Raw genomic sequence first — 115,343 nt, 5'->3', positions numbered from 1 at the left:
GCAATTTTGTTGGTAGATTTCTTGGTAGTTCTGGTTAGATTTTCCTTATACCAACAAAAAGGAAAGAGAATCTATGTCACTTACTGACACCAAAGTAAAAAAAGCTAAACCTCTTGAGAAAGAATACAAGCTTACTGATGGTCTTGGTATGCACCTGCTTGTCCACCCGAACGGCTCTAAATACTGGCGGCTTTCCTACCGCTTTGCACAGAAGCAAAAACTGTTAGCGTTGGGGGTTTACCCTGCTATTTCTTTGACTGACGCAAGGGAGCGTCGTGATGAAGCGCGTAAGCTGATTGCTAATGGGATTGATCCCGGAGCCAGAAAAAAATCAGGCCGGGAGCGACAAGGAACACACGATGAGCCTCGCTCCTTTGCTGTAATGGCTCGTGCATGGGCTGAGACCAAAACCAAGTGGTCAGAAGACTACAAAGTTAAGGTCTGGAGACGCATTGAAAACTACCTCCTGCCAGATCTGGGAAATCGTGATGTATCAGGTCTTGATGCCAGCGATTTACTCATCCCCCTCAGAAAAGTTGAGAAATTAGGCTATCTCGACATCGCCATGCGCCTGAAGCAGTATACAACCTCTATCATGCGATACGCCGTCCAGCAGAAGATCATCAGTTATAACCCTGCTTATGATTTGCAAGGCACTATCGAAAAAGGTGAGACAGCACACCGCCCTTCTATCGAAATCTATGAAATTCCCGATCTCTTACAAAAACTCGACAACTACCGTGGTCGGGGGCTTTTAACAGAATTGGCGATCAGGCTCACATTATTGGTTTTTGTCAGGTCAAGTGAGTTACGTTTTGCCCGATGGAGTGAAATCGACTTCAAAAAATCGCTCTGGGTTATCCCTGAACAACGGAAGGAAGTTAAAGGGGTAAAACTCTCTGGTCGTGGTGCCAAAATGAAGAGAAAGCATTTTGTTCCACTGTGCAGGCAGGCGGTTGAGATCTTGAAAGAGGTTAAACAGATTACCTATGGTGAAAAAGCGGGTGACGGGTTTATTTTCACCGGGTTTTACGACAGTGATTCTGCGATGAGTTCAGGCACTATCAATAAAGCCCTTCAGCGTATGGGATACGACACTAAAACGGATCTGTGTGGGCATGGCTTTCGCACGTTAGCCTGTAGTGCATTGACAGAATCAGGATTATGGTCCGAAGACACGGTTGAGCTTCAAATGAGCCATAAAGAGAAAAACACCGTTAGATCTGCTTGCACCCATAAAGTCAGTCATCTTGACCAGCGTAAACTGATGCTGCAATGGTGGGCTGATTTTCTGGATGCGAACCGCAATGGAGTAGTTAGCCCGTTTGAGTTTGCCAACAGGAAGCAATAACCCCTGCCCTTTTAGCCCCTTCATGCTGAGGGATCCCCACAAAATCACCGCTAATAAACCAGCACCATATTTCGGTAGGTGCTGGTGAGTTGGGCTAAAATACTCTCCAGCTTCACTCGCCTGATTATTCGCGGTGAATGCCGCAGTACATTTTCCGCCAGTGTCAAAAACGATATCACTCTTCGACTTTTAAGGCTGTTCGCCTGATAATGAAGATGAAGACCTTTATTTTCAAAATGATATCCTAATAACCAGAGAACAATTGATGCCAGTGTTGCCAGCAAACTCAGCACCCAAAGCCGCTCACCCGTTTTGCTTCCACAGGCGCGTAAGCCAAAGCCAAATCTCTCACTCTTTTCATCGCGAAAGTTTTGTTCAATCTGCATTCTCCTGCTGTAGAGTTTCATAATTTCATGGGGCTTGAATTCATCAGTACTGGTAAATAGCAGCCACGGCTCTTTAGCTGACGCACGCTGTTCTTTTTCTGTTGTGGGATGGCTCGGTTTCCCTTTGCGACGTTGGCTTTTTCGGCCTTTCGGCGCTTTTTTATAAAGATAAAAATGTCCGTTGCATTGCGCCTTTTTTGAACGCGCCAGCGTTCCGGCTCCCAGATATTCCGCGCGCGCCGTGCCAGTACAGTCTTTCACGTTCAGCCAGCGTTCCGGGCCATGATGAAGGCAAAATTTTACGTTTCCCCGGATGCGACCAATAAAGTCCCATCCCAGTGCTTTGATATGCCGAAACCATTCATTGTGGAAGCCCGCGTCGGTGATGAGGGTGACTTTCATTTGCGGGGCAATAGCACAGGCAAGCGCGTCAAGAAAGGCTTTCTGTATCAAAATATTGTTTTGCTTTTCTGACGGAACCACCTGACTCATCAAGGGGATAGCGCGGCCATCACAGACAAGGCTGGCACGCAGGACATGAAAAGCCTGGGAGGGATAGCCACTCCAGTCGACGGCAATAACACAGCATGTTTTTGGTCATCATGGATGTAATCTGATTAAATATTTTCGGGATATCGTGATGAAGCGCAGTGTTTCCCAAAAGGCGAGCAACCCGTTTTATTTTATCTTTCACGCGAGCAGGGCCGGGTAAATAACGCCCGATGCAGGTGAGTGAAAGCGTGGCACCGCTTATCAACGCAGCGGTGGAATCAATAAGCGCATGTTGTCGATATTGATGTGTTGAAGCTAAAGCGTGACGGAAAAAAGTCTGGCATACTTTACGGACAGGCATAGGGTGATCTCATTGAATTTTTTGGCGAAAATCAGTAGATCATAAAACTCTATGCCTGTCTTGTTTTCTGGGGATTCCTCAGCCTGAAAGGTATGCGACTACCAGGCAGGGGCTAACCACACCGTTAAGGAAACTAACGACATGGCTATCAGTAAGTTTAGCAATTCCCTTTTGGATAAGCACCTTAAACACGTTAAACGTTATTTTAATCTGTTCTGGCGAGAGGTTGTGGAGGTGGGCTATGTTCGATAACACGCCTTTAGAGCAGGAAGAAATCATCGACCAGTGCAGAGCGTTGATCTATGCCGTTATCGAAACCAAGCAGCCACAGGTCAAAGAAATTCTGACGTTCATCCTCTGGGAAAGGCTCGACTGGCTCTATCAGGATTTTCATTCGACAGAAGCTATACCAGCCCAATGATGTAAATGCATCTCAATCCCCCTCTGTTAAATGGATCTGGTATATATTTATATTTCTAGCCAGATCCTTTTCCATCAATAGAATCATCAGTTGTGAGCCATAAATAACCTTCTCTAAAATAATTACCGTGCAAGCACATTTAATGAATTCAGTAACTGGGTATCTAACGTTTCAGTGGCTGGTAAAGGAAGACCTTTATTAATTCGATATGTTCTTATAGCAGATCGGGTTCCTGGTCCCATAACGCCATCAATGATGCCCTCATAATAGCCTTTATCAAACAAGGCAAATTGCACACGCATGATAAGCCTGCGTCTCTTTTCCTGATCGGAAGAGACACCATTCATGGAGGTATTGGTATTTTGGCTCGTTCCCGATCTTGAAGAGCTTACAGAGTTCCCACTATCTGAACGTAGTGCTCTCGTCGAAGGTGAAGATGCCGCTGGCGAAGACGGTGATGACGTCACTCCTGAGCTACTACTCCCGGAAGATGAATCACTACTGCGGGGATAGTATGGCGTAGCACTACCGCCGTAATATCCACCACCGGATGAAGAACGGTGAGAACTGTGCGAACTGTGGCTACGATGAGAACTGTGGCTTCGATGACCGGCAATATAAAAAGGCACTTCGGTATTGAGCGGTGCAAGCACAAGGTCGTGATCATTTAACGAAGAGTAGCCAAACTCTTCAATATTCATCGCGGCATCACTGGCCCACACAGAGTTATTGAGTGCTAAAAACCCAGGTAATAAAGAGGCTAACTTTAATCTTTTCATAGTATTGGTCTCGGCATTTGATGAAAACGGCCTTTTGATGAGGAGAAATAACCTGCGCAGGATGATTTTTTACTGCATGGCTCACACGCTTCTGGATAGTAGTTTTTCCAGTCAGAAATGGATTGTGTTGAATAATCCCACAGAGATTCAGGTAAGTGACACAATGGGTAATTGAATATCACCAACGGGATCCCCGCTCTGTTGGCCGTGTCGGTAGCTAAGGACAGAGAGGTCGCATATGAATCGTGGCTGACAAAAATCTCATCCCAGTTCTTTCTTGCCCAGCCAATAGATTCCAATCCCATAATGGAGATCTGACTGATGTTAGAAAAAACCCTGCCAATATATTCCACCACGTCAGCAAGATCGTGGTAATTCGCCTTTGTTGGGATGATCCTTAATTCAATGTTGATACCTGAATTTCCAGCGTTAATTAAACCTTTAACGGTGTCCCTGAAAGCACCATCACTCCCCACTAGATGATCATGAATGTGTTGTCGTGAAGAATAAAGTGGGATCCCAAAGGTGATGTTCATTCTTTTGCTTCGTTCCCTCACCTTTTCAGCAAACCGAGCATCAGCAAACTGTCGACCATTGGTTAATACATGCAGAGAGGTATCAGGAGCATTATCAATAACGAAATCAAGAAACGAGAGAAATTCTTCGCCATATAGCAGCGGTTCACCACCACTGACCCCGACAAGCCCATTAAAGTTAAATGCCGCAATCGCAAGGGCAGACTGTGTAAGAAGCCAGTCATCATTGGGTGTTTTTGGTGGCTGAGAACAAAACAGGCATCGGTTATTACATCTTTCCGTCACAAGGACCGTATTATGATTCGCTCTGCGAGACAAAATCACTCTGAGCATATTGCCATTATTCACAACGCCAATATCGCCATCTTCTACGGACTCGTATAGCTGATTACTGACGATAGAGCCTGCATAATAAGGGGCAGCCGCACCATCATCAAAAGAAGGTTGGATCAGTAAATTTGGCAGAAAAAACTGTGGGTCAACGGGCTTCTTTTTGCACAGCCGATAGAAACCCATTTCAACCGTGTTTTTTACCGTAAAACGGAAGATATCGTTTCTTAGCACCTCAGACATAAGCCCACCTTTTCAGCATCGTTGCGGTAGGTCCATCCTGAGCAATGGCATTCATCAGGAACCGGAACATTCCCTTATGATATTGGCAGAAGATGGAGCGGCTTCTGTCGCCTACCGGCTCTCCCTGAACACTGATATTCTGGCAAGGGTCAGCACCGCAAAATGGCTGGTAAGCACAGGTATCACAACCCGGTAGAGCAAAATTGAACGATGAATTCAGGACTGACTGATAGTAGGGACTTTGAGAAAAAGACAATTCTGAAACAGCCCCGGCACTAAAATCTGCATCTGCATTCACCTTCTGAAGCATTCTGCTTTCGTCGCTGCCATAAACACGGCCATCATAGTTAAAGAGAATACAGTTCAATACGACGCCACTGGGGGATTTCAGATCGGCATAGCCACTAAAACCAGGATTGAAAATCCGCTTTAAATGTATCGCGGCTGAGTGTTCAACCACCGCAGTGCCTTTCTGGTTATGCCACAGAATTTCGTCAATCAACGCGGCGTAAAAGTCGAAATATTCCTGCATCGAGAAAGTGAAACTTTCTTTATGGGCAAATCCGTAGGGGCTAACGGGTCTGACAAAGATATCCGTCAAGCTTAATCCCAGATGGGCATCAATAATTGACCCCGGATGTTGGATCAATGCCTTGGTAACGGTCGTGACTGTCGCCACGCGACCTGCACCAAGCTGCTCCCGAACCGCCAGCATCCCCGCAACGGCTTTTGAATAGGATTTACCTTCGGCAAGGAGACGGTTTTTATTGTGGATATCCTCACCACCGTCCAGAGAAACGGAGAATGTGATATTGCGCTCTTTAACCCAGTCCATCATGGACGGTTCAAGCAGTGAGAGCGTCGTGGCAATCACCATTTCAAAGCATTGTTGACCCAGAGTTCTTTCACACTCAGCGTATATTCTCTGGATCAGATCAAACCGGAGTAAAGGCTCCCCGCCCTGCACTTCTATCTTATAGGGAGGCGAAGACAGTTTTTTAATGGTCTGAACGATATCAGGGATGAGAAGCGGATCAAGATCGTAACCTTCCGCCCCGATTGCCGCCCGGCTGACCTGACAATACTTGCAGGTATGATCGCACCGCAATGTTGGCACAATCATGAAAATCGGTCTGACAGCCAGATCACTCATCAGCCGTTTAGCAAATCCTGAACTGAGTGAAGCAGAAGCGAGGTCTTCCGAAGCATCGTGGGCAATGAAAAGCTTACTTTCCAGAATGTCGCTAGACCGGAACTCCGGCGACCATTTATTGCAGGAAAGGCTTTCTAATTCATCGTTAGTGATGAAGTGATGGAAACCAGCCAGATTGCTGATGAATACCCTGCCATCATTCAACCTGTCAAAGTTAAATGGCATTGGCTTCATTCGGTCAGCCTCGCATCAATGCTTCTCAGCACCGTGGAGATGATTGAAGCCCTGATATGTCCGGTATGGCTTTGATGAGCTTCGCGGAGCTTGTAATCATTCAGGAGGCGTTCAAATTCAAACTTGATGGTGTCGTCAAAAGACTCAAAAGAGACGATCCAGTCGTTGTCATCTGCCCCCAGTTGCCATCTTGTGTAAGCAGACATCCAATACAAACTATTTCTCACCACCCACTCAGAATGGTTTGTTTTTTCTATAGTTTTTATAAACATTGCTGTCCTGTCTAATTAATAACAATTGAAAAAATTACAGATTTAAAATATTTTTATGCTAATGATTTTTAAAATACTGCTTATACGATATAGCTCTACTATTGAAAAAGATCCATGCGAAAACTAAAAAATAATCAATCCAAGAGTTTTGGATGAAAATAATAGCAAGGTAATAATATTACTTTAGTTCATTTGAACTAACTCATATTCAGTTTATGACATGTTACATACCAGTGGGTAGGTCATTGATCAATGTAAAGCGTTGTTCTGCACCTTCATCGAAGTCAGAAAGCCACAGGCTAAAGATGGACTGACCCCATAAAGTTGGACGGTTCATGTTACGCGGCTTTTAAGGCCTGGGTCCGGTATTCAACCGGGCTCAGACCTTTCAACTTCAGGCTTATCCGCTCATTATTGTAGTAATCGATATATTCCTCTATCGCCTGCTTCAACTCTTCAATGCTGCCGAACTGGCCAGGGTAAAAGCACTCCGTTTTCAGCGTACCAAAGAAGTTCTCTATCACCGCATTATCCAGGCAGTTTCCTTTGCGCGACATGCTTTGCACGACGCCCTTTGCTTTTAACTTTTCCTGATAACCTGCCATTCGGTATTGCCATCCCTGAGCCGAGTGCAGCAGCGGAGTGTCTTCCGGACTGAGCACTGATAAAGCCTCTCTCAGCATCGCATTCACCATATCCATGACCGGCCTTTCGGACAGACTGTAGGAGATGATTTCCCTGTTAAACAGATCGAGAACTGGCGACAGATACAGCTTCTTACCCTGCAATGAAAACTCGGTAACATCCGTTACCCATTTTTCATTAGGCTTTGACGCCCAGAAGTTTCTCTTAAGGATGTTAGGTGCTGCTTTACCTGTTTCTCCCTTCCACGAGTGATATTTCTTCACTCTACTAACAGAGCGGAGTGACAGTTCTGCCATCAGGCGTTGTACTGTCTTGTGATTCACTGCTATTCCCTCTTTTCTCAGAGAGAGTGTGATTCGGCGATAGCCGTAACGTCCTTTGTGATGGCGGTATATGTCACTGATTCTGGCCTTGAGTCCGGCGTGTTTATCCGTTCGCTTCATCGCTCTGATGTTGTGATACCACGTGCTCCGGGACATGCCTGCGGCACGCAGGAGGTCATTAAGGGCATGCTCTTGCCTTAGTTCGCTGATGATTTGGGCTTTTTGCCGTTTTTTTCGCTTTGAACCAAGGCTTTCAGCTTTTTTAAATAAGCATTCTCCGCCCGCAGATAGCGAAGCTCAGCCCGGAGTTCTTCAGAAGACAGCTGTTCCATATCGGTATCAGTAGAAAGAGGGGGGGTTTTCCTGGTCATTTCCCGAGGCCTGCCGCGTTTCATATTCCGGAGTGCTTCCGGTCCGGCATCGTTGTACACGGAGGCCCAGCGACGAACAACCGTTTCATTGGAAATATTAAAGCGGGCTGCAGCTTCACGCATTGAAAGCGCGTCGTTGAGCACAGCATGGACAACCACCAGTCTGAACTCTGCAGAGTGGATATCGTTTTTCCAGGTAATGCCATCAATACCGTGAAGCTGGAAGGCTCTGACCCAGCGTCGAACTGAGGTTCTTTCGACGGCAAAAATTTCGGCAGTGCGATGGGTTCCGTCGCTGCCCGAGAGAACGTGGTTTACGACTGCGAGTCTGAGTTCGAGGGAATACTTAGGTTTTGCCATAAAAAACTGCACCTTACTCTGTTGGGTATCCAACATTTGGGGGTCAGTTCATATTCATGAATTGTACAACAGCAGACTCAATTTTAGGAACTACTGACTCTTTTAGGAACTACTGACTCTTTAATGTTCGCAATCTCTGGATACTGCTCTTGTGGCTTTAGGACGAAGCGCAACTTATTGTTGCGAACAACCACTTCTGCCAACGGAGTAACAAGAGAGGTACTATTAGAAATTTGTTCTGCACGAGCTACATCACTTTTGAACGTGACGATGAAGTGCTGGCGGTCAGCTGTTTTACGGGACAACATACGGCGCACTTCGACAGCATCTTCATTATTGTGAAAACGCATCGGAAAGCTGTCGATAACCGCAGTATTGGTACGGATCGTTTGCATTGAACGCGTATTGTCATGATAGTTGAGCATGTTTCCACCTTAGCCGTTAACACAAATGTCATTACGGCGACCCCATCGGGGTTGAGAGGCTACGATAATGCCGTCGCAGCTTATAAATTAACGGATGATTCTCTTGACACCTGTTGATTAAATCTACATCAGACGTAAGATAATTGCAACCAACGTAACCGGCGAGAAGCCCTTGTAGCAAAGGCTTCTCGGTATTTCAGCCCTCTTTTTTTATCGTGCCATTCATACACCTCTCAGTGTCAGTGGCTGCGTTTCAATAACGCAACCACTTCTTACAATGCAGTTCATCGATCCGCTAAACTCATAGCTCTTAGCAGACAGCCAAATTAAATAACGAATAATCGACTTCAGAATTGGAAGCAACATCCCGTATACCATTAAGTAGCCACTTGCCTCCCGCTCTCTCAATAACTACAATGTATACAAAACATACAATGTAGTGAGGTGGCGTATGGGTGTCATGTCCGTTCGCTTAAATGATGAAACAACCGCGCAACTTGATGCGTTGGCTAAAGCTACGGGACGTACCCGCTCTTTTCTGGCCGGACAAGCTATTGAAGACTATCTTGCGCGGGAAGCCTGGCAGATAGCAGATATCGAGCAAGCCATTAAAGAAGCCGATGATGGTGATTTTGTCTCATCAGATGAGATGAACAATCTCTTTAAAAAATTAAGTACGGCAAGACATGGAAATTAAATGGCTGCGTAAAGCCGCGGCCAATTTGGAAGCCGAGTACCTTTATATCGCTCAAGACGATCCACAGGCTGCCAACCAGTTTGTAAATGAAGTCCAACAGTTAACGGAATTACTACCGCAACAGCCAGCAATCGGAAGACCTGGCCGTGTTCCGGGAACGCGTGAGCTGGTGTTAACGCACTATCCCTACATCATCCCCTACCGCGTGAAAGATAATATGATTCAGATTTTGCGCGTTTTTCATACACACAGGCATTTACCCGCAAAATGGTGAACAACTGCCTTTCTGAATTTTGACGAACGTACATCCACTAACTAACCGTCACTCAACCATGAAAGACGACAAAAAACACAACCAACAATCAAGATCGTCCGGTTGGGGAGGAAAACGTACCGGTGCAGGTGCTCCTATTGGTAACACCAACGCGGTGAAACATGGGGAACGCAGCCGCCAGGCATTCTTTCCTTTGGCTAGTGATGATGGGCGATTCACGCCGTTGCAATTGCTACGAGTAAGAAACCTGCTTCTTGCTGAACGTGTCGGCGAGTTGATGCACAGTGATCCTAAGTGCGCAAGAAGAGCAACAGATACTGGACGTGTGCCATCAACCAGCCTATGCCAGCCTGCCCCCCTCACAAATCGTACCGGAGCTGTCCGATAAGGGGATTTATCTGGCGAGTGAATCAACCTTTTATCGTGTACTGCATCGCCATGGAGTGGCGAGCAGGCAGCAGCCCTGATACAACGTACAGTATTTCGGGAAGGATGCTGGCAATACCCACCGGTACTGCATGCAGACAATGGCGCAGCGATGAAGTCACAGACGTTGCACATGAAGCTTCACGAGTTGGCGATAACGCCGTCTCACAGCAGACCACGAGTCAGCAATGACAACGCGTATGTGGAGTCACTGTTCCGGACGCTGAAATATGTACCGCAGTGGCCGTCATCGGGGTTCGGCAAGCTGGATGAAGCGCGTGAATGGGCCGAGAGTTTTACCCAGTGGTATAAAGAAACGCATAGACACAGCGCTATCAGGTATGTGACGCCAGGCCAACGGCACCGGTGTGAAGAGCGTACGCGGCTGAAAAATCGGGATGACGTGTACCAAAAGGCAAAAGCGTAACACCCTGAACGCTGGTCAGGCAGGACACGAAACTGGCATCAGGTAGGCAAGGTAATGCTAAATCCGGAGCGAGAAACTGGCAGCCTAAATTATCCGGGGTGCCAACGACCTTGACACTTACCGACTCAGGAACTCTCTGAATGTTCCACCGTTAATCCCTGGCATATTTAACGTATGAATTATGAGCCAATATGTCACATGGCGCACCACTAACTATTTTCAATTTTTGGCAGGAACCACGTAAGCAATCCCGCCAGTGGCAAGAAAGAACACAGCCAGTAAACGTTCTCGATCCCCGTCTTATCAGCCAGCGCACCCAGCACCGCTGCCGCTATTCCAGCCAGACCAAAGTTCAACCCATAAAAGAGTCCGCCCACCAGGCCAATACGGTTCGGTGCAAGCTCCATCGCATAAATCAGGATGGAAGCAAACGCACTTGCCATGATCAGGTTGATGGCGACGGTCAGGACAGCCGTCCACTGGAAATCTGCATAAGGCAGAATCAGCGTCAGTGGCAGAGGGCCAAGTATTGAAATCCAGATAATTTTATAACGCCCGATCCGATCTCCCAGAATACCGCCCAGCAAAGCACCTGCTGCAGATGAGAGCAGGAACAGGAAAAGCATGAACTGTGACGTTCGGACTGAAGCGCCAAAGTGATCAATAAGGTAAAAAGTGTAGAAAGAGCGGAAACTCTCAACGTAGGCATTTTTAGAGAACATCAGCAAAGTCAGAACGATCAGGCCTGTAGTCACCATCGCCTTCGGGTAGGTTTTCACCTTATGGCCGCTTTTGCTCTTAACCTGTGCCGATTCGATGAAGCTGGTCTTAATAACGTCGTGCCGTCTGGCGGTCCAGATCATCAATCCAACGGCAATGACCGCCAGAACGCCGAACCATGCAAGGCTCTGCTGCCCACGCTGCACAATGATCAATGCGGCAAAAAGTGGTCCCATCGCGCCGCCAGCCTGTCCACCAACCTGAAATATCCCTTGAGCAAGCCCCTGTCTTCCACCGGATGCGTAGCGCGCCATTCGTGTTGCTTCTGGATGGAAGATTGAAGAACCAATACCGATGCTAGCGGCTGATACCAGAATGAGGTGGTAAGTGGGAGCGAAAGCTAACCCAATCAGCCCTGATAACGTGAAAAGCATTCCGATTACAGTTGAGTACGGGAAGGGGCGGCGGTCAGTGACTGCGCCAACAACAGGTTGCAGCAGCGATCCCGCAATCTGGAATGTCAGTGTGATAACCCCGATCTGAATAAAATCGAGCTGATACTTATCTCTCAGTATCGGGTACACGGCAGGTATCAGAGACTGGATCAGATCGTTAAGCAGGTGTGTAACGCCTAAGATAAGTAAGACGTTCAGGTACGTTTTGGGCCGCACAGCGGCCGATGCATTGTTCATAAAAAAACCTGTCAGTATGAATTAATTTGCTTTTCTTTTATGTGAACATTTGCGGGAACCCACGACGCAAAATATTACGTCCAGCGTGACGAGTCCCATCAACGGTGTAACGGTTTCATGTAAAAACAACGACAGAAAGGTACAGACCAATGAAGGGTTGCAGCAACTGGAGCTGTCCCACTGCGGCGATACCGCCGAGTACAAGTCCCCTATACCAGAAGACAAATCCCAGGAACATGCTGAACAGCGAAACATAACCCAGCGCAATCCAAGCTGCCATTTCTGTGAGTAGGTCTGCGGCAGAGTCAGGTAAACAGCCAGGAACATGAAAGGCAGCGATGTGCTAAGGCCCAGCTTATAACCTCTGTCATCCGCCTATTTCGCGTGAGAGCTTGGCACCTTAGCCATAACCAAGGTCACAGGCTACCACAGCGGCAAGCATCAGTACATCATCGGTAGCAGATAAGAGACATCTCCGGTAAACGCAAACCCCGCAACCAGCAGGCTGCCAATCGCTGAGCATACCCAGAATGCCTTACGCCCTTTCTCCAGCGCGAATAACACCAAATACTGCGACAGTGGCAACTGACCGGTGAAAATCAGCGAATGTGCCGAAGTAATGTGTTTAAGCGCCATTGCCGCCAAACGTGGAAACTCAATGGCAGCCCCCAGAGAAACCGTAATCAGTGATATCACATGCGATGTTTGTAGACGTTTTACTTTTAACAGAGACAGCAACGCAAAGGTCAGAATGCCGCGCGTATATATAAATTAAAGAAAACGGATCGATGTCCATTACCGCGATGTGCGTGGCGGGTAGCGAACCATTGAAAATACAGACACCGAGCATGCCGTTTATCCTGCCCGAAATGAGCGCGTGATTTTCCCCATGAGTGACCAAGCTAGTCACTTCAGCCATCTTCCCGAAGTGGTGCTGAATGACTCTGGTGCAACGTTGCTACCAGTGGCATCAGGTGATTTTCTGTCAAAGGTGCCAGTAACACCGGTTGCGGACTGTCTGGGGAATACCAGATAACTTCTTCGATCTCCGCCGCAGGCTGAAAATCGGTTGCAGCAATGGCGCTGTGATAAATCTCAGCAATAACGACGCATCCCGGCTCGTTTATCGCTTCATCGGTAAAATGACCGACGTAGCTGAAGTCCTGACCACCCAGGTTGAGGTTCAGCTCCTCCTGCAACTCACGCAATAATGCCGTGACAGGTGATTCACCGGGTTCCATTTTCCCGCCAGGCTGAATAAAGTGCGTCGTACCGCGTTTTCTGACCAGCAGACAGCGCCCGAATGCGTCAGTAATAATGGCAGATGCGATGCGTATAGCCTGATTGTTGCTCATGTTTCTCTCTTTACGGTAACTGAGTTAGATAAATCCACGTTTTATCGCTGAGAAGCATGCGGGCGGCGTTAATGATATCTCGTTCGCACATCAACGTTTTTCCCGTCAGACAGCCGAGTAGCGTGAGTTTATGTTGCTCGATGGGATTCTATGGCAACACACCCGAAAAATGATGGTATTGGCGCGTCGCCAGGCAAAGTTACGCCTCATGTAACAAAGTCAAAATGGCTCTAAAACTCAGTGAGTTTTGTTTTTAGGCATACAGATAGGCATATATATAGCCAATAAAAAACAACCATTTCATTAAAATACAAACCGTTAAATTAAAAATCCAATCTCTCTCGTCGCCTGAGCGACCACCTTTGACCAGATGGCAATAACACAGAATTATTTACAGGCTCTCACCACATCAAATCATCAGGTACTTTAAAATCCGCATACGGATCGTCTTCATCTTGATCTTCCTGACTCAGCGTACTATTTAGTACAATACTGTTCGCATCTCGCTGCGCAATTTTATCGGCTACGATCGCCGGGATAATAGCGTATTCACTCTCGCCATTGCTATTAACCACCAAACGAGCAATAGCGAGACGACCACTCATCAGCTGGGACTGAGTCAGCTTATCCACTTCTATTTTTTTAATGACGTTGTTATCTGTGAAGTTAAAACCAATATCGCCTTTTGCAATAGTGATTCTATTCATTTCAATGAGTTGTTTCACCTGAGCTTTATATTCTTTAGATAACACAGCCTGTTTTTGTTGTTCACTTAGCTGTTTATCACGCTCAAGCAGTGCTTTCTTATTCTCTTCCACCGCCTCTCTTGCCTCACGAGCCTGAACGCGTGATTTTTTCGCCGTTCTTTGGACTTTGGCCATTTTCTTGCTGGTCACTAATCCAGCTTTTAGCATCTGCTCTTGTAAGGTGAGTTTTGTCATTTTCGTTTCTAAACCCGTTAAATAATTTATGGGATTATACCTGTAATTTTTGAGGCTGTACCAGATTGCAGGACGCGATCGCGGTGAGGCTTGCGTTTGGAGGGGTCTATCAGAAGCGATGCCAGCATTCTTCTTATATACTCGTCATACTTCAAGTTGTATGTGCGTTGGCTACGTTCAAATACTCGGCCCGTCGTGTGCCTCGCCCTGAAGGGCCGCTGCAAGCAGCGTTCAAATCTTCTCCCGGCAGATTTGTCACCCGAATCACTTGCCTGAGTAAGCTCATCGGGATGAGGGAGAGACAGGATGTCTCTCACCGAAGGCCAGCCGTTGGCTGGTCAAATTCGTTCCCGACGAATTTGTCCTTCTCTTGCCGCCTTCCTGAAACCCGAATTATCTGGAGTCTACATAGCGCGGAACATCGGCACAGGGTCAGTCCGAATGATTTCAGACCTTGAGCAATTTTACCGTGGCGTCTATGTCTATCTCATCTTCCGAGAAGATGAACGTCGTTCCCTGAAAGGTGGTGATTACCAGTTTTTTCAGCGAACGCATTTCACCAGGCTTAGCGGCTGGTTTCGGCTTTATGCTATTCATCAGTATTCCTACAGACAGCACCGCATTTTCTTTATCAATGTGGGTATCGGCAGGGACGTCCTCGCGGTAAACCAGATAAGACTTGATCGACGTAAGCTTAAGACGCTCACCTGCAATATAGATGTATTTGCTTTCCGGTAAGACTTTCACAGCATAAGCGGACAACCCCTTGTTATTCGCGGTGGGTTCGAAAGTGACCACAGCATCTTTCTTAATCAGGTCGGGGTTGGCGACCTTAATCACATGAAAATAACGGTTATCGCCATTTTCATCTTTGATAAATCCAAAACCTTTATCTTTAAACCAGGTTGTGATCGTTCCGTTCATCGCCATTACCGCCTACTTGATCGTTTTATCTACTCAGTATTTTCAGCGCGCAGTGTAAAGCACATTGCCTGCACAGACTATGCCTTCGGGTTAAGTCTGGACGATAAATTTCTGGTCTGTGAAAAAACATTCCCTCAGCATCGGGGAAATATGCACATTTAGCGGATATTCCCCCGTTAGTGGCAATCACTTTCTGATATCATCAGACACAATTTCGACAATATAGCCCGAAGAAAACAAGGACATTGATATATCCATCATACTTCAAGTTGCATGTGCGTTGACTGACTGAAACACGAATTATTAGGATATATATCAATATGTAGCAGAGATAGAACAGAACGGTAGCAGTAAACCACGTGAGCTTGTTATGGTGTTGACTTAGCCCGCTATCTTTTCATACACAAGGAGATTTTGAATGACCACACCCTATGTGCCGCCAAAGGTCTGGCAGCCCACCTCTTCCGGTGGTGCCTTCGCCAATATTAACCGACCAATAGCCGGACCGACCCACGAAAAAGCGCTACCCGTTGGCAAACATCCACTTCAACTTTACTCGCTGGCGACGCCGAATGGCGTGAAAGTGACAATCATGCTGGAAGAACTGCTGGCGCTAGGCCATACGGGTGCCGAGTACGATGCCTGGCTGATTAAGATAGGTGATGGCGACCAGTTCTCGAGCGGGTTTGTCGACATCAATCCGAACGCCAAAATCCCCGCGCTGCTTGACCAAAGCGGCGAAAAACCGATTCGCGTGTTTGAGTCAGGTTCAATTCTAGTGTATCTGGCGGAGAAATTTGGTGCGCTGCTGCCAAACGACCTCTCGACACGCACTGAAACACTGAACTGGCTCTTCTGGCAGATGGGCTCTGCCCCTTACGTTGGGGGTGGATTCGGCCATTTCTACGCTTACGCACCAGAGAAATTGGAATACCCGATCAACCGATTTGCGATGGAAACCAAGCGCCAGTTAGATGTACTCAACCTCAGACTGGCAAAAAATCGCTATCTGGCAGGTGATAGCTACACGATTGCCGATATCGCCGTCTGGCCGTGGTACGGAGGACTGGTACAGAACGCGCTTTACTCCGCCGCAGAGTTCTTGTCCGTGCACGAATACACTCATGTGAAACGCTGGGCCGACGAAATTGCCGCCCGCCCTGCGGTGATTCGCGGTAGGAAAGTCAACCGTACCTGGGGGGACGAATCTGAGCAAGTCGCCGAACGCCATCAGGCATCCGATCTGGATTAATCCTCTGCCACCAGCCAATCAAGGCAGGTGGCATTCCACTTCACCTTTCGTTCGCTTTCTTTTCCGGTGCACGTTGTAGAGCACACTGAATTTGGCTACCTCAATATAGAGGAGATATACTCACCTCAATATTCTACGGGTGAACCAATAAGCAAAGCGTTTACGGCTAAATTTAAACTCGAAATGGCAAAACAGCTCCTCGACCAGAATTACACCCACGGTGAAGCGGCTAAAAAAATCGGCCTCTGCTCTCTAAAGGGAAGCAAAGGCCGAATGCTGTCGCTGTCAGAATGATTAACGACGCACTTTATTCAGTACCGTCTGAATCGCCGACGACAGTTCGTTGATCTCGAATTTCGCGACATAGGCATCCGCGCCAACATTGCGTACGTGGTCTTCGTTCGCGCTGCCAGACAGTGAAGAATGAATAACCACAGGGATGTTCTTCAGGAACTCTTCACGCTTGATATTTCTGGTCAGCGTAAAACCGTCCATTTCCGGCATTTCCAAATCGGTCAGAACCAGCGAGATCTTATCCGAAATAGGACGGCCTTCCGACTGCGATTCTTGCGCAATTTGCCGTATCTTATTCCAGGCATCTTGCCCAGTGATATGCATACTAAACGGGATACCCATCTGGGCCAGCCCCTGTTCAAGCAGTGAGCGAGCGACTTTGGAGTCTTCTGCTACAATCGCAATAGCGCCAGGCGTGTAGGGATAGGTTTTATCCTCTGAATTCTTGAGCTTGGTTTCTCGCTCGCCGGGGATGATATCAAACAGAATCTGTTCGACATCCAGCACTAACGCCAGACGATTACTGTCTTTATCAGTATCAAGACGCGCGATACTTGTGATGTAGGAGCTGCTAACACCCGCTTCAGCAGCCAGAACCTGACTCCATTCCAGACGAACGATATCATCGACCGATTCCACCGCGAACGCTTGCGTACTGCGCGCATACTCAGTGATCAGGAGAATATTCAGTCCGGTTTCCGGCGCACTGCCGACCACGGCTGGAAGATCGATAACAGGAATGATTTGCCCACGAATGTTGACCATACCCAACATCGGCGATTTCATGCCAGCGGCTTTGGTCAACGTAGGCATCGGCACAATTTCACGCAGTTTAAATACGTTGATGCCAAACAGCTCAGATTTGCCGCCTTCGGGTGATTTGCCCAACTGGAATAATAAGAGTTCAAATTTGTTAGCAGAGGTGAGGTTTGTTCTCTCATCGATTTCTTTTTGAAAATTATCCATGCTTTCCTCAGTGCGAGTCATTATAGGTATACCGTAACAAGGTAGCATTCAAGATGTGAGCAAACAGGAACCAACATCCGACCGCTCCACTGTACGTGATAGTCGTGTTCTTCAATCTTATCCAGTGTCAAACGTAAAATATTTTTAAGTGTGTCAGCTTCATCATCCAACGATGACAGTCATCGGGTCAGTAGTCTAATATCAGCCCTCTTCAGTATAACTGAAGGCTAGCATCCTCAAGGGGCAAATAACCTTTCCTGAATCATTAATATCGGCAGCATTTGCCAACACCTTATCCCAAATCATGACAGAAATTTTACCTGATAAGAAAACCCCACTCCGCTCTTGATACTACAAGCAGAAAAAAACTAAAACCACACCATACGGTTCAGTTTTAAAGAAACCGACAAACTGCTCGATATCTACGTCGCGAGGGAGAGGATTCGCCGATGCAACGGGGCATAACGCAGTTATTACCGGAAATTCAACTCACGCCCCCACTTTTTCATCAATGTGCTGCCGATTGGCGAACCAGTGCAGCTTGATACATCGCAGTTCGTGATTAGACAGGGAGATAGCAGCGCTGCCGTGCTGGATAGCAAACGCTGACTCAAGCCGCAGGGAGAGGAAATCCGTGCCGCGCAATCGCCGCGGTCATTAGTTCAGAAGGCTGCCCAACGATTAACAACAAAAAACGGCGGGGTTGATAAGTGAAAACGGATTATTTACTATCCAACTTCGTATGACGAGATTGCTGCTTTTAGGGCGCGTGGCTTGATACCACACGCCCTAAACTCAGTATACAGAACAGGAACAAAGTTATGGATAATTCCCTGGGTTGGCAAATCAATTTGTAACAATTTTTTTAAAATTTACTTTCTTAAATTTTTTATAAATTGCCCTGTTCATGGAAAAATTATAAGTGATATCATGGGGTAACAGTAGTTAGACTTAGGTATAGGTCAGCACTATACTTTTATGACGTCATCTATATCATTAGGTACATTATCGCTTTTTATTGAGGCTGTTACATGTCTGCATTTTGCTCTGATAATGAAATTATCAATAACACGATAAAAAGCTATCTTGGCCGAAAGTTAAAGCAATATGGCGACTTGAAATACGCCTACATGATCATGAACAAGAAAAATCCGTCTCAGGTTGTGATCATCTCAAATTATCCGCAAGAATGGGTTAATACCTACAAAGAAAATAACTATCAGCATATCGATCCCGTTATTTTGACAGCGATAAATAAAGTTTCGCCTTTCTCCTGGGAAGACAACATCGTTATTAACTCTAAGCTGAAATTCTCCAAGATTTTTAATCTGTCAAAAGAGTACGATATTGTTAATGGCTATACCTTTGTCCTGCACGATAACAATAATAATCTGGCGGCTCTATCGATTATGTTTGAAGAAAATACGCCAACAGATATGGAAGGAATTGTTGAGGAAAATAGAGACAAACTACAAATGCTGCTCATTGTCATTCATGAGAAAATCACTACGCTTTACAAAGAGATGACGCAAAGTCCCCAGAGCAAAAAACAAGGTGATAAAGAGATTTTCTCCCAGCGCGAAAACGAAATTCTCTACTGGGCTAGCATGGGCAAAACCTACCCGGAAATTGCGCTGATTCTGGATATCAAAATCAGCACCGTGAAATTCCACATTGGCAATGTGGTAAAAAAACTCGGCGTGCTGAATGCCAAACACGCAATAAGGCTCGGTGTCGAATTACAGCTCATCAAGCCGGAACCCTTATAATTGTCATCATGCCGATTCCCCTAGCTTACACATCGGCATGATGAGATAGGTGCTTACCTTTCTGTTGTGCATTCCTTTGGCTTCATGAGCGGTACATCGGGCTACGCACAGGTCAATGAAGGCCGAACGGTTGGCGTGGACGTGCGGGTCGACTTATTCTGATTTTTGTTCTGATTTCAGTCATCGCACATTCGTAGCACAACGGCCTGCCGGGATAACTTTCTGTCATCTCCGCAGGCCGTCTCTTCTTGTCGCATATTCCCCTTGCCGATTATCCCTCTTACAATCCGTTACTGATAACCTCAATCCGTTACCGATTAAGCTTTCGCCTTTGCCGCGGGGTCATATTAATGACATCGCTCCTGCACCATACTGAGCGTCGCGACTTTCTCATGCTCCGTTTATCCTGATGTTTTGCGCCAGCCGCATTCTGCCGGAGATCCATCATGACGCGTAATAAGCTTCTCCTCCTTCTGATTCCTGTTGTGGCCTTGCTGATTGCCGTGCTGTGGTGGTCGTTCGGGCGAGGAAACAGCAATGCACTGTGGGAGATCGTCAGCGAACAGTGTGTGCCCAATCAGCAGCGCAGCGGCAATCCCGCTCCCTGTCTGGAAGTCAATCTGGCGGAAGGTTACGTGCTTTTTGATGACAGAAACGGTCCCTATCACGACCTGCTGCTCCCAACGGATAAAATCAGCGGCATCGAAAGCCCTGAACTCTTGCAGCAAAACATACCCAATTTCTTTGAACAGGCCTGGGCGCGCCGCGGCCACCTTTCCCGCGAGGCAGGCAAACCGATCAGAGATGACTATCTTTCGCTGGCGATTAACTCACGCTATGGCCGCACGCAAAACCAGCTGCATATTCACATCGCCTGCCTGCGCCCGGAGATTTATCAGACGTTGAACCAGCAGTTTCCAACGCTCTCTGCCGACTGGAAACCGCTGACGGTGAAAATTAACGGGCACGTCTATCTGGCAAAAACGCTCACGGCGAACGAATGGGCGCAAAGCGACCCGTTTAAAACGTTAGATCGTTACGCCCAGCAGCGGAATGAGTCGATCGGCAAATACGGCCTTGCGATGGTCTCCACGCCAGCGGGCGAAAAGGTGCTGCTCGCCAGCAGTCTTGACGTGTTCAATATGAGCCTCGGATCGGTGGAAGAAATTCAGGACTTTTCCTGCGCGCTGGCGAAATAGCCGCTGACCGCGCCAGAAGACAGGTTCAGAGGACTGAAAGTCCTATAGCAATCAATTCGCTATAACTTATGACTTTTTGTTCATTGCATTGCCAACCGACCTCCGCCTAAAAAGTGGGAAAAATCGATATGTTAGGTAGCTGCAACATGCATCTGGATTTACGGCAATTACGCAATTTTCTTGCACTGGCCGAACATGGGAGTTTTGTACAGGCCGCAGAAGCCGTCTGTTTGTCACAGTCGGCATTCAGTCGCAGCATTCAGGCGCTGGAACAAACGATGGGACATCCGCTTATCGATCGTCAGAGCCGTCGCTTCGCGCTAACGTGGCAAGGCAATACGCTGCTGCCGTTTGCGCGCCGCATGCAGGAGCTGTCCTGGGAGTTGATGACCGACATGCGGCAGATCAGCGAGGCGCAGGAAGGTGAGCTGACGTTTGGGTGTGGCCCCGCACCGTCGACTACGCTAATTCCCAAAGCGGTCGCACATTTCCATGCCCTTCGCCCACGCGCCAGAGTCACCTACAGCGTGGATAACTGGCAGTCTCTGCGTGAGCGACTGCTGGCCGACGAATGGCCTTTTATCGTTGCCGATACCTGGCAGGCTGAAATGGAAACCCATCTCCACGTGCAACCATTAAGCCAGCAACGCTGCTTCTTTATCTGCCACTCTTCACACCCGCTGGCACAGCAGGCAACCGTGACGCCGGACGATTTGCTGCGCTTTCCGCTCGCGTCCCCATTTATGCCCGTCGGTATGCGCAAGGTGCTGGCCGCCTTAACGCGCCAGCCCGATTATCGGCCGCAGATTCAGTGTGACCATATCTATTCCGTCTTCAGCATCCTGCGGCACACTCAGGCCATCAGCTTTGCCAGCGAGGATGGCTTTGCGCTGGGACGATTAAGCCATCAGTTGGTAGAAATTCCGCTGACGGGCACGCCGCCGGAATGGGGAAATATGCAAACCCGATTCGGTATTGTCACCTGTTTGCAGAGAACGCTGCCACCGCTGGCTGAGTTGATGATCGAAAGCATACTGGCGCAGGACAAGCTGCGCTCACCCGCTCCGGCACTACCGACCCTGTGAGCGCATTCGTGATTATTTCGCGGGATTGCCGCTGGCGTCATACACCGACCAATTTGACTCCAGTCCTTTGGCCTTCAATGCCCGATCGGCAAACTCGCCAGCAAACCAGTCGCTGGCTGAAAACGAGTTACGAATGAGTCCGGCGGCTTTCGCCCGATCGATGCTGTCCTGCAAGCTGCTAAGCAGGAACGGATCGAGACGCGGTGAGCTTTGAAACGGGAGATCTTCCGCTTTCAGCTCTTCCTGAAAGATCGCCTGAGGAATCTGGCTCTGTTCTGCCATTAGCGCGGTATAGTCCGGCAGGTGCTGCGCCTCGCCGATCCACTGCGCATTGTCCACCAGCACATTCACCAGTTGCTGCGTTGTGCCGGGGTAGCGATCGATAAAATCCTGCGTCGCCAGCACCGCAGCCTGCGTGGTATTCGCCCAGCCCAGTGCCCGACTGGTGGTCACGATATGTATGCCCTGCTTACGCAACGCCAGCAGAGAAACTCCACCCCACACCGCATCCACGCGTCTGGCCGCCAGCGCAGCTTTGCCTGCCGTCCAGTCCAGATTGATCACCCGTACATCCCTTTCGTTCAGCCCGACACTTTTAATCGCGCGCTCAAACGACAGCTGATCGGCGGTTCCTTTGTAGACCGCAATCCGCTTACCGCGTAAATCTTCAATGCGTTGAATACCCGATTCCGGCGTCGCCGCCAGATAAGAATTAGAGCCGCGCGACCCCACCAGCACCCGCGTCGGCAATCCCCCCGCCCGACCAATAATGGCCGCCAGATCGCCCAGATACACCACATCCAGCTGTTTGTTCGCCAGCGCCTCATTCACCGCCGGCCCCGCACCTTTAAAGAACGACCACTGAATCTTGATACCCTGCGGTTCAAATTCTTTCTCCAGTTGCTTTTGAATATGTGCCAACCCCAGCGGCCCGCGGATAAAAGGCTTACTGCCCGCGCTCTGATCCGGTAAACCAATGCGGATCTCCGTCGGCTTCTGTACATCTTGCGGAACAGCATCGTTCGCCTGAACGGTCGATGCCGTTAGCGCAGCACTCATCAGCAGCGTAACGCCCATGATCTCACGCAGCCGCCGTCGCCAGCGAGCAAAAGGGGTTACCGACAAAATAGTTATCAATGGGAGTGATGGTTGTTGCATCGTGGTTTCCTCAGTAATCCGTTTCATCTGCCATGAAAACTAACGAACCGTCGGCATCAGGCTTAAATAACATTTACAGGTTTGCTCAGCGGAAAAAAGCATAAATCAGCGCTGACGGGCTCAGGCTACGCATATGCATTTATTGCACGGCGACCATCGCTTTATTGCATTGGCGTTCAACGCCGAAACCTGTTTTTTATTCCCTATTCATCAAAATGCGATGGTTTTCGGGAAAAATATGAATAAGTCGATGCTGCTGAAAAAAAACGCGATCGTTTGGCCTGCTCTGCCGATAGCACGGGTCTATTCGCTTGTCGTGCCAATAGTCGTGTCGCTTGTCGTACCACTAATTGTACCGCTGCTACTGCTGGCTCTGTGGTATATCAGTAACCACTACGGTTGGATGCCCACACAGATTCTCCCCGCTCCCGACGCTGTCGCTAAAACCGCCGTCGAGCTTTGGCATAACGATCTTCTGCCGCAGCTTTTCATTAGCCTGCAACGGTTAGCCAGCGGCCTGCTGGCGGGGTTACTCGCAGGAACACTGCTCGGTGCGCTCATGGGGGCTTCACGTCGCGCTGAACATCTGTTGCACCCGACGATCTACGCACTGGCGCAGATCCCGACGCTGGGCTGGATCCCGCTGTTTATGGTGCTGTTCGGCATTGATGACGGCCTGAAGCTGGCTGTCATCATCAAGGCGGTGATTATCCCTGTGACGCTGCATACGCAAACGGGCGTGCGTAATGTCCCGCCTGCGCTACAAGAAGTCGCTCGTACCCTGCGCCTGCCGTGGCACCAGCGCCTCATCAAGTTAACACTGCCTAGCACATTTCCCACCTGGCTAACCGGCTTACGGCTGGCGCTCTCACAGGCGTGGGTATCGCTAATCGTGGTCGAACTACTGGCATCATCGCAGGGCATTGGCTATTTGCTGGTGTGGGGACGCCAGTTGTTCCAGCTAGACATTGTATTTGTCTGCATCGCCATCATCGGGCTGGCGGGACTGGCGATGGAGTGGGCAATCAACCAGTTGGAACGCCGTCTGATTTTCTGGCCGCACCCGCCGCTTGGCCGCTTAACCGCCGCACCGTCTCGCCGCTTATCCGCATTGATTTTACCCTTTCTGCTTCTGTTGCTCTGGCAACAGGCCAGCCGTTTTGGCTGGATCGACCCGCTGCTGCTGCCACCGCCCGCTGATGTCTGGAACATGCTGCAGCAAGGCGTCCGTGACGGTTCGCTCACCGAGGCGATGCAGGCCAGCCTGACCCGTGCGCTCGCCGGTGCACTATGCGGCATTGCCGCAGGCCTCGTGTGCGGCGTGCTGCTGGGACTGAATGCCACCAGCGATGCCCTCGTTACCCCTACGGTCGCGACGCTGCGCCAGATCGCGCTGTTTGCCTGGCTGCCGCTGCTGACCGCCTGGGTTGGTAACGATGAAGCTGGGAAAATCACCTTTGTCGCACTGGCCTCCTTCTTCCCGATGCTGGTAGCCAGCCATCGGGGTATCCGCCAGCGTTCTCAGGCGTTACAGGAAGTCGCACAGGTGTTGCAGCTCCGTCTCTCGACCCGCTTGCGGGTACTGATTTTGCCTGGAGCCGCCCCCGCGATCTTCGCCGGTTTGCGCCTGTCGCTGATTTACGCCTGGCTTGGGACTATCGGCGCAGAATATTTCATGTCATCCGGCACCGGGATCGGCAGCCTGATGATCAACGCCCAACAGTTACTCGATATGCCTCTGATTATCAGCGGCATGCTGCTGATTGGATTAACGGGCGCGGTGCTCGACCGTGTCGGATTCGGTCTGGAACAGCGGATGACGCGCTGGCGTTCTGCAGGAGAAATCGCATGACGTCCACTCCCCTTGATGTGCCGCCGCCGGTGGTGCAGTTCGATCGCCTGCGTAAACAGTTTCGCGTTCAGGGTGAGACGCTGACGGTGATTGAGGACTTTTCCCTGTCGATTCACAGCGGCGAACTGGTGGCGATTGTCGGCAGCAGCGGCTGCGGCAAATCCACGCTGTTGCGTATGTTGGTCGGCCTGGACAACGACTATCAGGGACGTGTGCTGGTGGAAGGCAAAACCGTACGCGGCATCGGACGTGAGCGCGGCATGGTATTTCAGGAACCACGCCTGTTTCCGTGGCTGACGGTACGGCAAAACATCGCGCTCGGGCTGGCGAATGAGTCAATCAACGACAAAGAACGGAAGCGCCTGATCGACCACTTTATTCAACTCGTGCATTTGCAGGATTTTGCCGATGCCCTGCCCGCCCAGCTTTCCGGCGGCATGGCGCAGCGTGTCGCCATCGCACGCGGACTCGTTGCCAATCCGCGCATCCTGATGCTGGATGAACCGTTTGGTGCGCTGGATGCATTAACCCGCCAGCAGATGCAACAGGAGCTACGCCGCATTCATCAGGCGGAGGGCACCACCACGCTGCTGGTCACACACGACGTCGAAGAAGCCGTCTATCTCGCCGATCGCGTTGTCGTGCTGGCACCGCGGCCGGGTCGTATCCGCCAGATTGCGACGATTTCGCTACCACATCCGCGCCAGCGTGACAGCCAGCACTTCCACCAGCAGTGCAGCGACCTGCTCGCTCTGCTGACGCTGCCTGCCGATACGGCTGAACTTTCTTCTCTGAACACGTAACTATTGGAGCACCATTATGGGACACCCTTCCGTCTACCCGACCGGCACAACAATTTACAACCCGGAAAAAGCCTGGGGCGGCTACACCGTCTTTCAGGCGTTGGAACGCGGCGCGGTGCTGGTGGATATGAACGGCACCGAACTGCGCCTGTGGGAAGGCCTGCACGGCTTCCCCAACAAAATCCTGCCCGGCGGTTACATCCTCGGGCACAGCGGCGAACGAGATTCGCGCTACGGCATGCAGGACATGGTCGATCTGATTCAGGTAGACTGGGACGGCAACGTCGTCTGGAAATTTAACGGCTATGAACACATCACCGACCCCGACCTTCCGCCTGTATGGATGGCGCGCGTCCATCATGATTATCAACGCAGCGGTAATCCGGTCGGCTACTACGCACCAGGTCAGGAACCGCAGTCGATTGGCGGTAACACGCTATTGCTGGCGCACACCAACCTGCACAATGAACGCATCAGCGACAAACTGCTGCTCGACGACACCATCATCGAGGTGGACTGGGAAGGTAATATCTTGTGGGAATGGCGTTGCAGCGACCATTTCGATGAGCTGGGCTTTGACGACGACGCGAAAACCGCGCTGTACAACAATCCTAACCTGCGCAAAAGCGGCGGTGGGATGGGCGACTGGATGCACATCAACTCCATGTCGGCACTCGGCCCCAATCCGTGGTTCGATCAAGGCGATACCCGTTTCCACCCGGATAACATCATCTGGGACGCGCGCGAGTCCAACATCATCGCCATCATCGACAAGCAGAGCGGCCATATCGTCTGGCAGCTTGGTCCGAATTACAACACGCCGGAATTCAAACACATTGGCTGGATTATCGGCCAGCACCACGCCCACATGATCCCCGCGGGCTTGCCAGGCGCGGGCAATATTCTGGTGTTTGATAACGGCGGCTGGGCAGGCTACGGCGCGCCCAATCCGATGTCGGCCGACGGGGTGAAAAACGCCTGGCGTGACTATTCCCGCGTGCTGGAAATCAACCCGGTAACGCTGGATATTGTCTGGCGCTATTCGCCCTACGAAGCAGGCATCCCGCACCCGACCGATGCCTTCCGTTTTTACAGCCCGTACATCAGTAATATCCAACGCCTGCCGAACGGCAATACGCTGATTAATGAAGGCGCCAACGGTCGACTATTTGAAGTCACCGTCGATCACGAGATTGTCTGGGAGTTTATTTCCCCGTATTGGGGCAAGACGGTGAATACCAACATGTTATATCGCGCTTACCGCGTGCCCTACGAGTGGGTGCCACAGTTGCCGCGTCCACAGGAAACCCCGGTGATCGCCCCCGACAACACCCAGCTACGTCAACCCGGTGCCGCCGCACCTGGCTTCGCCAGCGTGATTCGTATTGACGGTACGCGCCCTTATAAAAAGAGCGGCGATGCCCTGTGCGTCGCAACCGACAGCGAAGACCTCAAGCGCAGTCCGAAGCTCTTTGTCGTCAACCGAGAGCGCTTTGCTCCACTGACCGCCGACGACTGGCCTGAACTGGCAGCCCAACAAGGCCCACAGTTGCTACTGGTCGGCGCGGAGCGCTGCATCCACTGCAAAAGCCTCTACCGCCAGCTAGAAGCAATTTTGGGTAAAGAGGAATACCGTCAGTTGCCGAGCCATTATCTGGACGCCGATCATCACATTGCGCTGGCGGAGAAATTGGCGGTCAGAACGTTGCCGACCTTACTCTGGATCGAAAACGGTGAAGAGCTTGCTCGCTTGAGCGGCGCACAGCAGCCCGAACGCTTGCGGCAATGGCTGGCAGAGCGACAGAGATAAATCTCACGTCTTAACGCGATCTCGCTCCCAGTGAGATCGCTTTGTTACTTTCATTTCTCACTTTTCCTGCGTACAACCTTCCATACCGACGCAGTTGTCCTCCGAGTTTCTTCCCTGCAAGTATCTGTCTCTTTACCATTGCCTACAGATTACTCAGGGACGGAACCACAGCATGGCCGCACATGATGCGATTTTTAAACAGTTTCTCAGCGACTCAACCGTCGCAAAGGATTTTTTCTCTATCCATCTGCCAGAGGAAATCAGGACTATCTGCGATTTCAGCTCACTACAACTGCAATCGGCCTCTTTTGTAGATGAGGAACTACGCGCAAGAATATCGGATATGCTGTACTCGATTCATACCACCTCAGGGCAAGGTTATATCTATTGCGTGATCGAACATCAGAGTCGCCCAGAAAAGCTGATGCCATTTCGCCTACTGCGCTACGCGCTTGCGGCCATGCAGCAACACCTCTCTCAAGGCCACGATACGTTGCCGCTCGTTGTTCCTTTGCTGTTTTACCACGGCCAGCGTAGCCCTTATCCCTATACGCTACGCTGGCTCGACGGTTTTGCTGATGCCATTCAGGCAGAAAAGCTCTACAACGCCCCCTTTCCGTTGGTTGACCTGACGGTGATACCAGATGAGGATATCAAGACGCATCGCCGCATGGCGCTGTTGGAACTGGTACAAAAACACATCCGCACGCGAGATATGCTGGAACTGGCGCAGGATATCGGGCTATTATTTGAGCGCTGGCAGGTACCACTGCCGCAAAAAAGAGCGATACTGTTTTACATCGCGCGGAGCGGCAACACCTCAAGGCCAGCAGAGTTTATTGAGGCCGTCGCGCAATCTCTGTCAACAGATCGGGAGGCGATCATGACCATCGCACAGCAGCTTGAGAAAATCGGGTTTGAAAAAGGCATCAAGCATGGCATGCAGCAGGGGATACAGCGCGGCATGGAACAGGGAATGAAAACCAGTGCTCGAAACATTGCTCGTCAGCTTTTGTTAAGCGGTATGGAACCTGCTCAGGTTTGTCAGATTACTCAGTTGAGCACGGCGGAACTGGCACAACTTGTTGATTCATCGAATGAGTAGGCTCTAAAGATAGTCTGCACCTTCCGACAATTTATTACTCCCCCTCTTTTCATCATCGACGCTGTCGGCTAAGACGGCGCTGTTGCGCCAATTTATACGCGTTAGATCACATTTCCTTTGCATCACTTCATTGCAATTTGTTATGTTATTACATAACCATTCACACTAACCCTATACGTTAGCCATGATTAACTGGAACAGACACACAGACGCTATTCTTCAGGTAGAAAGCCTTAACCTGTCTATTGGCGGCGAAATCAAAGTCAGCGATATCAGCTTTACGCTGTCCGCGGGCGAACGTGTCTGTTTGCTCGGCGCATCCGGTTCCGGTAAGTCTCTCACCGCCAAAGCGATCATCGGCACACCGCCAGCAGGCTGTCAGAGTCGAGGCAGTATTCGAATCAATGGCGAAGACGTCAGCCAATTGAAAGCGCTGGCGCGCCCGCAGGCCGGACGCGTCTCTGCCGTGTTCCAGGACTCGGCAACGGCGCTTAATCCTCTCATGCGGTTAGGAAAACAACTGTCACTGGCGTTGAAGACCACCTCTTCCGTTGAGCTTTCTGCGCTCCTTAGCGCCATGCAGTTGGATGATATCCCCAATCTGTTGCAACGCTATCCTGCCGAACTGTCCGGCGGCCAGCGTCAGCGCATTTGTATTACCCTTGCGCTGCTCGGCAAGACGCGTTTGCTGGTGGCGGGCGAACCCACTACCGCGCTGGATGTCATGACTCAGCAGCAGGTCTTGCAGGTCTTACAGAAGCGTAGTTCGCAGCCGGATGCCCCCGCTCTATTGTTTATTACGCATGATATCGCCGTTGCCGCCCAGCTTTGCCAACGCGGTCTGATCATGGAAAACGGTCGGATCGTTGAATCCGGCAGTATGCTGCAATTGCTGAATGCGCCACAGCAGCCGTATACCCGCAGTCTGGTCGCCGCCGCACGTCGCGCTGACACGCTTTTATCCGACAATGTGTTATTGACGACAAATGTATCGCCTGCAACCGTTGCCGGAGCACTCGCCGGATGAACCACCACCTACATGCGGTTCTCACACCGTTTTTAAGCCTCGAACACGTCAGCCGCTATCGTCAAACGTCGCGTTTGCCGTGGTAAAAGATCGATCCTGCCAGTGCAATTTTTCACGACCTGTCGCTGAATATGCAACAGCATGAACGCGTCAGTCTGGTTGGCGCTTCCGGCTGTGGCAAATCCACGCTGCTGAAAACCCTGCTCGCGCTTGAAGCGCCGGAAAGTGGCGTGGTGTACTGTGACGGTAACCTGATTAAGTCCGGCTCGGTGCGTTCACTGCGCTGGTATCGCACGATATTTCCATGCTCGCCGGGCTGTGCGACAGAATGCTGGTCATGGATAACGGCCGCATCATCGAAGATCGCCCGACAACTGACGTGCTGGCCTCACCACAGCAGGCGCACACCGCCCGTCTATTGCAGGCGGTGCCCGCGCTATCGACCTTTGGCGATTAGCTCGCCGAAAACGCGCTTTTTACAATAAAATATCGCTTTGATAACACATTCCCCCATAACGGGATTTTTATAACGGATGATTGAATGTCAGACCTTACCGCCAGCCGCACTCCACGGCCTTACCCGTCACTGCTTCTGGGCAGCCAGCTTGTTTTCAACATTGGTTTTTATGCCGTCGTGCCGTTTCTGGCGATTTTCTTGCGCGACGACATGCTGCTTTCTGGCTGGGCCATCGGGCTGGTGATTGGCCTACGCACCTTCTCTCAACAGGGCATGTTTTTAGTCGGCGGGGCGCTGGCTGACCGCTTTGGCGCTCGCGTGATCATCCTGTGTGGCTGTGTCGTACGCATCAGCGGCTATCTGCTGCTGGCACTGGGCGATTCGCTATGGCCGATTATTCTCGGCGCCTGCCTGACCGGCGTTGGCGGTGCCCTGTTCTCCCCCGCGATTGAAGCATTAATGGCGCAAGCTGGTACGCAAAGTGAAAAAGAGGGAAAACGCAGCCGCTCCGAGTGGTTCGCTCTGTTTGCGATTTGCGGCGAGCTAGGCGCGGTGTTAGGGCCATTGCTCGGTTCGGTACTGGCCGGGTACGGATTCCAGCGCGTGGCACTCGCAGGCGCAGGCGTCTTTGTTATCGCGCTCATCGTCCTGTTTTTCAGCCTGCCGCCGACGCAGCGCAATCAGGGTGAATTACATATCGCCCCGTGGTGGGAAACCTTCCGTCAGCGGCGCTTTGTGGCGTTCATCATTGCCTACAGCGCTTACCTGTTCAGCTACAACCAGCTCTATCTGGCGCTGCCGGTTGAACTACACCGCTCCGGCAGCAGCGAGAAAGACCTCGGCCCGCTGTTTGTGCTGGCGTCGCTGCTGGTGATCGGATTACAGCTTCCGCTGGCGCGCTTTGCCCGCCGGGTTGGTGCGGCGCGTATGCTGCCACTGGGTTTCGCGCTGCTGTCTGCCTCGTTCCTTAGTGTCGCCCTGTTTGCTTCCAGCACACCGCCAGAAGGATGGCAGCGCCTGCTTCCGGCTATCTCCTTGATTACCCTGTTAACACTGGGACAGATGTTAATCGTCCCTGTTGGTATGGATCTCATCCCGCGTTTTGCCAACAACCAGAATCTGGGGGCGCACTATGGCGCGCTGGCGTCGATGGGCGGCATCGCTGTTCTGCTTGGTAACTTTGTACTCGGCAGCCAGCTTGATCGCGCGCTGACGCCATCGCCACAGGCCGCGATTCCGTGGGTGCTGCTCGCTGCGGTGCCACTGTGCAGTTCGCTGGCGATGATGGTCATCTGCCGCCCGTTTAAATCCGCTTCAACCGTGAATGAATAAGGACAGACTGATGAATATGCGTAATCTCCTGTGGCCTGTTTCCGGCCTGCTATCAGCCACGCTGCTGCTTTCAGGCTGCTTCAACGAGCAGGAGGAAAAGCACACCTCGCATCATGACGGTCGAATCAAACTGGCAATGCTTCAACCGCCACGCTCCGGCCTGACGCCGCTGAGCGATGATGCCTTTAAGCTGTCGCGCTGGAGCACGGCAGAAACGCTGGTGGTGCTCGACAAGCTCGGCGAAGCTCAGCCTGCGCTGGCGACAAAATGGCAGCAGATCGATGATAAATCCTGGCGTTTTGAACTGCGCCCCAACGTCCATTTTCACGATAACACCACGTTGAACGCCGCCACGGTGGTTAACGCGCTCACCGTAGCGTCCACCGCGGCTCCCAAGCCGCGTATTCTGGACGGCGTGCAGTTAACGGTGAAAGCCGATGGCGATAACGCCGTGATTGTTTCTACCGCTAAAGCGGATCCGCTGCTGCCTCAGCGCTTATCCAGCACACAGTTGGCCATTCTCTCCACCGCGGCATACGGTAAAAATGGCGTGGTCAATCCGATCAATACCGGAAGCGGTCCGTTTGTTCTGCGTAGCGTCACCGGCACCAGCAGCGCGGTGTTAGATAGATTCGACGGTTACTGGGGTGAAAAAGCGCAGGCCAGCGGGATCGACGTCAGCTTTGTCTCTGACGGTGCAGCGCGTGCGGCTGCATTACGTACCGGTACGGCAGACATTGTCGAAGCCATTCCGGTTTCTCAGGCACCGCTGCTGGATCAATCGCTGGTGCATGAAGTCCCCATGCCGCGCACCAATACGCTGTATCTGAATACGCGTCATGGCGTGATGCAAGATCCCGCGATGCGCGCCGCCGTGCGTGATGCGATCAATCCCCAACAGTTGGTGGATAACATCTATGAGAAGCGTGCCGATATCGCGCAGGGCCTGTTAGGTCCTGCGCTGCCGCAGCGGAACTGCGTCAGCCGGTACGCCTGCGGGTGCGACCATCACGCTGGCAACCTTCAGCGATCGCGCCGAGCTGCCTGAGGTGGCAGTCTATCTGGCACAGCAGCTTACCGCCGCGGGATTTACGGTGAAACAGGTCGTGCGTGAGTATGCACAGATTGAGTCCGACGCGCTGGCAGGCAAGTTTGACGCCTTTATTTTATCCCGCGCCACCGTGCTGGATTCCGGCGATACGGTGGCTTACCTGTACAGTGACTTTGCTTGCGAAGGGTCATTCAACATCGCGCAGCTGTGCCGCCCGGACATCGATCTGGCACTGCAAAAAGCGGCCACGATTCCTGCGGGCGTTGCACGCCGTCAGGCCATCATGCAGGCAGAAAATCTGATCCTTGCCAGCGATGCCGCGATTCCGATGCTGCATGAGCGCGTTATTCAAGGTGAGAGCGCACAGGTCAAAGACGCCCTGCGCGACCCGCGTGAACGTACGCTGATTAACGCCGCTACGCACATTGTCGCCGACGCAAAATAACGGGTAACACGCCCCAGTAACCAGAAAGATGACGAGTTTATGAGCGAACCGCTCTATTGCCGCACCTGTGCAACCTTCAACCAGGCGCAACGTCCGCGATACGGCCTGCTGATTCCGCTGTTGTCATGGCTGCTGACGCTGGCGGGGATGGCCGCCAGCGGCGTACGACTGCTGATTCTCGGGCGCGCGTTGCGGAGTGGAGTGATGCACGTACCGGAAGCGCAGCAGCCCCGAGTCTCGCTATGCCATCTGGCTGCCAGTTATCTGTATGCTACTGCTGGCGCTGCTGTTGCTGGCAGGTTTACCACGCGATCCCTATACCTCCGCTTTTCTGCGCCTGCAACCGCCATCGTTGCTGCTGCCTTTTGGCGCGGACGCGATGGGACGTGACTTGCTGGCGCGCGTCGCCCACGGCACGCTAAATACCTGCCTGCTGGCACTGGTGGTATCGCTGGCCTGTCTGGCAATAGGCCTGCTGATTGGATTGTTCCCGCGTCTGCTCACCGGCCCCATCGAAGTGACTAACGCCCTGCCGCCGGTGATTGCCGGGCTGTTGGTTGCCGCCGTCAATGGTCCGACGGCAACAGGCGCGGCGATTGCCGTGATTGCTGTGAGTTGGGCACCGCTGGCTGCACACACGGCGGCGCTGGTCGCCGAAATTAATGCACGCCCTTATATTCGGATGCTGCCGATTCTCGGCGTCGGGCCGATTCGCCGCAGCCTGTTCTATGTACTGCCCGCACTGGTTGGCCCACTCTTTCGCCATGCAATGCTGCGGTTACCGGGCATCGCGCTGGCACTGGCATTGCTCGGCTTTTTAGGGCTGGGCGCATCCACGCCGACACCGGAATGGGGACGCGTACTGGCAGAAGGGATGCCATATATCGAACGTGCTTTCTGGGGCGTGCTGGCACCTGCTGCCGCACTGGGCGTGCTGTCGATACTGGCCGTGAGCGCGGCGAATCTCTCCGGTCGCCACAAGCACTAATCTATCGCGGGACAAATCTATCGCGAGAAAATGCTATCTCGACATGCAGCCTACGCGCCCGCCTCTCTTCACGCTCGCAGACCCGCTGGATTTCACGATGGCGGGCCTGTGCATCTTCAGTTACGCTGTGGGCTAACTTCTGCCTAAGTACAGAATTTAAAGGAGAGAATATGCACAACAGCGGGTCCCACGTCAGTCTTACCGTCACGCAAACTCTGGATAAACTGGAAGCGCTGTATGATGATGCCGTCTCAGCGCTGCGCGACGCCATTGGCGATTTCATCAATGATGGCACCCTGCCCGATGCCAACGCGCGCGCAGCAGGATTATTTTCCTACCCAGCTCTGCGCGTTAGCTGGAGTGGCAATTCGACCGGCCATCCCAAACATCGGGCCTATGGGCGTTTTACCCATCCGGGTAGCTACTCCACCACAGTCACCCGCCCGGCCTTTCTGCGCGCTTATCTGGCAGAACAACTCATGCTGTTGGAGGGGGATTATGATGTCACCATCGAGGTCAGCGCGTCTCAGCAGGAAATCCCGTTTCCCTACGTGCTCGACGGTTCCGACCTGATTCTTGACCGTTCCATGAGCGCTGGCATCGCCAAGCATTTCCCCACCACAGAACTGTCACAGATTGGGGACGAGACGGCAGATGGTCTGTTCCACGCCACCACCACGTCGCCGCTGTCACACTTCGACGCGCTGCGCACCGATTTCTCACTGGCACGGCTTCGCCACTATACCGGCACACCGGTGGAACATATTCAGCCATTCATCCTCTTCACGAATTACACACGCTATGTCGATGAGTTTGTGCGCTGGGCGTGTGCGCAGATTGCCGATCCCGATAGCCCGTATGAGGCGCTATCTTGCGCAGGCGGCATCTACATCACGGCCGACACGCCTAACCCTGAACAAACGGTGTCCGATCTCGCCTGGAAGAACCACCAGATGCCCGCCTATCATCTGATTCCTCGTCAGGGGAAAGGGATTACGATGGTCAACATTGGCGTCGGGCCATCCAACGCGAAAACCATCTGCGATCACCTCGCGGTGATGCGTCCGCATGCCTGGCTGATGATCGGCCACTGCGGTGGCCTGCGCGAAAGCCAGTCCATCGGTGATTATGTGCTGGCGCACGCTTACCTGCGTGACGATCACGTCCTAGACGCCGTTTTGCCGCCTGACATCCCGATTCCCAGCATCGCCGAAGTGCAGCGCGCACTGTACGACGCCACCAAGATGGTCAGCGGCATGCCGGGGGAAGAAGTTAAGCAGCGCCTGCGTACCGGCACGGTGGTGACCACCGATGACCGCAACTGGGAATTACGCTACGCGGCCTCCGCCCTGCGCTTTAACCTCAGCCGCGCCGTCGCGGTAGATATGGAAAGTGCCACCATTGCCGCACAGGGGTATCGTTTCCGCGTTCCTTACGGCACGCTGCTGTGCGTCTCGGATAAGCCGTTGCACGGTGAAATCAAACTGCCGGGACAGGCTAACCGTTTCTATGAAGGGGCAATTTCGGAGCATTTGCAGATTGGCATCTGCGCCATCGACCTGCTGCGGGCAGAAAGCGACAAGCTACATTCGCGCAAGCTTCGTACCTTTAATGAGCCGCCGTTCCGCTAATCGAACGACGTTGTTCAGACAGCCGGCCCTACTCAGGAAGTCGGCTGCTCTGGCGTGATTAAACACGTTATATTATAACGCCCCCCAATTCCATAGCGGATAAACCCAATGAAAAAAGGTTTGTCAGTTCTGTTTCTTTCCCTGGTAGCGGCGCAAGCGTCTGCGTTTCAGGCTAAGATGGCTCAATCTACTGAGACTAGGTTGCGCAATATTGATGAGGCTAAACACACTTTTTCTGGTTTTACGCCAATGGGGCTGGAAATCTCTATTGCCACGGTAACGGTCGCCCTGCCATTGGCCGGTGCGCCGTCTGGTCAGGGAAGTTCTGACCAACGTCGCCTACCGCTGGTTCCTGCGCATGGGGCTACCGAGAAAGTACCTGACGCCTCTACCCTTAGCCACAACCCCATCCTCCACTTTAATCGCAGCGATATCTTCCAGCAGACTTTTGATCATATCGTGGAGCAGACGATGGAGCAGAGCTTCGAGGATGCAAAACAGCATCATGGTGATCGATATGCGTGGCTGCGGGGTCTGATGAAAGTGCAGATGCAGCGCCTGCTGGCAGCGACAACATAGAATATGAAGAAGATGGCGCTGCTGGAAGTTGCATTGTCGTTGTTGCAGGGTGAGTGTGGCCTGATAAGGTGCAATAAGACACAGATGACGAGACTAAACCCAGTCATGGGCTGAAAGAAAAAATACTGCGGTCACTTATAAAACAGAACCCCACGAAAAAATGTGGGGTTCATTAACCGCCTTAAAAAAACCCGGAAACCGGCTTTTTTAAGACACTATTGCGATCAAATCTTACGGAAGATCAGAGAACCATTGGTTCCGCCGAAACCGAAAGAGTTACACAATACATAGTCCAGATTGCTGACCTGACGCGCCTCATGCGGTACGAAATCCAGATCGCAGCCTTCATCTGGGTTATCCAGATTAAGCGTTGGTGGAACGGCTTGATCGCGCAGAGCAAGAATACTGAAAATTGACTCCACGGCACCTGCCGCACCGAGCAAGTGACCCGTCATGGATTTTGTCGAACTCACCAGCACGCTGCTGGCATCCGCACCAAACACGGATTTCACCGCCTGTGCTTCCGCTTTATCCCCCGCAGGCGTAGAGGTGCCATGCGCGTTGATATAGCCGATCTGGCTCGTTGATACACCCGCATCACGCAGGGCGTTTTCCATAGCCAGTGCTGCACCCGAACCGTTCTCTGGCGGAGACGTCATATGATACGCATCGCTGCTCATGCCAAAACCAACAACTTCTGCATAGATTTTCGCACCGCGCTTTTTCGCGTGTTCATACTCTTCCAGCACCATGATGCCAGCACCGTCACCCAGTACAAAGCCATCACGATCTTTATCCCACGGACGGCTTGCCGCCTGAGGATCGTCATTGCGCGTAGACAACGCACGAGCAGCGCCGAATCCACCGACGCCTAATGGCGTACTGGCTTTTTCTGCACCGCCGGCCAGCATCACATCCGCATCGTTGTAAGCAATGATGCGAGCTGCCTGACCAATATTATGCACGCCAGACGTACAGGCCGTAGCAATAGAGATACTCGGGCCACGCAGTCCGTACATGATAGTAAGATGCCCAGCCACCATATTGACGATGGTTGACGGCACGAAGAACGGACTGATTTTACGCGGGCCGCCGTTCACCAGCGCAGTGTGGTTCTCTTCAATAAGACCCAGACCGCCGATGCCGGAACCAATCGCCGCACCGATACGCGGCGCGTTCTCTTCCGTTACTTCCAAACCGGAATCCTGCATGGCCTGAACGCCAGCAGCAACACCGTATTGAATAAAGGCATCCATTTTGCGAGCTTCTTTACGCGAAATGAATTCCTCAGAATTAAAATCCTTTACTAAGCCAGCAAAACGCGTTGCATAGGCACTAGTATCGAAATGGTCGATCAGGCTGATACCACTCTGACCGGCAAGAAGAGCACTCCAGGTAGACTCAACTGTATTGCCGACAGGAGATAACATGCCCAGTCCGGTCACAACTACTCGACGCTTAGACACGCTTATCCTCCAGGGAGGGAAAAAAAGACACTGCGGGACAAAAAACTTAGGCGGTCGAATGACCGCCTAGATATGTTCGCTTACTGCTGGTTAGCCTGAATGAAATCAATGGCTGCCTGAACAGTCGTGATTTTTTCAGCTTCTTCGTCTGGAATCTCAGTATCAAATTCTTCTTCCAGCGCCATTACCAGCTCAACAGTGTCAAGAGAATCAGCGCCGAGGTCATCAACGAAAGAAGCATTGTTTACGACTTCTTCCTGCTTAACACCAAGCTGTTCAACGATGATTTTCTTAACGCGTTCTTCGATAGTGCTCATACTCTTAAATTTCCTATCAAAACTCGCTTTCGCGATGGTTTTCGTAGTGTATAAAATGTTTGAAAAGATGCAACAAAATCTCGGCTGGTCGAACCACGATTTTGTGCTATTTTGCGGTTATCACCGCAAATAATGCAAATAGTTTTCGAGCTTTTTAGATCATATACATGCCGCCATTGACATGCAATGTTTCGCCAGTAATGTAAGCAGCTTCATCAGAGGCTAAAAATACAACAGCACTGGCGATTTCTTTAGCATCACCGAGTCGGTTAGCTGGAACCTGCGTCAAAATGCCTGCTCGCTGTTCTTCTGTCAATGCCTGAGTCATATCTGTTTCGATAAATCCAGGCGCAACGACGTTGACCGTAATACCACGAGAAGCCACTTCACGCGCGAGGGACTTGCTGAACCCAATCAGCCCTGCCTTCGCTGCCGCGTAGTTAGCTTGCCCTGCATTGCCCATGGTTCCTACAACGGAACCAATGGTAATGATACGGCCAAAACGTTTCTTCATCATGGCACGCATTACTGCTTTAGACATGCGGAATACCGACGTCAGATTGGTATCCAGAATATCATGCCATTCATCATCTTTCATTCGCATCAGCAGGTTATCACGCGTGATGCCAGCGTTATTGATAAGGATATCAATTTCCCCGAATTCCGTGCGAATATCTGCCAATACGCTTTCTACTGATGCTGCATCAGCAACATTCAGCATATAACCTTTACCGTTCTCACCCAGCCAGCCGCTGATCGCTTCAGCACCTTTTTCGCTGGTTGCGGTACCAATGACTTTTGCCCCGCGGGCAACCAACGTCTCGGCGATGGCACGCCCTATACCACGGCTTGCACCAGTAACCAGTGCAATTTTCCCCTCAAAACTCATTGTCTTCTCCGTTCTTATTTCTCAATCGCCGCTGATAGAGAAGCAGGATCGTTCACCGCCGCTGCTGTCAGGGTATCGACGATTCGTTTGGTTAAGCCAGTTAATACTTTACCCGGCCCGACTTCCAACAGTGACTCAACACCCTGAGAGGCCATAAATTCAACACAGCCAGTCCAGCGTACAGGGAAATAAAGTTGGCGTACCAGCGCATCACGAATCGCTTCCGGTGTGGTTTCGACGCTCGCATCAACATTATTGACAACCCGGATGATCGGAGCATTAAACGTCACGGACTCCAGAGCAACCGCAAGTTTCTTCGCGGCAGGTTCCATCAACGCACAATGTGACGGCACGCTGACAGGCAACGGCAGAGCACGCTTCGCCCCCGCCGCTTTACACGCGGCCCCCGCACGCTCAACGGCATCTTTATTGCCCGCAATCACCACTTGACCCGGTGAATTAAAGTTTACCGGAGAGACTACCTGTCCTTGCGCGGATTCTTCACACGCTTTGGCAATGGCTGCGTTATCAAGCCCGATAATCGCATACATTGCGCCCGTTCCTTCCGGTACCGCTTCCTGCATCAGTTTGCCACGCAGCTCAACCAAGCGGACAGCCTGTTGGAAATCCAGAACACCAGCACAAACCAGTGCGGAATATTCACCAAGGCTATGACCAGACATCAGAGCAGGCGTTTTTCCTCCCTGCTGCTGCCAGACACGCCAGATAGCAACAGAAGCGGTCAGTAACGCAGGCTGCGTCTGCCAGGTCTTATTCAACTCTTCGGCCGGCCCCTGCTGGGTGAGCTGCCATAAGTCATAGCCTAACGCTTCAGAAGCCTGAGCAAAGGTTTCAGTGACGATGGGGTGTTCTGCCGCCAGTTCAGCCAACATACCTACCGTCTGTGATCCCTGACCGGGAAACACCATTGCAAATTGCGTCATATCACAATCCTGTTTAATTAAAAACGAACCAGCGCGGAGCCCCAGGTAAAACCGCCGCCGAAAGCTTCAAGCAGCACCAGTTGCCCTGGTTTAATACGCCCATCACGTACGGCTTCATCAAGCGCTGAAGGCACGGAAGCGGCGGAGGTATTACCATGACGATCCAACGTCACAACCACCTTGTCCATCCCCATGCCCAGCTTTTTCGCCGTAGCGCTGATGATTCGCAGGTTAGCCTGATGAGGCACCAGCCAGTCTAATTCACTTTTATCCAGTTGAGCCGCTTGCAGCGTTTCCTCAACAATATGCGCCAGTTCAGTCACGGCCACTTTAAAGACTTCATTACCCGCCATCGTCAGGTAAGCAGGCGTATCCACATGGCTACGATCCTGATGCGGTAACGCCAACAGTTCACCATAGCGCCCATCGGCATGCAGGTGGGTAGAAAGAATACCCAGCTGCTCTGATGGCGTTAACAGTACCGCGCCTGCGCCATCACCGAATAAAATTAGCGTGCCGCGATCTTCAGGATCCAATGTCCGAGACAGCGTATCGGAACCGATCACCAGTGCGTATTTCACCGCACCATTTTTAACGTATTGATCGGCAACGCTCAGTGCATAGGTAAAACCGGCACAGGCGGCGGCCAAATCGAAGGCAATCGTATCGTTGATCCCTAACAACTGCTGAATCTGGCAGGCAGAGCTCGGGAAAGCATGGCTTGATGATGTTGTAGCAACGATCAGAAGGCCGACTTCAGAAGGATCGACATTTGCCATTTCCAACGCTTTCTGCGCAGCGCGGTATCCCATGGTCGCAACATTTTCATCGGGCGCAGCAATTCGGCGCTCACGGATTCCTGTACGTGTGACGATCCATTCGTCCGTCGTTTCCACCATCTTTTCTAAATCAGCGTTCGTCCTGATTTGTTCAGGCAGGTAGCTGCCCGTTCCGATTATTTTTGTATACATGTACGCTTAGTCACTCTTGGGTAATACCGCTTCTAGACGGGCGGCAATCCGGTCGGGGAGCTGCCGCCGTACCGTCTGCATTGCCTGTTCAATAGCAACCGCAAACGCTCTCTGGTTTGCTGCACCATGGCTTTTGATTACAGTTCCCCGCAATCCTAGCAGGCATGCGCCATTATATTGATCGGGGTTCAAATGACCGAAACGCTTTGATAAGCGCTTTTGTAACAAACGTCCCAGCCATTTCAACCACCAAGACCGTTTTTGTTTTTGCCCCGGGCCTGAGGCTGGCGATTTCAGCAGTGACAGGAACATCCTTACCACGCCTTCCACCGTTTTCAGTGTGACATTACCCACAAAGCCATCACAGACCATCACATCCGTTTTCCCTGTCAGCAGATCGTTGCCTTCCAGATAACCGATATAATTTATTGATGGTGCCTCTTTTAACTGTGCCGCTGCTTCACGGATAGTGCTCAGCCCTTTGCTTTCTTCCTCACCAATATTCAACAACGCGACCCGAGGGTTCTTCAGTTCCAGCACTTCTTCTGCCATCACTGAACCCATCACGGCAAACTGAACCAGCATCGTGCTATCACAATCAACATTCGCCCCCAGATCCAACACGACGGTCTTTCCATGCTGCTGGTGAGGTAAGACCGATACCAATGCCGGTCGTTCAATACCATCAAGTGGCTTAATCAGGAGCTTAGCCAGTCCCATAAGCGCACCCGTGTTACCTGCGCTCACACAGGCCTGTGCCCTGCCGTCTTTAATCAACTCAAGCGCTATACGCATTGAGGTACCACGGCTCGCACGAATAGCCTGCGACAGCATCGCATCACTCGCAATAACCGACTCCGCCGGAACAACTTCTAAGCGGGAAAGTAAATCAGAATCGACTTTGGCAAGTAATGGTGTAATCGCAGCAGGATCGCCGACTAATAACAAATTGAGAGCTGGATTAGAAGCCAGTGCCTGCAATGCAGCAGGCACTGTTACGCAGGGACCAAAATCCCCGCCCATCGCATCTAACGCCAGAGTTAGGCGTGTCAAGGTATTGCCTTGCAAATAATTCGCAAGAATTACTTAGCAATGACCTTGCGACCGCGGTAGTAACCATCCGCAGTGATGTGGTGACGCAGGTGAGTTTCGCCAGAAACTTTATCTACGGATACAGAAGAGGTAGTCAGCGCATCGTGTGAACGACGCATACCACGTTTGGAACGGCTAGGTTTGTTTTGTTGTACGGCCATGGACCTTACTCCTTAATTACTTACGCTTTAAACTGGCTAATACGGCAAACGGATTTGGTTTTTCCGCCTCTTCAGGCAGTTGACCAAACACCATGTCCGCTTCGGACACTTCACAGTGTTCAGAATCATGCACCGGGGCGATAGGCAACATCAGAATAATTTCATCTTCAATCATTGCCAGCAGATCGACTTCGCCAAACTCATCAACGCCGATCGGCTCATACGCTTCCGGTAACGCTTCGGCCTGCTCATCATTGACGACCGGGCTAAAACAGAATGTCGCATGGACTTGATGCTCAAACGGCTTTCCGCAACGTTGACACATCAGTGTGACCGTAACATCGGCGTTACCGTCAATCACTGCCAGACGCTGATTATCAATATTGAAAGATAAAGAGGCCTGAACATCACTATCCACACTCACCACCGATTCGGCAACACGCTCTACTTGTTCCGGCGAATAGATACCAACATAGTCTAAACGCTTCTGAGCAGTGCGGACCGCATCAAGGGTTAAGGGTAATTTTACCTTTTGCATAGGGCGCGCATATTAACGTCGTAACGACATAGAGTCAAAGAAAAAGGCAGTGAGGCACCACCTTTCACCAATATTCGCTTCCAGAGCGGCGCACAGTTTAAAATGCCTTTCATCATTACGCTACGGTTTATCAAAAAATTATGCAGCAGATCGTTCTTGCCTCAACCTCACCGTATCGCCGGGCCTTATTAGAAAAGCTGGGCCTCCCCTTTGTTTGCGCGTCGCCGGACATCGATGAAACCCCTCACTTGGGTGAAGACGCCGTCGATCTCGTTATCCGCCTTGCTGAAAGCAAAGCCCGAGCGTTAGCCACGCACTACCCCAATCACCTGATTATCGGCTCCGATCAGGTGTGCGTTCTGGGGAATGCCATTACGGGAAAACCCCATAATAAGGGTAATGCAACACGACAGTTACAGCAGGCCAGCGGGAGATGCGTTTCCTTCTTTACCGGTTTAGCGCTTTTCAATAGTGCGACTCAGGAAATACAGAGCATCGCAGAGCCATTTGACGTGCATTTTAGAACGCTAACGGAAACGGAAATTGACGGCTATCTGGAGAAGGAACAGCCGTGGAACTGCGCGGGCAGCTTCAAAAGCGAAGGGCTGGGCATTGCCCTTTTTGAGCGATTATCCGGGCGCGATCCAAATACGCTCATTGGGTTGCCGCTGATTGCGCTGATTCAGATGCTACAAAAGGAAGGCGTGAATCCTTTGACAGCGTAATACAAATCGGGATAGCACAATGACGCGCTATCCCGATAGACAAAGGCGTATAGCTATACGCCTCATTATGCTTTTGTCTTGCGTAACGCCTGAAGACAGCGACGCAGCCCGCTATCCAATGGCGCTTCAATTCTCATCGTCTCACCGGTATTTGGGTGTTCAAAACGTAGCGCCTGCGCATGCAGGAACAGACGTTTTAAACCGGTGTCCGCCAGTTGTTCATCGAATTCGCGATCGCCGTAACGGTCGTCAAATGCTATCGGATGTCCAGCATACTGAGTATGTACACGAATTTGATGCGTACGTCCGGTGACAGGACTCGCTTTCACCAAAGTCGCATGCTCAAAACGCTCTTCTACCTTAAAGCGCGTTTCCGACGGCTTACCTTCGCTGTTAACTCGCACAACACGCTCACCACTTTGCAGAATATTTTTCAACAGCGGCGCCTGAACAACCTTGCAGTGGGATTGCCATTGTCCGCGAACCAGCGCCAGATAATCTTTTTGCATTCCTTTTAGCCGCAGCTGTTCATGCAGAGAACGCAAAGCCGAGCGTTTTTTTGCCACCAGCAAAACACCTGACGTATCGCGATCGAGGCGGTGTACCAGTTCCAGAAAACGCGCTTCCGGGCGTAAAGCACGCAGCCCTTCAATCACGCCGAAGCTCAGACCGCTTCCGCCATGCACAGCGGTACCCGAGGGCTTATTCAGCACCAGCAGGTAGTCATCTTCGTAAATAATGCACTCGGCCAACGCCGCGACTTTACCAAGACTCGCAGAAACAGGCGTTTCATCACGTTCTGCCTGCCGAACAGGCGGAATACGAATGACATCGCCGTCGAGCAATTTATACTCAGGCTTGACCCGTTTCTTATTTATCCTTACCTCGCCTTTACGCAAGATACGGTAAACCATACTTTTAGGCACACCCTTTAAGTGGGTATGCAAAAAGTTATCGACGCGCTGCCCCGCTTCATCTGCGGAGATCGTCACAAATTGTACTGAAGGATTATCTGTTTTCATGATGCGCGATTCTAAATAGAGCAACCCGATAGCGCCACTTCTTTTTCTGTGCTTAACTGTGTGTCTGACTTATGAAGATATTGTTGCACTATCGGGTAAGTAATGCGGGTAAGTGACACGAGTAAGTAACGGGTGAATTGCACAGTAGCATCAAACCCTGTCCGTTTTGGCGATAACGACACAACTATCTTTATACAGACAGGCAAAGTCACCTTGCTATAACGGTATCAGCAGTGGAATAATGCTTTTGCGTTTCCCACGCGGATTTCCGATAAAACACGGGGAAATTGCGAAATTATTAAATTTGCCTGATGACGCACACACGCAGCAATGGCGTAAGACGTAATGCGAAATCAAGCAGTTAGCGGGCTGCGGATTGCAGCTTGGCCGGCAAATGGAATCAGATCTGGCGACATTATTCAGAAGCTGTTCCCTCAGTAAATGCGCTGTTTTCCATCAGGAAACACAGGCTACCGAAACATGCGTCTCTATGCAGGCGACAACCGGGAGGTTGACGTCCCTGCGATAAGCCACGAGGCCATCGGTTCACTCCGGTCATGCGGTTCTTTTGTCCGCAGCTCTATCAATAATGCAAGTAAAAATAACGAGTAAGTTGAAGATGAAAAGAATGTTAATTAACGCAACTCAGCAGGAAGAGTTGCGTGTTGCCTTGGTTGATGGTCAACGGCTGTATGATTTGGATATCGAAAGTCCGGGTCATGAGCAGAAGAAAGCAAATATCTACAAAGGTAAAATCACTCGTATCGAACCCAGTCTTGAAGCGGCTTTTGTTGATTACGGCGCAGAAAGACATGGTTTCCTCCCTCTTAAAGAAATCGCCCGCGAATACTTCCCCAGCAACTATGCTTCCCATGGTCGCCCTAACATTAAAGATGTGTTACGTGAAGGTCAGGAAGTCATTGTTCAGGTAGACAAAGAAGAGCGTGGCAACAAAGGTGCAGCGCTGACTACCTTTATCAGCCTGGCGGGTAGCTATCTGGTCTTAATGCCGAATAACCCGCGCGCCGGTGGAATATCCCGTCGCATCGAAGGTGACGATCGCACCGAGCTCAAAGAAGCTCTGGGGTCGCTGCAACTGCCCGATGGTATGGGTCTCATTGTTCGTACTGCTGGTGTGGGTAAATCCGCTGAAGCCCTACAATGGGATCTGGCTTTCCGTCTGAAACACTGGGACGCGATCAAAAAAGCCGCCGAAGGCCGCCCTGCACCATTCCTGATCCATCAGGAAAGTAACGTGATTGTTCGCGCCTTCCGTGACTATCTGCGCCCAGATATTGGCGAAATCCTGATCGATAATCCGAAAATTCTCGATCTGGCGAAAGAACACATTTCTGCGCTGGGTCGTCCTGATTTCAGCAGCAAAATCAAATTGTACAGTGGTGAAATCCCGCTTTTCAGCCACTATCAGATTGAATCGCAGATCGAGTCGGCTTTCCAGCGTGAGGTTCGCCTGCCGTCCGGCGGTTCTATCGTTATCGATACCACCGAAGCGCTGACGGCGATTGATATCAACTCCGCCCGTGCAACGCGCGGTGGCGATATTGAAGAAACGGCGTTTAATACCAACCTTGAAGCCGCAGACGAAATTGCTCGCCAATTGCGCCTGCGTGACCTCGGTGGCCTGATCGTTATCGACTTCATCGATATGACTCCGGTTCGTCACCAGCGCGAAGTTGAAAACCGCCTGCGTGACTCCGTGCGTCAGGATCGCGCGCGTATTCAGATCGGTCGAATTTCCCGCTTCGGTCTGCTGGAGATGTCGCGTCAGCGTCTGAGCCCTTCACTGGGTGAATCCAGCCACCACGTCTGCCCACGCTGTAGCGGTACAGGCACGATTCGTGACAATGAATCACTTTCACTGTCTATTCTTCGTCTGATTGAAGAAGAAGCGCTGAAAGAAAATACCAAAGAAGTCCACGCGATTGTTCCGGTCCAGATTGCATCTTATCTGCTGAACGAGAAGCGTGACGCCGTTAACGCCATTGAGAAACGTCAAGGCGGCGTGCGCGCGATCATCGTGCCACACGACGGTATGCAGACACCGCACTACTCCGTTGTTCGCGTCCGTAAAGGCGAAGAGAAACCAACGCTCAGCTATTTGCTGCCTCAGCGTTTGGAAACGGAAACGCAGCAACTGCAAGACGAACAAACGATCGAGCGTAAACAGCCTGAGCAACCCGCTTTAGCAACGTTTAGCATGGCTGAAATGCCAGAGGAAACCGCACCGTCGGTAGCTAAAGCGACGTCTGCTGCGGCGAAACCTGCGGAAGTCGCTCAGCCGGGCCTCGTTAGCCGTTTGTTCAGCGCCTTAAAAAGCGTCTTTGCTTCCGAGCCTGCGACAAAAGCAGCGGATAGCGTTGACGATAAGAAGGCCGAAGAAGAGAAATCCACTGAAGGTCAGCGCCCTGAACGCCGGAACTCACGCCGTCAGGGTAATAATCGCCGCGATCGTGGCTCTCGTGACAATCGTGACAATCGTGACAATCGTGAACAGCGTGATGATCAGCGCCGTAATAAGCGACAAAACGAGGACGCGGTTACTGACACCCGGTCAGCGGAAAATGCGGAGAAATCAAGTTCGGAAGAACAGCCGCGTCGCGAACCACGTGCTGAACGTCAGCGTCGTCGTCAAGATGATCGTCGTCAAGTTCCGGCTGAGGCAAAAGTACAGCCAGTTATTGATGATTCCGATGACAATGCAGCAGAGGACAAACCGACTCAGGTTATGCCGCGTCGCCAGCGCCGTCAGTTGACACAGAAAGTACGCGTTCAGTCTGATGCGCAACAAGATACCCTCTCCGATAGCATAGCGCCTGTTGCGGCACCATCTGAGCAGGTTCAATCTTACGTCAAGCCTAGCGATGCTGCGGTAGACAATAACGAGGTCGATAACGAGCAAAGCGATGCTAATCGTGCCAATGCCGAGAATGGCGGTATGCCGCGTCGTTCACGTCGTTCGCCACGTCACCTTCGCGTCAGCGGCCAGCGCCGTCGCCGCTATCGTGATGAGCGTTACCCGTCTCAGTCACCAATGCAGTTGGAATTTGCCGCCGCATCACCGGAAATGGCATCAGGAAAAGTGTGGGTTAGCTATCCTGTTGCACAGCAGGCTGAAAACCAACAGCAGGACGAAAACGTTGCAGCGATTGAAACACCACCGCTGCTACCTGCCGTGGTTGAAGCCACAGTGACTACACTGGCCGATACAGCGGAATCCAACGCAGTGGAAAACATGGCGCTAGCTGAATCCGTCGCTCAGGAAGACACTGTTGTAACCGCAACAGCACAATCTGCCGACGTGATTCAGGATAGCAATGTCACAAATGTCGAGGTGAGTGCCGCAGACGAAGAAACTGTCGTCGAGCCCGTTACCGAGAACACCGCGATCGATGATGCTATCGCGGCGGTTGCCGTGAATGCCGTTGAGGAAGCAAAGGCTGCGGATACGGCACTGACTGCTGAAGATGCGCAGATCGCTGAACCTGTTGCTGCTGCAAGCACAGTCGCTGAAACGGTAGTGGCTGACGATGTCGCTACAGAAGCAGCAGCAGAAGACAAGCAGGTGGATAGCATTGCTGATGCAACCGAGAGCGCAGATGTGGCAGAACCCGTTTCTACTCCGGCGGGTTCTGCCGTACAGGAAACCAACCTGCCACAGACCGTTCAGGATGAATGGGCAAACGCGACCAGCGTACAGCCGATTGCGGAAGAACCTGTATTGAGCGTAACAAAAGCAGCAACTATTGCTGAGCAACCTCGCTATAAGTTCCATGCGACAGCGCCAATGACGAAAGCACCAGCGCCGGCATACCACGCGGAACCTGCCAGACAAAGCGATTGGGTTCGCCCTGCCTATCCGTTCTCTGGAAAAGGTTCAGCAGGTGGCCATGCCGCAGTTAATCAGTCAACTGCGCCAGCAACCAAGCCTACGCCAGTCAGCGAGTAATCCTGACTTTTATAGACAAACACCCGCCAATTGGCGGGTGTTTTTTATGCACTACCTGTTTTTAGCCTAAAAAATTTAATAGCTTGATATCTACACTGTCCGTTTTACCATCCAGTTCAGCCAACAGGCTATTGAAGTGCTCGCTCTGCTCATGTGATGTCAAAGCCTCTCGATCTTTCCAGCGCTCGAAGAACACAAACGAACCCGCTTTATCTACGACTTCATGCAGATCGTACTGCACATTACCTGCTTCCTGTCGGCTGGGCGCCACCACGCGTTTTAGCGTTGCGGTAACGTCTTCAATAAACTCTGCTTTTGCCTGAATGGTGGCGACAATACGAATTTCCATATACATCCCTTATTTATCAATGAAAAGATAATGCTATCAGATGCCAATCTACGGTTAATTTCAAGCATTCATCAACAAACGGATGCATTCGAATGGCTTTACGCTTATCCTTATCCCCCGCCGTATCAGTCCCAAAACCAACCGAAAGACGATGTTTTTCTACTGACCGCCGGAGCGCAATTCCATGACCGCACAGCCCACTATTCTTAAAATCCGTCGCCCTGACGATTGGCACATTCACCTGCGTGACGATCGGATGCTGGAAACCGTTCTCCCCTATACCAGCCGTTTCTTTGGCCGTGCGATTGTTATGCCTAACCTGACACCGCCGATTACCAGCGTGGCCAGCGCTATCGCATATCGTCAACGTATTCTGGCCGCGGTTCCGCAAGGCGATGACTTTCACCCGTTGATGACGTGCTACCTGACCGATACGCTTGATGTCAAGGAAATCGTGAATGGCTTTGAGCAAGGCGTCTTTACCGCAGCCAAATTATACCCAGCCAACGCCACAACAAATTCCAGCCATGGGGTAACCAGCGTCGTCAATGTCTCCAGTATTCTGGAGAAAATGCAAAAAATGGGTATGCCGCTGCTCATCCACGGTGAAGTTACCGACGCTGCCGTTGATATTTTCGATCGGGAAGCGCGCTTCATCGAAACGGTGCTGGAGCCATTGCGCCAAGATTTCCCTGAACTGAAAGTCGTCCTTGAGCACATTACGACAAAAGAAGCGGTGCAGTATGTTGTTGAAGGTAATGATTATCTCGCCGCCACCATTACTCCACAGCACCTGATGTTTAACCGCAACCATATGCTGGTTGGTGGCGTTCGCCCTCACCTGTATTGCCTGCCGATCTTAAAACGCAATACCCATCAGCAGGCGCTACGTGAAGCCGTAGCCAGCGGCTGTGAACGCCTTTTCCTCGGTACTGACTCCGCGCCTCACGCAAAACACCGGAAAGAATCCGGCTGTGGCTGCGCCGGCGTGTTCAATGCCCAGGCGGCATTAAGTACCTACGCCACCGTTTTTGAAGAAATGAACGCGCTTGATAAACTCGAAGCCTTCTGCTCCCTGAACGGCCCACGTTTTTATGGCCTACCGGTGAACGACAGTTGGATTGAACTTCACCGTGAAACGGTCACGTTCCCGGAAGCAATCTCTCTCGGCAACGAGTCGCTTATCCCCTTCCTGGCGGGACAAAGCCTTAACTGGTCAGTCCGTTAATCAATAAGCCCATCCGCATTATGCCGATGGGCTAAATTTTATTGCGCGTCTTGTTCTCCACCTGCAATAACTGTATAAATAAACAGTTTAAACCTTGGAGGTCAGCATGCGCGTAGAAATCACTCTTGCAAAGACAACGCCTTTACCCGCCGGTGCGATTGAAGCACTCAGGCATGAGCTGGAAAAGCGTATTCACAAAATTTACCCCGATACCCCCATTCAAGTTCGTTATGCATCCGCAAATAACCTGACGGTCATGGGTGCAGGTAAAGATGACAAAGATCGTATCTCTGAAATCTTGCAGGAAACCTGGGAAAGCGCCGACGACTGGTTTACGGCAGAGTAATCTAAAACTTGAAAGATAAGGAAGATATAGGCTGTAATGGCAGTTTAAAGCGGCATTTCGCCATGTGCTATGACCGAGGGTATCTGTTATGACGGTAGAAAAACCAGAAGAGGCAATGACATTCGGGGAACTGCTGGAGCTAATTGGCGAGCAGCAACGTAAAATTGATGCTCTGGAACTCGCCTTCTCGTCTCTGGCATTCTGCCTTGACGAAAAAGCCAACAAACTGATGATTCACAATTTAACATTGGAATCTCAGAACGAGAATCGAGACCCCGCGATGAAGAAATACCTTGCTCGGCTTGCCGCTGCATTAGAGAACAACACAGGAACCAGCGCGGAATAATGTTCTCCCCCCAGTGACAACACCCTCGGGATGAAAATCTATTCGTCCCGATATTTCATCAGAGATATCAGTTACCCCTTCGTCATACCTGCCTGTGTAATTTTTTTTACACAAAAAATGAAAATATTTCCCATAAAACAAATAAGCAGCAGTATACTCATAATGCTCGTTCAAAAATAATGAGCTACCAGAAGCCTCATTAGTCACTCATGTTAGTAACTAGTCAATAAGGGGTATTTATGGATAGAAAAAATGAAGTTATTCAGACACATCCTCTTGTAGGTTGGGACATCAGCACTGTTGACAGTTATGACGCCATGATGATCCGTTTACACTACTTATCCACCTCGGATCAAGCACCAAACGAAGCTCATGTTGATCGAACCCTTTGGCTAACGACCGATGTTGCCAGACAACTGATACATATACTTGAAGCTGGCATTGCGAAAATCGAATCGACAGACTGTGACCTCAGTGATTATCGAAAACATTAGTCATTGATAGCGTTATTAATATTATATTCAATACCCACGAATTTGCGTTAATACCATTTGCATTCATAACAATACCGTCCTACTGGCGGTATTGTTATTTCAGAATACCGTATTTCCTCATGTTTTAAGGCTCGCAGACTGAAGCATATCTCCTCCCCATAATGCGAGGCAGAGAACCTGTCTCGTTTACTATTACCTCTGCTCTCCTGCTAAATCGTTTGCTTTTCCTCTTTGAACATCAAAAAAATTGAATGCACCTTCATAATAAAATCAAAAAAATCGTTACATAATTTAGTTATGTGATAATCACAAATATTATGTTGATTTTGCATTCACTTCTGTTTAGCTTTTATTTAACAAACGCACTCAACTTGAAGGAATCATAATATGACTTGGCGTAATTCCTCATCCCGTTACGGCCATATCAGCATTTTTCTGCACTGGATTGCAGCGTTAACCGTTTATGGCATGTTCGCCTCAGGACTCTGGATGGTGACACTTAACTATTATAGTGTTTGGTATCATCGTGCCCCTGAAATTCACAAAGCGATTGGTGTACTGCTTTTTGCCGTCATGATTTTTCGCGTTATATGGCGCTTTATTTCTCCACCACCGCCACCGCTGAAAAGTTACTCCACCGTCACTCGCGTGAGTGCCACACTCGCTCATATCGCGCTTTACGTTATTTTATTCTCAATTCTGATTAGTGGATATCTTATTTCCACCGCGGAAGGACATTCAGTTCCCGTTTTTGGCTGGTTTTCTGTTCCGGCCATTATCAGCGGCTTGACGGATCAGGCCGATATAGCAGGTGACGTGCATTTTTATCTTGCCTGGGCGGTGGTTGCCTTATCAGCGCTGCATGGTTTAGCCGCATTAAAACACCACTTTATAGATGGTGATAATACGTTGAAACGAATGTTGGGTCGCAACATTCATTAACCTTATGGATTTTATGGAGAAATACCAATGCTGAAGAAAACACTACTGAGCCTCACCGCAGTATCTATGCTTGCCTCTGCCGGTTCTGTACTCGCGGCAGAGTACAAGTTCGATAAAGAAGGCCAGCACGCGTTTATTGAATTCCGCATTAAACACCTCGGTTACAGCTGGCTTTACGGAAGCTTTAATGATTTCAACGGCTCTTTTACCTTTGATGAGAAAAATCCATCAACGGATAAAGTCAATGTCACGATTAACACCAACAGCGTTGACACTAACCACGCTGAACGTGACAAGCACCTTCGCAGTGAAGAATTTTTAAACGTAACCAAGCATCCCCAGGCAACATTTACGTCCACTGAAGTGAAGAAAGACGGTGAAGATTACGATATTACCGGCAACCTGACCTTAAATGGCGTCACCAAGCCAGTTAAGCTTGATGCCAAACTGATCGGCCAAGGTGATGACCCATGGGGTAACTATCGCGCAGGTTTTCAAGCTGAAGGCACTATCAAGTTGAAAGACTTCAACATTACGACCGATTTGGGCCCAGCTTCGCAGGATGTAGAACTGATTATTTCCGTTGAAGGCATTCGCCAGAAATAAGGCAGCACTACGCATCAACGTTATGTAGCCCTTTCCTGTGGAAAGGGCTTTTTCTATTACGCGATTAGCCGCTAATTATTCGGCTTTGTCTTTGGCTACAGGAGCTGGAATGTGCAACGTTGACTGCAATAATCCTTTGGATTTATTGAAGATTTTCATTCCATTTTCACGCCCGCTGCGTATCGCTCTTTGTTCTTCCAGCGGCAACTTCATTTCATCCTGACATTGCGTGCTACAGCAACCTTCGTATTTTGCCGCACAGGCAGGGCACTGGATAAACAGAAGATGGCACCCTTCATTACGGCAGTTAGTGTGACTATCACACGACGCTCCGCACTGATGGCAATGCGCGATGACGTCATCAGAAATACGCTCTCCCATTCGTTCATCAAACACGAAATTCTTGCCGATAAACTTCAGCGGTAGTCCCTGGGCTTTAGCCTGACGCGCATATTCAATAATACCGCCCTCTACGTGATATACGTTCTTAAAGCCGTGGTGCAACATGTAGGCACTGGCCTTCTCGCAGCGAATCCCGCCTGTGCAGTACATGACAATATTTTTGTCGCGCGACTCATCAAGCATTTCAACTGCCATCGGCAACTGCTCACGAAACGTATCCGACGGCACTTCCAGCGCATTCTCGAAGTGCCCGACTTCATATTCGTAATGGTTACGCATATCGACGAACACGGTGTCGGGATCGTCAGCCATCGCATTAACCTGATCGGCTTTCAGGTATTGCCCGACATTCGCTGGGTTAAATGTCGGATCGTCAATCCCATCAGCGACAATCCGTTCGCGTACTTTCATACGCAATACCCAGAACGATTTCCCGTCATCTTCCAGAGCGATATTTAAGCGAATCTGATCGAGCGCCGGGTGCGCACTGAACAATACTGCCTTAAAGGCCTCGAACTGATTATTGGGCACGCTGATTTGTGCGTTAATCCCCTCAGTCGCAATATAAATACGGCCGAAGACCTTACATTGCTCAAGCTGAATATACAGACGATCGCGAAATACTTTTGGATCGTCAATGGCGAAATATTTGTAGAAGGAAACTGTGGTACGCGGCTCGGTTTCCGCAAGCATATGCGCCTTCAGTTCCTCATTAGAAATCCGGTTATGTAACACTGGCATGGTGTACGTTCCTGTCTTCATTGAGGTTAGCGTGTGACGTTCATCATCGAGACATAGCTCAACACATTGAATCGCCCGGCATCATACCTGATAGCGTTGAGGCTGTCAGGGCATGAAATGTAGTGCTACCCGGGTATCCTTATCGACACAGTACTGGCGTAGTGAGCCATGCTATGCCAGAGGAATTTTCAAACAATAACGATAATACGCCGTGTCAGGCGGTCCTGGCAGGGTCACCTCTTCCCTTATCTCATTACTCGGTATGCCACCAAAGGTTAAAACTTATTCTCTTAAAATGATATGATTAAGGCCTTTTATGTATGAAAATCAGTCAATAACGCGACGGTAATTTGTTTTATCGGCAAAGCGCCACAATAATCTATCTTGCAGTTAATCATTAACGCGTTTTTTAACAGTTCGCGTGCCGACCAGCACAAACACATTGATACTGAGACCATGACACAAATCCCTTCTTTTAATCGTTCACTGCTATATCCGCGCTACTGGTTTACCTGGTTGGGCATCGGCATCCTTTACCTTATCGTTTTGCTTCCCTATCCCGCTCTGTATCGTATCGGTACCGCACTTGGCCATTTAGCTATGCGCCTGTTGCCAAAACGCGTCAACATTGCCACCCGTAACCTTGAACTGTGTTTTCCCGAAATGCCGCAGACTGAGCGTGAAGCATTAGTCAGGAAAAATTTTGAATCTGTCGGCATGGGTGTGATTGAAACCGGCATGGCCTGGTTTTGGCCAAACTGGCGTATCGAACGCTGGTTTACGGTGACTGGCCTTGAACATATTCGCCCTGTATTGGAAAAGCAGCAAGGCGTGCTGCTCATTGGTCTACATTTCCTAACGCTGGAATTGGGTGCTCGCATCTTTGGCATACACAATCCGGGGATCGGGGTATACCGCCCAAACGATAACAAGCTGATCGATTGGTTACAGACATGGGGAAGACTACGCTCCAATAAGTCCATGCTGGATCGTAAAGATCTCAAAGGTATGATCCGCGCACTCAAACAGGGAGAGATCATCTGGTATGCTCCCGACCATGATTACGGTCCACAAAGCAGTGTCTTTGCTCCGCTCTTCGCCGTCGATAGCGCAGCGACAACCCGCGGTAGCTATATGCTGATGAAGACCGCACGCCCTGCCGTCATTCCTTTTGTGCCACGTCGTCTACCTGACGGAAAAGGCTATGAACTGCTTATCCAACCTGCGGAGCAGGATGCACCCGTAGATAATGAAACCGCGACTGCCGTTTGGATGAACAACGTCGTTGAACAGAATATTCTGCTCGCGCGTGACCAATATATGTGGCTGCACCGCCGTTTCAAAACCCGCCCGGAAGGCGAGCCATCGCTGTATTAACGAACGCCTTTCTGTACCGGTTTCTCATCTCAGGAATTGCGCCCCCCTGCGACAGACGAAAAAAAAGCAACGGCGATTGATTGCCGTCGCTTTATCTTTCACGCCAACGCGAAATTAGCTTCTGATATGAGGAGCGGGAAGTTTCTGGTAAGACTCAACCCACACAGCATACGTTTCCGGTTTTTGCCACACATGGTAGTGCAAGCGCGATATCGTCACAGGATCGCTGAGCAGTGCCAGACGTTGATTATTGCTCACCTCTTCCGGCTTGCGACTCAAAGCATCACGCACATTCTCCTCACGTACATCTTCAATCGCTCGGCTGAAGCGATGACGCGCCGTCGCCATTGCGCTGGCAAGGGCATTAATTGACGGATCAAAGACAGCCTGCATAAACCCGTTGTCCAGTCTACGCTGATGATTCAGTCGGCAATATTCATCGGTCGCGACCAATTCACGCGGTGGATTGAACTCTTCCGGTATCATCAACAGCTTGGCACGTTTACAGCACAGCCCCAATGATGCGCGACTCGAATAAACCGAAACAAACGGCGACAAAATCAGCGAGAAGACGATTGGAGCCAGCCACCACAGGAAGCGCAGATCCAACCATGCCATACCAATCGCCCAGACCAGCCCCAGAATCAATTGGGAACCATGGCGCACAAACGCCTCGCTCCACGGGGTTGCATCGTCGTCACGCTGCGGAGAATTCCACTGCACTGACCAACCGAGAAACGCACTGACAACAAACACCGTGTGGAACAGCATACGAACCGGTGCCAGCAGGACCGAGAACAGCATCTCCAGCAGCAACGAAAGAAACACCCGGACAGCACCACCGTACTCTTTTGCCCCTTTCGCCCACACCAGAATCACGCTCAACAGTTTTGGCAAGAACAGCAAGACCAATGTCGTCGAGAACAGTGCAATAGCCAGTTCAGGCCGCCACTGTGGCCAGACGGGGAACAACTGCCGAGGCTGCAAGAAGTACTGGGGTTCCATAAGCGTATGCACAACCTGCAACGCCGTAGAGAGCATCAGGAACATAAACCACAGCGGTGCCGACAGATAAGACATCACTCCAGTAAGGAAAACAGCGCGATGAACCGGGTGCATACCTTTAACCAGAAACAATCGGAAGTTCATCAGGTTACCGTGGCACCAGCGGCGATCACGTTTCAACTCATCCAGCAGGTTAGGCGGCAGCTCTTCATAGCTTCCCGGCAGATCGTAGGCGATCCACACGCCCCATCCTGCGCGACGCATCAACGCCGCTTCAACAAAGTCGTGAGAAAGAATCGCACCGGCGAACGACCCTTCACCCGGCAACGGTGCTAAAGCACAATGCTCGATGAACGGTTTAACGCGGATGATCGCGTTATGTCCCCAGTAATGCGATTCACCCAGTTGCCAGAAGTGCAGGCCAGCGGTGAACAGCGGGCCGTAAACACGCGTAGCAAACTGCTGACAGCGCGCATACAGCGTATCCATGCCAGACGCTTTCGGCGAAGACTGGATGATACCGGCGTTCGGGTTCGCTTCCATCAGCCGAACCAGAGACGTCAAGCATTCACCGCTCATGACGCTATCGGCATCCAGAATAACCATGTAGCTGTACTGATTACCCCAGCGGCGGCAGAAATCATCGATATTGCCACTCTTACGTTTAACGCGGCGACGGCGACGACGATAGAAAATACGCCCTGCTCCGCCGACATCACGACACAGCTCCATCCAGGCTTTTTGCTCTGCCACGCAGATATCGGGATCGTTACTGTCGCTCAGAACATAAATATCAAAATGCTCAAGATTGCCCGTCGCTTCAACGGATTCATACGTCGCACGCAGTCCCGCAAACACGCGTTCTACGTCTTCGTTACAAATCGGCATGATTAACGCCGTGCGATGTTCTGGGTTCAGCGGTTCATTACCTACCGTCGTGGAAGAGATACTGTACTTATCTCGACCAATAAGCAGTTGCAAGAACCCCATCAGTGCAGTCCAGAACCCGGCAGACACCCAGCAGAACAACACTGCAAACAGAACCAGTATGCCGCTTTGCAACACATAAGGAAGCAGTTGCATCAGCGAGCGCGTCCACGGTTGCCCCGCCATTTCAAAAGGATTGATGAGCGCCCATCCCTGATAAGGCAGGATAGTTTTCATGTACCAGGTCGCGATGGCGGTCTGGAACAGCGTTAACACCAATAGAATATAACGACGGATTGTTCCCACCAGACGCCAGCGGTTTTCGGAAATTTTCTCTTCCGGGCTGTAATGAGGCCGAGGCGGCACAGTACGGCCCAACAGACTTTCCCACCAACGAACCAACGGATTCGTCCGCCAGACGTCAGGGAACATGGAAGCGCGTGTAATAACGGGCATCGCTTTTAATGCCGTCCGCCCTTCTCTGTCAGTGCCGAGTTGCTTACCGTTGTCCAGGCCATCTTCCCAGGCCATTTCAAGACGTGCCTGCACAGAATGCAGTGCAACATCATCTTCGGCCTGAACATTAACCTGATGGCCTTCAGACTGGCTATTTTCAGATAAGGTCTGATGCAAAACGGCCTGATCGTTCCAGGCCGCTTGCGGTAATTTTTCGCGAAGAACCTCTGCCTGTTCGGCAGGCAGAGGTAGTTTCTCAATATAATCGAGAGAAGAAGTTGACTTATTCATTAGCAGGCAGCTGATTGCTCCAGGTTTCAGTCAATGTCGTCTCGCCATTAACCAACGCAGCTCTCATTTCAGTCGGCTGTTTCGCATCTTTCACACGCAAACGCAGCGTCAGACGCCAACCATGAGTGACCGGGTTATAGCGAACATTATTTTCTACAATCTCGCCGTTGTCGCCAATGCTGACCTGAGAGTCTACCGGAGTGCTCTCATCAAGCTCTTTTAAGTTCGGTCCAACAAAATCTACAATGTACGCGATCGTGCCGTCAGGCTGGCGGATCAAGTTAGATTGTTTAACATCACCGGCAGAACGGCGAGTCTGTTGAACATAGGCAATGTTCGGGGAATGCAGTTGATCTTCGTCGCGCGTAAAGTGCAGACGATATTTAATATCCAGCGGTTTGCCTGTTTCTGGCAATACATCAGGCGTCCAGAAGGCAACGATATTGTCATTGGTTTCATCCGCAGTAGGAATTTCAACCAGCTCAACTTTTCCTTTGCCCCACTCGCCTTTCGGTTCAACCCAGCCGCTTGGACGCAGATCGTAACGATCGTCAAGATCTTCATAAGCCGCGAAATCACGACCACGTTGCAGTAGACCAAACCCTTTCGGATTTTCTACCGAATAGGTGCTCACGGACAGGTGCTTCGGATTATTCAGCGGACGCCAGATCCATTCGCCATTGCCGGCATGAATTGACAAACCGTTAGAATCGTTCAGCGCTGGACGATAGTTCAGCGTCGGCGACGGCTGGTTAGGCCCAAACAGATACATACTGGTCAGTGGAGCGATACCCAGCTTGCCCACTTTGTCACGCATGAACACTTTAGCCTGAACGTCTACAACACTGTCACGGCCGGGATAAACGGCAAAACGATAAGCCCCCGTCGCACGCGGTGAATCCAGCAGCGCATAAATCACCAGGTGTTTATCATTCGGTTTTGGACGTTCAATCCAGAACTCACGGAAGCGAGGGAACTCTTCACCAGAAGGTAACGCGGTATCGATCGCCAGACCGCGCGCAGACAAGCCATAAATCTGGCCTTTACCTACCACACGGAAATAGCTGGCACCCAGCATGCTGACGATTTCATCGTTCTTATCGGCTTTATTGATTGGATAGAGAACTTTAAAACCTGCAAAGCCGAGATTTTTAACCGTTTCAGGATCGTGATTGACGGAACCAAAATCAAAATACTCAGGCGAGTATTTAATCTCATCAACCGTGGTCGCCGTGACTTCATTAATTTTCACAGGGGTATCGAAATACATTCCCTGATGGTAAAACTGGATCTTGAAAGGCGTCTGTACATTATTCCAGTATGACTTGTCGTTATTGAACCGAATTTGCTGGTAGTCTGCAAATTTCATATCACGGAACTGCGCAGGAAGATTACTTTTCGGCGCTTCAAAACCTTTTTCAGCCAGCTTTTCAGCCTGCTGTGCCACATCATCAATAGAGAATGCCCACGCTGGCACTGCGCTTACAGACAGCATAACGGCGACGGACAGCCAGCGAAGGCTAGCAACCCGCAGTTTAAACCCAAATTTATTATCCAGCACAGCTCCCCCTGTTCGTGTGCTTCAATCAACTAAAATCCATATTAATGGATAAGTTAGCTTCCAGACAACTTGATAAAGATATTGTTCATCATAATAGGTCAGCGTTTAAACAACGAGAACGCTAAGGCATGATAAATCGAGTTGTAAAAATGTAAAACAGTCACGGACTATAGCGAATATCAAACTTTGCGTGCGTAAGATTATTCTGTTTACGTCAGTGCAATTTTCTGGTGCGCCATGGATCAACACGGAAACGAACATCAATATCGTTTCACATACTGCCTGAAGCCCATCAACATAAACATTTGTGTAACAATGTAGGGGCAAGTAAAGTACACTCCTTGGCTGAGCCCGGTATTGTTGAATTAAGACTGCTATGCTTTTGTCCGCGCTACGACGGCGAAGTTTCCCGGCCTGGGTCGGCATCTTCGCTATTTTGACCATCTTCGTTGCACCCGTGATTTCACAAACACAGGTGCTTCACGAGCATGGCGCAACTCTGCCAGGCAACCACAGCGGCAATCTAGCGGAGCAATCGCATACCGGACACACGATGTCCGGGCACCACGCAAGGCCATCACACCATTCTCCGTCATCACCGTCGATGATGATGGATCATGCCGCTTGCGGTTATTGCGTACTTTTTTTGTATACGCCAGCGCTATTCGCGGCAGGATCTCCCAACCCCATACTGACCACATTTTTACCTGAAGCACGGGTTATCCATTTTATCTCCCGTATTGTGCTTCCCGAACGTTACGCTTCCCCGGTGGTACGCGCCCCACCTTTCTGAATCACGCATCATCATGCTCATGTGCATTTATAACGCGTCGCGCTATACCCTTTCAGGTGTAGCGTTTGATCATTTTTTTGCTAAATGATTTCAGAAGGTTTTATGTCACAGCCTAATAAAGCATCAGCCACGGCTGCCGCCTCCAGCATTCGCCTTGCAGGAGAAACCACGTCAGACCAACGCGCGATAGATAACATATCGCCACGTGCCACAATCGTCGCCTTATTCATCCGACTGCATTTCTATATCGGTATTTTTGTCGGTCCTTTTATTTTTATCGCCGCCCTGACAGGAACGCTGTATGTCCTGACGCCGCAGATTGAAAATCGGCTGTATTCACACCAGCTTTTCACAGAAAGTCAGGGCACGCCGCATTCACTGGCTGAGCAAATTCGTACCGCTCAGGCAGTTATCGCTCATCAGGGTGCAACATTACTGGCAATACGCCCCGCGCCTGCCGCAGGAGAAACCACCCGCGTCATGTTTGCCTTACCGGAATTAGGGCCATCGGAAAGCCGCGCCGTTTTCATCGATCCCGTCTCGCTGGAAAATCGCGGCAGTGAGATTGTTTACGGCACCAGTGGCATCCTACCATTTCGTATCTGGCTTGATTACCTGCACCGTGGGCTACTGCTAGGCGATATCGGGCGTAATTACAGTGAGCTGGCGGCATCATGGCTGTGGGTTGCAGCACTAGGCGGCATCGTCATTTGGTGGTCAACCCGACATCTGTCATCCGCAGCCAAACGGCAGAAATTGAAAAATAGCCAGACGACGGCAGCGAAGACACAGCGCCTGCGTCACTGGCATGCCACTATGGGGCTAAGTCTTGTGCTTGGTTTACTCTTTTTCTCTGCGACAGGGTTAACCTGGTCGCAATGGGCAGGAGGTAACATTTCTGCCGCGCGTACCGCGCTAGGATGGCAGACCCCATCGGTAAAAACCCAGTTGCCCGAGCCAATGCCTCACAATGACATGATGCACGGTCACGATATGACGATGGCTACGGATGAGCACGCAGAACACCATTCGTCCATGCCGATAGGAAATGTCGACGCCTCTTCACCCGCGTTATTTGACGAGGTACTGGCTGCTGCACGTCATGCCGGGATTGATGCCAATAAAATCGAAATTCGCCCCGCCACTAAACCGCACCGCGCCTGGACCGTCACTGAGATCGACCGCGCCTGGCCAACACAGGTTGATGCCGTGTCAGTAAATCCTGATACGCTGGAGATTGTAGACCAAACCGATTTCAACACTTTCCCGATGGCCGCCAAGCTCACTCGTTGGGGCGTGGATGCACATATGGGCGTATTATTCGGTTTGCCAAACCAGCTCATCCTCGCAGCGTTTGGGCTTGGGCTCTGTGCAATGATCGTGTGGGGCTATCGAATGTGGTGGATACGTCGCCCGAAATCTCGTCATAGTGCGAATCCGGTGAACACGCTGACTGCTGCCTTGCTTCGGGTTCCTATCTTTCACCGCTTGCTCATTGTGCTCATTACGGTGCTGTTGGCGATGAGTTTGCCCGTCATGGGGATCAGCCTGCTTATTTTCCTGCTGATTGACACGGTTCGGTGGTATATGAGCCATCCAAAGCAAGGCATTCTCAAAAGCTAATTCCCGCGTGGCGATTATCCCTGCATAGCCATAAAAAAACCGCCATTGTGTAACACTATTTGTGCAACATAATGGCGGTCAATCAGCAATCCCGGTTAATGGTTACGTTAGAATGTCCTCCAGTCCGCTAACTCACCTTTGGCAACGTTTCTTTCTGCACGGTTATTTTTAGGGGCAGACAGCGCAGGCGTTTCCACTTTTTTATTTAACGCAGCACTTTTATAAGATTCACCAAGATTGAATACACTAACCGTACGCGCGAGGCTATTTGCCTGATCCTGCAAAGAGAGCGCGGCAGCGGCAGATTCTTCAACCAGTGCAGCGTTTTGCTGGGTTGTGGTGTCAATCTGTCCGACGGCCAGGTTGATCTGGTTAATACCATCGCTTTGCTCACGGCTGGCCTGGGCAATTTCACTGATGATACCCGTCACCCCCTGCACATTCGTTACCAGCGAGTTCATCGTGACGCCAGTTTCTTCTACCAGCCCCATTCCGCCCTGCACTTTCTTGAAAGAATCATCGATAAGTTCTTTGATTTCTTTTGCCGCCGTCGCGCTTCGCTGGGCCAGCGCACGTACCTCACTGGCGACAACGGCAAACCCTCTTCCCTGTTCACCGGCACGAGCCGCTTCAACGGCCGCATTCAGTGCCAGGATGTTGGTCTGGAATGCAATACCATCAATCACACCGATAATTTCCGCCATACGCTGTGATGAATCACGGATACCACGCATTTCCTGCGTTACGGTTTCCATCATTGCACCACTTTTCTTCACCGTTTCAGACGCACTGGCCGCAAGATCTGTCGCTTGCGTCGTGTTGTCTGCAGTATTTCTTATCGTTGACGTCAATTGTTCCATCGACGACGCGGTTTCTTCCAACGAACTAGCCTGTTCTTCCGTTCTGGCGGATAAATCCTGATTCCCCGCCGCAATTTGCGATGCCGCGCTGGAGATCGTTTCTGCACCATCACGTACCTGACTGACAATCTGCCTCAGGCTGCTGCTCATATTGTTCAAGGCAGAGAGGAGCTGACCAGTTTCATCTTTACGGTCAGTATAAATCTCAGAAGTCAGATCGCCTTTCGCCACATTTTCGGCAATCCCCAGTGCTGCCTGTAACGGCTGGGTTACACTACGGGTAATCAATGAAGCAATAATCAACCCGGCTAGCGCACTAATGATAATAACCGTAGCAAGTACCATCAGCGCATTTTTATAGCTGTCTCCGACCTCTTGCGCTGAGGATGACATTTTATCATCCTGTATATCGATGAACTCGTTGACTTTGCTGATATACTTCTCCTGGGTGATACGCGTTACCTTGAAGTATTCTTCGGCAGCCGCTTCTGTGTTACCTGCCAAGATCAGTGAAGAGAGCCTGTTCGCTGAACCAAGAAAATCGCGTCGGATGTCGCCAATATCACGTAGTACTGCAACAGACTTATCGTCATTGGCGGACTGGTTCAGATACTCCATGAGTTCAGATACTTTCCCTGAACGCTCTTTGTTTAGCGCCAACTGTTTATTGATTTCACTTTCTGATTTAAGTAATAGCAATAGTTGCTGATTATTGAGATAACCGTTCAGTTCATCAATCAACTTATTACTTTTGGCGGTCAGCGGATAATTTTTCGAAACGATCTCATCCACCTTTTCGTGAAAGTTACTTAACTTTGAAATAGCAACGCTGCCAATGACCAAAAGCATTAATACCAGAAAAGAAAACCCCGCTCCTAATCGATATCCTATACGCCAGTTGGAAAAACTCATTTACATCTCCTTAATTAATTTTCTCTATCCACATAAAAACAATAAATTTCAAATCAATATTTATCAAAAAAATACAAAAAGTTACAATTTGTATTTTTAATACAAACCTACACACATCTCTAAACAGATAATTTCATTTATATGCTCTGGTGAGAAACGTAAACAATATGTAAGTAGACATACTCATCAAACCATATTCACCGTGACAGGGGTGAATGGGTCTAGCGAGATACAACGCCGATACCAGGCCTCTATAGATTCTGGCAGTCGAAAAAACGTCATCTTTTACGCCTCATCTTTCACCGCACTTTCCCGTACCATGACCTAATTTTTTACATTCTCATGTCTTGCAAAACCCAAGAGAATTATCGTCACTAAACATAGTGTTTAATAGCAGCGGCAAGGAGAAAATACACGGCAGAATAAATCCCCCCCGACGCCGAAGGCGGTATCGTCCTTTTGTAGATAATCTTTATATTTTCTAACTAATGGTATTAATATCTATTTAATCGATCGTTTTCTTACAATCTATCTCTTTATAAGATATTATTTTTTAAGTGAGGGAAATGTGGCATTTAAAATATAACAATAAACACGAAAACAAATAATAACAATTTGTCATACATTTGAATAAATTCTTTCCACATTTATATTATGTCACGAATGGGAAGTAAAAAACAGACAGGGTGAGATGAATGACGTACGATAGCGTGTTTCCAGTCATTTTCCGCAATCGATACAAACTGTATGCCTTGAGAAAAAAGACTCACCCGGACGCATTTTCATCAGCACGCCAGGGTGATTTAATTTTGCTATTTATTTTTTGAATCTATCAGAGATGCAGAGCCACATTCCAGCATTACTTTTTCTTGGAAGTGGCTTTGGATTTACCTTTCAGCAATTCTCGGATTTTCTTTATCTCTTTCTGCGTTAACGGTGCTTCTGTACCGATCTCTTCTGTGCCCTGACTGTCCACAAGTTCAGGAGACAGCTCAGAGGCCTGATGGCTGTAATCAAAGCTCCGCAGTAACCGAGCACTGACTTCTGCACTGATAGATACTTCGTTTTCCAGGGCAGCAGCTTTGATTTTTTCTTTCAGCTCTGGGGAAATCTTCAAGGACAGGCTAGATATCTCACTCATTTTATTACCTTTCTAATGGGGTAAAATAGTAAACTATGACAGGCGGCCTATAATGTCCATACTGAAATAAAAATTTAATATTTCCATCACAAAAATAGCACAATTAATTTCTTAGCAAGAATATTATTCATTCACTATTTTTATTTCCCTGCCAAATGTTATGTATTTCTGTTTCTCATTCTCCAGTCATCAATCATTTTTCGGGTCACTTCATCTTTGTAACAGGTCGGGGATATCCCCCTGTTCGGCTCCATGCGCTACGCTTGCCACATTTGCTGCCATTACGCGCTGAATTATAAGGACAATTACCGGAATAAGAAGAAGGTGACTCCTGAATGATCCGTTCTTTGATCTGTTCATCAGAAATCCGGGTGTTTTTCGCCATACTAGGCGTAGAGAAAGGAAACAGCACCACAGCACACACCATCGCAACAACCAGCGTCGTTTTCATACCGAGGGTCTCATTTTAGCCAAAGGATAATAACTGTAGTACAAAATACGCCCCGCAGAACGCGGTCTTCCAGACACCCATTATGGGTTAAAAAATTGATCATAAAATATTAACAACATAAAATGCAGGCGCTCTGAGGATAAAAGGAAACAAACGTGCCACATCACTCCCTATGGGAACTCATTAAACTTACCTACACGATCGGTTTTGTCATCGCCCTGATCGTGACTTTCTTGTTAAGTAAAGATAAGTCTCTGTTCATCCGATTCTTTGCCTCGTTAATTATCGGCCTAACCTGGCCGCTGAGCTTTCCTGTTGTCCTGCTGTTCTCCCTTTTTTGAACTCCTCCAGATAACCGGCATACTGAATCAGCACTGCAACACCTATTCGTACCTTTTAGAGAGTATGCCCCACGATGAGTAACATTCTGATTCAGCGCCTGGCTAACGCTGCAAATGGTGCAACAACATAACTGCCGCTTCGCGCTCCTTACGGAAAGAAGCCCATCTTGCGGCAGCGCATTATATACGGTGGACGATTTGATGGTTCACAAACGGCGGGAAGCGGCGTTACCACAGGGTTGCTGATTAGCCACGGTATCGACGTGTTTTCCGATCGTGAGATCGAGCAGTTAATCGAACGTGTTGAATACTGCGATCGCCACGCTGATGCGTAACATCGCCACTGCCCCATCACCACAATGCGGCAGTGACGTTATGCCAAAAAACTAACGGACAACTAATACGGATATTTTCGCATGGCGAACGATAGCAGCGGCATTTGAGCCAAGTAAATAGGTTTTTACATCTGGCCGTCGCGAACCGATTACGATCAAATCCGCATTAACCTCCTCCGCCAGCGTAAGCACTTCATCTCTGGCCGAACCAAAGCTGACGCTGTATGACAAACGCGATGCTGGAAGATCGATTGTTTTCATCAATGACTTGAGCTTGTCATTCGCTTTCACCACCACCTCATTCTCAAACTCTTTTATGCCAAAAGAATACGCAGATAAGAACGCCGACGCATCTGGGAGAGAATGAAAGAGGTGTATTGCGGCACCTGACATTTTGGCCAACCTGACTGCATGCGTAATCGCGTGTTTGGTGAGTTCATCTTCTTCTATATCTACTGGCACCAGAATGCTCGTGTACATAATCACCTCTCCCAATGTGGATAACTGATTACCTGTCAGCATGTAAGAAGCGTAGTTCGTCTATCGTCAGCAGAATATGATCCCGTTCACTTTTACACATGTTGCTCGCTACTTTTAGCCAGTCAGGCGCCCATTAACTCACCCCAGCGCTTCTTTAAAGCGATCGTGACTTTCCTTTAAAGCGACCGCGAATATATTCGCGACGCTTCACCCCAAGGGTGATAGCCCATTCCGCTAAAGTGGAAGTCATAGCGTTCATAAAAACCGAGCAGCTCAGTACATAAATGCAGCTTAGAAAAACCCGCACGACGGGCTTCCTGCGCCAAGTGTTCTATCAACTGTCCCGCATACCGATTGCCGCGATGATCCTCTTCAACGTAAAGCGCGCACAGCCAGGGATAAAGATCCATACGGCTGATGAAATCATTGGTAATTAATCCTGCACCACCAATAATATGCCCATCCTTTTCCAGCAAATACCAATCAGGTAATGGGTTTTCGGCACCAATGCAGTGGTTGATACAGTCTTCGTAAAGCATCAACGTCTCATCGGATGCCCAGTGGTGTTGGAAGTAGTGAATCGCCCGTTCTTTATATTCAGGGTGATGTCTGACAGACATAATATTCACCATAGGATTATCGACGCCTCTTCCATGAAGCAACGATGTGCTCCGTTGTTTCTACCGTAATCGTGTTACCTGGAATAATAAAATTCCGCCACACATCGTTGTAATGTGTGATTAATTGCTCTGCTTCCAGTTCACCGCGATTGGCCGTCGTGTGTGCATCAGCGGCAATCGTCAACGTGTAGCCTCGGCTGGCCGCATTTTTAATAGTTGCATCAACACAATAATCCGTCGCACATCCGCAAATCGTAAGGTGGTCACCCCCCAGTTCCGCCAACACATTGGCTAACGGCGTACGATAAAACGCATCGCACGCCGTTTTCGTGATGGACAAACAGCCCTCTGGCTGGTTCAGTTCAGGCAATAATTGCCACCCCTCGCTGCCTGACAACATACCTTCTTCTTCATGCTGGATGAAAATAGTCCGATCTGCTGCGTCTGAAAGCTGGTTTATCAATGCAACCGTCTGCGCCTGTCGCGCTCTTGGCGTTGCAAACACCGCATTTTGCATATCAATGACCATCAAAACCTGCATCTTTTTTCCTTATGTTGGCACGTAACACCGGCACACATTATCATCACGAAGGTAACAACCGGCCATCACGCCAGCCAGGCTGACTCGGGCTAGATCATGTCCACTATACCATGAGGATAAAACTTGATTTTCCCTGAGCGCAGAAAATCAATATCAAACCAGCGGGTAACGATCGGCATACCGTTTGTCTCTATGCCATGAATGATATCTTGTTGATAAAGCGACTCATCTTGAAAACGTGCCTCATAAACAAAGACAATTTCATGCCCAGGTTTGCCATTGTAGGAGAAAATATTTTCTGAAACGCCTAACAGCGAAAAATCCTTGGTCGCCGCGCTAATTTCCTCTTGAACTTCCCTCTCCGCTGCTGCCTGAGACAATTCGCCAAAATCAACGCCGCCACCAAGTGGCAGCACGTAATGCTCATCTTTTATAGGATCATATCCTTCTGCTAACAGAATTTTGCCATTGTTTCGGAAAAGACAAACTGCTTTTGTTCTGATCTTTTGCATACCAACGCTCCAGGTAAACTACAGCACTCTTTTGATAAAAAGACGTTTTTGATAAAAGACATTTTCTGATAAACGCACATTTTTTAACAGAATGACATGGATTGATAAAAGGTGTATAACCCTACAAAATGTCATCTTTTTGTAGAGATAAAAATCTGTATAGCGTTTAATCAAAATGCATTAATAATTTTTATGTTCAGTGAATGTTTTTCTCTTCCTCCTTTTATCTCGTCATGTTTAACTTATTGAAGCTATGCATCTCACACAATTATTTCAGACATAATACGAGTGGGGAACGATACATTCATATTTATCCGTCTGACCATTGATCGGCATCACCCTTTCGCGTTTGGCAGTATCCCCAGGCCACATTACGTTTATTTATCTTATCGACTGGTTTTATGCGAATGATCGACTAAAGTTAACTAACCATTTATTCATATCTGGCGGACAGCAGATTCGTGCTGTCTGGCAAGATGTGCATTAACCACGTCAGAAAACGCACAAGGCAAGGGAGGAAAATAATGCATTCAGAGGTGCCCCAAAATGAGCTCCCGATATCTGACGCTTTCGGTCCTGACTCTCGGGTCAGTGACATGGAAATGCTCGGCAACATTGTGGAAGAAATCATTCAATCAGGCCTTTCCGTCAGTAACAAGGCCATCATTGCTAAATTAGTTCACAAGATTGAAACCGAGGCCAATACCGCTTTTCAGGAGAAATATCGAGCATTGCTGGAGTTAGTTGTTTATAAAACTCAGGACGACTTTCTGATTTAATGTAAGGTCAAAGTACTACGCTATTATTTTCCGGTACGCTTATATTTTATCGGTCAGAATTTTATTTAATACGTGCGCCTATTAATGGATACGCCCGCGATAAACAACACAAATATTTGCATTATTATTTATGACCAACAACTCGCGATTTATTAATGACGAAGAGCACAAGCGATAACTATTTATTTTACCAATCGTTAATATTTGTTTCTAAATGAATAGGCAATAAAAATAATTCGAATCGCAGCGTCGCTACACGTTCACAGCAGCTCGGTACGAACGCTGTTTGTAGTTATGATAAATGCCTTAAGTCATAGCGCTGAACTTTTAGGCATTAAACCTAATCATTAAACCTAATCATTAAACCTAATCATTAAACCAAATACTGCCGGGAACAGGGCAAACCGAGCTTTGCATGGCTCGGTTTGAGGAACTAATTAAACAACTTTAACAACGCTAGTAGTAATCTTTCGAACAATGGGTAACACAAAAAGCAGCACAGGAAAGGCTACGAGCCAAGAAATACCCCACGAACTCAGCCATTTTTCTGTAAATTGTGAAGATAAACCAACCCCTTTAAATGTACTAATTAATGAGACCAAGCATGTCATTAGGATTGATAGTAACAATGGCATCACTAATGATGCATATCGTGCAGGGAGTTTAGGTATACCAAAAAATATAATATCATTTTTAGAAGCGTTCACAGCATCTCCAACATATAAATAATCGTGCACAATTATATACTCAATATAGAGCACATATTTACTTGCGTTGATTAACGTGAACGCTTACGAAGGATCACTTACAGTGATAGCTGTCTTTATATCCAAAACCCAGATGAAATACAAGCCAAGATTAATACCCAAGAAAGATACGATTCAATCAGCTACAATGGGTTAAATAGCCCATATCAATAAAATATACCAAACCAATACCAACACCTAAAAACGCAAACGGGCTAGCCTAAGCTAACCCGTTGAATTTTTTGGCGGAGGAGTAGAGATTCGAACTCTAGAACACTTTCGCGTCGCCGGTTTTCAAGACCGGTGCCTTCAACCACTCGGCCACTCCTCCGCAACGACGCGAACTATAAACAGTGAATGAGGCCTTGTAAAGTATCACTACGCTCAATTGCCTGAAAAATAATCTAACGTAGCGTATTTGAACGTAAAACCGTCACACAGTAGATAAAATAGCGCAACTTATCTCCAGCACTCTACAAATTGCAGAACAACACGCGAGCACAGGCTGGAAGGATGAAAAATTTGTAGAGTTTTGTAGAGTAAAGAAGGGTAAACCACCTTTAATAACGTTCCGAAACTATTTATTCTCTGGCATTGGATAATAGCACCTGAAGAGAGAGTCGCTGATATGGATCGTATTGTTGTTTCTTCTACTCGTGAAAGCTCGCTACTCAGCACGCACAAAGTGCTGCGCAACACCTATTTCCTGCTGTCGCTAACGCTGGGCTTTTCCGCCGTTACCGCAACGGCAAGTACCGTACTTAACCTGCCTGCCCCTGGCTTGATTCTGATGCTGGTTGGGTTTTATGGCCTGATGTTCCTGACGCACAAACTGGCAAACAGCCCTGCGGGTATTCTGGCGGCATTCGCTCTGACTGGATTTATGGGTTATACGCTGGGCCCGATTTTAAGCTCGCTAATTTCTTCCGGCGCAGGCGACATTGTTATGCTAGCGCTAGGCGGCACGGCACTGGTGTTCTTCTGCTGTTCAGCCTATGTCTTAACGACACGTAAGGATATGTCCTTCCTGTCAGGCATGATGATGGCAGGATTCGTCGTTCTGATTGTTGCCGTCATCGCCAATCTGTTCTTGCAGATTCCGGCATTACATCTGGCGATCAGCGCCCTGTTTATTCTGTTCTCTGCGGGTGCCATCCTGTGGGAAACCAGTAACATCATTCACGGTGGCGAAACCAACTACATCCGGGCAACCGTTAGCCTGTATGTCGCGATATATAATATCTTCGTTAGCCTGTTGAGCATTCTGGGCATCATGCGTAACGACTAAGTCTCGTTTAGCACTACACCGAGAAAGCCCCTGTCGGGGCTTTTTTTTATTCCGGCGTAGACAGAAAAATTTGCTAAACTGCGGGCTGATTTATCGCTGGTGGAGAGAAAATGTTGGAGTTTGAAGGACGCACAATCGCAACAGACGCGCAAGGTTACCTAATGGATAGCACCGCGTGGAGTGAAGCGTTGGCTCAGGTGTTAGCAGAACAAGAAGGCATCACGCTAACTGAACCGCATTGGGAAGTTGTCCGGTTTGTACGAAATTTTTATCAGGAATTTAATACATCACCCGCGATACGCATGTTGGTTAAAGCGATGGCGCAAAAGTATGGCGAAGAGAAAGGAAACAGTCGCTACCTGTATAAACTGTTCCCGAAAGGGCCTGCAAAGCAGGCAACGAAAATTGCCGGCTTACCCAAACCGGTCAAATGCATCTAGCGTCATCCGCTTTCAATAGCGGATCGTAAAACCCTCATAGTCCGTCTTGCCGTGTGGCTCAATAAGCACCTTATCCACTCTGGCGCTTCGTGGGCCTCCTTGCTTCAGCCACTCGATCAACACCTCTACCGCATGAGGTTCGCCGTTTGCTACCACTTCCACGCTACCATCATCGCAATTGCGCGCATACCCATTGAGCCCCAGTCGCCTGGCCTGATGCAACGTGCTGTAGCGAAATCCCACCCCCTGAACCATGCCATAGACATAGGCGACAGTTGCTATATTTGCCATATTTCCCCCTTTTTCCATCCCAATAGGCTAAACAACATTTCACTAACTGGGCTGTATCTTCTAAAAATTTACACCATACTATTAATAATATGTTCAGCCCGTAGTTCATCAATGAACAGATCGCTTGAAAAAACGCTGTACGCTAAAAGGCGTTATCGGATGCGGTAATCCTCCACGTAATCCGCAGCGAATAGAAAGTGTAATCTATTTCCAGGGGGTTATATGATCATCTGTAAATTTGGCATCGGACAACAGATTCGTCATAAGCTGCTGGGGTTTCCGGGGGTTGTTATTGATATCGATCCCGAATACTCATTAGAAACGCCCACCTGGGAAGAAATTAGCGGCAACGACACGCCGCGTTCTGAACCGTGGTATCACGTAGTGATGGAAGATGATGAAGGCCAACCGATACATACTTATCTGGCTGAAGCACAGTTAATCAAGGAGGAGCTTTCTGAACATGAACATCCTTCGCTCAATGAATTAGCCGAGGTCATTCAGCGCCGTGCGCCACATCTGCGCCATTAGCTTTTCCCGACGGCAAATATTGGCTACTGAAAACAGACATTGGCGATGTCGTGATACTCAACATCGCCCTGCGTCTGTGACCTAGTTTCCCCAAACGCTTATTTACCCAGACCCAGCCGTGGGATTTCAATTTTCGGACAGCGATCCATCACGACTTTCAGCCCAGCATCGTTCGCCAAAATTGCCGCTTGCTCATTGATGACGCCGATCTGTAGCCATAGCACACTAGCGCCAATGGTGATTGCCTCTTTGGCAACCTCATAAGCCGCTTCCGGTTGGCGAAAGACATCGACCATATCAACCGGTTTAGGAATATCCGCTAAGCTGGCATACGCTTTTTGGCCCAGGAGCGTCTGGCCAACCAATTTGGGACTAACGGGAATAACGTCGTACCCCTGCTCAAGCAAATACGCCATCACACCATAACTCGGGCGGGAAGGCTTATTGCTGGCACCCACAAGTGCAATGGTTTTTACCGTTTTCAGTACAGATTCAATATCACTGTCATTCATGCTATTCCGCCTCTGTTGCGTGATTTATTACAGTGTATCGCACATTCTACGAATAGCAGGAAATGGCTTAAAGACTCACCGTCTACACCCTATAGAACGAAAAATGCCATAACAGCCTGTTTCAAATTGAAACCTTTGACACATTCAGACAATTCCTCAACAATACTTGGATTGCGTGCCATTTGGGAAAATTATGAAATTCGACTTCATCACTGTCTGCCTCTTTATTGCAGGTTTCAGTTCTTCTGCAATTGCGGCAACAACGTTGAAATTAGATCAGAAAATCGATCTCCTGATGGTTGACGGGCAAAAAATGTCAGGTTCGTTGCTGAAAGGTGCCGATAGCCTCGAACTTGGTAGTGGGCAACACCAGATTTTGTTTAAAGTTGTCGATACCGTCGATGCCCAAACTGGTGTACCTGTGACCTATTTCCCTTCCACGTTGATTGCAGCGTTTAACACAGAAAAAGTGGCATCGGTGTCATTTAAACTCCCTCCGCTGCACACCCTTGAGGATCGCAAAAATTTCACTGCTCAGCCTCAATATCAACTACTTGATGAAAAAAATCAGGTTATCCCCGTACGTACCGATGCACTTGTCATTGCTGACAATGACCTGCTCGATATAGAGCGGAAAATGTCGGAGTACAACGCGGCAGCAAAAGGGGCTTCCGTTGCAGGTTTTGCCAGTGCACTGAATGAATCCGTAACCTGGTGATTTTACGCGCAGTCACATCAGATTTTTGATACCCGTTCGCCTTTTCTTGCTTTTATCGCTTTGCACTGAAACAGCGTTTCCGTAATCTGTCTGTACCCTAGCGTCAGCTTTACTACACCAGATTGAAGGACGTAACCATGGAGTTCACCACCCGTACCATCGCCGCGCAAAAACATATTGCGCTGGTAGCACACGACCACTGTAAACAATCCCTCCTGGATTGGGTTGGTACGAATAAAGAACAGCTCGAAGCGCACACGCTTTACGCCACCGGAACCACCGGGAACCTGATTCAGTTGAATACGGGACTGCCCGTAAAAAGCATGCTGAGCGGGCCAATGGGGGGGGATCAACAGGTTGGCGCACTCATTTCCGAAGGAAAAATCGATTTAATGATCTTCTTTTGGGATCCACTTAACGCCGTACCACACGACCCCGATGTGAAGGCGCTGCTGAGGCTAGCAACAGTGTGGAATATTCCCGTGGCCACCAACCGTGCAACGGCGGATTTTCTGGTCAACTCAGCGCTATTTAAAGAACCTGTAGAGATCGCCATCCCTGATTATCAGCGCTATCTGCAAGACCGCCTGAAGTCGTAGCCGCACATCACCATGGACCAGCGGCGAGCCACACCGTCGACGCTGGTTTCTGCTGCTCCACCTCTCTACTTTCGCTTTTCGTTATCCTGGCTTACGCTGCGTCGGCACGTCTAAGCGATGAAGATGTTCAATAAACACCGAGGGATTCGTCACATCCTGTAGCAACCAGACGCGATGTTTCGCTCTCGTCAACGCCACATACAGTAAGCGACGTTCTTCCGCATCGGGGAAATCTTCCGGTTCAGGTAACAGCACCGCCTCAATCACAGATTCCCTTGCCGGTGCCGGGAAGCCGTCTTTCCCTTCATGCATACCCACAATAATGACATATTCCGCCTGCTGCCCTTTACTGGCATGCACGGTCATGAAATCAATATGCAAATTCGGCCATTTGGTCGCGGCCTTATCCAAAATGGCAGGACGTAAATGATGGTAGCGGGCAAGCACGAGAATGCGTTCATCCGCTTTTACAAAGCCGCTCAGTTTGTCCAGAAGTGGCTCAAGTTGATCCTGAGGTAGGATAGTCACCGCTTTTTTATCCCCCTTACTTAGGCTATTAAGCGGTTTCTTCAACTGATACGGGTTTTGTTGTATGAACGTATTGGCAATTTCACCAATGCGCTCATTAAAACGATAGGTAGTATCCAGCGCGCACTGCTCACCTACGCCGAAATGCTCTTCAAAAGCCGTCGTCAACGTCAGTTCAGCACCGCTAAAGCGGTAAATGGCCTGCCAGTCATCCCCTACGGCAAAAAGACAGGTACGGCTATTCTGTCGACGCAGTGCTGCCAGCAGGTTCGCACGCTGTGGCGAAATATCCTGGAATTCGTCCACCAGAATGTGTTTCCAGGGGCTAACAAAACGCCCTTTATCCAGCAGGTTTACAGCCTGATGGATGAGGCCAGAGAAATCGACCGCGTTTTCATCCTTAAGTGCCTTTTTCCAGGCTTTCAGCAACGGCGCCATCAGGCGAACGCGTTGCTGAAATTCGCTCCGAATGGATTCTGGTGCCAGCTCAACCATTTCGCTCTGACTGCCGCCATGCATACGCATCAACCCTAGCCACCGCTCTAGTCGCCCGGCCAGTCGCCCCGCGAGTTTCGGGTCATGCCAGAAATCACCTTCTGGCACATCCCACTCCAGCTCTTCTATTAACCAACGCCGCCATCCGTTAGCCTGCGTTTTCTTCTCGGCACATTGCTGCTGCCAGTGAGAAATCAGCAGTTCCCGACGCTGTTTCGCATCGCTTTCCAACTGGCTTATCATCGGTACCTTACGACTAGCCTGCTGAATGATGTGCAATGCCAGCGAATGGAACGTCTTGGCCTGAATGTCGTTCGTGTGGAGTCGTTCCTGAATGCGCTCATTCATCTCTTCTGCTGCTTTACGACCAAACGCCAGTAGCAAAATTTGATCGGGCATGGCTTCCTGCCGATGCATTAACCACGCCGCTCGAGCCACCAGCACGGAGGTTTTCCCGCTGCCTGCGCCCGCCAGCACCAGTACGCCCTCTTCGCCATTTATCACGGCCTTACTCTGCGACACGTTTAATGGCGAACTCTCCACCGTTTCAAAGAAAGATTGCTCTGCCGCCAACGTGCGATCCATCCATGCCTGATTCGCCGCAGTGCGCATCTCATCGCCCAGCTCAAGCCAGCGCAGGCAGTCCCGGTAGTTATCACGGCAGTTATCAAAGGTTTCCAGACGAGAAACAGGCAGGGGAAGCGCTGCCAGAGAATCGCGGATAGCATTCTGCAACGTTGACAGCGCCTGACGGCTAAACCATTTATCCTGCTGCATCAGCGCTTGAATACTGTCCGTTTGACGCTGCAAAACCTCGGCGCTGACCAGACTCATCGCCTCGCTCCAGCCAAGCCAAGACTTGAGAAGAGAGCGGTAAAAAGCCTGCGTTTCCTGCCATTCTGTTCCGTGCAAGCGCACCACTTTCCCGGCTGGCAATTCAAATTCCAGCTCTCCCCACACCAGCCCTCTTTTACAGTGAATGCCCAGCAGTTGGTTAAAGGGGATCAGGTATTGATGTTTATCGCCACTCACTTCGACACCGGCATTCAGTAACCGCACCCGATTGTAAGGATGCCGGGCCAGATGTTTACCTAACGAGGTGGATTTCAGTTCCATGATGTTCGCGCCATGACTATGTGAGAGGTTATTCGTCCATTTTTCGTCGTTTATCTGTTCCCTAGTTTACCCGTTATCAGACTTCACGCTCTAGCCTTAAAAACAGGTTAGAATATCCTAATGCTTAATGTGATAATTCTTTTACCATCAGCGAGTTTGGTTACTTTACCGGGTTACCTTACACGTACAGGAGAGATTATGCGTACTGTGTTGAATATCCTTAACTTCGTATTAGGTGGTTTTTTCACCACACTAGCCTGGCTTCTGGCGACGGTCGTCAGCGTGCTGCTGATTTTTACCTTACCGCTAACACGCTCATGCTGGGAAATCACTAAGCTGTCGCTCTTGCCTTATGGTAATGAGGCCATCCATGTTGATGAACTGCGACCGGATGAAAAGAGCACGATTCTCAACGCCGGCGGCTCTCTGCTGAATATCTTCTGGTTTATTTTCTTTGGCTGGTGGCTTTGCCTGTCGCACATCATTACAGGTATCGCGCAGTGTATTACGATCATTGGCATTCCCGTTGGCATCGCCAATTTTAAGATCGCTGCCATCGCGCTGTGGCCAGTAGGACGTCGCGTAGTTTCCGTCGAACTTGCACAGGCTGCGCGGGAAAATAATGCCCGCCGCCGCTTTCGCTAACGGCATTTAAGGATATTACGTTGCTCACCTTTGCCCCGGGAATTCGCCGCTATGTGTACAATAGCAGTTGGCTATACACCATTCGTATCCTCATTGCACTCAGTGGTGCGGCAGCAGTTCCCTGGTGGCTAGGTCAGCCAACATCGACCATTCCCATCACGCTTGGTGTCGTCGCGGCCGCCCTCACCGACCTTGACGATCGCCTCACCGGGCGTCTACGTAATCTGTTCATTACGCTGGCCTGTTTTTTTGTCGCGTCCGTCTCGATCGAACTGCTTTTTCCCTATCCCTGGCTGTTCGGGATTGGCCTAGCGGTATCGACCTGCGGCTTTATTCTGCTCGGCGCATTAGGGCAGCGCTATGCGACAATCGCATTCGGCGCACTGCTGATCGCGATTTACACTATGCTGGGCATCTCTCTTTATGACAACTGGTATCAGCAGCCCATCATGCTGCTGATCGGCGCATCGTGGTACAACCTGCTTACACTGTTCGGCCATCTGATCTTCCCAATCCGCCCGTTACAGGACAACCTCGCGCAGTGTTATCAACAGTTGGCCCGCTATCTGGATGCAAAAGCCAACCTATTCGATCCCGATATTGAAGAAGAAACCGACAAACCCTTGATTGATGTCGCGATGGCAAACAGCCAGTTGGTTGCGATACTCAACCAGACCAAGTCTTCGTTGTTAACCCGTCTGCGTGGCGATCGCGGACAACGTGGGACGCGTCAAACACTGCACTACTATTTTGTCGCTCAGGATATTCACGAACGGGCCAGTTCGTCGCATGTTTACTATCCGCAGCTGCGTGAAAAGCTGCGCTATAGCGATGTCTTATTCCGCTTTCAACGCCTGCTGAGCATGCAGGCCAAAGCCTGTCAGCAACTGTCGCAATCCATTCTGTTGCAGCAAAAATATCAGCATGATAGCCGCCTTGAGCGGGCTTTCGTGCACCTTGAATCGGCTATTGCGCGCATCGCGGCCAACAACATGGCGGATGCTACGCAAATCAAAGCGCTCACTTATTTATTAAATAACCTGCGCGCGATTGATGCCCAGTTAGCGACAATCGAATCCGAACAGGCTATTGAGCAAGAAAATAACCCGGAAAACACGCTGGCAGATGACAAAATCACGGGGTGGAGCGACATCCGCTTGCGCATTAGTCGCCACCTGACGCCCCAGTCGGCGCTGTTCCGGCATGCTATCCGTATGTCCATACTACTCTGTAGCGGCTACGCGTTGATTCAGGTCACGGGGATGCAGCACGGTTACTGGATTCTGCTGACCAGCCTGTTTGTTTGCCAGCCAAACTATAACGCCACCCGGCGACGGCTGACGTTGAGGATTATTGGGACTTTGACCGGTATTTTACTCGGCTTGCCTGTCTTATATTTCGTCCCTTCACTGGAAGGACAACTCACGTTAGTCGTCATCAGCGGCGTGCTGTTCTTTGCCTTTCGCAACGTACAGTACGCACACGCGACCATGTTTATTACGCTGCTTGTCCTGCTCTGCTTCAACCTGTTGGGCGAAGGCTTTGAAGTCACGGTGCCACGTATTATCGATACCTTATTGGGGTGTGCCATCGCATGGGCTGCGGTGAGCTTTATCTGGCCGGACTGGCGTTTTCGCGGTCTGACAACCGTCATTAATAAGACATTAGACGCCAACTGCCGTTATCTGGACGCAATTATGGTGCAATATCATCAGGGGAAAGATAATAGCCTGCCTTATCGTATCGCCCGCCGGGATGCACATAACTGCGATGCCGAACTGGCATCCGTTGTGTCGAATATGTCTTCAGAACCTCACGCAACCCGGAGCAAACTGGACAGTGCATTTCGCTTCATGTGTCTGAATCATACGTTGTTAAGCTATATTTCAACGCTCGGCGCACACCGCGGGAAAATTACTTCGTCGGAAACGCTGCTGTTGCTGGATGATGCCGTTTGCCATGTTGATGACGCGCTACACGGTAGCGAAGAGGAAAGTGTGCGTATCAATCAGGGATTGAAAACTATTACCGCCAGCATTCAATCCCTTTCACCTGAGTCAGACAGTAAAGAATCATTAGTTATTCAGCAAATCGGCCTGCTGCTCGATCTTTTGCCTGAACTCGTACAACTAAAAAATGACATGATTACACAGTAAGAATAAGGCGAATTTCTTAGTGCTTGGATCCTTTGGAGACAGCATTATTTTTATACCATTCCAACAGTTCGTTGCGGATACCTCGAGGAAGCGCCGCCTGATGCGTGCCACAAATGGCACCAGCAAGCGCCAATAGCACGTTGACACTCAGATTAGTGCGGACCTTCCGCAACTCAAGATAGCTGTTTTTCGCGCCATAATGCTGTAATTCATCGACATTTCTTATTCCTGCTTTCCACAACAGGCGTTCAATATCGTGGTTAAGATTCGGGAGATCTTTTAGCCGTCCGTTGGTGTTTCTGACAGCTTTATCATACTGCGCGCCAACCAACGCCAAACGGGCAAAATACAGGAGCTGCACAGGTTCTTGCCATAATGCTTCATCAACAAGAAAATAATTCAACGGAACTGGCATACCGCGCTTGGTATAAATCAGATTAGGCATATCACGCTGCTGAAAATATTTTTCATCCTTCTTACTGGCGCGAAGATAAAGCTCCCCTTCTGACACCAGCCCAAAAATCGTTTTATTTGCTGCGATGCTGTAGCCACCAAATTGGGAACGTGAGGTGATCTCCCCCAAAGATGAAAAAGAATGCTGAGATTGCAAAATCCTTTTTCTGCATAATTGCTTCATTGCCATAATCCTTAGTATTAAAATGATTTCTTCCTGAACAATTAAAAATATCTGTAGCAGGAGCAAATAATTAAACACAGCCCCGATGCGGCTTCAAACAGTAAATGTGTTTACTGTCTCTTGCATAAGGAATATGCGAAGCGCTTTCAAAAAATCAGGTTGATTTTCACGCACACAGCGGATACTGTATACCCATACAGTAACACTATGGGTAGAACTCATTATGCGTACGCAATCAATCAGCTCTCACAACATTCAGTCGTCATCGTTTTCTGCAAATCAGCATGCTGCGGAAACCTCGATCAGCACCGGCGGAATTATCAGCGAAATCGTGTACAACGCCGATCAGCCCATAGTCACACACCTGCTATTGCCGCTCTTACAGCAGCTAGGTACGCAATCACGTTGGCTGTTGTGGCTTTCTCCTCAACAAAAATTGAGCCGTCCCTGGGTACAGCAATCTGGCTTGCCGCTGGATAAAATGGTGCAACTTCACCACATCAATCCGCTGTTTGCAGTGGATGCAATGGAAAGAGCCTTGCTGACAGGAAATTACAGCGCGGTGTTATGCTGGCTACCACACGAATTAACGGAAGAAGAGAAAGTCCGGCTACGCCGCGCCGCACAGGCAGGAAATACGTACGGCTTTATTATGCGGCCAGAAAGTACTGGCGGTGACGCCTATAGACTATTTCCCAGCCTTAAAATTCATTCGACATTGTATCATTAAGTAAATTAAGAATTTTCTCAGCCCTATCTGGTTATGTGCTATACAGATCGCCGCAGAGCGGTATTCTGTGGGCCTTTTTGGGTATATTTAATACAGCTAAATGGCGTAAGATCTGTCAAAAGCATCTACTATTTGTTAGCAAGTATGTATGAATCGTGCGATTTTCTTATGACGCAAATCACATCATACTTGTAACTTTCTCATCACGTTGTAGACTTTAGCTCGCTGGAGTTGCTCTTTTATAACGTCAGTTGACTGGCAGTAAGTCATAAATAAGAGCAAAGTATCCAACCAAAGGATTTTAACCAAAGGTTTATTAGCCCTCCAGGTTAATTACCGATTTGGATGATAATGAGGCGTAAAATGAAAAAAACAGCTATCGCAGTTGCAGTGGCACTGGCTAGCTTCGCGACCGTCGCGCAAGCAGCTCCTAAAGACAATACCTGGTACACCGGTGGTAAACTGGGTGTGTCTCAATTCCACGATACCGGTTTCTACGGAAATGGTTACACTGGTGTCAACAACAACCCAATCAAAAGCAAGTTAGGTGCTGGTGCATTTGTTGGCTATCAAGCTAACCCGTACTTGGGCTTTGAACTGGGCTACGACTGGCTGGGTCGCATGAAATATGCAGGTTCTACTTCTAACGTAGCAGACAGCGCTAGCTTCAAGGCACAAGGCATCCAACTGGCTACTAAACTGAGCTACCCAGTTGCGCCTGATCTGGACGTTTACACTCGTCTGGGCGGTTTGGTATGGCGGACTGACAGCCACGCTGACAGAAGCGGTACTCATCTTAACAACGACGACACAGGTGTTTCTCCGCTGGCTGCAATCGGTGTTGAATACGCTATCGACAAAAACTGGGCTACCCGCGTTGATTACCAATGGGTAAGCAATATTGGTGATGCTGGTACCGTTGGTGCCCGTCCAGACAACCTGCTGATGAGCGTTGGTGTATCTTACCGTTTCGGCCAGGATGACCGCGTAGCACCAGTTGTTGCTCCGGCTCCGACGCCAGCTCCTGCTCCAGTTGTTGAAACCAAGCGTTTTACACTCAAGTCTGACGTCCTGTTCAACTTCAACAAAGCAACGCTGAAAGCAGAAGGCCAGCAGTCACTGGATCAACTGTACACTCAGTTGAGCTCTCTGGATCCGAAAGACGGTTCTGTTGTTGTTCTGGGCTTCACTGACCGTTTAGGTTCAGAGCAATACAATCAGGCTCTGTCTGAAAAACGCGCACAGAGCGTCGTTGATTACCTGGTTTCTAAAGGTATCCCTGCGAACAAAATCTCTGCTCGTGGCCAAGGCAAATCTCAACCAGTTACCGGTTCAACCTGTGACAACGTGAAACCTCGTGCTGCGTTGATCGACTGCCTGGCACCAGATCGTCGCGTAGAGATCGAAGTTAAAGGCATCAAAGACGTTGTAACTCAGCCTCAGGCTTAAGTTATTAACGAAAAAAACCTCGCTCCGGCGAGGTTTTTTTATGACCGACATCCTCGCCCATCACTCTACGCGCTGTTGCTGTACAACGTTGAAAAACACTCCCTGCGTTTTTTATGCCTGTTTATCGGCAAGATAAATGACAAACCCGATCACATCTCGTCATTATTCAGAATGGCTTTAAGATCCTGCTTGAGCAACGACATCTGGCTGGCGTATTTCTCTTTATGCTCAGCATCTTCAATTAACTGGACAATTGTTTCTGACAAGGTCACTCCGCGTCTTTGAGCCAGAGCTGCAAGACGCTGCCAGACCAAATATTCCAGATCGATCGATTTCTTGCGCGTATGTTGGTGTTCTGCATTGAAATGACGTTTACGCCGTGCTCGGATCGTCTGCTTCATCCGATTTTCTAAGGTGGGATTCATACATTGCGCAATCCACTCCAGCACTTTCACCGGCTGGTTTTCCATTTTAAGCAATGCCTGTACCGCCTCGTCCGCAGCACTTTGCTCCAGAAAGCGCGTGATCTCCTCTCCCTCCCGGTGTTTTTTCACCAGGTATTTCCATTTCCATCCGCACTCAAGATTTTCTAGTTGTTGATATTTCATATTAAATTCTTCAGTGACCGCGTAACGTTACTTTCAGCATAACAGTTTTCCCCGATTTTGACCGCTTTCAGGCGGTTTTTTGACAAACTTTTAAGACAATCAGCCAAGCGCGGCTCGGGGTTCAATATGTTAAAGATGACGGGGAGATGACTCTCCTTATGCGCACTCGACATTATTCTTGTATAATCACGCTTTTCCATTAGACGATTACATTGATACTTTGACCAGTAACCGACTCTCATGGCAGCATTTACTGCCCAATAATACGCCTTATCAAACGCTATTCACTCAGGCAGCTCAGCTTGCTCCTGCTGAATTCTCCGCTATTCAGTCGCGTCTGGCAGACAGTCTGACGCTCTTTTGCCACCCTCGATCGCCTTCCCGCTTTATGTTGTTAAAAGCGCAGGAGAACGATGAATATATGGCATTGATCGCCCGTGCGCTAAGCGCAATCAGGCCAGACTCCGAGGCGATACATGGCAGTAAATATACCATCGAGGGGCGTCATATCCGGGTCGAGCCAGCCACACAGCCTGCGGATAATTTTGCCGCACAGCAGTTCTGTGGCTATCAGGAATGGATAGAACCTGAACAGCTCTTCGGCTGTGTACGCAGTTTTCACGATGAAATCACGCTGCACCCTGGTCTGATTCATCAGGTTAATGGCGGGACGCTGATCCTGTCGGCCAGAGCGCTGTTGGCTCAACCTTTAATGTGGCTGCGTCTGAAGCAGATTATGTCTGAAAGACTCTATCATTGGTTATCACCCGATGAGCGCAAGCCACTGCCCGTTAATGTGCCCCCGATGCCGCTTGAGATTCGCCTGATTATTCTCGGCGATCGGGAAAGTCTGGCTGACATTCATGACATGGAGCCGGAATTAGGCGAGCACGCGATTTACGGCGAGTTTGAAGCACAATTACAGTTGATTGAAACGGATGACATGGCTCGCTGGTGCGCCTACATCAATGCACTATGCAGCGAAAATCAGCTACCGCTACTGGACGCTGATGCCTGGCCAGCCTTAGTCAACGTCGCAGTACGCTACAGCGGCGATCAAGGCAATTTGCCATTATGCCCACGCTGGTTAATCAGCCAGCTAAAATATGCTTCGCTGTATGCCAGAGATGGTCAGATCACGGAGCAGGCGCTGGTTGATGCCATTGCCGCGCGCCAATGGCGTGAAGGCTACCTGCGTGAGCGTATGCAGGATGAAATAGAATTAGGCCAGATCCTGATTGAAACGGAAGGCGAAGTCGTCGGCCAGGTTAACGGCCTATCCGTACTCGAGTTCCCGGGCTATCCGGTTGCCTTTGGTGAACCAACGCGCATCACCTGCGTCGTGCACGCTGGCGACGGTGAATTCACGGACGTCGAGCGCAAAGCCGAGCTTGCTGGCAATTTGCACGCGAAGGGCATGATGATCATGCAGGCATTCCTGATTACGGAGCTGGAGCTTGATCAACAGCTTCCCTTCTCCGCTTCCATGGTTTTCGAGCAATCATACAGCGAAGTTGATGGTGACAGTGCCTCTCTGGCAGAGCTGTGTGCGTTAGTCAGCGCCCTCTCCTTGCGACCAATCAATCAGCAGTTCGCCGTGACGGGTTCCGTCGATCAGTTTGGTCGCGTGCAGCCAATTGGCGGCGTAAATGAGAAGATCGAGGGTTTCTTTGAGGTCTGCCAGCGTCGCGGATTGACGGGAACACAGGGCGTGATTTTACCTGTGGCTAACCTGCGTCATCTCTGTTTACAGGAAGATGTCGTTGAAGCCGTACGCGAAGGGAAATTCCATCTTTTCCCGGTAGAAACTGCGCCAGAAGCGTTGTCATTATTGACCAACTTCGCGTATGACGATGAGCAGCAGCCAAACCTGCTAACCGCGATTCGTGAGCGAATTGGACAACTTGCACCGCAGGAACGCAGACGTTTCCCTTGGTTTTTCCGTTAAACCAACTGGTTCAACCAGACGCAACAGACTTGCCCAGCGTACAGGTGTACGCTAACCTGCGTGCTTCATTAAAATAAGGCTTACAGAGACCATGGTAGATAAACGCGAATCCTATACAAAAGAAGACCTCCTTGCCTCCAGTCGTGGTGAGCTGTTTGGCCCGCAAGGCCCTCAGTTACCCGCCCCTAACATGCTCATGATGGACCGCGTCGTTAAGATGACAGAAGACGGTGGTAAATATGGCAAAGGCTATGTGGAAGCCGAATTGGATATCACGCCTGACCTGTGGTTCTTCGGTTGCCATTTCATCGGTGATCCGGTGATGCCTGGTTGCCTCGGTCTGGATGCCATGTGGCAGCTCGTTGGTTTCTATCTGGGCTGGTTAGGTGGCGAAGGTAAAGGCCGTGCTCTCGGCGTGGGTGAAGTCAAATTCACCGGACAAGTGCTGCCGACGGCGAAGAAAGTGACGTATCGCATTCACTTCAAACGTGTGATCAATCGCCGTTTGGTGATGGGTATTGCTGATGGCGAAGTACTGGTTGACGGTCAGCAGATCTATACCGCTGACGAACTGAAAGTGGGTCTATTCAAAGACACCAGCGCTTTCTAAGCGTCAGATAGCACTGCGGGCGAAAAATTTTTCGCCCGCGTTATACTCGTCATACTTCAAGTTGCATGTGCGTTGGCTACGTTACTCGGTCCACTTACGTGGACCTCGCCCCGCTGGGGCCGCTGCAAGCAGCGTTCAAATCTGCCTCTGGCAGATTTGTCAGTCACCCGAATCACTTACTGGACGTGGTTTAAACCACTCGCCCTATCATGACGGGCTTTTCAGCTCATTGGTGATCGACTGCCGTACATCTTGCGGTATCTTCAATTCGGTCGCTAACGCATCCAGATAGCTTTTCTCCATGAAATGATCGACGTCAATGACCGCACAGCTTAGGAAGTAGATCTCAAGCGCCTCTTCCTCATTCTTCACGTCTTTAGCCAGCAGAACCGGGTCAAGCGGTTGCTCTATCGCTTCCTGCACCCAGCGGTGTGCCTCACTGCCCAGTTGCAGTTGCTGAATGTTCTCATCAATACGCTGTTTCTCTGTAGCATCAATGTGGCCGTCACTTTTAGCAGCAAAAACCAGAGCCTGAATCAGACGACGGGCGCGAATAGTGTCGGCTGAGGACTGGCTACCAAACTGCGGATCGTCCTGATGCGTGTCGCGAACGCGTTTCTTGTACTGGTTCCACAACACCACGCCCGCCGCGGCGCTGCCGCCAATGATCAACGCATTTTTACCCAATGAGCCAATGATCTTCCGCGTGGACTTATTCGACAGCAAGACGCCAGCCAAACCGCCCAGTGCAGCGGGCTTCAGCATGTCGCCCAAATTGCCGTTTTTGCCCCCTTGATGATGATTCCCCTGCTTACTACCGGAGTTTAATAAGCCCTGAATCTGTTGCAGCCAATTATTCATTTTCATTCCTCAAGGAAAAGTGACATCACTGATGGTGTTATCACCCATAGTAATGGTGCGGAAGGCCTTTGTTTGTCAGATTGTGTATAACAATGAAAAGTATGGACCACCCTTTTTGGGCAGCCCATCTGGCGATGCGGGGAGCGTTATGAGGCGGGTTTCAGCGGCGCTTTTCTGACCGGCGTGTTTCCCGACACGTAGTAACGCGCTTTGCTGCGCGGCAACGGCTGCCGACGGCGGATTCGGTCGGCAATCTTCTCGGCAATCATGATGGTTGTCGCATTCAGATTCCCCGTAATAATCTGCGGCATGATGGAGGCATCCACGACTCGTAACCCTTCCATACCGTGGACCCGGCCTTGCCCATCAACCACCGCCATCTCGTCCTCCCCCATCTTACAGGAACAAGAGGGATGGAATGCCGTCTCGGCGTGGGTGCGGATAAACTCGTCCAGTTCCTCATCGGTCTGAACCTCTAACCCAGGACTGATTTCTCGCCCACGGTATTTATCCAGCGCGGGCTGTGCCATGATTTCACGTGTAATGCGAATTGCATCGCGAAACTCCTGCCAGTCCTGCTCAGTCGACATATAGTTGAACAGGATGCTGGGGTGCTCACGGGCATCTTTGGATCGAACCTGCACACGCCCCCGACTCAGTGAGCGCATGGAGCCGACATGAGCCTGAAACCCGTGCTCTTTTACCGCGTTACTGCCGTTGTAGTTAATCGCAACAGGGAGAAAATGGTATTGAATGTTCGGCCAGGCAAACTCATCGCTGCTGCGAATAAAGCCCCCCGCTTCAAACTGGTTGCTGGCACCAATGCCTGTGCCGTTGAACAGCCATTCCGCCCCGATTTTCGGCTGATTAAACCATTGCAGCGCGGGGTACAGCGATACCGGCTCTTTGCAAGCGTATTGCAAATACATTTCCAGGTGATCCTGTAAATTTTCACCGACGCCTGGCAACTCGTGCACGACGGGAATATCGAGACGCTGAAGCAGATCTTTCGGCCCCACGCCGGAACGTTGCAGGATCTGCGGCGAGGCGATCGCTCCCGCACATAGCAGCACTTCGCGACGTGCCTTCGCCGTCTGCGCATTTTCGCCTTTAAAGTAAGCGACACCGACGGCACGTTTTCCGTCAAAGAGAATCCTGTCGGTTAAGGCATGCGTCACGATGGTCAGATTTTTACGACCTTTCGCCTGATCCAGATAGCCTCGGGCGGTACTGGCGCGGCGCCCCTTCGGCGTAACGGTCCTGTCCATCGGCCCAAACCCTTCCTGCTGATAGCCATTAAGATCGTCCGTACGTGGATAACCCGCCTGTACACCCGCGTCAATCATAGCGTGAAACAGTTCGTTGTTTCCCATCTTCGGCGTGGTCACCGACACAGGGCCCGTCGCGCCATGATAGTCATTCGATCCCACATCCCGCGTTTCCGCTTTGCGGAAATACGGCAGACAGTCAAGGTAACTCCAGTCTTCCAGACCGGGCATCGTCGCCCAGTTATCAAAATCCATCGCATTGCCACGGATGTAGCACATGCCGTTAATCAGTGATGAGCCACCCAGCCCTTTACCACGGCCACATTCCATACGGCGATTATTCATGTGAGGCTCAGGGTCAGTCTCATAAGCCCAGTTATAACGCTTCCCTTGCAGTGGGAACGCTAATGCGGCAGGCATTTGCGTGCGAAAATCCAACCGATAGTCCGGGCCACCGGCTTCAAGCAGCAGCACGCTGACGTCGCTTTCTTCTGTTAAACGCGTTGCCAGCACATTGCCAGCGGAACCCGCGCCGATAATGATGTAATCATATTCCATTAGGCTTTCTCCCCTTCGTTTAAAATACCGAGCGGAATTCACCCAGTTCAACCTGTACAGACTTAATTTGCGTATAGTGTTCCAATGTTGTTATGCCGTTTTCACGTCCGACACCCGAATGTTTGTAGCCCCCCACAGGCATCTCAGCCGGGGATTCGCCCCAGGTATTGACCCAGCAAATCCCTGCTTCAAGCTGATGGATAACCCGATGTGCCCGATTCAAATCGCTGGTCACTATGCCAGCCGCCAGCCCATACTCGCTATCATTGGCGCGACGGATGACTTCATCCTCATTCTGATACGTCAGAATGCTCATGACCGGGCCAAAAATTTCTTCCCGCACAATCTTCATCTCGTCCCGGCAATCCGTGAACACCGTAGGGGCAACGTATGCGCCTTGTGCATATTTCTCGTCAGTCATCAGTTCGCCGCCCACCAGCACGCGAGCGCCTTCGCGTTTTCCACTTTCGATGTAACGCAGTACGGATTCTCTGTGCGGGAAGCTAACCAGTGGACCAAAATTCACCTGTTCGTCCGTCGGGTCACCGATACGGATGCGCTGAACGCGCGCCAGAATTTTTTCCTCAAACTGCGCCTGCAATGCCTGTGGAATGAAGACACGTGTACCGTTGGTGCACACCTGTCCTGAGCTGAAAAAGTTCGCCATCATGGCGATATCTGCCGCCTTATCCAGATCGGCATCAGCAAAAATGATCAGCGGTGATTTGCCCCCCAGTTCCATCGTAACCGCTTTCAGCGTCGAGCCTGCGGCATTGGCCATTACCGTTTTCCCGCTGGCGATCCCTCCGGTGAAAGAGACTTTGGCAATCCCCGGATGCATAGTCAGCGCCTGACCAACGGATTGCCCTGTTCCCGTCAGCACGTTGAATACGCCCGCAGGTAAGCCAGCTTCGGTATAGATTTCTGCCAGCTTCAGCGCGGTAAGCGACGTGACTTCACTGGGCTTGAAGATCATCGCGTTGCCAGCCGCCAGCGCAGGGGCCGATTTCCACAATGCGATCTGAATGGGGTAGTTCCAGGCACCGATGCCAGCGACCACCCCCAGCGGTTCCCGGCGGGTATAGACGAACGAGGTTTCACGCAGGGGAATCTGCTGCCCTTCGAGCATGGGAACCAACCCCGCGTAATATTCCAGAACATCCGCACCGGTCACGATATCGACGGTGCGCGTTTCTGAGAGCGGCTTGCCGGTGTCGTGCGTTTCAAGTAACGCGAGTTCATCGTTACGCTCACGCAGGATATCCACGGCACGGCGTAAAATACGCGAGCGCTCCATCGCCGTCATCGCCGCCCATATCTTCTGCCCTGCGGCGGCGGCGCTGACCGCCCGATCAACGTCAGCGGCAGTGGCCGACTGGAGCTGGGCGATGATGTCGCCATTCGCGGGGTTTACCGCATCAAACGTCTCGTCACCCGTACTATCAACATATGAGCCGTTGATATAGAGCTGTTGTAAACCGTAGCAAGACATAAATTCTCCTGTCTGGTGGCTGCCCGGATATGCATTCCAGGCAGAAAAGGCAAAATGATAGGGAAGGATTACGCGAGAGTGAGCTGCTGCTCGATATAGTCGTAGGCAATGCTCAACGCTTCTTCGCGGTTGAAGGCGTCATGACTTAGCGCACCGCGCAGCCACAGCCCATCGATCAGACCCGCCAACCCTTTTGCCGCAATACGCGCGTTCTCCTTCGGCAAACAGCGGCTGAATTCGACACACAGGTTGGAGTAAAGCCGCCGATCGTTCACTTGCTGTAGCCGATGGAGCATCGGGGAATGCAGGCTACTGGCCCAGAACGCCAGCCAGGTTTTCATCGCTGCGCTATTCGTCTGGCTATCATCGAAATTTCCCTGAACAATTGCCCGCAAACGTGCACGAGGCATGTTTTCTGTCAGGCTCAATAGCCTTGATTTCACCGCCAGCCCCAGATGACTAATCAGGTAGCGCATCGTCGCTTCCAGTAAGCCATTTTTATCGCGGAAGTAATGGCTGATGATGCCATTCGACACTCCAGCACGTCGGGCAATCTGTACGATCGAGGCATCATGCATCCCCACATCATTGATCGCGGCCAGCGTCGCTTCGATGAGTTGCTGCCGTCTGATGGGCTGCATTCCGACTTTAGGCACTGCACTTCCCCTTCATTTTCTTCCCTTCATTTTGAGTGATGAATCACGGTAAAAGACGATGATTCATGATCCGATTTATCCCATTAAACTTTTTTTTGATTGAACGTTCAATAAAAAATGAATATCTTTTATTGCTGAAAGGTTAAAAATCTGTATCAGTTATCACGAAAAGCAGTTTGAGTTCAGACGATAACTCTAACTTAAAAAGAATAATTTCTTTTTTGTTCTGATGACCATCTTCAACGGAAAGCGTACTCAGCGGATGTCCTGCGCCCCATTCTTGGTATGCGCTAAGCACGCTTCGTGGAGAGAGGAATCAGAGTATCTGTTCACGTAACGCAAGGGATAACCATGCCAACATCAGAAACGACCACCCAACAGGATCGCCTGAATCCTGTCGTGTTCTACACATCAGCGGGACTCATCCTGACCTTCTCGCTGATGACCATGTTGTTTAACAAAGAAGCAAATGCCTGGATTACCCATGCGCTTAACTGGGTTTCTGCTACCTTTGGTTGGTACTATCTGCTCGCCGCCACGCTCTACATCGTTTTCGTCATCTTCATCGCCTCATCTCGCTTTGGTTCAATCAAGCTCGGGCCGGAGCAGTCGAAACCTGAATTTAGCTTGATGAGCTGGGCAGCGATGCTGTTTGCGGCGGGGATCGGCATCGATTTAATGTTCTTTTCCGTTGCGGAACCCATTACGCAATATATGATGCCGCCGGAAGGACAAGGTCAGACGATGGAAGCGGCGCGACAGGCCATGGTCTGGACGCTGTTTCACTACGGATTAACCGGTTGGTCAATGTACGCGTTGATGGGCATTGCGCTTGGCTACTTCAGCTACCGGTATAATTTGCCGCTGACGATTCGCTCTGCCCTGTATCCCATTTTTGGTAAACGCATCAATGGCCCGATTGGACACAGTGTTGATATCGCCGCCGTACTTGGAACCATCTTCGGTATCGCCACCACACTGGGCATCGGCGTCGTTCAGTTGAACTATGGGCTGAAAGTCCTGTTCCAGATCCCAGAGAATCTCACCGTCCAGGCCTCGCTCATCCTGCTTTCCGTGATCATGGCGACCGTTTCCGTGACGTCCGGGGTCAATCGCGGTATTCGCTTCCTCTCCGAGCTTAACGTCCTGCTCGCGCTGGGTTTGATTCTCTTTCTGCTCTTCTGGGGCGATACCGAGTTTCTGCTAAATGCGCTGGTGCTGAACGTCGGAGACTACATCAACCGCTTTACGGGCATGACGCTCAATAGCTTTGCGTTCGATCGCCCAACCGAGTGGATGAATAGCTGGACGCTGTTCTTCTGGGCATGGTGGGTAGCATGGGCACCGTTTGTCGGGCTATTTCTGGCACGTATCTCACGCGGCAGAACGATTCGGCAGTTCGTTGTCGGCACGCTGATCATTCCGTTTGTCTTTACCCTGCTGTGGCTCTCCATTTTCGGCAACAGCGCGCTTTATCAGGTCATCCACGGTAATCTGGACTTTGCCAATGAAGTCATGCAGCACCCGGAGCGAGGATTCTACAGCCTGCTGGCGCAGTACCCCGGCTTCAGCCTGAGCGCCTCTGTCGCGACCATTACCGGCTTACTGTTTTATGTCACCTCTGCCGATTCCGGTTCGCTGGTACTGGGCAATTTCACCTCTCGCCTTGGTGACATCAACAACGATGCACCAAACTGGCTGCGGATTTTCTGGTCAGTCGCGATTGGCCTGTTGACGCTGGGTATGTTGATGACAAACGGTGTGTCAGCATTACAGAACACGACCGTCATCATGGGATTGCCGTTTAGCTTTGTGATGTTCTTTATTATGGCGGGGTTATATAAATCACTGCGGGTCGAGGATTACCGTAAAGCCAGCTCCTTGCAAACCTCGGCACCGATGCCAATTTCAGGCGACGATCGTTTGAACTGGAAACAACGTATCTCACGCGTCATGAATTTCCCTGGCACAACGCATACACAGAAAATGCTGGATAACGTCTGTAAAGCTGCGATGGAGGATGTCGCACGTGAACTGCGCCTGCGTGGTGCCAGCGTTGAAGTCAGCGAATTGCCACCTGTCGAAGATGAGCGCCTAAACCATCTCGAACTGCTGGTGAATTTGGGTGATGAGCAGAATTTCCTTTACCAAATCTGGCCACAGCGCTATAGCGTCCCTGCGTTTACCTACCGCGCCCGCTCGGGGAAATCAGATTATTACCGCCTTGAGACTTTCCTGTTGGAAGGAAGTCAGGGGAATGACCTGATGGACTACAGTAAAGAGCAGGTGATTAACGATATTTTGGATCAGTACGAGCGACACCTGAATTTTCTTCATCTTAATCGAGAGGCACCGGGCAATACGCTGACCTTCCCTGACGCATAATCCCCTACGCTATGGCGCTGAAATACAGCGCCATTTTTCAATATGTTATGCCTTTATTATCGCTTTTCCGTTCATCGTGTTTTTCCTGAATCTATGGGCTGTGCCGCATTCTTTGCTTCGACGATTTGCGCTTTACTTTTGAAACGGTATACTGCTCCCATCAATTTGAAATACAGTTTTAAAAAATGTATTTGTCCGTCACAGAAAAGGAACGAACATGAAAATTGCACTGATTAACGAGAACAGCCAGGCTGCTAAAAACGCCATCATCGCCGAGTCTCTGACCAAAGCGGTTGCACCGTTGGGCCACACTGTACACAACTACGGTCAATACGCCGTTGAAGATGCCGCACAGCTGACCTACATCCAGAACGGTATTCTGGCTGCAATCCTGCTGAACTCAGGCGCGGCTGATTTCGTTGTGACCGGCTGCGGTACTGGCCAGGGCGCGATGCTGGCTTGTAACTCTTTCCCAGGCGTAATCTGTGGTCTGGTTGTTGACCCATCTGATGCTTACCTGTTCTCTCAGATCAACAACGGTAACGCCGTATCCGTTCCTTACGCTAAAGGCTTTGGCTGGGGCGCTGAGCTGAACCTGGAAAACCTGTTTACTCAGTTGTTCAAAGAAGAAGGCGGCAGAGGCTATCCGAGCGATCGCGTTGTTCCTCAACAACGTAACAAGAAAATCCTGGATGCCGTAAAAGAAGTGACCTACAACGACCTGATCACCATTCTGAAAGGTCTCGATCAGGATCTGGTTAAAGGCGCCGTTGCAGGTCCTAAATTCCAGGAATACTTCTTCGCTAACAGCAAAGACGAAGCACTGACCAGCTACATTAAAACGCTGCTGGCGTAATCGTCCGCTCGCTGACAAACAAACCACAGGCCATCGCGGTCTGTGGTTTTTTTATGCCCATTACCCACCCATTTTGCCTACATCTTAACGACACTATTACGCGGACTATCCGTTACCGTTCAATGCTTAGCCAGACGCACCGTTCGCGCTAAATACTGCTTGACCGGAGCTAAGCGACTCCCTATAGTAGCGCCCCGTTGCCCCTTGTAGGTAACCCCCGGTGAGGTGTCCGAGAGGCTGAAGGAGCACGCCTGGAAAGTGTGTATACGTGAAAACGTATCAAGGGTTCGAATCCCTTCCTCACCGCCATATTTGAAAGATCAATGAATTAAATGTTATTTTTTGATTTTCTACTGCATAAAGTTGACTGGTTCTGATATAACTTAATAAGTTTGAGTATTGAAACGCCTGATGCGCAGCATCGGGCGTTTTGTATTTTAGAGAGATGAGTCCGCCACTGTTATAAAGGCGCACTGGCTTAACCGCCATTCCCCCCCTAACTGTGCAGGCTGCAAACCGGCACCATTAATCTGGCACGTTGCCGTTAGCGTTCCTGTTGCAGCATCAATCAGTGTCAGTTTGAAAAAGAGCGGCATCACTGAACGTCATGTAACCTGTCACGGGTACCCACTCGTTTTTCAGGCTTCTGAAGAAGCGCTCCATCGGACTGTTATCTCAACCGTTTCCGCGTCGACTCATACTCTGTTTGATTCGATAACGCCACGGTAACTGCCGGAACGGCCTGCTTGTATAGTGACTGCCCTGATCGCGGTGGAACATCACACCTGCTGGTTTACCGCACATTTCCCAGGCCATTTCTAGCGCTCAAGGTGATTCAGTATGGCGACATGCTCATGACCAGCGTGTATATATCGGTGTTTCGGTTGCTGGCAGCTTACAAGACCCAGTTCCTTCATGATCCTGCCGGCAAGCCAGCACCCCATCCAGAAACCCCTGAGCGTTGCCATGGTGGCGATACTCCTTGCGCCGGCTGAGCCATGACTGATGCTGTGCAGTTCCTGAACCTGACTGCGCAACTCGGTACGTCTTCTGTCCGACTCATCAGGACGGCATTTCCAGTATTTATAGCTGCTGCGATGAACCCCGAAAACGCAGCAGAGTATGTGCGCTGCTCTACCATTAACTGACGCATGCTATCCAGCAATTTAGCGCGGGAAACTTTACAGTTAAATGCAATGCTTCCGTCATTCATCCAGACACAGACCTGAAAGACAGATGTAGCCAAATCGATACCGATGACTGTTATCGCGTTCATGATGCAGTATCTCTGAAAGAAGAACACTGAGCATAAGTGTGGCAGGGCCTGTACTCAGGGAGGGACGTCCATCACATCACTACCATCGCCCCTTCACCTAACAATGTGCGGATCTGAACGGGTGGGGTAGCAAGTGGCATTGGCATGATCGTGATCCTCTTTTGAGCCGCTTAAACCCGTCATAATGCAGCCATCTTCAGTCGGCAAAGAAGGTGATAATGCTGGGTATATGCGTTCCACCATTAATTTAGAAAAATCTAATCAAGATGAATCTAAGTAATAGAGACATGCAACAACTTTCCATGCGGGGACAGCAATCCAGGCTGGACATCGATTTGGCGACTGATACTCTGTAAATAGGAACGCTATTTTAAAAAACAGCCATGCTGTCACAATTGCACAAAATGGATAGCACGATACTGTGCAAAAACAATGCTATTTGCGAGCCACCTTGTGGCTCTCTTTACCGTACCGACAGGGAAACTTGAGATACCGCCAAGATCGTTTCATGAAAAAACTAAAAGATACTGACTGGTATAAAAAGCGTTACTCCAACCGAGTTCTCTTCTGGAGAGAAATCTCACCGCTCGCCTTCCCTATCTTTATTGAAGGCCTTTGCGTCGTGTTGATGGGGGTTTTCAGCACCTTCTTAGTCAGTTGGCTGGGGAAAGAAGCCATGGCGGCCGTCGGCCTGGCTGACAGCTTCAATATGGTCATCATCGCCTTCTTTACCGCCGTCGCGTTGGGAACTGCCGTGGTTGTCGCGTTCAGCCTGGGGCAGCGCAATAGAAAGCAGGCGCGATCTGCCGCCCGCCAGTCGATGTCATTACTGGTTCTGTCATCATTTCTGTTAGTCGCACTGGTTGAATTCGCCGGTTCAGCGATTATCGATCTGATCGCAGGACAGGCCGACGAACAGGTTAAAGCTCTCGCTCTCACGTTCCTACGCTGGACGGTGTGGGGGTATCCTGCCGTCGCCATCGCGCTGGTAGGCTGTGGTGCGTTGCGGGGTGCGGGCAATACCAAATTGCCCATGGTCATCAACATTGGGATGAATATCCTCAATATTGCCATCAGTAGCCTTCTGATTTACGGTGCCTTTTCCTGGGATGGTCTCGGCTTTATTGGTGCTGGCATCGGGATCACCATTTCACGCTATATCGGTGCGGTCTTCGTGATTTTGACGCTGATGCACGGTTTTAACGGCGCGTTGCGTATTCCCTTCAAGTCTTACTTTGCACCTTTTACCCTGACGATTCTCTATGAAGTGCTCAGTATCGGTATTCCCGCCAGCATAGAATCGGTGATGTTTAACATCGGCAAGCTGATCACCCAGCGTTTTGTGGCAGGTATGGGAACCGAAGTCATTGCCGGAAACTTTATCGCTTTCTCCATCTCAACGCTGATCAACCTTCCCGGCAATTCGCTCGGCGCCGCCGCCACGATTATTATTGGCACACGGCTGGGGAAAGGCCAGATCATGCAATCCACTCGCCAGTTGAAGCACATCTTCTGGCTGTCCAATATTGGGCTGTGCGTGCTTGCCGTACTGTCGGTGCCCAGCGCCAGCTTTTTAGCGTCGTTTTACACCAATGAGCCGGAAGTGATCGAAGTGGCAAAACATCTCCTGTGGCTCAACGCGCTATTTATGCCAATCTGGGCGGCGTCCTGGGTGCTCCCTGCCGGTCTGAAAGGCGCGAAAGACGCCAGTTACACCATGTGGGTGGCAATGGCAGGTATGTGGGGATGTCGGGTCATCGCGGGGTATATCCTCGGCGTGATGCTCGGTTTTGGCGTGATTGGCGTGTGGATGGGGATGTTCTTTGACTGGATTGTACGCGGCTTCTTTTATTACCGCCGTCTGATGAGCGGGCGCTGGCTATGGCGCTATCGTCCACCGGCAGACCAATGATAGCGAGCGGGTTTCCGCTCGCTTATAACACCACAAATGGCTTAGCGATTCGGGCTTTTCACCGGAGCAAAACGGGTCGCCATCAGAATCAACACGACCACACCAACGGTCATAATCATCCAGGCCTGCTCCAGCCCCGCCGTATGCTGGCGTATAAAACCAGCCAGCAAAGGCATCAGGCTGGCAAGGGTGTAGCCGCCGCCCTGCACAAAGCCCATCAGTGAACCGGTCTTATGTGACTCCGTCACCTGATCCAACGCCACAATCAGCGACAGCGGGAACAATGCGCCAATGCCAATCCCCAGCATGATAATAATGGGATACGTGAACGTCAGTGGCGCGACGATCAGCCCAATCATTCCTGCCAACATCACAATCAGGATAGGGATAAGTAGCCTGCGCCGATCGGGAAAACGGTTGATAAACGTGGACACCAGCAAGCCGGAAATCACCTCCGTCAGCGTTAATCCCCCTAACATCAAGCCGCTTTGCGTCGCATCCAGCCCCAGTTGAATGTAATACGGTGGCAGCCATGCCAGCACCAGCGTATACGCGCCCGTACCAATACCGAAGAACACCATCAGCAGCCAGTCCATCCCGCTTCTGCGCGTTGCCAGAACGACCGCAGCCTCTTGTTTCACAGTATACGCTTTAGGCACACAGCGCCAGGCTACTGTGGCAACCAACGCCACGATCCCCCAACAGGCCAGCGCACGTTGCCAGCCCCACGCATTGGCCAGCGGAGAAACCGATGAAGCCGCAAACGCCGCGCCGGTCATAATCGCTGTGGTATAAAAGCCCATCAGGAGACTGCTATGACGGCCAAAATGGAGTTTGATAAACGACGGCACCAGCGCCTGAATTAAAGCAATCCCGATCCCAGCAAGTGCGGCACTCACCAGCAGAGCAATACCGCTATTCAGCCACCAGCGGGCACCACATGCCAAGGCAATCACCACAATGCCCAATGTGATTCCACGATATTCCCCAAGACGTGCCTGCAACTGACCGCCATATAACGCACACCATCCCATAGCGAATACGGGGAGCGTGGTTAACATGCCCGCCATGCTGTCATCCAGACCCGTTGCGGCCTGAATCTGATTCAGCAGCGGGCCAATCCCCGCCAGTACGGGGCGTAAATTCAATCCCAACAGGATAATCGTGAAGAAAAGAAAAGCCCGCGTGCGGGCCGTTGATGTCACTACCATGTATAACCTCAATAACTTGAGCAAATCACTGCTGCCTAATGGTCAATATCTTCACATAAAGAATCTTAACGTCAAGGTAAAATGTGATGACAGACCGATACACATGCTTTTGCTCAACCGTGGCAAGAACACCGAATAGCGACCGACGGGAAAGTGACTGGCTAAAAGACTGGCGAAATTCGTCGCAGGTTTGACAAACAGTCATAGAAAAGCGTCGCTTGCGACGTCCCGCAGGGTAGCGGGCAGGAAGTTCGCCATAAAAAATCCGCCCTGAAAAGAGCGGATTCTTCCGACACATCTAACAACCAATGCTGAGGGTAAATAACCCCTACAGGATTAAATTAGAAGCGGTAACCTACGCCAACAGCCCAAGCACCTACATCAACACTGCGGATACGGCTTTGTTCGTAACCGACATCCAGAGCAACGTCTTGGATTGGGTTGAACTGAACACCAGCACCGTAGGTGAAGCCGTAGTCGTCATTGCTGCTGTTGTCTAGGCCGTTGGTCGCGTTATTGGTGACTTTACCGTGGCTGAAACCAACAACACCGTACAGGCTTGCCCAGTCATTCAAACGATAAGCTGGACCAGCAGTGAAGCCCATGTATTGGCCTTTGCTGTAGTCACTGCCATCGCTACCATTTTTTTCCAGGTAGGTGAAAGAGCTAATAACGCCCAGTGGGTTATTATCTTGCTCATAACGATATTTCAGGTTAAAGCCTTTAACTTTATTTTGTACGCCCTGAGCATCACCTTGAGCATAACCTGCAGTTACAGTGCTTTGACCAGCAAATGCAGAACCTGCGCCAACGGCTAATACACAAGCCAGAGCGGAAAGACACGCGATTTTTTTCATATTTACAGCCTCAAATTCATTTTATGAAAGACTAACTAACGCTGTAAATATAACAAAGAAGTTCGAGGCTTGCCGCCCTATAAATATTTATCAATTAGCCTTTAGATGTAACAAATATTGTCAAAAACAAGCTATAACACTAATTATATTAGCTTTTTTATTGTGACAGTTAGATTAAAAATAAATTCACTGCAAGGCTGTAAAACAGATAATTCCTAATTTCCCGCTCAGTTTGTATGCTAACTGAATTGAGCAAAAATAAAGCAATTAAATGATGCGTAAATAAAGGTCAATAAAAGTCAATTCATACCAGACAAATTGTTTACAATTGGATATAATAGCAACGGAATGTTATACCTGTTTTAAGGCCAAAAGAATGACCTTATTTCTCCACCGCTCGTCATCATTTGTACCCGTATTCCTCATCATTATCTCCATGCTTTCTATCCAAAGCGGCGCGGCACTGGCCAAGAGTCTGTTTCCACTCATTGGCGCTACTGGCGTAACCGCGTTGCGCCTGGGAATAGGTACGATCATTCTGTGCATCATCTTCAAGCCGTGGCGTATGCACTTTAGCAGTAACCGCCTGCCGTTGCTGGTTTATGGCATCACACTGGGCGGGATGAACTTCCTTTTCTATCTCTCATTGCAGACGGTACCACTCGGCATTGCTGTCGCACTGGAATTCACCGGCCCGCTTGCCGTTGCGATGCTAGCCTCACGCAGACCTATTGATTTTCTGTGGGTTTTTCTTGCCGTTGCCGGGCTGTGGTTCTTATTACCACTGAGCCACAATATCGGCAATGTTGATTTGGCGGGGGCAGCTTGCGCCATGGGTGCCGGTGCTTGCTGGGCGTTCTATATTCTGTTTGGGCAAAAAGCGGGCGCGAATCATGGGCCTGTCACCGTCGCAATCGGTTCCTGCATTGCCGCGCTGATTTTCTGCCCTATTGGTGCGTATTACGCGGAGAGCACGCTATTTTCGCTATCAATACTTCCGCTCGGTATTGCCGTTGCAATTCTGTCCACCGCACTCCCTTATTCTCTGGAAATGGTGGCATTGACTCGCCTGCCCGCCAGAACGTTCAGCACCCTGATGAGTATGGAACCCGCGATTGCCGCCCTATCCGGGATTCTCTTCCTCAATGAACATCTCTCGTTCATACAGTGGATGGCGCTGATCTTTATTATCATCGCATCAATAGGTGCAACGTTGACAATAAAACCCGCGGGCGCGGCCAAAGTGACAACTCAAACAGAATGAATACGTATATCCTCGGGAAAATGTTGCAGAAAAGTGTCACATTCCCGAGGAGAACGCAGAGTAATAAAACAAATATGACGATAGCGCGGGTCGGCTAAATCCGCTAAATACCGTTTCCGGTTTTTTGAATAGGTTTTTATTGTCCACAGGATAATGGAATCCCGGCTAAAGAAACTGCGGAGAAAAGATTCTTTATTCCCCGTACCTCTCCAGAGCTCTTCTTTGCGCCATGCCCGTACATAGGCACGCCGTATCGCCTGAAAAAGCGTGCGGGTAAAACAGTAATCGACCCAAATCACAACATCAACATTGCGCCATTTGATCTCACGCGTTCGATTATAGTTACCATCCAGCACCCAGCTTTCAGGCTCCAGCGCCCTTTCAAGTCGTTGAAAAAAATCAGCATCCCCCCGCCCCTGCCAGTCCTTAAGCCAAAACAATGCATCCATTTCAATGTACGGAATAGCCAGTTTTCCAGACAAGCGGCGAGCAAGCGTCGATTTGCCACTTCCACTGGTGCCAATAATATTTACTCTCATTCTGCACGACTCCCTTTACTGCGCATCATATGTTTTAAGGAGAAAACAACGCGGTCATTCTATTTCAATCAGAATAGCGGACGAATAATAACTATTTTCACCTAAGTGATAATGATATTTATCAATATATGAAATGATGTTTCAAACGTAATTAAAACATTGCACTTACATTACGGGTTACCGCATTATCGATATCAGATAAATCCTGCCTACAAATACCCAAAACATCGTTATGCTAGAGCTATTCATTTGATAGGCAATTCTTTTCAATATTAATTTTTATCACTGCTATAATTAATCACATTGAACAGTAAGACTATGAATAATTAAAGAGAGGATAACTATTATGTCTACCGCCAAACTCGTGAAATCAGCACCGTCCGCACTGCTTTATACTCGCAATGATTTGGATGATAGCGTTAAAACCTCGACGATCGCACTGTTAAACCAACTTGTTGTTGATTTCATCGACCTGTCGTTGATTACCAAACAGGCGCACTGGAACATGCGCGGTGCAAATTTTATCGCCGTTCATGAAATGCTGGATGGCTTCCGCACCTCGATTATTGACCATCAGGACACCATCGCCGAGCGCGTGGTGCAGATAGGCGGTGTGGCGCTGGGTACCGTGCAAATTGTGGGTAAACAAACCTCGCTGAAAAGCTATCCAACCAACATCCATAGCGTTCAGGATCACTTGAAGGCGCTGGCAGAACGTTATGCGATTGTCGCCAACAACGTACGCAAAGCAATTGGTAAAACGGAAGATGAGGCCTCTGCGGATATCCTGACCGCTGCATCGCGCGATCTGGATCAATTCCTGTGGTTCATTGAATCAAACATTGAATAATCGGCGTTATCATCTGACGAACGCTTTCAAGGCTGCTTAGGCAGCCTTTTTACTGCTATTTCTCCCGCTCAAGCCGCCCCCTTTCCTAGTACAACCTGCACAAACCACGCATTTTATCCGTTAAGACGCTCAAAAAATTAGCTTTTGCCTGCATTAATTGGACATAACACCAATCAACGGTTGTTTCCCTCGTATAAATCAGTTAATCATAGCAGCGCCTTGCCTGAGCGAATCGGAGGTGAAAGTTTCACCGCTGGCAGGGCAATAAATAAAAGCAACAGGTTAAGCACAACGCAGGGTAACGGGCTCAGGCTTCATTTTTGTGCGATGTACTATGCTTAGAACACCTGTAAAACAAAGCGTAAAACGCCTGTAAAACAAAAAGCTCCCACAACTGCTAATAGGAAGGATTTAATGAAATCACTACTTAAGGCCTCTTTGGCTGCACTGACACTGATGATGAGCGTATCTAGCTATGCTGCTGAGAAAGAACTGATTGTCGCCACAGACACCGCTTTCGTCCCTTTTGAGTTCAAACAAGGCGACAAATATGTCGGTTTTGACATCGACCTCTGGGATGCCATCGCTAAACAGCTCAACCTGAAGTACACCCTGAAGCCAATGGACTTCGGCGGCATTATTCCTGCACTGCAAACGCGTAACATCGATCTGGCGTTGGCAGGTATTACCATTACTGAAGAGCGCAAAAAAGCAATCGATTTCTCTGACGGCTACTACAACAGCGGCCTGCTGGTGATGGTCAAAGCAGACAACAACGACATCAAAGGCGAGCAGGATTTAGCGGGTAAAGTGCTGGCGGTGAAGAGCGGTACCGGTTCTGTTGATTACGCGAAAGCCAATATCAAAACCAAAGATCTGCGCCAGTTCCCGAACATCGACAACGCCTATATGGAACTGGGCACCAACCGTGCTGACGCCGTGCTGCACGACACACCAAATATTCTCTACTTCATCAAAACCGCGGGCAACGGCCAGTTCAAAGCGGTAGGTGATTCCATTAAAGCCCAGCAATACGGCATCGCGTTCCCAAAAGGCAGCAACGAACTGCGTGAAAAAGTGAATGGCGCCCTGAAAACACTGCGTGAAAACGGCACTTATGCTGAGATCTACAAGAAGTGGTTTGGCGTAGAACCTAAGTAATTGCCGATTTAATCTGGAGATATTCCATGCAGTTTGACTGGAGTGCCATTTGGCCTTCTCTGCCCCTCCTGATGGAAGGGGCAAAAATGACGTTGTTGATTTCTGTTCTGGGTCTGCTTGGCGGCCTGGTGATTGGCGTGGTCGCGGGTTTTGCCCGCGCCTACGGCGGCTGGTTTTCCAGCCGCATTTCGCTCGTTTTTATTGAAATTATTCGCGGTACCCCGATTGTTGTGCAGGTGATGTTTATTTACTTCGCCCTGCCGATGATTTTCACGTCCGTGCGGATTGACCCTTTTGCCGCCGCCGTGGTGACCATCATGATTAACTCCGGTGCTTACATCGCAGAAATTACGCGTGGTTCGGTGTTGTCAATTCACAACGGCTTTCGCGAAGCGGGTCTGGCGCTTGGGCTGTCTCGTCGCGCGACGCTACGCCATGTGATTGCTCCGCTTGCTCTGCGCCGCATGCTGCCGCCGCTGGGTAACCAGTGGATTATCAGCATCAAAGATACCTCGCTATTTATTGTTATCGGCGTGGCTGAATTGACACGTTCCGGGCAAGAAATCATCGCGGGTAACTTCCGTGCGCTGGAAATCTGGACTGCGGTTGCCATTATTTACCTGTGCATCACGCTGATCCTCAGCTTTATTCTGCGTCGTCTGGAAAGAAGACTTAAGATTATATGATTGAATTTAAAAACGTATCCAAACACTTTGGCAAGACACAGGTCTTACACAATATCGATCTCACTATCGGCCAGGGTGAAGTGGTGGTCATTATCGGGCCTTCCGGTTCGGGCAAATCTACCCTTCTGCGCTGCATCAATAAGCTGGAAGAAATTACCAGCGGCGAATTGATTGTTGACGGCCTTAAAGTGAACGATCCTCGCGTTGACGAGCGTTTGATCCGTCAGGAAGCCGGGATGGTATTCCAGCAGTTTTATCTGTTCCCGCATCTTACCGCGTTGGAAAACGTCGCATTCGGCCCTATTCGGGTACGCGGCGCGAATAAAGCCGATGCCGAGAAACTGGCGCTGGAATTGCTGGCGAAAGTGGGTCTGTCAGAACGCGCGCATCACTACCCTTCCGAGCTTTCAGGCGGTCAACAGCAGCGTGTCGCCATCGCCCGCGCGTTAGCAGTTAAACCGAAGCTGATGCTGTTTGATGAGCCGACGTCAGCCCTCGACCCAGAACTGCGTCACGAAGTGCTGACCGTCATGAAAGATTTGGCCGAAGAAGGCATGACGATGGTTATCGTCACCCACGAAGTGGGCTTTGCCCATAAAGTGGCTTCGCGTCTGATCTTTATTGATAAAGGTCGCATCGCAGAAGATGGCGACCCAGAAACGCTGATTACGAATCCGCCCAGCGACCGCCTGCGCGAATTCTTGCAACACGTATCTTGATCAACAAGGGGGCTTTCGCCCCCTTTTTCTTACTCGCTATGTTAGCGAACATTATGCCTCTGAGCGTGGATATTCCCGCTCAATAAACGCCGCAAAATCCTGACACATCTTCTCATCACCTTGCGCATTATCCGCCAGCACGCGGCTACCATCGACCACGCGAATGTGAGCTGACAGATCGAAATCCGCGGCAGGCTGAGGACGCGCAGCGGACTGCGCCATCGTGCCCTGCGCCTGTTGCCAGGCTTCATCGACCGTCAGATTGCAGGCCTGCGCCAGATAAGCGGGGTTGAAACCCTCACCGGTCAGGCTACGTAGCGTATCGTCATGGCTGACGCTATTACCCGGCAGCCAATAGTGCTGCGCTAAATCAGGCCCGATAGCGGGGTTATCCGTCAGATAACCGTCGCGTTGCAGGAAATAGCTGCGCGTCTGCTCCACCGCCATCAACGCCAGCAGATAACCCTGATAAGAGCACGCCGATTCCATTGACAGCAGATGAGGGATCGCCAGCGTCGGGCGCGGGCTACCGCTAATACCCAAAATGCGCTGCTCGGTATCGCGCGCCAGTTTTGTCATGGCTTCCGGCGTACGCGCCTCGTCGTCCCATGAATAGAGTTGCCACTCAAAGTACGGCACCAGCAGGATGTGTCGCTCATTGAAAGCGCGCATTGGCTGCTGCGTGCTGATATCCGCACGAATCAACGCATCAGGAATCGTCTCTCCCTGCGCATTCTTTGCATAGCGTTTTAACCAGTCGGCATCACCCAGCAGGCTGTCGCAGAACATGGACTGTGTTTCCGCATACGCCATTGAGGTAGGCGGGAATTCCTGTGAAAAACAGGGCGCATTCTGCCGGATATTGGCGAAATGCGCCGCGTGTCCACCTTCATGAAACAGCGTATTAATGCCGCTGGATCCGCTGCCAATTTGATCCGGCTTTGCCAGGCTGGTGAAATTGATCCGTGCCGGCACCCATTTTCCTTCCTGGACAAACGGCGGTACCGGGCCGTGCATAAAGCCATTCTCGTATTTACCTTTACGCACCAGCAAATCAAGCTGCATTTCTGCACCGTTAAACCCAATGCGCAAACGTTTAAAACTGTTGATCCAACGTTCCAGCGACGCCGAGAAAGGGAAATAAGGATCGAGCTGGCGCGTTACATCACCCGCGCTGGCATAGCGAATATTCCACGGTTGCAACGCATCGTCGCCCTTTTCGTTCGCCAGATTTTTCAGGCTGCGGGCATTCGCATCACGGGTCTGTTCTTCGAAAGGATCGAGGATGGCAAAAAGCTGCTCCGGCGTCATCCGCTCCGTTTTATTAACCTTGTAGTCAAAATAATTCCGGTAGCCCATCTGACGAGCAAAGCGGTTACGTAGTGAAATCAGCTCGGGGAAGCCGTTCTGCAACAGCCACTGCTCCAGATCGCGCAACGCCTGCTGAGAACTCTGACGATAGGCTTCGGTATCATTGGTCGCCTGATTGGTCAGCAGTTCCCCGAGCGAAGCGGAAACCCGTTCACCCTTCGCATCCAGATGCGTCATTTCATAGGATTTACGCTTGGCGTATAGCGCACTTTCGGCGGCAATGATCTCATCCATCAGCACCTGAGCCTGTGGATCTTCAATCACATTACAATCGAAAAACCGATACCAGCCTTGCAAGCCGTGTAACAGCGCCTGCTGTTGTTCATTACACGGGCTGTTTTCCAGTGTCGCAAGATGGGCTCTTAGCTCAGCCAGACGCTGCGGCTGTGAAATAAAACGCTTATACGCACTCTCTGCGGCGGAGAAACGCTCGGACACCTCATCGTTGCCCGTCCCCATATACAGCTGCCAAAACAGTTCTTCTTTCACCTGATGAACCGCAAGATAGTCGCGATTCAAAGCGTTAAAATAGTCCGCTACCTGTTGCATGCTATTCCTTCTCTCTTCCAATGACAGCCGTCTGGCTGCGTGAAGTGGCGCGATAAACGCGTCCATATCCGCTCTGGCAAACCGATCAGCCAAGGCGTTTTTTAATCGTGGCGACAGCCTGTTCCATTGTCGCCGCTTCACCGGCAGCAACTAAACAACACGCCAGTTGCAGACGGATCGCCTGCGGTATGGCAATTTCACCCGTCAGGCACTGTACCGTCCAGCGCGCGGTGGTGGCGGCATCCTTCGCAATCGGCAGCCCGTCAGGTGCGACGCTGATATCCTGCCGAAGTTGCAGCACTTTGGTATTTTGCTGATGGATGAAATGAATTTCCGGGCAACGTTGCGGGTTAGCGTAAACCTCGCCCTCCGTGCCGTGCATCAGAAGCGCACGCCCGTTGATGTCATTAAAAAACGTTCCCACGCGGGAAACATATTCAGGGTGAGAAACGCTGGCGACGCGTAGCGCGTCGCTTTCACCAAACGGCGTCGCCACCTTAGCCAGCGTGTGGCTACTATTACGCACCCCCATCCGCCAGCGCAGTTGTAACTGGCGCTCGATGGCCGGGCATAGTGTCGAGACGGGGATAAATACTGGACTACCGTTATCAAGCTCCTGTTGAGCCTGTTCAGCATTCTCTGCAATCGTCACGCCGAGGTTACGCAAAATCTCCGCGCTGGTGACGCGAGTCGGATCCTCGCTCACACCATGTACCAATACCGGAAAGCCCAGTTTTGCCAGCAGCAGCGCTAACAGTGGGGTCAGGTTCGCTTGCTTGCGCGCCCCATTATAGCTGGGAAGCACAATGGGCATGGGGAAGCCCACGGGAGGCGTCAGGCGTAATACATGTTCGTTCATCGCCTGATAAAAACCCAACATCTCAGATTCGGATTCGCCTTTGATGCGAAATGCAATCAGCAGCCCACCGAGTTCCAGATCCGGCACGTCACCGCGCAGCATCGCGCTATACAGTTCATAAGCCGTGGCTTGATCGATATCACGCGCATGATTTTTCCCGCGCCCCACTTCTTTGATAATTTTGGTGTAATCCATGCTGGCCTCTTATTTTCGGCGACACAGTAAAGAACTTATCAATGAAAATAACATGTTTGGTGAGGTTCTGGTGATTCTGGTGCAAAGGAAATTACTATCACGCCGCGTGTTAGCCAGCAGCAGGAACGTCGCCCTGACTCCGGGCGGGAAAGTATTTATAGATGGTTTTTTCTGACACACCGACAATATTTGCTACCTGAAGATGCGTAGCCCCTGTCGCCAACATTGATTCGGCTTGGAAAAGCACATCTTGCGTCATAAGCCGTTTACGCCCGCCGATGCGCCCCTGTAACCGAGCGGCATCGAGGCCAGCCCGCGTGCGTTCGATAATCAGTTCCCGTTCCATATCCGCCAATGCACTCATCACATGAAAGAAGAAACGACCCGCGGGGGTAGAAGTATCAATACTATCTGTCAGGCTGCGAAAATGGATGCCTTTGGCCTGCAATGCAGATACCAACTCAATCAAATCACGCACGCTGCGCCCAAGTCTGTCTAGCTTCCATACCATCAGCGTATCGCCACGCCGCAACCGCCTGATCGCCTTTTTTAACCCTAGCCGCTGTGCATTCTTCCCACTGGCGGTATCCTCAAAAATCAGCTCACATTCTGCGCGAATCAGCGCTTTTTTCTGTAATTCCGTATTTTGATCGGTAGTAGACACGCGCGCATAGCCAATCAGCATTCGATAACCCCATGAAATTGTTCATTGTATTTTCATTGCAAGGTTCTCACAAACCTCGGTTTAACTGAAACAGTTAATCTTGCTGCTGGGGCATTACCAAAAACTGGCGGCGTTATGTCAGGCGGGGTTCGTTTAGGCGGTAATCTTGACTTACCTCTGGAAAGACGTATAGCAGGAGTTTTTCCAGATAATACCTATCGTGAAATGCTCTGGCTTGCATCTGATAACTCTATTCAGGTTGGGGATGTGAAGAGTGAGATTGCTATTAGAACAAAAGGCTCACTCAATGTTTTAGTTAATGATAAATGGCATAAAGGCTACCATACAGGATTTAAACCCACTGCGGCTGATATTGGGGCTATAACAAAAACAGATGCCGACAATAATTATGTTCGGCAGGGGCTGTCCGGTGTTATTTACCAGAAAGATGAGTTGCCATGGAGCAGCCCTACAGGTGTCTATTTAAAAGATAATGTCACCCATTCTTCTCTTATTTGGCATATGGGTGCAAATACTGGTTCTGCATCAGCAGCACAGTTCTACTTTGACTTTGCTAATGGTGGGGTAAAGTATCGTAGCTCTCGGGATAATTTTGGTTTTGAAAAACCGTGGGCACGTATTTATAGCGATCAGGATAAGCCAACAGCTGATGATATTGGTGCATTATCTCTCAATGAAATTGTTGGGATCCCTATGCCTTGGCCACAGTCAACAGCACCTTCTGGTTGGTTAAAATGTAATAGGCAGACATTTGATAAAAATACTTACCCGATTTTAGGGCAAGCTTATCCATCAGGGATATTACCTGATCTTCGCGGTGAGTTTATTCGCGGTTGGGATGATGGACGCGGTGTGGATGTGGGGCGTGGATTATTTTCAGAGCAGAGTGATGCAATCAGAAATATAACTGGGAGTTTACTCTATGGTCATGATGCTGATGTTACAGTACCGACTAAAAATGCTTCATCGGGGGCCATGTATTATGATTTAAATGAGAAAATCTACGATAGAGATAATTACTTAACCCTTACTAATAACACGGTGACAAATTCATGGTATCCAGCGAAGTTGGATGCTTCCCGTGTTGTACCAACGGCAACCGAAAACCGCCCCCGCAATATCGCATTTAACTACATCGTGAGAGCAGCATAATGAAAAATTATTCTATTGAAGTGAAAGCAGCAAAAATGAATGAATCAGGATTTAGTGTTCAGGCGGGTTGGATTACTATTTATCAGACTCATCCAACAAGTCGAGAGTATATTAGTGCGAATTATGAATATTTGCCTATTGGTGTAGGTGTGCCTGCAGGGAGTTACATTGATGTTCCAGAACTTCCTCAGGCAGATTTGGCTCTAAGGCGCAGTGCAGATGGAAAGCAGTGGGAGCACGTATCTGACTACCGTGGGCAGACTGTTTATAATACGGAAACCCGTCAACCCCATAAGGTTACGGATATGGGCGAATTGCAAGCCAATCAGACTTTATTGGTACCGACCTCTGAATTTGATAAATGGGAAGATGGAAAATGGGTAACCGATTTGGAAGCTCAACGCCAGGTATTAATTGCAAATAAAAAAGTGGAATTTAATACCTGATCCTACCCACGTAATGTGGACACAGCCCTAAGCGCTGACGAATCCCCAGAAAACGAGACAGGCATAGAGTTTTATGATCTACTGATTTTCGCCAAAAAACTCAATGAGATCACCTCTATGCCTGCCCGTAAAGTCTGAGGAATCCCCAGAAAACAAGACAGGCATAGAGTTTTATGATCTACTGATTTTCGCCAAAAAATTCAATGAGATCACCCTATGCCTGTCCGTAAAGTATGCCAGACTTTTTTCCGTCACGCTTTAGCTTCAACACATCAATATCGACAACATGCGCTTATTGATTCCACCGCTGCGTTGATAAGCGGTGCCACGCTTTCACTCACCTGCATCGGGCGTTATTTACCCGGCCCTGCTCGCGTGAAAGATAAAATAAAACGGGTTGACCGCCTTTTGGGAAACACTGCGCTTCATCACGATATCCCGAAAATATTTAATCAGATTACATCCATGATGACCAAAAACATGCCGTGGTGTGTTATTGCCGTCGACTGGAGTGGCTATCCCTCTCAGGATTTTCATGTCCTGCGTGCCAGCCTTGTCTGTGATGGCCGCGCTATCCCCTTGATGAGTCAGGTGGTTCCGTCAGAAAAGCAAAACAATATTTTGATACAGAAAGCCTTTCTTGACGCGCTTGCCTGTGCTATTGCCCCGCAAATGAAAGTCACCCTCATCACCGACGCGGGCTTCCACAATGAATGGTTTCGGCATATCAAAGCACTGGGATGGGACTTTATTGGTCGCATCCGGGGAAACGTAAAATTTTGCCTTCATCATGGCCCGGAACGCTGGCTGAACGTGAAAGACTGTACTGGCACGGCGCGCGCGGAATATCTGGGAGCCGGAACGCTGGCGCGTTCAAAAAAGGCGCAATGCAACGGACATTTTTATCTTTATAAAAAAGCGCCGAAAGGCCGAAAAAGCCAACGTCGCAAAGGGAAACCGAGCCATCCCACAACAGAAAAAGAACAGCGTGCGTCAGCTAAAGAGCCGTGGCTGCTATTTACCAGTACTGATGAATTCAAGCCCCATGAAATTATGAAACTCTACAGCAGGAGAATGCAGATTGAACAAAACTTTCGCGATGAAAAGAGTGAGAGATTTGGCTTTGGCTTACGCGCCTGTGGAAGCAAAACGGGTGAGCGGCTTTGGGTGCTGAGTTTGCTGGCAACACTGGCATCAATTGTTCTCTGGTTATTAGGATATCATTTTGAAAATAAAGGTCTTCATCTTCATTATCAGGCGAACAGCCTTAAAAGTCGAAGAGTGATATCGTTTTTGACACTGGCGGAAAATGTACTGCGGCATTCACCGCGAATAATCAGGCGAGTGAAGCTGGAGAGTATTTTAGCCCAACTCACCAGCACCTACCGAAATATGGTGCTGGTTTATTAGCGATGATTTTGTGGGGATCCCTCAGCCGTAAAGTATGCCAGACTTTTTTCCGTCACGCTTTAGCCTCAACGCACCAATATCGGCAAAATGCCATTATCGATTCCACCGTTGCCCTGATGAACGGCGCGACACTTTCCCTTACCAGCATTGGACGTCACCTGCCGGGGACCGCTCGCGTCAAGGATAAAATAAAACGCATTGACCGTCTTCTCGGCAACACATCGCTTCATCGTGATATCCCTCTGATATTTAATAATATTGTTTCTATGATGACGAAACCTATGTCGTGGTGCGTCATCGCCGTTGACTGGAGCGGCTATCCCTGTAAGGAATATCATGTTCTCCGTGCCAGCCTTATCTGTGATGGGCGCGCCATCCCCTTAATGAGTCAGGTTGTCCCGTTAAAAAAACAAAATAATGTACTGATACAAAATACCTTTCTTGACGCCCTTGCGGAAGCTGTCGCGCCGAATACCCGAGTCACCGTCATTACCGATGCAGGTTTTCAAAGCGCGTGGTTCCGGCATATCAAATTTCTGGGATGGAGTTTTATTGGTCGAATCAGAGGGACGGTTAAATTTAGCCTTCATCATGACAAAGAGAACTGGATGACCGTAAAAGACTGCGAGGGAACAGCGCAGGCAAAATATCTGGGAGCGGGCACACTGGCACGCGCTAAATATGCGCAATGCGATGGACATTTTTTTCTTCACAAGAAAGCGTCAAAAGGGCGAAAAAGCAAACGAGCCAGAGGGAAACCGGGCTATCCGACCGTGGAAAAAGAGCAACGTGCGTCAGCCAAAGAGCCGTGGCTGATATTTACCAGCACAGATGAATTTAAGCCCCGTGAAATCATGAAGCTCTACAGCAGGAGAATGCAGATTGAACAAAACTTTCGAGATGAAAAAAGCGAGCGATTTGGCTTTGGACTACGAGCCAGTGGAAGCAAAAGCGGGGAGCGACTGTGGGTGCTAAGCCTGCTGGCAACACTGGCATCGATAGTCCTCTGGTTATTGGGCTATCACTTTGAGAATAAAGGACTTCACCTCCACTATCAGGCAAACAGCGTCAAAAAGCGTAGAGTGATATCGTTTCTGACGTTGGCAGAAAATGTGTTGCGACATTCAGAGCGAATATTAAGGCGTGTAAAACTGGAGAGTATCTTAGTTCAACTCGCCAGCACCTACCGAAGTATGGTGCTGGTTTATTAATGGTAATTTTGTGGGGATCCCTCAGCCCTAAGCGAGGTTCTGGTTTTCAAACTGTTCCGGGCTGATACCGCCGCATGCACTGTGGCGACGCCACCGATTGTAATCACACTCGATATAATTAAACACCGCTGTTCGCATTATTTCCCGGCTGGCAAAGGACTCACCGTGGATGCATTCCACTTTCAGTGAGTGAAAGAAGCTTTCCGCGCAGGCATTATCGTAGCAGCAACCTTTTGCGCTCATGCTCCCTCGCAGATTATAGCTTTTCAGCATGGTCTGATAGTCTGCTGAACAGTACTGACCGCCGCGATCGGTGTGAATAATGACATTTTGAGGCCGTTTTCGTCTCCACAGTGCCATGTGCAGGGCATTACATACCAGCTCAGCCGTCATTCTCGATGACATCGACCAGCCGACAACGGCACGCGACCACAGGTCAATGACCACCGCCAGATACAGCCAGCCTTCATCCGTACGTAAGTCAGTGATATCTCCTGCCCATTTTTGATTCGGGCCGCTGGCGATAACGTCTCGCTTCAGCAGATTTTCAGACACAGGTAGCCCGTGCTCCCGGTAGCTGACCGGGCTGAACTTCCGGGCGGCTTTTGCCCGCAGCCCCTGACGGCGAAGACTGGCAGCAATGGTTTTCACGTTATAGTGTGGCAGTTCATCTGCCAGTCGTGGGGCGCCGTACCACTGTTTGGCGTGACTGAATGCCTTGCTGACGGCAGCATCGCAGACAATCCGGAATCGCTGACGCGAGTTGACCTGATGACGGCGACAACGCCAGACATACCAACCGCTGCGCGCGACTCTGAGCACCCGACACATGGCTTTGATACTTAACTCAGCCCGATGTTGTTCGATAAAGACATACTTCATTTCAGGCGCTTTGCAAAGTATGTCGCGGCCTTTTGGAGAATGGCCAGCTCCTCATCCCTCTCCGCCAGTTGGCGCTTGAGGCGGGCAATTTCTGCTGCCTGCTCACTCTCTCGCTCAGAGGAAATTGTCTGGCTCTGCTGCTTGCTACGCCAGTTATAAAGCTGGGATTCGTACAGACTGAGTTCACGAGCAGCGGCAGCAACACCGATGCGTTCTGCAAGCTTCAGGGCTTCGTTGCGAAATTCAGGCGTATGCTGCTTACGTGGTTTTTTATTGGTTGATACGGGTTTCGTCATGAGTCACCTCTGGTAGAGAGTTTACTCACTTAGTCGCGTGTCCACTATTGGCGGGTAGGATCAACCAGATTATCTCAAGCAAGTGAGCGCATTCAGGTACTCAGTGACGCCGTTGAGCTAAACCTGGCAACGGAAGAAGAAAAAAATGAGCTGAAAGCGTGGAAAACTTACCGCTTACAGCTCAGTCGAGTTGATGTTAATTCAGATGAAATTATTTTCCCTGATGTGCCATCCTTAGCATAATTTAACTAACAGGTTCTTCAGGCCATTCAACGTCGGGGGCTTTTGATGTATCAAGACGCATCAGCAGCACCCGATATTTTTTCCATGCATTTAACTTGTTTTCTTCTTCTTCACTTGCAATACCTAAATCTACGGCATCCTGTAAGGGGATAACATCTTGGTTAATGAGATTCAACAGTAATTTCTTTTTATCATCTGCCCTTTCGATGTTTTCAGCTAGGGTGTAAACACGTGGAATCACTGAATTTCCATCAAAAACCCACCCACCATTAATATCAGCCTTATCAGGCACATCGGTTAATTCCGCTACACTCATTTCGATAGGAAAAAATGAAGATACATCTTTTGATAAAGAGCGGACAACATTATTTTCATCATACATCACTTTGATTGTATTTTTTGAAAACCTATTTTGGCACTCATACCAGTCATCTCCTGAATCACTGATTAAAAATATTGCGTTGTAATTTAATAGTTCCTTTTTATTTTTGGGTGTGTATTTTTTAAACTTCATAAAATTATTCACTTCATTCAACCTCTACTGTTAGCCATGTACCATTAACCAATTTCTGAAATGGTCTGCGGGCCAGTGTGTCAATGTATTCATCATGATTCTGATTTATTATTGCCGTCATTACATATCCAGCAGAATCTGAAAAACCAGGTCCACGCCAAGCATTAATAGAACTTAATGCACCCAAACGAACATCTTGAATACCACTACTTTTCCCTAAATAACGAGCATCAGCTTCCGTTAACGTCAATGCACCAATATCAGATGCAGAGGGTTTGTTACCTGAGTGGTAGATCTGTACGGGCTTAAGCCACGTACCATTGTTCTGTTTGTATATCGATATATCATATGAATTTGACTGCAAATTTTCGTCAATAACAGCAAAGCCATATAGCGTATTATTGGCATCCCCGTTTTCCGGTATTCCGCCGAGGTGCCGGACGGAAATATGTGTTTTCCAAACTCCGTCAGCAAATCGTCTACTCCCCATCTCTTGTCGCTGAGCTAATTGAGATAAATATTCATCCGTATTGGATGGGTTTGCGCCGATAGCACCGACAGCATTAGCCACAGCACCAACATCAGCGGCGGTAGGTTTATCCTGATCGCTATAAATACGCGCCCACGTTTTTTCAAAACCAAAATTATCCCGAGAGCTACGATACTTTATCCCACCATTGGCAAAGTCAAAATAGAACTGTGCTGCTGATGCAGAACCAGTATTTGCCCCCATATGCCAGATAAGAGAAGAATGGGTGACATTATCTTTTAAATAGACACCTGTAGGGCTGTTCCATGGCAACTCATCTTTCTGATAAATAACACCGGACAGCCCCTGTCGAACATAATTATTGTCGGCATCTGATTTCGTTATAGCACCAACATCTGCAGCTGTAGGTTTATTATTTGGGCTATAAACACGCTGGCCTTTTTCGTTGAGTAATCCAGTAACGTTTAGGTTATGCCCAACTGTTATATCACCCGTTGCCAGATTAATATCAAGTGGGCGTAACGAATTATAACTCCCTGTTTTATCACCTTTGTTCGTCAACAAGAGATAAAAGCGGTTACCGTCATTACGTATGATGACACCATAGTCACCATAAATCAGACGCAACGCATTCGCCGCTGATAACAACAATTCTCCTGTCAGAGTCCCACCTGACAATGACAGTTTTTTAGCTAACTCACCCAGCACCGTAGCCGAAAAATTTGGATCGTTACCCATCGCTTTCGCTAATTCCTGCAACGTATCCAATGCTGCTGGTGCACCATTAACTAATGCCGCCGCAACAGACTTCACAAACGCCGTCGTCGCCACCTGCTGGCTATTGCTGTCGGTTGCAGGTGTTGGCGCTTTCGGCGTGCCAGTGAAAGTCGGATTATCCTTCGGCGCATATTGCGTATGCGGGTCGGCAGCGGCGGCGTGTGTCGCCAGATCGCTGCCCGTTTTTTCCTGCTCTTTTTTCAAATAGCGGGTACGATTGGCCAATTCTTTAGCCTGTCGGTTTGAAACGCCGTCCGGTCCACCCACGACCGGATCCGACGTTTCGATTTGGTAAATGCCGTCAACCCATTGCGGGTTCTCTGACAAATTCGCCATGTTCAAGCGCTCCCATGATTGTAGTTACTGTCGTATGTCGCCGTCCGGTTGTAGCGGATAGGCACTTCCCAATATTCGATGCTGGCTAGGTGACACCGTGCCGGGGCAAACATCCCAATGGCATTGCGTAACATTCTGGCCTGATCGTTGGTGATCGGTTGTTTTAGCAGCACGCGATAGACCGCCCACGCCGCTTTGTCGCCGTGTACATAAAGGTTGTTGTAGGTGGTTTCCCCGTCGTAACTCAGGCGACCGATGTTCTCAATCAGCGTGCTCTCGCCGAAGCCGAAACGGCGGATGATCTCTTTAATGCTCCACGGCGTTCCTTTGCTGCGATGCAGATCGATAGCGGCCTTGATCAAGGCACGTTTGGAATCATCCGATTCCGCCAGTTCCCAGCCGTCGCCAAACAGCGAGAACTGTTCGGCTAGCCAAGGCAATGCGCTGCTATCGGCAATATCGATCAGATAAACCAGTAAGGTATTCAGATCGATGTCATCGAAACGGTCGGCTAACTCCGCCAACGAGCGAAAGCGGGCGTCGGCAGCAAGAGGCGGTGGCAGCAGTCGTAGTGAATCAGCCATTCGACACCCCGACGACGCTGACATTGATGCCCGTGCAGTTCGCCCATTCGCTGTCATCAAGCACCATCAATGACGGTGAAACGAGTTCCACCTGATACACGCCGGGAATGGAAAGCGTGGCGATAATCTGGCTCGGAACAATATCGCGCCCCAGTGTGGCGGTACGGGTTTCAACCCAGGCTTGCACGGCTTTCTCCGCCGCAGCCTGAACGACACTAGCCTGTTCACCGTTGAACAGCGTCAATTTGGCATT

General features: G+C 49.9%; 104 protein-coding genes, 2 tRNA genes and 11 pseudogenes (1 of these 117 only partly in view). 59 read left to right on the top strand and 58 right to left on the bottom strand.

All coding sequences use genetic code 11. From position 1 onward, the window contains the following. Window positions 1-73: 73 nt before the first annotated feature. Complete coding sequence (locus O1Q74_RS07395; RefSeq protein WP_271877655.1) at window positions 74-1,351, top strand: tyrosine-type recombinase/integrase; 1,278 nt, start codon at window positions 74-76, stop codon at window positions 1,349-1,351. A gap of 50 nt (window positions 1,352-1,401) precedes the next feature. On the opposite strand, the pseudogene O1Q74_RS07390 reads toward O1Q74_RS07395, so the two are convergent. Continuing rightward, window positions 1,402-2,590 (bottom strand): annotated as a pseudogene (locus O1Q74_RS07390) (IS4 family transposase). Between the two features lie 241 nt (window positions 2,591-2,831). Here O1Q74_RS07390 and O1Q74_RS07385 point away from each other — a divergent pair. Next, on the top strand, window positions 2,832-3,011 hold the full coding sequence (locus O1Q74_RS07385) for a hypothetical protein (protein ID WP_039506826.1): 180 nt from the start codon (window positions 2,832-2,834) through the stop codon (window positions 3,009-3,011). Window positions 3,012-3,133: 122 nt separating this feature from the next. Here O1Q74_RS07385 and hxsA read toward each other — a convergent pair whose 3' ends face one another. The 6 genes from hxsA to O1Q74_RS07355 form a co-directional block, all read right to left on the bottom strand. Continuing rightward, a complete protein-coding gene (gene hxsA / locus O1Q74_RS07380; RefSeq protein ID WP_271877652.1) occupies window positions 3,134-3,790 on the bottom strand; it encodes a His-Xaa-Ser repeat protein HxsA in 657 nt (218 codons plus the stop codon). Continuing rightward, the gene (gene hxsC / locus O1Q74_RS07375) at window positions 3,787-4,899 is read right to left on the bottom strand and encodes a His-Xaa-Ser system radical SAM maturase HxsC (RefSeq protein ID WP_271877650.1); all 1,113 of its coding nucleotides are present in this window, start codon (window positions 4,897-4,899) and stop codon (window positions 3,787-3,789) included. The genes hxsA and hxsC overlap by 4 nt, the downstream gene beginning before the upstream one ends. After that, window positions 4,892-6,286 carry a His-Xaa-Ser system radical SAM maturase HxsB gene (hxsB, locus tag O1Q74_RS07370; RefSeq protein WP_271877648.1) on the bottom strand — a complete coding sequence of 465 codons (1,395 nt, stop codon included), beginning with the start codon at window positions 6,284-6,286 and terminating at the stop codon, window positions 4,892-4,894. Before hxsB ends, hxsC begins: the two co-directional genes overlap by 8 nt. Beyond that, on the bottom strand, window positions 6,283-6,558 hold the full coding sequence (hxsD, locus tag O1Q74_RS07365; protein WP_015730161.1) for a His-Xaa-Ser system protein HxsD: 276 nt from the start codon (window positions 6,556-6,558) through the stop codon (window positions 6,283-6,285). The genes hxsB and hxsD overlap by 4 nt, the downstream gene beginning before the upstream one ends. Window positions 6,559-6,896: 338 nt before the next feature. Continuing rightward, a protein-coding gene (locus O1Q74_RS07360) for an IS3 family transposase (RefSeq protein WP_271877644.1) occupies window positions 6,897-8,257 on the bottom strand; the annotation gives its coding sequence in 2 pieces (ribosomal slippage) (window positions 6,897-7,783 and window positions 7,783-8,257; 1,362 coding nt in all). An 83-nt stretch (window positions 8,258-8,340) separates the two neighbouring features. After that, the gene (locus O1Q74_RS07355) at window positions 8,341-8,682 is read right to left on the bottom strand and encodes a hypothetical protein (RefSeq protein WP_271877642.1); all 342 of its coding nucleotides are present in this window, start codon (window positions 8,680-8,682) and stop codon (window positions 8,341-8,343) included. A 451-nt stretch (window positions 8,683-9,133) separates the two neighbouring features. Between O1Q74_RS07355 and relB the strand changes: the two genes are divergently transcribed. The 3 genes and pseudogenes from relB to O1Q74_RS07340 all read left to right on the top strand — a co-directional run. Beyond that, on the top strand, window positions 9,134-9,379 hold the full coding sequence (gene relB / locus O1Q74_RS07350) for a type II toxin-antitoxin system RelB family antitoxin (RefSeq protein WP_271877640.1): 246 nt from the start codon (window positions 9,134-9,136) through the stop codon (window positions 9,377-9,379). Then, window positions 9,369-9,653, top strand: a complete 285-nt coding sequence (locus O1Q74_RS07345; RefSeq protein WP_271877638.1) for a type II toxin-antitoxin system RelE/ParE family toxin — start codon at window positions 9,369-9,371, stop codon at window positions 9,651-9,653. Before relB ends, O1Q74_RS07345 begins: the two co-directional genes overlap by 11 nt. Window positions 9,654-9,943: 290 nt before the next feature. Next, window positions 9,944-10,620, top strand: a pseudogene (locus tag O1Q74_RS07340) (transposase); the annotation flags it as partial. 95 nt (window positions 10,621-10,715) lie between these two features. Here O1Q74_RS07340 and O1Q74_RS07335 read toward each other — a convergent pair. From O1Q74_RS07335 to O1Q74_RS07315, 5 genes and pseudogenes are all read right to left on the bottom strand, one after another. Further along, a complete protein-coding gene (locus tag O1Q74_RS07335) occupies window positions 10,716-11,918 on the bottom strand; it encodes an MFS transporter (RefSeq protein WP_271877636.1) in 1,203 nt (400 codons plus the stop codon). A 21-nt stretch (window positions 11,919-11,939) separates the two neighbouring features. After that, window positions 11,940-12,837, bottom strand: a pseudogene (locus O1Q74_RS07330) (DMT family transporter). Beyond that, window positions 12,830-13,273 (bottom strand): NUDIX hydrolase, encoded by a 444-nt coding sequence (locus O1Q74_RS07325; RefSeq protein ID WP_271877633.1) that lies wholly within the window; start codon window positions 13,271-13,273, stop codon window positions 12,830-12,832. Before O1Q74_RS07325 ends, O1Q74_RS07330 begins: the two are co-directional and overlap by 8 nt. A 401-nt stretch (window positions 13,274-13,674) precedes the next feature. Then, the gene (locus O1Q74_RS07320) at window positions 13,675-14,214 is read right to left on the bottom strand and encodes a DUF2058 domain-containing protein (protein WP_271877630.1); all 540 of its coding nucleotides are present in this window, start codon (window positions 14,212-14,214) and stop codon (window positions 13,675-13,677) included. A gap of 447 nt (window positions 14,215-14,661) precedes the next feature. Continuing rightward, window positions 14,662-15,144 carry a cold-shock protein gene (locus tag O1Q74_RS07315; RefSeq protein ID WP_271877627.1) on the bottom strand — a complete coding sequence of 161 codons (483 nt, stop codon included), beginning with the start codon at window positions 15,142-15,144 and terminating at the stop codon, window positions 14,662-14,664. A 412-nt stretch (window positions 15,145-15,556) separates the two neighbouring features. On the opposite strand from O1Q74_RS07315, the gene yghU reads away from it, so the two are divergent. After that, entirely contained in the window at window positions 15,557-16,390 is an 834-nt protein-coding gene (gene yghU / locus O1Q74_RS07310) for a glutathione-dependent disulfide-bond oxidoreductase (RefSeq protein ID WP_271877625.1), read from the top strand. A 294-nt stretch (window positions 16,391-16,684) separates the two neighbouring features. Here the strand turns inward: yghU and O1Q74_RS07305 are convergent, their stop codons facing one another. Further along, window positions 16,685-17,650, bottom strand: coding sequence for a chemotaxis protein (locus O1Q74_RS07305; protein WP_271877622.1), 966 nt, complete (start codon window positions 17,648-17,650; stop codon window positions 16,685-16,687). Window positions 17,651-18,681: 1,031 nt separating this feature from the next. On the opposite strand from O1Q74_RS07305, the gene O1Q74_RS07295 reads away from it, so the two are divergent. From O1Q74_RS07295 to O1Q74_RS07285, 3 genes are all read left to right on the top strand, one after another. Continuing rightward, window positions 18,682-19,419, top strand: a complete 738-nt coding sequence (locus O1Q74_RS07295) for a LuxR family transcriptional regulator (protein WP_271877619.1) — start codon at window positions 18,682-18,684, stop codon at window positions 19,417-19,419. 446 nt (window positions 19,420-19,865) lie between these two features. Continuing rightward, a complete protein-coding gene (locus tag O1Q74_RS07290) occupies window positions 19,866-20,618 on the top strand; it encodes a CDP-diacylglycerol diphosphatase (RefSeq protein WP_271877616.1) in 753 nt (250 codons plus the stop codon). A gap of 146 nt (window positions 20,619-20,764) precedes the next feature. Next, a complete protein-coding gene (locus O1Q74_RS07285) occupies window positions 20,765-21,703 on the top strand; it encodes a LysR family transcriptional regulator (protein WP_271878810.1) in 939 nt (312 codons plus the stop codon). 12 nt (window positions 21,704-21,715) lie between these two features. On the opposite strand, the gene O1Q74_RS07280 is transcribed toward O1Q74_RS07285, so the two are convergent. Continuing rightward, the gene (locus O1Q74_RS07280; RefSeq protein ID WP_271877613.1) at window positions 21,716-22,861 is read right to left on the bottom strand and encodes an ABC transporter substrate-binding protein; all 1,146 of its coding nucleotides are present in this window, start codon (window positions 22,859-22,861) and stop codon (window positions 21,716-21,718) included. 133 nt (window positions 22,862-22,994) lie between these two features. Between O1Q74_RS07280 and O1Q74_RS07275 the strand changes: the two genes are divergently transcribed. From O1Q74_RS07275 to O1Q74_RS07220, 11 genes and pseudogenes are all read left to right on the top strand, one after another. Next, the gene (locus O1Q74_RS07275; protein ID WP_271877610.1) at window positions 22,995-24,713 is read left to right on the top strand and encodes an ABC transporter permease; all 1,719 of its coding nucleotides are present in this window, start codon (window positions 22,995-22,997) and stop codon (window positions 24,711-24,713) included. Beyond that, window positions 24,710-25,516 (top strand): ABC transporter ATP-binding protein, encoded by an 807-nt coding sequence (locus O1Q74_RS07270; protein ID WP_271877607.1) that lies wholly within the window; start codon window positions 24,710-24,712, stop codon window positions 25,514-25,516. Before O1Q74_RS07275 ends, O1Q74_RS07270 begins: the two co-directional genes overlap by 4 nt. Window positions 25,517-25,532: 16 nt before the next feature. After that, window positions 25,533-27,326: an aryl-sulfate sulfotransferase gene (locus tag O1Q74_RS07265; RefSeq protein WP_271877604.1), complete on the top strand. Its 1,794-nt coding sequence runs from the start codon at window positions 25,533-25,535 to the stop codon at window positions 27,324-27,326. Between the two features lie 172 nt (window positions 27,327-27,498). Then, the gene (locus O1Q74_RS07260; protein ID WP_271877602.1) at window positions 27,499-28,431 is read left to right on the top strand and encodes an Rpn family recombination-promoting nuclease/putative transposase; all 933 of its coding nucleotides are present in this window, start codon (window positions 27,499-27,501) and stop codon (window positions 28,429-28,431) included. Window positions 28,432-28,615: 184 nt separating this feature from the next. Further along, complete coding sequence (locus O1Q74_RS07255; RefSeq protein WP_271877600.1) at window positions 28,616-29,458, top strand: ATP-binding cassette domain-containing protein; 843 nt, start codon at window positions 28,616-28,618, stop codon at window positions 29,456-29,458. Continuing rightward, a pseudogene (locus O1Q74_RS07250) lies at window positions 29,455-29,915 on the top strand (ATP-binding cassette domain-containing protein). The gene O1Q74_RS07255 and the pseudogene O1Q74_RS07250 overlap by 4 nt, the downstream one beginning before the upstream one ends. Window positions 29,916-29,999: 84 nt before the next feature. Further along, a complete protein-coding gene (locus tag O1Q74_RS07245; protein WP_271877598.1) occupies window positions 30,000-31,247 on the top strand; it encodes an MDR family MFS transporter in 1,248 nt (415 codons plus the stop codon). A gap of 10 nt (window positions 31,248-31,257) precedes the next feature. After that, window positions 31,258-32,743 (top strand): annotated as a pseudogene (locus O1Q74_RS07240) (ABC transporter substrate-binding protein). Between the two features lie 102 nt (window positions 32,744-32,845). Further along, window positions 32,846-33,731 (top strand): annotated as a pseudogene (locus tag O1Q74_RS07230) (ABC transporter permease subunit); the annotation flags it as partial. A 170-nt stretch (window positions 33,732-33,901) separates the two neighbouring features. After that, window positions 33,902-35,362: an AMP nucleosidase gene (locus O1Q74_RS07225; protein ID WP_271877593.1), complete on the top strand. Its 1,461-nt coding sequence runs from the start codon at window positions 33,902-33,904 to the stop codon at window positions 35,360-35,362. A 233-nt stretch (window positions 35,363-35,595) separates the two neighbouring features. After that, window positions 35,596-35,848: pseudogene (locus tag O1Q74_RS07220) on the top strand (transposase); the annotation flags it as partial. Window positions 35,849-36,165: 317 nt separating this feature from the next. Here O1Q74_RS07220 and fabF read toward each other — a convergent pair. The 8 genes from fabF to yceD all read right to left on the bottom strand — a co-directional run bounded on the left by fabF (window position 36,166) and on the right by yceD (window position 42,319). Continuing rightward, window positions 36,166-37,407, bottom strand: a complete 1,242-nt coding sequence (gene fabF, locus O1Q74_RS07215) for a beta-ketoacyl-ACP synthase II (protein WP_271877590.1) — start codon at window positions 37,405-37,407, stop codon at window positions 36,166-36,168. Between the two features lie 80 nt (window positions 37,408-37,487). Continuing rightward, window positions 37,488-37,724 (bottom strand): acyl carrier protein, encoded by a 237-nt coding sequence (acpP, locus tag O1Q74_RS07210; RefSeq protein WP_005970506.1) that lies wholly within the window; start codon window positions 37,722-37,724, stop codon window positions 37,488-37,490. A gap of 154 nt (window positions 37,725-37,878) precedes the next feature. Next, entirely contained in the window at window positions 37,879-38,613 is a 735-nt protein-coding gene (fabG, locus tag O1Q74_RS07205) for a 3-oxoacyl-ACP reductase FabG (RefSeq protein ID WP_271877571.1), read from the bottom strand. Window positions 38,614-38,627: 14 nt separating this feature from the next. Beyond that, window positions 38,628-39,557: an ACP S-malonyltransferase gene (fabD, locus tag O1Q74_RS07200; protein ID WP_271877568.1), complete on the bottom strand. Its 930-nt coding sequence runs from the start codon at window positions 39,555-39,557 to the stop codon at window positions 38,628-38,630. 17 nt (window positions 39,558-39,574) lie between these two features. Then, window positions 39,575-40,528 (bottom strand): beta-ketoacyl-ACP synthase III, encoded by a 954-nt coding sequence (locus tag O1Q74_RS07195; RefSeq protein ID WP_271877565.1) that lies wholly within the window; start codon window positions 40,526-40,528, stop codon window positions 39,575-39,577. Between the two features lie 6 nt (window positions 40,529-40,534). Next, a complete protein-coding gene (plsX, locus tag O1Q74_RS07190) occupies window positions 40,535-41,581 on the bottom strand; it encodes a phosphate acyltransferase PlsX (protein ID WP_271877562.1) in 1,047 nt (348 codons plus the stop codon). A 29-nt stretch (window positions 41,582-41,610) separates the two neighbouring features. After that, window positions 41,611-41,781 carry a 50S ribosomal protein L32 gene (rpmF, locus tag O1Q74_RS07185; RefSeq protein ID WP_011093369.1) on the bottom strand — a complete coding sequence of 57 codons (171 nt, stop codon included), beginning with the start codon at window positions 41,779-41,781 and terminating at the stop codon, window positions 41,611-41,613. A 16-nt stretch (window positions 41,782-41,797) separates the two neighbouring features. Beyond that, window positions 41,798-42,319, bottom strand: a complete 522-nt coding sequence (gene yceD, locus O1Q74_RS07180) for a 23S rRNA accumulation protein YceD (protein ID WP_015840715.1) — start codon at window positions 42,317-42,319, stop codon at window positions 41,798-41,800. Window positions 42,320-42,459: 140 nt separating this feature from the next. Between yceD and O1Q74_RS07175 the strand changes: the two genes are divergently transcribed. Continuing rightward, window positions 42,460-43,044 carry a Maf family protein gene (locus O1Q74_RS07175; RefSeq protein ID WP_271877553.1) on the top strand — a complete coding sequence of 195 codons (585 nt, stop codon included), beginning with the start codon at window positions 42,460-42,462 and terminating at the stop codon, window positions 43,042-43,044. A gap of 65 nt (window positions 43,045-43,109) precedes the next feature. Here the strand turns inward: O1Q74_RS07175 and rluC are convergent, their stop codons facing one another. Next, a complete protein-coding gene (rluC, locus tag O1Q74_RS07170) occupies window positions 43,110-44,066 on the bottom strand; it encodes a 23S rRNA pseudouridine(955/2504/2580) synthase RluC (protein ID WP_271877551.1) in 957 nt (318 codons plus the stop codon). A gap of 619 nt (window positions 44,067-44,685) precedes the next feature. Between rluC and rne the strand changes: the two genes are divergently transcribed. After that, on the top strand, window positions 44,686-48,033 hold the full coding sequence (gene rne, locus O1Q74_RS07165) for a ribonuclease E (protein ID WP_271877549.1): 3,348 nt from the start codon (window positions 44,686-44,688) through the stop codon (window positions 48,031-48,033). 61 nt (window positions 48,034-48,094) lie between these two features. Here the strand turns inward: rne and O1Q74_RS07160 are convergent, their stop codons facing one another. Further along, entirely contained in the window at window positions 48,095-48,382 is a 288-nt protein-coding gene (locus tag O1Q74_RS07160; protein WP_271877547.1) for a putative quinol monooxygenase, read from the bottom strand. A gap of 184 nt (window positions 48,383-48,566) precedes the next feature. Between O1Q74_RS07160 and pyrC the strand changes: the two genes are divergently transcribed. The 6 genes from pyrC to O1Q74_RS07130 all read left to right on the top strand — a co-directional run bounded on the left by pyrC (window position 48,567) and on the right by O1Q74_RS07130 (window position 52,344). After that, the gene (pyrC, locus tag O1Q74_RS07155; RefSeq protein ID WP_271877545.1) at window positions 48,567-49,610 is read left to right on the top strand and encodes a dihydroorotase; all 1,044 of its coding nucleotides are present in this window, start codon (window positions 48,567-48,569) and stop codon (window positions 49,608-49,610) included. Between the two features lie 106 nt (window positions 49,611-49,716). After that, a complete protein-coding gene (gene dinI / locus O1Q74_RS07150) occupies window positions 49,717-49,956 on the top strand; it encodes a DNA damage-inducible protein I (protein WP_263057608.1) in 240 nt (79 codons plus the stop codon). An 88-nt stretch (window positions 49,957-50,044) separates the two neighbouring features. After that, on the top strand, window positions 50,045-50,302 hold the full coding sequence (locus O1Q74_RS07145; RefSeq protein WP_271877541.1) for a hypothetical protein: 258 nt from the start codon (window positions 50,045-50,047) through the stop codon (window positions 50,300-50,302). Between the two features lie 239 nt (window positions 50,303-50,541). Next, on the top strand, window positions 50,542-50,796 hold the full coding sequence (gene bssS, locus O1Q74_RS07140; protein WP_271877538.1) for a biofilm formation regulator BssS: 255 nt from the start codon (window positions 50,542-50,544) through the stop codon (window positions 50,794-50,796). Between the two features lie 387 nt (window positions 50,797-51,183). Next, complete coding sequence (locus O1Q74_RS07135) at window positions 51,184-51,738, top strand: cytochrome b (RefSeq protein ID WP_271877536.1); 555 nt, start codon at window positions 51,184-51,186, stop codon at window positions 51,736-51,738. A gap of 30 nt (window positions 51,739-51,768) precedes the next feature. Next, window positions 51,769-52,344 (top strand): YceI family protein, encoded by a 576-nt coding sequence (locus O1Q74_RS07130; protein WP_271878806.1) that lies wholly within the window; start codon window positions 51,769-51,771, stop codon window positions 52,342-52,344. Window positions 52,345-52,419: 75 nt separating this feature from the next. Here O1Q74_RS07130 and trhO read toward each other — a convergent pair whose 3' ends face one another. Further along, window positions 52,420-53,487 carry an oxygen-dependent tRNA uridine(34) hydroxylase TrhO gene (gene trhO, locus O1Q74_RS07125; protein ID WP_271877534.1) on the bottom strand — a complete coding sequence of 356 codons (1,068 nt, stop codon included), beginning with the start codon at window positions 53,485-53,487 and terminating at the stop codon, window positions 52,420-52,422. Between the two features lie 456 nt (window positions 53,488-53,943). On the opposite strand from trhO, the gene O1Q74_RS07120 reads away from it, so the two are divergent. Then, window positions 53,944-54,864 carry a Kdo(2)-lipid IV(A) acyltransferase gene (locus O1Q74_RS07120; protein ID WP_271877532.1) on the top strand — a complete coding sequence of 307 codons (921 nt, stop codon included), beginning with the start codon at window positions 53,944-53,946 and terminating at the stop codon, window positions 54,862-54,864. A 114-nt stretch (window positions 54,865-54,978) separates the two neighbouring features. Here the strand turns inward: O1Q74_RS07120 and mdoH are convergent, their stop codons facing one another. Then, a complete protein-coding gene (gene mdoH, locus O1Q74_RS07115; protein WP_271877529.1) occupies window positions 54,979-57,543 on the bottom strand; it encodes a glucans biosynthesis glucosyltransferase MdoH in 2,565 nt (854 codons plus the stop codon). Then, a complete protein-coding gene (locus tag O1Q74_RS07110) occupies window positions 57,536-59,038 on the bottom strand; it encodes a glucan biosynthesis protein G (protein WP_271878804.1) in 1,503 nt (500 codons plus the stop codon). Before O1Q74_RS07110 ends, mdoH begins: the two co-directional genes overlap by 8 nt. Before the next feature lie 442 nt (window positions 59,039-59,480). Between O1Q74_RS07110 and O1Q74_RS07105 the strand changes: the two genes are divergently transcribed. Further along, window positions 59,481-59,897: a DUF2946 domain-containing protein gene (locus O1Q74_RS07105; protein ID WP_271877526.1), complete on the top strand. Its 417-nt coding sequence runs from the start codon at window positions 59,481-59,483 to the stop codon at window positions 59,895-59,897. 102 nt (window positions 59,898-59,999) lie between these two features. Beyond that, on the top strand, window positions 60,000-61,520 hold the full coding sequence (locus O1Q74_RS07100) for a PepSY-associated TM helix domain-containing protein (RefSeq protein ID WP_271877524.1): 1,521 nt from the start codon (window positions 60,000-60,002) through the stop codon (window positions 61,518-61,520). 107 nt (window positions 61,521-61,627) lie between these two features. Here O1Q74_RS07100 and O1Q74_RS07095 read toward each other — a convergent pair whose 3' ends face one another. From O1Q74_RS07095 to O1Q74_RS07085, 3 genes and pseudogenes are all read right to left on the bottom strand, one after another. After that, window positions 61,628-63,292: a methyl-accepting chemotaxis protein gene (locus O1Q74_RS07095; RefSeq protein WP_271877522.1), complete on the bottom strand. Its 1,665-nt coding sequence runs from the start codon at window positions 63,290-63,292 to the stop codon at window positions 61,628-61,630. Window positions 63,293-64,151: 859 nt separating this feature from the next. Next, window positions 64,152-64,433: a hypothetical protein gene (locus O1Q74_RS07090; protein WP_271877520.1), complete on the bottom strand. Its 282-nt coding sequence runs from the start codon at window positions 64,431-64,433 to the stop codon at window positions 64,152-64,154. Window positions 64,434-64,591: 158 nt separating this feature from the next. Beyond that, a pseudogene (locus O1Q74_RS07085) lies at window positions 64,592-64,884 on the bottom strand (hypothetical protein). A 155-nt stretch (window positions 64,885-65,039) separates the two neighbouring features. Between O1Q74_RS07085 and O1Q74_RS07080 the strand changes: the two are divergent. Both O1Q74_RS07080 and O1Q74_RS07075 read left to right on the top strand, forming a co-directional pair. Next, complete coding sequence (locus O1Q74_RS07080; protein WP_271877517.1) at window positions 65,040-65,225, top strand: GhoT/OrtT family toxin; 186 nt, start codon at window positions 65,040-65,042, stop codon at window positions 65,223-65,225. Between the two features lie 96 nt (window positions 65,226-65,321). Further along, window positions 65,322-65,560: pseudogene (locus O1Q74_RS07075) on the top strand (2-thiouracil desulfurase family protein); the annotation flags it as partial. Between the two features lie 51 nt (window positions 65,561-65,611). On the opposite strand, the gene O1Q74_RS07070 reads toward O1Q74_RS07075, so the two are convergent. From O1Q74_RS07070 to O1Q74_RS07055, 4 genes are all read right to left on the bottom strand, one after another. Beyond that, complete coding sequence (locus tag O1Q74_RS07070) at window positions 65,612-66,040, bottom strand: universal stress protein (RefSeq protein ID WP_271877511.1); 429 nt, start codon at window positions 66,038-66,040, stop codon at window positions 65,612-65,614. A gap of 176 nt (window positions 66,041-66,216) precedes the next feature. Further along, window positions 66,217-66,672, bottom strand: coding sequence for a GNAT family N-acetyltransferase (locus O1Q74_RS07065; protein WP_271877509.1), 456 nt, complete (start codon window positions 66,670-66,672; stop codon window positions 66,217-66,219). Between the two features lie 4 nt (window positions 66,673-66,676). After that, on the bottom strand, window positions 66,677-67,201 hold the full coding sequence (locus tag O1Q74_RS07060; RefSeq protein WP_271877507.1) for an isochorismatase family protein: 525 nt from the start codon (window positions 67,199-67,201) through the stop codon (window positions 66,677-66,679). Window positions 67,202-67,290: 89 nt separating this feature from the next. Then, a complete protein-coding gene (locus tag O1Q74_RS07055; RefSeq protein ID WP_271877503.1) occupies window positions 67,291-67,713 on the bottom strand; it encodes an NUDIX hydrolase in 423 nt (140 codons plus the stop codon). A 524-nt stretch (window positions 67,714-68,237) separates the two neighbouring features. Between O1Q74_RS07055 and O1Q74_RS07050 the strand changes: the two genes are divergently transcribed. Then, entirely contained in the window at window positions 68,238-68,492 is a 255-nt protein-coding gene (locus O1Q74_RS07050; protein WP_271877500.1) for a biofilm/acid-resistance regulator YmgB/AriR, read from the top strand. A 437-nt stretch (window positions 68,493-68,929) separates the two neighbouring features. Here the strand turns inward: O1Q74_RS07050 and O1Q74_RS07045 are convergent, their stop codons facing one another. Next, entirely contained in the window at window positions 68,930-69,103 is a 174-nt protein-coding gene (locus tag O1Q74_RS07045) for a DUF2798 domain-containing protein (RefSeq protein ID WP_271878802.1), read from the bottom strand. A 378-nt stretch (window positions 69,104-69,481) separates the two neighbouring features. Further along, window positions 69,482-69,569, bottom strand: a tRNA-Ser gene (locus O1Q74_RS07040). Window positions 69,570-69,866: 297 nt separating this feature from the next. Between O1Q74_RS07040 and yccA the strand changes: the two genes are divergently transcribed. Then, window positions 69,867-70,526, top strand: coding sequence for an FtsH protease modulator YccA (gene yccA, locus O1Q74_RS07035; protein WP_107167731.1), 660 nt, complete (start codon window positions 69,867-69,869; stop codon window positions 70,524-70,526). A gap of 110 nt (window positions 70,527-70,636) precedes the next feature. Continuing rightward, window positions 70,637-70,966, top strand: coding sequence for a sulfurtransferase TusE (gene tusE, locus O1Q74_RS07030; RefSeq protein ID WP_271877491.1), 330 nt, complete (start codon window positions 70,637-70,639; stop codon window positions 70,964-70,966). Between the two features lie 12 nt (window positions 70,967-70,978). Here tusE and yccX read toward each other — a convergent pair whose 3' ends face one another. Further along, window positions 70,979-71,257: an acylphosphatase gene (gene yccX, locus O1Q74_RS07025; RefSeq protein WP_271877488.1), complete on the bottom strand. Its 279-nt coding sequence runs from the start codon at window positions 71,255-71,257 to the stop codon at window positions 70,979-70,981. Window positions 71,258-71,479: 222 nt separating this feature from the next. Here yccX and hspQ point away from each other — a divergent pair, with 222 nt between their 5' ends. Continuing rightward, a complete protein-coding gene (gene hspQ, locus O1Q74_RS07020; protein ID WP_271877485.1) occupies window positions 71,480-71,788 on the top strand; it encodes a heat shock protein HspQ in 309 nt (102 codons plus the stop codon). A gap of 98 nt (window positions 71,789-71,886) precedes the next feature. On the opposite strand, the gene O1Q74_RS07015 is transcribed toward hspQ, so the two are convergent. Continuing rightward, complete coding sequence (locus O1Q74_RS07015; RefSeq protein WP_271877484.1) at window positions 71,887-72,300, bottom strand: CoA-binding protein; 414 nt, start codon at window positions 72,298-72,300, stop codon at window positions 71,887-71,889. A 193-nt stretch (window positions 72,301-72,493) separates the two neighbouring features. Between O1Q74_RS07015 and O1Q74_RS07010 the strand changes: the two genes are divergently transcribed. Together O1Q74_RS07010 and O1Q74_RS07005 are read left to right on the top strand one after the other, a co-directional pair. Beyond that, a complete protein-coding gene (locus tag O1Q74_RS07010) occupies window positions 72,494-73,018 on the top strand; it encodes a DUF2057 family protein (protein ID WP_271877481.1) in 525 nt (174 codons plus the stop codon). 137 nt (window positions 73,019-73,155) lie between these two features. Beyond that, entirely contained in the window at window positions 73,156-73,617 is a 462-nt protein-coding gene (locus O1Q74_RS07005; protein ID WP_271877479.1) for a methylglyoxal synthase, read from the top strand. A gap of 81 nt (window positions 73,618-73,698) precedes the next feature. Here the strand turns inward: O1Q74_RS07005 and helD are convergent, their stop codons facing one another. Beyond that, the gene (gene helD, locus O1Q74_RS07000; protein WP_271877476.1) at window positions 73,699-75,756 is read right to left on the bottom strand and encodes a DNA helicase IV; all 2,058 of its coding nucleotides are present in this window, start codon (window positions 75,754-75,756) and stop codon (window positions 73,699-73,701) included. Window positions 75,757-75,954: 198 nt separating this feature from the next. Between helD and O1Q74_RS06995 the strand changes: the two genes are divergently transcribed. Both O1Q74_RS06995 and yccS read left to right on the top strand, forming a co-directional pair. After that, the gene (locus tag O1Q74_RS06995; protein WP_271877474.1) at window positions 75,955-76,401 is read left to right on the top strand and encodes a YccF domain-containing protein; all 447 of its coding nucleotides are present in this window, start codon (window positions 75,955-75,957) and stop codon (window positions 76,399-76,401) included. Window positions 76,402-76,421: 20 nt separating this feature from the next. After that, window positions 76,422-78,557 carry a YccS family putative transporter gene (yccS, locus tag O1Q74_RS06990; RefSeq protein ID WP_271877472.1) on the top strand — a complete coding sequence of 712 codons (2,136 nt, stop codon included), beginning with the start codon at window positions 76,422-76,424 and terminating at the stop codon, window positions 78,555-78,557. Between the two features lie 16 nt (window positions 78,558-78,573). On the opposite strand, the gene O1Q74_RS06985 is transcribed toward yccS, so the two are convergent. Continuing rightward, window positions 78,574-79,194, bottom strand: a complete 621-nt coding sequence (locus tag O1Q74_RS06985; protein ID WP_271877470.1) for a TfoX/Sxy family DNA transformation protein — start codon at window positions 79,192-79,194, stop codon at window positions 78,574-78,576. Between the two features lie 223 nt (window positions 79,195-79,417). Between O1Q74_RS06985 and sulA the strand changes: the two genes are divergently transcribed. Then, window positions 79,418-79,924 (top strand): SOS-induced cell division inhibitor SulA, encoded by a 507-nt coding sequence (sulA, locus tag O1Q74_RS06980; protein WP_271877467.1) that lies wholly within the window; start codon window positions 79,418-79,420, stop codon window positions 79,922-79,924. Between the two features lie 363 nt (window positions 79,925-80,287). After that, on the top strand, window positions 80,288-81,373 hold the full coding sequence (gene ompA / locus O1Q74_RS06975) for a porin OmpA (protein ID WP_271877465.1): 1,086 nt from the start codon (window positions 80,288-80,290) through the stop codon (window positions 81,371-81,373). A gap of 149 nt (window positions 81,374-81,522) precedes the next feature. Here the strand turns inward: ompA and matP are convergent, their stop codons facing one another. After that, on the bottom strand, window positions 81,523-81,981 hold the full coding sequence (matP, locus tag O1Q74_RS06970) for a macrodomain Ter protein MatP (protein WP_180777826.1): 459 nt from the start codon (window positions 81,979-81,981) through the stop codon (window positions 81,523-81,525). 178 nt (window positions 81,982-82,159) lie between these two features. Between matP and O1Q74_RS06965 the strand changes: the two genes are divergently transcribed. Then, a complete protein-coding gene (locus O1Q74_RS06965) occupies window positions 82,160-83,929 on the top strand; it encodes a Lon protease family protein (RefSeq protein ID WP_271877461.1) in 1,770 nt (589 codons plus the stop codon). 91 nt (window positions 83,930-84,020) lie between these two features. Then, complete coding sequence (gene fabA, locus O1Q74_RS06960; RefSeq protein WP_039353100.1) at window positions 84,021-84,539, top strand: bifunctional 3-hydroxydecanoyl-ACP dehydratase/trans-2-decenoyl-ACP isomerase; 519 nt, start codon at window positions 84,021-84,023, stop codon at window positions 84,537-84,539. Between the two features lie 207 nt (window positions 84,540-84,746). Here the strand turns inward: fabA and O1Q74_RS06955 are convergent, their stop codons facing one another. The 4 genes from O1Q74_RS06955 to betI all read right to left on the bottom strand — a co-directional run bounded on the left by O1Q74_RS06955 (window position 84,747) and on the right by betI (window position 89,374). Continuing rightward, complete coding sequence (locus tag O1Q74_RS06955) at window positions 84,747-85,400, bottom strand: tellurite resistance TerB family protein (protein ID WP_271877457.1); 654 nt, start codon at window positions 85,398-85,400, stop codon at window positions 84,747-84,749. Between the two features lie 146 nt (window positions 85,401-85,546). Then, entirely contained in the window at window positions 85,547-87,226 is a 1,680-nt protein-coding gene (betA, locus tag O1Q74_RS06950; protein ID WP_271877454.1) for a choline dehydrogenase, read from the bottom strand. A 19-nt stretch (window positions 87,227-87,245) separates the two neighbouring features. Further along, window positions 87,246-88,718: a betaine-aldehyde dehydrogenase gene (betB, locus tag O1Q74_RS06945; protein WP_271877451.1), complete on the bottom strand. Its 1,473-nt coding sequence runs from the start codon at window positions 88,716-88,718 to the stop codon at window positions 87,246-87,248. A gap of 68 nt (window positions 88,719-88,786) precedes the next feature. Continuing rightward, on the bottom strand, window positions 88,787-89,374 hold the full coding sequence (gene betI, locus O1Q74_RS06940) for a transcriptional regulator BetI (protein WP_271877447.1): 588 nt from the start codon (window positions 89,372-89,374) through the stop codon (window positions 88,787-88,789). 351 nt (window positions 89,375-89,725) lie between these two features. On the opposite strand from betI, the gene O1Q74_RS06935 reads away from it, so the two are divergent. The 3 genes from O1Q74_RS06935 to O1Q74_RS06925 all read left to right on the top strand — a co-directional run bounded on the left by O1Q74_RS06935 (window position 89,726) and on the right by O1Q74_RS06925 (window position 92,924). Further along, complete coding sequence (locus O1Q74_RS06935) at window positions 89,726-91,759, top strand: choline transporter (protein ID WP_271877444.1); 2,034 nt, start codon at window positions 89,726-89,728, stop codon at window positions 91,757-91,759. Between the two features lie 217 nt (window positions 91,760-91,976). Next, a complete protein-coding gene (locus O1Q74_RS06930) occupies window positions 91,977-92,615 on the top strand; it encodes an RpiB/LacA/LacB family sugar-phosphate isomerase (protein ID WP_271877441.1) in 639 nt (212 codons plus the stop codon). A gap of 219 nt (window positions 92,616-92,834) precedes the next feature. After that, window positions 92,835-92,924, top strand: a tRNA-Ser gene (locus O1Q74_RS06925). A gap of 264 nt (window positions 92,925-93,188) precedes the next feature. Here O1Q74_RS06925 and O1Q74_RS06920 read toward each other — a convergent pair. Further along, window positions 93,189-93,736, bottom strand: a pseudogene (locus tag O1Q74_RS06920) (IS3 family transposase); the annotation flags it as partial. Between the two features lie 23 nt (window positions 93,737-93,759). Next, window positions 93,760-93,891 (bottom strand): annotated as a pseudogene (locus tag O1Q74_RS06915) (IS110 family transposase); the annotation flags it as partial. A gap of 508 nt (window positions 93,892-94,399) precedes the next feature. On the opposite strand from O1Q74_RS06915, the gene O1Q74_RS06910 reads away from it, so the two are divergent. Then, window positions 94,400-95,803, top strand: coding sequence for an EmmdR/YeeO family multidrug/toxin efflux MATE transporter (locus O1Q74_RS06910; RefSeq protein ID WP_271877439.1), 1,404 nt, complete (start codon window positions 94,400-94,402; stop codon window positions 95,801-95,803). 41 nt (window positions 95,804-95,844) lie between these two features. Here O1Q74_RS06910 and O1Q74_RS06905 read toward each other — a convergent pair whose 3' ends face one another. Then, on the bottom strand, window positions 95,845-97,014 hold the full coding sequence (locus O1Q74_RS06905; RefSeq protein WP_271877437.1) for an MFS transporter: 1,170 nt from the start codon (window positions 97,012-97,014) through the stop codon (window positions 95,845-95,847). A 341-nt stretch (window positions 97,015-97,355) separates the two neighbouring features. After that, a complete protein-coding gene (ompX, locus tag O1Q74_RS06900; protein ID WP_271877435.1) occupies window positions 97,356-97,871 on the bottom strand; it encodes an outer membrane protein OmpX in 516 nt (171 codons plus the stop codon). Between the two features lie 376 nt (window positions 97,872-98,247). Here ompX and rhtA point away from each other — a divergent pair, with 376 nt between their 5' ends. Then, on the top strand, window positions 98,248-99,135 hold the full coding sequence (gene rhtA, locus O1Q74_RS06895; protein ID WP_271877432.1) for a threonine/homoserine exporter RhtA: 888 nt from the start codon (window positions 98,248-98,250) through the stop codon (window positions 99,133-99,135). Here the strand turns inward: rhtA and O1Q74_RS06890 are convergent. Further along, entirely contained in the window at window positions 99,123-99,674 is a 552-nt protein-coding gene (locus O1Q74_RS06890; protein WP_271877429.1) for an adenylate kinase, read from the bottom strand. The two genes, rhtA and O1Q74_RS06890, sit on opposite strands and share 13 nt — an antisense overlap. Window positions 99,675-100,020: 346 nt before the next feature. Here O1Q74_RS06890 and dps point away from each other — a divergent pair, with 346 nt between their 5' ends. From dps to glnQ, 4 genes are all read left to right on the top strand, one after another. Then, on the top strand, window positions 100,021-100,524 hold the full coding sequence (gene dps, locus O1Q74_RS06885; RefSeq protein WP_015839848.1) for a DNA starvation/stationary phase protection protein Dps: 504 nt from the start codon (window positions 100,021-100,023) through the stop codon (window positions 100,522-100,524). 414 nt (window positions 100,525-100,938) lie between these two features. Next, the gene (gene glnH, locus O1Q74_RS06880) at window positions 100,939-101,685 is read left to right on the top strand and encodes a glutamine ABC transporter substrate-binding protein GlnH (RefSeq protein WP_010294862.1); all 747 of its coding nucleotides are present in this window, start codon (window positions 100,939-100,941) and stop codon (window positions 101,683-101,685) included. A 26-nt stretch (window positions 101,686-101,711) separates the two neighbouring features. Further along, window positions 101,712-102,371 carry a glutamine ABC transporter permease GlnP gene (gene glnP / locus O1Q74_RS06875; RefSeq protein ID WP_015839847.1) on the top strand — a complete coding sequence of 220 codons (660 nt, stop codon included), beginning with the start codon at window positions 101,712-101,714 and terminating at the stop codon, window positions 102,369-102,371. Further along, window positions 102,368-103,090 (top strand): glutamine ABC transporter ATP-binding protein GlnQ, encoded by a 723-nt coding sequence (glnQ, locus tag O1Q74_RS06870; protein WP_039351001.1) that lies wholly within the window; start codon window positions 102,368-102,370, stop codon window positions 103,088-103,090. Before glnP ends, glnQ begins: the two co-directional genes overlap by 4 nt. Window positions 103,091-103,141: 51 nt before the next feature. Here the strand turns inward: glnQ and O1Q74_RS06865 are convergent, their stop codons facing one another. From O1Q74_RS06865 to O1Q74_RS06855, 3 genes are all read right to left on the bottom strand, one after another. Further along, complete coding sequence (locus tag O1Q74_RS06865) at window positions 103,142-105,010, bottom strand: M3 family metallopeptidase (protein WP_271877417.1); 1,869 nt, start codon at window positions 105,008-105,010, stop codon at window positions 103,142-103,144. Window positions 105,011-105,095: 85 nt separating this feature from the next. Beyond that, window positions 105,096-106,064, bottom strand: a complete 969-nt coding sequence (gene ybiB / locus O1Q74_RS06860; protein ID WP_271877414.1) for a DNA-binding protein YbiB — start codon at window positions 106,062-106,064, stop codon at window positions 105,096-105,098. 109 nt (window positions 106,065-106,173) lie between these two features. Then, entirely contained in the window at window positions 106,174-106,749 is a 576-nt protein-coding gene (locus tag O1Q74_RS06855; RefSeq protein WP_271877411.1) for a recombinase family protein, read from the bottom strand. A 24-nt stretch (window positions 106,750-106,773) separates the two neighbouring features. Here O1Q74_RS06855 and O1Q74_RS06850 point away from each other — a divergent pair, with 24 nt between their 5' ends. The 4 genes from O1Q74_RS06850 to O1Q74_RS06835 all read left to right on the top strand — a co-directional run bounded on the left by O1Q74_RS06850 (window position 106,774) and on the right by O1Q74_RS06835 (window position 110,968). Next, window positions 106,774-107,901 carry a phage tail protein gene (locus tag O1Q74_RS06850; protein WP_271877408.1) on the top strand — a complete coding sequence of 376 codons (1,128 nt, stop codon included), beginning with the start codon at window positions 106,774-106,776 and terminating at the stop codon, window positions 107,899-107,901. Further along, window positions 107,901-108,347: a tail fiber assembly protein gene (locus O1Q74_RS06845; RefSeq protein WP_271877405.1), complete on the top strand. Its 447-nt coding sequence runs from the start codon at window positions 107,901-107,903 to the stop codon at window positions 108,345-108,347. The genes O1Q74_RS06850 and O1Q74_RS06845 overlap by 1 nt, the downstream gene beginning before the upstream one ends. A gap of 216 nt (window positions 108,348-108,563) precedes the next feature. Then, window positions 108,564-109,757, top strand: coding sequence for an IS4 family transposase (locus O1Q74_RS06840; RefSeq protein ID WP_271874016.1), 1,194 nt, complete (start codon window positions 108,564-108,566; stop codon window positions 109,755-109,757). Window positions 109,758-109,759: 2 nt separating this feature from the next. Beyond that, a complete protein-coding gene (locus O1Q74_RS06835; protein WP_271877403.1) occupies window positions 109,760-110,968 on the top strand; it encodes an IS4 family transposase in 1,209 nt (402 codons plus the stop codon). Between the two features lie 27 nt (window positions 110,969-110,995). Here the strand turns inward: O1Q74_RS06835 and O1Q74_RS06830 are convergent. After that, window positions 110,996-112,146, bottom strand: a protein-coding gene (locus O1Q74_RS06830) for an IS3 family transposase (protein ID WP_271877401.1) whose coding sequence is annotated in 2 segments (ribosomal slippage) — window positions 110,996-111,888 and window positions 111,888-112,146 — 1,152 coding nt in all. Because the reading frame shifts where the segments join, the coding sequence is not laid out codon by codon here. A gap of 90 nt (window positions 112,147-112,236) precedes the next feature. Here O1Q74_RS06830 and O1Q74_RS06825 point away from each other — a divergent pair. Next, complete coding sequence (locus O1Q74_RS06825; RefSeq protein ID WP_334311408.1) at window positions 112,237-112,389, top strand: tail fiber assembly protein; 153 nt, start codon at window positions 112,237-112,239, stop codon at window positions 112,387-112,389. 1 nt (window position 112,390) lies between these two features. On the opposite strand, the gene O1Q74_RS06820 is transcribed toward O1Q74_RS06825, so the two are convergent. The 4 genes in view from O1Q74_RS06820 to O1Q74_RS06805 are tightly spaced (at most 13 nt apart) and all read right to left on the bottom strand, a layout consistent with a single transcriptional unit that may run on beyond the window. Further along, a complete protein-coding gene (locus O1Q74_RS06820) occupies window positions 112,391-112,903 on the bottom strand; it encodes a tail fiber assembly protein (RefSeq protein ID WP_271877399.1) in 513 nt (170 codons plus the stop codon). A gap of 13 nt (window positions 112,904-112,916) precedes the next feature. Then, a complete protein-coding gene (locus tag O1Q74_RS20250; RefSeq protein WP_334311397.1) occupies window positions 112,917-114,506 on the bottom strand; it encodes a phage tail fiber protein in 1,590 nt (529 codons plus the stop codon). 2 nt (window positions 114,507-114,508) lie between these two features. Then, window positions 114,509-115,090, bottom strand: coding sequence for a phage tail protein I (locus O1Q74_RS06810; RefSeq protein WP_263059360.1), 582 nt, complete (start codon window positions 115,088-115,090; stop codon window positions 114,509-114,511). Beyond that, on the bottom strand, window positions 115,083-115,343 hold the 3' end of the coding sequence (locus O1Q74_RS06805) for a baseplate assembly protein (protein ID WP_271877397.1). The gene runs 843 nt beyond the window's last position; only the last 261 of its 1,104 coding nucleotides appear in the window; the start codon falls outside the window, past its right edge; it ends in the stop codon at window positions 115,083-115,085. The genes O1Q74_RS06810 and O1Q74_RS06805 overlap by 8 nt, the downstream gene beginning before the upstream one ends.

This window comes from Pectobacterium sp. A5351, assembly GCF_028335745.1.
GTDB lineage: Bacteria > Pseudomonadota > Gammaproteobacteria > Enterobacterales > Enterobacteriaceae > Pectobacterium.
The sequence above is the reverse complement of the archived record's forward strand: the minus strand, read 5'-3'. Positions and strand labels throughout refer to the sequence as shown.

Excerpts from the sequence above, each read along its gene's own strand:
- O1Q74_RS07395 (WP_271877655.1), top strand. The coding sequence starts at position 74 with ATGTCACTTACTGACACCAAAGTAAAAAAAGCTAAACCTCTTGAGAAA.
- O1Q74_RS07385 (WP_039506826.1), top strand. The coding sequence starts at position 2,832 with ATGTTCGATAACACGCCTTTAGAGCAGGAAGAAATCATCGACCAGTGC.
- hxsA (WP_271877652.1), bottom strand. The coding sequence starts at position 3,790 with ATGAAAAGATTAAAGTTAGCCTCTTTATTACCTGGGTTTTTAGCACTC.
- hxsC (WP_271877650.1), bottom strand. The coding sequence starts at position 4,899 with ATGTCTGAGGTGCTAAGAAACGATATCTTCCGTTTTACGGTAAAAAAC.
- hxsB (WP_271877648.1), bottom strand. The coding sequence starts at position 6,286 with ATGAAGCCAATGCCATTTAACTTTGACAGGTTGAATGATGGCAGGGTA.
- hxsD (WP_015730161.1), bottom strand. The coding sequence starts at position 6,558 with ATGTTTATAAAAACTATAGAAAAAACAAACCATTCTGAGTGGGTGGTG.
- O1Q74_RS07355 (WP_271877642.1), bottom strand. The coding sequence starts at position 8,682 with ATGCTCAACTATCATGACAATACGCGTTCAATGCAAACGATCCGTACC.
- relB (WP_271877640.1), top strand. The coding sequence starts at position 9,134 with ATGGGTGTCATGTCCGTTCGCTTAAATGATGAAACAACCGCGCAACTT.
- O1Q74_RS07345 (WP_271877638.1), top strand. The coding sequence starts at position 9,369 with ATGGAAATTAAATGGCTGCGTAAAGCCGCGGCCAATTTGGAAGCCGAG.
- O1Q74_RS07335 (WP_271877636.1), bottom strand. The coding sequence starts at position 11,918 with ATGAACAATGCATCGGCCGCTGTGCGGCCCAAAACGTACCTGAACGTC.
- O1Q74_RS07325 (WP_271877633.1), bottom strand. The coding sequence starts at position 13,273 with ATGAGCAACAATCAGGCTATACGCATCGCATCTGCCATTATTACTGAC.
- O1Q74_RS07320 (WP_271877630.1), bottom strand. The coding sequence starts at position 14,214 with ATGACAAAACTCACCTTACAAGAGCAGATGCTAAAAGCTGGATTAGTG.
- O1Q74_RS07315 (WP_271877627.1), bottom strand. The coding sequence starts at position 15,144 with ATGGCGATGAACGGAACGATCACAACCTGGTTTAAAGATAAAGGTTTT.
- yghU (WP_271877625.1), top strand. The coding sequence starts at position 15,557 with ATGACCACACCCTATGTGCCGCCAAAGGTCTGGCAGCCCACCTCTTCC.
- O1Q74_RS07305 (WP_271877622.1), bottom strand. The coding sequence starts at position 17,650 with ATGGATAATTTTCAAAAAGAAATCGATGAGAGAACAAACCTCACCTCT.
- O1Q74_RS07295 (WP_271877619.1), top strand. The coding sequence starts at position 18,682 with ATGTCTGCATTTTGCTCTGATAATGAAATTATCAATAACACGATAAAA.
- O1Q74_RS07290 (WP_271877616.1), top strand. The coding sequence starts at position 19,866 with ATGACGCGTAATAAGCTTCTCCTCCTTCTGATTCCTGTTGTGGCCTTG.
- O1Q74_RS07285 (WP_271878810.1), top strand. The coding sequence starts at position 20,765 with ATGCATCTGGATTTACGGCAATTACGCAATTTTCTTGCACTGGCCGAA.
- O1Q74_RS07280 (WP_271877613.1), bottom strand. The coding sequence starts at position 22,861 with ATGCAACAACCATCACTCCCATTGATAACTATTTTGTCGGTAACCCCT.
- O1Q74_RS07275 (WP_271877610.1), top strand. The coding sequence starts at position 22,995 with ATGCATTTATTGCACGGCGACCATCGCTTTATTGCATTGGCGTTCAAC.
- O1Q74_RS07270 (WP_271877607.1), top strand. The coding sequence starts at position 24,710 with ATGACGTCCACTCCCCTTGATGTGCCGCCGCCGGTGGTGCAGTTCGAT.
- O1Q74_RS07265 (WP_271877604.1), top strand. The coding sequence starts at position 25,533 with ATGGGACACCCTTCCGTCTACCCGACCGGCACAACAATTTACAACCCG.
- O1Q74_RS07260 (WP_271877602.1), top strand. The coding sequence starts at position 27,499 with ATGGCCGCACATGATGCGATTTTTAAACAGTTTCTCAGCGACTCAACC.
- O1Q74_RS07255 (WP_271877600.1), top strand. The coding sequence starts at position 28,616 with ATGATTAACTGGAACAGACACACAGACGCTATTCTTCAGGTAGAAAGC.
- O1Q74_RS07245 (WP_271877598.1), top strand. The coding sequence starts at position 30,000 with ATGTCAGACCTTACCGCCAGCCGCACTCCACGGCCTTACCCGTCACTG.
- O1Q74_RS07225 (WP_271877593.1), top strand. The coding sequence starts at position 33,902 with ATGCACAACAGCGGGTCCCACGTCAGTCTTACCGTCACGCAAACTCTG.
- acpP (WP_005970506.1), bottom strand. The coding sequence starts at position 37,724 with ATGAGCACTATCGAAGAACGCGTTAAGAAAATCATCGTTGAACAGCTT.
- fabG (WP_271877571.1), bottom strand. The coding sequence starts at position 38,613 with ATGAGTTTTGAGGGGAAAATTGCACTGGTTACTGGTGCAAGCCGTGGT.
- fabD (WP_271877568.1), bottom strand. The coding sequence starts at position 39,557 with ATGACGCAATTTGCAATGGTGTTTCCCGGTCAGGGATCACAGACGGTA.
- O1Q74_RS07195 (WP_271877565.1), bottom strand. The coding sequence starts at position 40,528 with ATGTATACAAAAATAATCGGAACGGGCAGCTACCTGCCTGAACAAATC.
- rpmF (WP_011093369.1), bottom strand. The coding sequence starts at position 41,781 with ATGGCCGTACAACAAAACAAACCTAGCCGTTCCAAACGTGGTATGCGT.
- yceD (WP_015840715.1), bottom strand. The coding sequence starts at position 42,319 with ATGCAAAAGGTAAAATTACCCTTAACCCTTGATGCGGTCCGCACTGCT.
- O1Q74_RS07175 (WP_271877553.1), top strand. The coding sequence starts at position 42,460 with ATGCAGCAGATCGTTCTTGCCTCAACCTCACCGTATCGCCGGGCCTTA.
- rluC (WP_271877551.1), bottom strand. The coding sequence starts at position 44,066 with ATGAAAACAGATAATCCTTCAGTACAATTTGTGACGATCTCCGCAGAT.
- rne (WP_271877549.1), top strand. The coding sequence starts at position 44,686 with ATGAAAAGAATGTTAATTAACGCAACTCAGCAGGAAGAGTTGCGTGTT.
- O1Q74_RS07160 (WP_271877547.1), bottom strand. The coding sequence starts at position 48,382 with ATGGAAATTCGTATTGTCGCCACCATTCAGGCAAAAGCAGAGTTTATT.
- pyrC (WP_271877545.1), top strand. The coding sequence starts at position 48,567 with ATGACCGCACAGCCCACTATTCTTAAAATCCGTCGCCCTGACGATTGG.
- dinI (WP_263057608.1), top strand. The coding sequence starts at position 49,717 with ATGCGCGTAGAAATCACTCTTGCAAAGACAACGCCTTTACCCGCCGGT.
- O1Q74_RS07145 (WP_271877541.1), top strand. The coding sequence starts at position 50,045 with ATGACGGTAGAAAAACCAGAAGAGGCAATGACATTCGGGGAACTGCTG.
- bssS (WP_271877538.1), top strand. The coding sequence starts at position 50,542 with ATGGATAGAAAAAATGAAGTTATTCAGACACATCCTCTTGTAGGTTGG.
- O1Q74_RS07135 (WP_271877536.1), top strand. The coding sequence starts at position 51,184 with ATGACTTGGCGTAATTCCTCATCCCGTTACGGCCATATCAGCATTTTT.
- trhO (WP_271877534.1), bottom strand. The coding sequence starts at position 53,487 with ATGCCAGTGTTACATAACCGGATTTCTAATGAGGAACTGAAGGCGCAT.
- O1Q74_RS07120 (WP_271877532.1), top strand. The coding sequence starts at position 53,944 with ATGACACAAATCCCTTCTTTTAATCGTTCACTGCTATATCCGCGCTAC.
- mdoH (WP_271877529.1), bottom strand. The coding sequence starts at position 57,543 with ATGAATAAGTCAACTTCTTCTCTCGATTATATTGAGAAACTACCTCTG.
- O1Q74_RS07110 (WP_271878804.1), bottom strand. The coding sequence starts at position 59,038 with ATGCTGTCTGTAAGCGCAGTGCCAGCGTGGGCATTCTCTATTGATGAT.
- O1Q74_RS07105 (WP_271877526.1), top strand. The coding sequence starts at position 59,481 with ATGCTTTTGTCCGCGCTACGACGGCGAAGTTTCCCGGCCTGGGTCGGC.
- O1Q74_RS07100 (WP_271877524.1), top strand. The coding sequence starts at position 60,000 with ATGTCACAGCCTAATAAAGCATCAGCCACGGCTGCCGCCTCCAGCATT.
- O1Q74_RS07095 (WP_271877522.1), bottom strand. The coding sequence starts at position 63,292 with ATGAGTTTTTCCAACTGGCGTATAGGATATCGATTAGGAGCGGGGTTT.
- O1Q74_RS07090 (WP_271877520.1), bottom strand. The coding sequence starts at position 64,433 with ATGAGTGAGATATCTAGCCTGTCCTTGAAGATTTCCCCAGAGCTGAAA.
- O1Q74_RS07070 (WP_271877511.1), bottom strand. The coding sequence starts at position 66,040 with ATGTACACGAGCATTCTGGTGCCAGTAGATATAGAAGAAGATGAACTC.
- O1Q74_RS07065 (WP_271877509.1), bottom strand. The coding sequence starts at position 66,672 with ATGGTGAATATTATGTCTGTCAGACATCACCCTGAATATAAAGAACGG.
- O1Q74_RS07060 (WP_271877507.1), bottom strand. The coding sequence starts at position 67,201 with ATGCAGGTTTTGATGGTCATTGATATGCAAAATGCGGTGTTTGCAACG.
- O1Q74_RS07055 (WP_271877503.1), bottom strand. The coding sequence starts at position 67,713 with ATGCAAAAGATCAGAACAAAAGCAGTTTGTCTTTTCCGAAACAATGGC.
- O1Q74_RS07050 (WP_271877500.1), top strand. The coding sequence starts at position 68,238 with ATGCATTCAGAGGTGCCCCAAAATGAGCTCCCGATATCTGACGCTTTC.
- O1Q74_RS07045 (WP_271878802.1), bottom strand. The coding sequence starts at position 69,103 with ATGACATGCTTGGTCTCATTAATTAGTACATTTAAAGGGGTTGGTTTA.
- yccA (WP_107167731.1), top strand. The coding sequence starts at position 69,867 with ATGGATCGTATTGTTGTTTCTTCTACTCGTGAAAGCTCGCTACTCAGC.
- tusE (WP_271877491.1), top strand. The coding sequence starts at position 70,637 with ATGTTGGAGTTTGAAGGACGCACAATCGCAACAGACGCGCAAGGTTAC.
- yccX (WP_271877488.1), bottom strand. The coding sequence starts at position 71,257 with ATGGCAAATATAGCAACTGTCGCCTATGTCTATGGCATGGTTCAGGGG.
- hspQ (WP_271877485.1), top strand. The coding sequence starts at position 71,480 with ATGATCATCTGTAAATTTGGCATCGGACAACAGATTCGTCATAAGCTG.
- O1Q74_RS07015 (WP_271877484.1), bottom strand. The coding sequence starts at position 72,300 with ATGAATGACAGTGATATTGAATCTGTACTGAAAACGGTAAAAACCATT.
- O1Q74_RS07010 (WP_271877481.1), top strand. The coding sequence starts at position 72,494 with ATGAAATTCGACTTCATCACTGTCTGCCTCTTTATTGCAGGTTTCAGT.
- O1Q74_RS07005 (WP_271877479.1), top strand. The coding sequence starts at position 73,156 with ATGGAGTTCACCACCCGTACCATCGCCGCGCAAAAACATATTGCGCTG.
- helD (WP_271877476.1), bottom strand. The coding sequence starts at position 75,756 with ATGGAACTGAAATCCACCTCGTTAGGTAAACATCTGGCCCGGCATCCT.
- O1Q74_RS06995 (WP_271877474.1), top strand. The coding sequence starts at position 75,955 with ATGCGTACTGTGTTGAATATCCTTAACTTCGTATTAGGTGGTTTTTTC.
- O1Q74_RS06985 (WP_271877470.1), bottom strand. The coding sequence starts at position 79,194 with ATGAAGCAATTATGCAGAAAAAGGATTTTGCAATCTCAGCATTCTTTT.
- sulA (WP_271877467.1), top strand. The coding sequence starts at position 79,418 with ATGCGTACGCAATCAATCAGCTCTCACAACATTCAGTCGTCATCGTTT.
- ompA (WP_271877465.1), top strand. The coding sequence starts at position 80,288 with ATGAAAAAAACAGCTATCGCAGTTGCAGTGGCACTGGCTAGCTTCGCG.
- matP (WP_180777826.1), bottom strand. The coding sequence starts at position 81,981 with ATGAAATATCAACAACTAGAAAATCTTGAGTGCGGATGGAAATGGAAA.
- fabA (WP_039353100.1), top strand. The coding sequence starts at position 84,021 with ATGGTAGATAAACGCGAATCCTATACAAAAGAAGACCTCCTTGCCTCC.
- O1Q74_RS06955 (WP_271877457.1), bottom strand. The coding sequence starts at position 85,400 with ATGAATAATTGGCTGCAACAGATTCAGGGCTTATTAAACTCCGGTAGT.
- betA (WP_271877454.1), bottom strand. The coding sequence starts at position 87,226 with ATGGAATATGATTACATCATTATCGGCGCGGGTTCCGCTGGCAATGTG.
- betB (WP_271877451.1), bottom strand. The coding sequence starts at position 88,718 with ATGTCTTGCTACGGTTTACAACAGCTCTATATCAACGGCTCATATGTT.
- O1Q74_RS06935 (WP_271877444.1), top strand. The coding sequence starts at position 89,726 with ATGCCAACATCAGAAACGACCACCCAACAGGATCGCCTGAATCCTGTC.
- O1Q74_RS06930 (WP_271877441.1), top strand. The coding sequence starts at position 91,977 with ATGAAAATTGCACTGATTAACGAGAACAGCCAGGCTGCTAAAAACGCC.
- O1Q74_RS06910 (WP_271877439.1), top strand. The coding sequence starts at position 94,400 with ATGAAAAAACTAAAAGATACTGACTGGTATAAAAAGCGTTACTCCAAC.
- O1Q74_RS06905 (WP_271877437.1), bottom strand. The coding sequence starts at position 97,014 with ATGGTAGTGACATCAACGGCCCGCACGCGGGCTTTTCTTTTCTTCACG.
- ompX (WP_271877435.1), bottom strand. The coding sequence starts at position 97,871 with ATGAAAAAAATCGCGTGTCTTTCCGCTCTGGCTTGTGTATTAGCCGTT.
- rhtA (WP_271877432.1), top strand. The coding sequence starts at position 98,248 with ATGACCTTATTTCTCCACCGCTCGTCATCATTTGTACCCGTATTCCTC.
- O1Q74_RS06890 (WP_271877429.1), bottom strand. The coding sequence starts at position 99,674 with ATGAGAGTAAATATTATTGGCACCAGTGGAAGTGGCAAATCGACGCTT.
- dps (WP_015839848.1), top strand. The coding sequence starts at position 100,021 with ATGTCTACCGCCAAACTCGTGAAATCAGCACCGTCCGCACTGCTTTAT.
- glnH (WP_010294862.1), top strand. The coding sequence starts at position 100,939 with ATGAAATCACTACTTAAGGCCTCTTTGGCTGCACTGACACTGATGATG.
- glnP (WP_015839847.1), top strand. The coding sequence starts at position 101,712 with ATGCAGTTTGACTGGAGTGCCATTTGGCCTTCTCTGCCCCTCCTGATG.
- glnQ (WP_039351001.1), top strand. The coding sequence starts at position 102,368 with ATGATTGAATTTAAAAACGTATCCAAACACTTTGGCAAGACACAGGTC.
- O1Q74_RS06865 (WP_271877417.1), bottom strand. The coding sequence starts at position 105,010 with ATGCAACAGGTAGCGGACTATTTTAACGCTTTGAATCGCGACTATCTT.
- ybiB (WP_271877414.1), bottom strand. The coding sequence starts at position 106,064 with ATGGATTACACCAAAATTATCAAAGAAGTGGGGCGCGGGAAAAATCAT.
- O1Q74_RS06855 (WP_271877411.1), bottom strand. The coding sequence starts at position 106,749 with ATGCTGATTGGCTATGCGCGCGTGTCTACTACCGATCAAAATACGGAA.
- O1Q74_RS06845 (WP_271877405.1), top strand. The coding sequence starts at position 107,901 with ATGAAAAATTATTCTATTGAAGTGAAAGCAGCAAAAATGAATGAATCA.
- O1Q74_RS06840 (WP_271874016.1), top strand. The coding sequence starts at position 108,564 with ATGCCTGTCCGTAAAGTATGCCAGACTTTTTTCCGTCACGCTTTAGCT.
- O1Q74_RS06835 (WP_271877403.1), top strand. The coding sequence starts at position 109,760 with ATGATTTTGTGGGGATCCCTCAGCCGTAAAGTATGCCAGACTTTTTTC.
- O1Q74_RS06820 (WP_271877399.1), bottom strand. The coding sequence starts at position 112,903 with ATGAAGTTTAAAAAATACACACCCAAAAATAAAAAGGAACTATTAAAT.
- O1Q74_RS20250 (WP_334311397.1), bottom strand. The coding sequence starts at position 114,506 with ATGGCGAATTTGTCAGAGAACCCGCAATGGGTTGACGGCATTTACCAA.
- O1Q74_RS06810 (WP_263059360.1), bottom strand. The coding sequence starts at position 115,090 with ATGGCTGATTCACTACGACTGCTGCCACCGCCTCTTGCTGCCGACGCC.